The sequence below is a fragment of the Paenibacillus sp. VMFN-D1 genome (genome assembly GCF_003386155.1).
Lineage (GTDB): Bacteria > Bacillota > Bacilli > Paenibacillales > Paenibacillaceae > Paenibacillus_AQ > Paenibacillus_AQ favisporus.
Window position 1 is genome coordinate 394,552 of sequence record NZ_QRDU01000005.1, and the last position, 115,343, is coordinate 509,894.

Annotated in this window: 84 protein-coding genes, 1 tRNA gene, 1 riboswitch and 1 other annotated feature (1 of these 87 running past the window's edge); of the genes, 69 read left to right on the forward strand and 16 right to left on the reverse strand. The window is 56.4% G+C overall.

The genetic code is table 11. From position 1 onward, the window contains the following. Positions 1-57: 57 nt before the first annotated feature. Both C7820_RS28230 and C7820_RS28235 read left to right on the forward strand, forming a co-directional pair. Positions 58-131, forward strand: a tRNA-Pro gene (locus C7820_RS28230). Between the two features lie 154 nt (positions 132-285). Then, positions 286-894, forward strand: coding sequence for a YdcF family protein (locus C7820_RS28235; protein WP_116233963.1), 609 nt, complete (start codon positions 286-288; stop codon positions 892-894). Positions 895-1,026: 132 nt separating this feature from the next. On the opposite strand, the gene C7820_RS28240 is transcribed toward C7820_RS28235, so the two are convergent. After that, on the reverse strand, positions 1,027-2,358 hold the full coding sequence (locus tag C7820_RS28240; RefSeq protein WP_116233855.1) for an APC family permease: 1,332 nt from the start codon (positions 2,356-2,358) through the stop codon (positions 1,027-1,029). A 261-nt stretch (positions 2,359-2,619) separates the two neighbouring features. After that, positions 2,620-2,728, forward strand: a riboswitch (guanidine-I (ykkC/yxkD leader). Between the two features lie 119 nt (positions 2,729-2,847). Between C7820_RS28240 and C7820_RS28245 the strand changes: the two genes are divergently transcribed. The 12 genes from C7820_RS28245 to C7820_RS28300 all read left to right on the forward strand — a co-directional run bounded on the left by C7820_RS28245 (position 2,848) and on the right by C7820_RS28300 (position 20,976). Then, positions 2,848-3,570, forward strand: a complete 723-nt coding sequence (locus C7820_RS28245) for an urea amidolyase associated protein UAAP1 (RefSeq protein ID WP_116233856.1) — start codon at positions 2,848-2,850, stop codon at positions 3,568-3,570. Between the two features lie 2 nt (positions 3,571-3,572). Then, a complete protein-coding gene (locus C7820_RS28250; protein ID WP_116233857.1) occupies positions 3,573-4,241 on the forward strand; it encodes an urea amidolyase associated protein UAAP2 in 669 nt (222 codons plus the stop codon). Next, positions 4,234-7,866, forward strand: coding sequence for an urea carboxylase (uca, locus tag C7820_RS28255; protein WP_116233858.1), 3,633 nt, complete (start codon positions 4,234-4,236; stop codon positions 7,864-7,866). Before C7820_RS28250 ends, uca begins: the two co-directional genes overlap by 8 nt. Further along, entirely contained in the window at positions 7,863-9,596 is a 1,734-nt protein-coding gene (locus C7820_RS28260) for an allophanate hydrolase (protein ID WP_116233859.1), read from the forward strand. The genes uca and C7820_RS28260 overlap by 4 nt, the downstream gene beginning before the upstream one ends. 179 nt (positions 9,597-9,775) lie before the next feature. Beyond that, positions 9,776-10,030: a binding site (T-box leader), on the forward strand. Positions 10,031-10,191: 161 nt separating this feature from the next. Beyond that, positions 10,192-10,980 carry a class I SAM-dependent methyltransferase gene (locus C7820_RS28265; protein ID WP_116233860.1) on the forward strand — a complete coding sequence of 263 codons (789 nt, stop codon included), beginning with the start codon at positions 10,192-10,194 and terminating at the stop codon, positions 10,978-10,980. Between the two features lie 360 nt (positions 10,981-11,340). Then, a complete protein-coding gene (locus tag C7820_RS28270) occupies positions 11,341-12,378 on the forward strand; it encodes a LacI family DNA-binding transcriptional regulator (protein WP_116233861.1) in 1,038 nt (345 codons plus the stop codon). A 138-nt stretch (positions 12,379-12,516) separates the two neighbouring features. Then, positions 12,517-12,969, forward strand: a complete 453-nt coding sequence (locus tag C7820_RS28275) for a VOC family protein (RefSeq protein ID WP_116233862.1) — start codon at positions 12,517-12,519, stop codon at positions 12,967-12,969. A gap of 28 nt (positions 12,970-12,997) precedes the next feature. Then, entirely contained in the window at positions 12,998-13,699 is a 702-nt protein-coding gene (locus C7820_RS28280; RefSeq protein WP_116233863.1) for an SDR family oxidoreductase, read from the forward strand. 53 nt (positions 13,700-13,752) lie between these two features. Then, the gene (locus C7820_RS28285; RefSeq protein WP_116233864.1) at positions 13,753-14,424 is read left to right on the forward strand and encodes a ThuA domain-containing protein; all 672 of its coding nucleotides are present in this window, start codon (positions 13,753-13,755) and stop codon (positions 14,422-14,424) included. A gap of 926 nt (positions 14,425-15,350) precedes the next feature. After that, the gene (locus tag C7820_RS28290; protein WP_116233865.1) at positions 15,351-17,417 is read left to right on the forward strand and encodes an alpha-galactosidase; all 2,067 of its coding nucleotides are present in this window, start codon (positions 15,351-15,353) and stop codon (positions 17,415-17,417) included. A gap of 31 nt (positions 17,418-17,448) precedes the next feature. Then, positions 17,449-20,052 carry a carbohydrate-binding protein gene (locus C7820_RS28295; RefSeq protein WP_116233866.1) on the forward strand — a complete coding sequence of 868 codons (2,604 nt, stop codon included), beginning with the start codon at positions 17,449-17,451 and terminating at the stop codon, positions 20,050-20,052. 96 nt (positions 20,053-20,148) lie between these two features. Beyond that, positions 20,149-20,976, forward strand: coding sequence for an aldo/keto reductase (locus C7820_RS28300; protein ID WP_116233867.1), 828 nt, complete (start codon positions 20,149-20,151; stop codon positions 20,974-20,976). Positions 20,977-21,063: 87 nt separating this feature from the next. On the opposite strand, the gene C7820_RS28305 is transcribed toward C7820_RS28300, so the two are convergent. Further along, positions 21,064-21,930, reverse strand: a complete 867-nt coding sequence (locus C7820_RS28305; RefSeq protein ID WP_116233868.1) for a helix-turn-helix domain-containing protein — start codon at positions 21,928-21,930, stop codon at positions 21,064-21,066. 199 nt (positions 21,931-22,129) lie between these two features. On the opposite strand from C7820_RS28305, the gene C7820_RS28310 reads away from it, so the two are divergent. The 8 genes from C7820_RS28310 to C7820_RS28345 all read left to right on the forward strand — a co-directional run bounded on the left by C7820_RS28310 (position 22,130) and on the right by C7820_RS28345 (position 34,723). Continuing rightward, entirely contained in the window at positions 22,130-24,469 is a 2,340-nt protein-coding gene (locus C7820_RS28310; protein WP_116233869.1) for a glycoside hydrolase family 95 protein, read from the forward strand. A 273-nt stretch (positions 24,470-24,742) separates the two neighbouring features. Continuing rightward, a complete protein-coding gene (locus tag C7820_RS28315; protein WP_116233870.1) occupies positions 24,743-27,034 on the forward strand; it encodes a helix-turn-helix domain-containing protein in 2,292 nt (763 codons plus the stop codon). Between the two features lie 267 nt (positions 27,035-27,301). Beyond that, the gene (locus C7820_RS28320) at positions 27,302-28,243 is read left to right on the forward strand and encodes an ABC transporter permease (RefSeq protein WP_258875542.1); all 942 of its coding nucleotides are present in this window, start codon (positions 27,302-27,304) and stop codon (positions 28,241-28,243) included. Between the two features lie 15 nt (positions 28,244-28,258). Then, positions 28,259-29,167, forward strand: coding sequence for a carbohydrate ABC transporter permease (locus C7820_RS28325; protein WP_076175564.1), 909 nt, complete (start codon positions 28,259-28,261; stop codon positions 29,165-29,167). A gap of 128 nt (positions 29,168-29,295) precedes the next feature. Beyond that, on the forward strand, positions 29,296-30,963 hold the full coding sequence (locus C7820_RS28330; protein ID WP_258875543.1) for an extracellular solute-binding protein: 1,668 nt from the start codon (positions 29,296-29,298) through the stop codon (positions 30,961-30,963). 166 nt (positions 30,964-31,129) lie between these two features. After that, positions 31,130-32,905 (forward strand): alpha-1,3-galactosidase-related protein, encoded by a 1,776-nt coding sequence (locus C7820_RS28335; protein WP_116233872.1) that lies wholly within the window; start codon positions 31,130-31,132, stop codon positions 32,903-32,905. Between the two features lie 17 nt (positions 32,906-32,922). Next, positions 32,923-33,567, forward strand: coding sequence for an HAD family hydrolase (locus C7820_RS28340; protein ID WP_116233873.1), 645 nt, complete (start codon positions 32,923-32,925; stop codon positions 33,565-33,567). Further along, on the forward strand, positions 33,554-34,723 hold the full coding sequence (locus C7820_RS28345) for an SGNH/GDSL hydrolase family protein (protein ID WP_116233874.1): 1,170 nt from the start codon (positions 33,554-33,556) through the stop codon (positions 34,721-34,723). Before C7820_RS28340 ends, C7820_RS28345 begins: the two co-directional genes overlap by 14 nt. Before the next feature lie 143 nt (positions 34,724-34,866). On the opposite strand, the gene C7820_RS28350 is transcribed toward C7820_RS28345, so the two are convergent. The 4 genes from C7820_RS28350 to C7820_RS28365 all read right to left on the reverse strand — a co-directional run bounded on the left by C7820_RS28350 (position 34,867) and on the right by C7820_RS28365 (position 39,988). Then, complete coding sequence (locus tag C7820_RS28350; RefSeq protein WP_116233875.1) at positions 34,867-35,766, reverse strand: aminoglycoside 6-adenylyltransferase; 900 nt, start codon at positions 35,764-35,766, stop codon at positions 34,867-34,869. A 708-nt stretch (positions 35,767-36,474) separates the two neighbouring features. Further along, positions 36,475-36,921 (reverse strand): DUF5301 domain-containing protein, encoded by a 447-nt coding sequence (locus C7820_RS28355; RefSeq protein ID WP_116233876.1) that lies wholly within the window; start codon positions 36,919-36,921, stop codon positions 36,475-36,477. Between the two features lie 1,180 nt (positions 36,922-38,101). Next, positions 38,102-38,995, reverse strand: coding sequence for a carbohydrate ABC transporter permease (locus tag C7820_RS28360; RefSeq protein ID WP_116233877.1), 894 nt, complete (start codon positions 38,993-38,995; stop codon positions 38,102-38,104). A 21-nt stretch (positions 38,996-39,016) separates the two neighbouring features. Next, a complete protein-coding gene (locus C7820_RS28365) occupies positions 39,017-39,988 on the reverse strand; it encodes an ABC transporter permease (RefSeq protein ID WP_116233878.1) in 972 nt (323 codons plus the stop codon). 266 nt (positions 39,989-40,254) lie between these two features. Here C7820_RS28365 and C7820_RS28370 point away from each other — a divergent pair, with 266 nt between their 5' ends. The 4 genes from C7820_RS28370 (at position 40,255) to C7820_RS28385 (ending at position 47,609) form a co-directional block, all read left to right on the forward strand. Next, a complete protein-coding gene (locus C7820_RS28370; protein WP_116233879.1) occupies positions 40,255-41,802 on the forward strand; it encodes a response regulator in 1,548 nt (515 codons plus the stop codon). After that, positions 41,771-43,585, forward strand: coding sequence for a cache domain-containing sensor histidine kinase (locus C7820_RS28375; protein ID WP_116233880.1), 1,815 nt, complete (start codon positions 41,771-41,773; stop codon positions 43,583-43,585). Before C7820_RS28370 ends, C7820_RS28375 begins: the two co-directional genes overlap by 32 nt. A gap of 139 nt (positions 43,586-43,724) precedes the next feature. Beyond that, positions 43,725-45,350, forward strand: coding sequence for an ABC transporter substrate-binding protein (locus tag C7820_RS28380; RefSeq protein ID WP_116233881.1), 1,626 nt, complete (start codon positions 43,725-43,727; stop codon positions 45,348-45,350). A gap of 132 nt (positions 45,351-45,482) precedes the next feature. Then, positions 45,483-47,609, forward strand: a complete 2,127-nt coding sequence (locus C7820_RS28385) for an alpha-galactosidase (protein ID WP_397334228.1) — start codon at positions 45,483-45,485, stop codon at positions 47,607-47,609. 228 nt (positions 47,610-47,837) lie between these two features. Here C7820_RS28385 and C7820_RS28390 read toward each other — a convergent pair whose 3' ends face one another. Further along, positions 47,838-49,349, reverse strand: a complete 1,512-nt coding sequence (locus C7820_RS28390; protein ID WP_116233882.1) for an alpha/beta hydrolase family protein — start codon at positions 49,347-49,349, stop codon at positions 47,838-47,840. 240 nt (positions 49,350-49,589) lie between these two features. After that, positions 49,590-50,666, reverse strand: a complete 1,077-nt coding sequence (locus C7820_RS28400; protein WP_258875545.1) for an AraC family transcriptional regulator — start codon at positions 50,664-50,666, stop codon at positions 49,590-49,592. Positions 50,667-50,894: 228 nt separating this feature from the next. Between C7820_RS28400 and C7820_RS28405 the strand changes: the two genes are divergently transcribed. Then, positions 50,895-54,236, forward strand: coding sequence for a DUF5107 domain-containing protein (locus C7820_RS28405; protein ID WP_116233883.1), 3,342 nt, complete (start codon positions 50,895-50,897; stop codon positions 54,234-54,236). A 30-nt stretch (positions 54,237-54,266) separates the two neighbouring features. Next, positions 54,267-55,217 (forward strand): aldose epimerase family protein, encoded by a 951-nt coding sequence (locus tag C7820_RS28410; protein WP_116233884.1) that lies wholly within the window; start codon positions 54,267-54,269, stop codon positions 55,215-55,217. A gap of 216 nt (positions 55,218-55,433) precedes the next feature. On the opposite strand, the gene C7820_RS28415 is transcribed toward C7820_RS28410, so the two are convergent. Together C7820_RS28415 and C7820_RS28420 are read right to left on the reverse strand one after the other, a co-directional pair. Continuing rightward, entirely contained in the window at positions 55,434-56,558 is a 1,125-nt protein-coding gene (locus C7820_RS28415; protein WP_116233885.1) for a cytochrome P450, read from the reverse strand. Between the two features lie 300 nt (positions 56,559-56,858). Beyond that, positions 56,859-57,437, reverse strand: coding sequence for a TetR/AcrR family transcriptional regulator (locus C7820_RS28420; protein ID WP_089548654.1), 579 nt, complete (start codon positions 57,435-57,437; stop codon positions 56,859-56,861). Between the two features lie 224 nt (positions 57,438-57,661). Here C7820_RS28420 and C7820_RS28425 point away from each other — a divergent pair, with 224 nt between their 5' ends. Both C7820_RS28425 and C7820_RS28430 read left to right on the forward strand, forming a co-directional pair. Continuing rightward, complete coding sequence (locus C7820_RS28425; RefSeq protein WP_116233886.1) at positions 57,662-57,955, forward strand: hypothetical protein; 294 nt, start codon at positions 57,662-57,664, stop codon at positions 57,953-57,955. 186 nt (positions 57,956-58,141) lie between these two features. Then, positions 58,142-59,647 carry a serine hydrolase domain-containing protein gene (locus C7820_RS28430; protein ID WP_116233887.1) on the forward strand — a complete coding sequence of 502 codons (1,506 nt, stop codon included), beginning with the start codon at positions 58,142-58,144 and terminating at the stop codon, positions 59,645-59,647. 41 nt (positions 59,648-59,688) lie between these two features. On the opposite strand, the gene C7820_RS28435 is transcribed toward C7820_RS28430, so the two are convergent. Further along, entirely contained in the window at positions 59,689-60,033 is a 345-nt protein-coding gene (locus C7820_RS28435) for a winged helix-turn-helix transcriptional regulator (RefSeq protein WP_076175611.1), read from the reverse strand. 146 nt (positions 60,034-60,179) lie between these two features. Here C7820_RS28435 and C7820_RS28440 point away from each other — a divergent pair, with 146 nt between their 5' ends. Then, the gene (locus C7820_RS28440; protein ID WP_089548652.1) at positions 60,180-61,118 is read left to right on the forward strand and encodes an aldo/keto reductase family protein; all 939 of its coding nucleotides are present in this window, start codon (positions 60,180-60,182) and stop codon (positions 61,116-61,118) included. A 57-nt stretch (positions 61,119-61,175) separates the two neighbouring features. Next, on the forward strand, positions 61,176-62,030 hold the full coding sequence (locus C7820_RS28445; RefSeq protein WP_089548651.1) for an NAD-dependent epimerase/dehydratase family protein: 855 nt from the start codon (positions 61,176-61,178) through the stop codon (positions 62,028-62,030). Between the two features lie 126 nt (positions 62,031-62,156). Here the strand turns inward: C7820_RS28445 and C7820_RS28450 are convergent, their stop codons facing one another. The 3 genes from C7820_RS28450 to C7820_RS28460 all read right to left on the reverse strand — a co-directional run bounded on the left by C7820_RS28450 (position 62,157) and on the right by C7820_RS28460 (position 65,369). Next, positions 62,157-63,098, reverse strand: coding sequence for a TIGR03943 family putative permease subunit (locus C7820_RS28450; protein WP_116233888.1), 942 nt, complete (start codon positions 63,096-63,098; stop codon positions 62,157-62,159). Positions 63,099-63,206: 108 nt separating this feature from the next. Continuing rightward, positions 63,207-64,199 carry a permease gene (locus C7820_RS28455; RefSeq protein WP_116233889.1) on the reverse strand — a complete coding sequence of 331 codons (993 nt, stop codon included), beginning with the start codon at positions 64,197-64,199 and terminating at the stop codon, positions 63,207-63,209. Between the two features lie 36 nt (positions 64,200-64,235). Continuing rightward, positions 64,236-65,369 (reverse strand): CobW family GTP-binding protein, encoded by a 1,134-nt coding sequence (locus tag C7820_RS28460; RefSeq protein ID WP_116233890.1) that lies wholly within the window; start codon positions 65,367-65,369, stop codon positions 64,236-64,238. Between the two features lie 307 nt (positions 65,370-65,676). Here C7820_RS28460 and C7820_RS28465 point away from each other — a divergent pair, with 307 nt between their 5' ends. From C7820_RS28465 to C7820_RS28500, 8 genes are all read left to right on the forward strand, one after another. Next, positions 65,677-66,684, forward strand: coding sequence for an ROK family protein (locus C7820_RS28465; RefSeq protein ID WP_116233891.1), 1,008 nt, complete (start codon positions 65,677-65,679; stop codon positions 66,682-66,684). Continuing rightward, entirely contained in the window at positions 66,657-67,331 is a 675-nt protein-coding gene (locus tag C7820_RS28470; protein WP_116233892.1) for a hypothetical protein, read from the forward strand. Before C7820_RS28465 ends, C7820_RS28470 begins: the two co-directional genes overlap by 28 nt. A gap of 103 nt (positions 67,332-67,434) precedes the next feature. Next, complete coding sequence (locus tag C7820_RS28475) at positions 67,435-68,277, forward strand: metallophosphoesterase family protein (protein ID WP_258875552.1); 843 nt, start codon at positions 67,435-67,437, stop codon at positions 68,275-68,277. 44 nt (positions 68,278-68,321) lie between these two features. After that, the gene (locus tag C7820_RS28480) at positions 68,322-68,918 is read left to right on the forward strand and encodes a glycerol-3-phosphate responsive antiterminator (protein WP_084204193.1); all 597 of its coding nucleotides are present in this window, start codon (positions 68,322-68,324) and stop codon (positions 68,916-68,918) included. A gap of 219 nt (positions 68,919-69,137) precedes the next feature. Next, the gene (locus C7820_RS28485; RefSeq protein ID WP_116233894.1) at positions 69,138-70,454 is read left to right on the forward strand and encodes an ABC transporter substrate-binding protein; all 1,317 of its coding nucleotides are present in this window, start codon (positions 69,138-69,140) and stop codon (positions 70,452-70,454) included. A 54-nt stretch (positions 70,455-70,508) separates the two neighbouring features. Beyond that, the gene (locus C7820_RS28490) at positions 70,509-71,591 is read left to right on the forward strand and encodes an ABC transporter ATP-binding protein (RefSeq protein WP_116233895.1); all 1,083 of its coding nucleotides are present in this window, start codon (positions 70,509-70,511) and stop codon (positions 71,589-71,591) included. A gap of 1 nt (position 71,592) precedes the next feature. Next, positions 71,593-72,465: a carbohydrate ABC transporter permease gene (locus tag C7820_RS28495; protein WP_116233896.1), complete on the forward strand. Its 873-nt coding sequence runs from the start codon at positions 71,593-71,595 to the stop codon at positions 72,463-72,465. 104 nt (positions 72,466-72,569) lie between these two features. Then, a complete protein-coding gene (locus C7820_RS28500; protein ID WP_116233967.1) occupies positions 72,570-73,430 on the forward strand; it encodes a carbohydrate ABC transporter permease in 861 nt (286 codons plus the stop codon). Positions 73,431-73,631: 201 nt separating this feature from the next. On the opposite strand, the gene C7820_RS28505 is transcribed toward C7820_RS28500, so the two are convergent. Beyond that, positions 73,632-74,258 carry a DUF3298 and DUF4163 domain-containing protein gene (locus C7820_RS28505; RefSeq protein ID WP_116233897.1) on the reverse strand — a complete coding sequence of 209 codons (627 nt, stop codon included), beginning with the start codon at positions 74,256-74,258 and terminating at the stop codon, positions 73,632-73,634. 271 nt (positions 74,259-74,529) lie between these two features. Here C7820_RS28505 and C7820_RS28510 point away from each other — a divergent pair, with 271 nt between their 5' ends. Beyond that, positions 74,530-76,092: a sigma-70 family RNA polymerase sigma factor gene (locus tag C7820_RS28510; RefSeq protein WP_116233898.1), complete on the forward strand. Its 1,563-nt coding sequence runs from the start codon at positions 74,530-74,532 to the stop codon at positions 76,090-76,092. An 84-nt stretch (positions 76,093-76,176) separates the two neighbouring features. Continuing rightward, positions 76,177-76,983 carry a phosphotransferase enzyme family protein gene (locus C7820_RS28515; protein ID WP_116233899.1) on the forward strand — a complete coding sequence of 269 codons (807 nt, stop codon included), beginning with the start codon at positions 76,177-76,179 and terminating at the stop codon, positions 76,981-76,983. A 143-nt stretch (positions 76,984-77,126) separates the two neighbouring features. Here the strand turns inward: C7820_RS28515 and C7820_RS28520 are convergent, their stop codons facing one another. Further along, complete coding sequence (locus C7820_RS28520) at positions 77,127-77,738, reverse strand: hypothetical protein (protein ID WP_116233900.1); 612 nt, start codon at positions 77,736-77,738, stop codon at positions 77,127-77,129. Positions 77,739-77,945: 207 nt separating this feature from the next. On the opposite strand from C7820_RS28520, the gene C7820_RS28525 reads away from it, so the two are divergent. The 27 genes from C7820_RS28525 to C7820_RS28655 all read left to right on the forward strand — a co-directional run. Beyond that, positions 77,946-78,728 (forward strand): AraC family transcriptional regulator, encoded by a 783-nt coding sequence (locus tag C7820_RS28525; RefSeq protein ID WP_251678849.1) that lies wholly within the window; start codon positions 77,946-77,948, stop codon positions 78,726-78,728. Positions 78,729-78,861: 133 nt separating this feature from the next. Beyond that, positions 78,862-79,758, forward strand: coding sequence for a phytanoyl-CoA dioxygenase family protein (locus C7820_RS28530; protein WP_116233902.1), 897 nt, complete (start codon positions 78,862-78,864; stop codon positions 79,756-79,758). Positions 79,759-79,940: 182 nt separating this feature from the next. Then, entirely contained in the window at positions 79,941-81,650 is a 1,710-nt protein-coding gene (locus C7820_RS28535) for an amylo-alpha-1,6-glucosidase (protein ID WP_116233903.1), read from the forward strand. A 215-nt stretch (positions 81,651-81,865) separates the two neighbouring features. After that, positions 81,866-83,629: a cache domain-containing sensor histidine kinase gene (locus C7820_RS28540; protein ID WP_116233904.1), complete on the forward strand. Its 1,764-nt coding sequence runs from the start codon at positions 81,866-81,868 to the stop codon at positions 83,627-83,629. Next, on the forward strand, positions 83,589-84,770 hold the full coding sequence (locus C7820_RS28545) for a response regulator transcription factor (protein WP_116233905.1): 1,182 nt from the start codon (positions 83,589-83,591) through the stop codon (positions 84,768-84,770). Before C7820_RS28540 ends, C7820_RS28545 begins: the two co-directional genes overlap by 41 nt. A 131-nt stretch (positions 84,771-84,901) precedes the next feature. Next, positions 84,902-86,167, forward strand: a complete 1,266-nt coding sequence (locus tag C7820_RS28550) for an ABC transporter substrate-binding protein (protein WP_116233906.1) — start codon at positions 84,902-84,904, stop codon at positions 86,165-86,167. Positions 86,168-86,192: 25 nt separating this feature from the next. After that, complete coding sequence (locus tag C7820_RS28555) at positions 86,193-87,182, forward strand: carbohydrate ABC transporter permease (protein WP_076175657.1); 990 nt, start codon at positions 86,193-86,195, stop codon at positions 87,180-87,182. Further along, positions 87,179-87,991, forward strand: coding sequence for a carbohydrate ABC transporter permease (locus C7820_RS28560; protein ID WP_116233907.1), 813 nt, complete (start codon positions 87,179-87,181; stop codon positions 87,989-87,991). The genes C7820_RS28555 and C7820_RS28560 overlap by 4 nt, the downstream gene beginning before the upstream one ends. 53 nt (positions 87,992-88,044) lie before the next feature. Then, on the forward strand, positions 88,045-91,194 hold the full coding sequence (gene lacZ / locus C7820_RS28565) for a beta-galactosidase, LacZ type (protein ID WP_116233908.1): 3,150 nt from the start codon (positions 88,045-88,047) through the stop codon (positions 91,192-91,194). Beyond that, entirely contained in the window at positions 91,187-91,969 is a 783-nt protein-coding gene (locus C7820_RS28570; RefSeq protein WP_116233909.1) for an SDR family NAD(P)-dependent oxidoreductase, read from the forward strand. The genes lacZ and C7820_RS28570 overlap by 8 nt, the downstream gene beginning before the upstream one ends. Before the next feature lie 101 nt (positions 91,970-92,070). Then, positions 92,071-93,495, forward strand: a complete 1,425-nt coding sequence (gene gcvPA, locus C7820_RS28575; RefSeq protein WP_116233968.1) for an aminomethyl-transferring glycine dehydrogenase subunit GcvPA — start codon at positions 92,071-92,073, stop codon at positions 93,493-93,495. Then, on the forward strand, positions 93,492-95,063 hold the full coding sequence (gene gcvPB / locus C7820_RS28580) for an aminomethyl-transferring glycine dehydrogenase subunit GcvPB (RefSeq protein ID WP_116233910.1): 1,572 nt from the start codon (positions 93,492-93,494) through the stop codon (positions 95,061-95,063). Before gcvPA ends, gcvPB begins: the two co-directional genes overlap by 4 nt. A gap of 295 nt (positions 95,064-95,358) precedes the next feature. Further along, entirely contained in the window at positions 95,359-96,555 is a 1,197-nt protein-coding gene (locus C7820_RS28585) for a Gfo/Idh/MocA family protein (RefSeq protein ID WP_116233911.1), read from the forward strand. Positions 96,556-96,876: 321 nt separating this feature from the next. Next, positions 96,877-97,629: a response regulator transcription factor gene (locus C7820_RS28590; protein ID WP_116233912.1), complete on the forward strand. Its 753-nt coding sequence runs from the start codon at positions 96,877-96,879 to the stop codon at positions 97,627-97,629. Further along, a complete protein-coding gene (locus C7820_RS28595) occupies positions 97,598-99,280 on the forward strand; it encodes a sensor histidine kinase (RefSeq protein WP_116233969.1) in 1,683 nt (560 codons plus the stop codon). Before C7820_RS28590 ends, C7820_RS28595 begins: the two co-directional genes overlap by 32 nt. A 155-nt stretch (positions 99,281-99,435) precedes the next feature. Next, positions 99,436-99,741: a Dabb family protein gene (locus C7820_RS28600; RefSeq protein ID WP_116233913.1), complete on the forward strand. Its 306-nt coding sequence runs from the start codon at positions 99,436-99,438 to the stop codon at positions 99,739-99,741. Positions 99,742-100,010: 269 nt separating this feature from the next. Next, the gene (locus tag C7820_RS28605) at positions 100,011-101,648 is read left to right on the forward strand and encodes a type 2 periplasmic-binding domain-containing protein (RefSeq protein WP_116233914.1); all 1,638 of its coding nucleotides are present in this window, start codon (positions 100,011-100,013) and stop codon (positions 101,646-101,648) included. Positions 101,649-101,769: 121 nt separating this feature from the next. Continuing rightward, positions 101,770-102,639 carry an ABC transporter permease gene (locus tag C7820_RS28610; protein WP_244364612.1) on the forward strand — a complete coding sequence of 290 codons (870 nt, stop codon included), beginning with the start codon at positions 101,770-101,772 and terminating at the stop codon, positions 102,637-102,639. An 18-nt stretch (positions 102,640-102,657) separates the two neighbouring features. Beyond that, on the forward strand, positions 102,658-103,545 hold the full coding sequence (locus C7820_RS28615; RefSeq protein ID WP_089548628.1) for a carbohydrate ABC transporter permease: 888 nt from the start codon (positions 102,658-102,660) through the stop codon (positions 103,543-103,545). A gap of 246 nt (positions 103,546-103,791) precedes the next feature. Continuing rightward, positions 103,792-105,669 (forward strand): molecular chaperone HtpG, encoded by a 1,878-nt coding sequence (htpG, locus tag C7820_RS28620; RefSeq protein WP_116233916.1) that lies wholly within the window; start codon positions 103,792-103,794, stop codon positions 105,667-105,669. Positions 105,670-105,869: 200 nt separating this feature from the next. Further along, the gene (locus C7820_RS28625; protein WP_181909223.1) at positions 105,870-107,036 is read left to right on the forward strand and encodes an SEC-C metal-binding domain-containing protein; all 1,167 of its coding nucleotides are present in this window, start codon (positions 105,870-105,872) and stop codon (positions 107,034-107,036) included. 272 nt (positions 107,037-107,308) lie between these two features. Next, positions 107,309-109,570 carry a helix-turn-helix domain-containing protein gene (locus C7820_RS28630; RefSeq protein WP_116233918.1) on the forward strand — a complete coding sequence of 754 codons (2,262 nt, stop codon included), beginning with the start codon at positions 107,309-107,311 and terminating at the stop codon, positions 109,568-109,570. Between the two features lie 307 nt (positions 109,571-109,877). Beyond that, the gene (locus C7820_RS28635) at positions 109,878-111,506 is read left to right on the forward strand and encodes an extracellular solute-binding protein (RefSeq protein ID WP_116233919.1); all 1,629 of its coding nucleotides are present in this window, start codon (positions 109,878-109,880) and stop codon (positions 111,504-111,506) included. Between the two features lie 44 nt (positions 111,507-111,550). Further along, the gene (locus C7820_RS28640; RefSeq protein WP_116233970.1) at positions 111,551-112,447 is read left to right on the forward strand and encodes an ABC transporter permease; all 897 of its coding nucleotides are present in this window, start codon (positions 111,551-111,553) and stop codon (positions 112,445-112,447) included. 39 nt (positions 112,448-112,486) lie between these two features. Beyond that, on the forward strand, positions 112,487-113,359 hold the full coding sequence (locus C7820_RS28645) for a carbohydrate ABC transporter permease (protein ID WP_116233920.1): 873 nt from the start codon (positions 112,487-112,489) through the stop codon (positions 113,357-113,359). A 161-nt stretch (positions 113,360-113,520) separates the two neighbouring features. Further along, positions 113,521-114,528 carry a sugar phosphate isomerase/epimerase family protein gene (locus tag C7820_RS28650; RefSeq protein ID WP_116233921.1) on the forward strand — a complete coding sequence of 336 codons (1,008 nt, stop codon included), beginning with the start codon at positions 113,521-113,523 and terminating at the stop codon, positions 114,526-114,528. Between the two features lie 41 nt (positions 114,529-114,569). Beyond that, on the forward strand, positions 114,570-115,343 hold the 5' end (the start) of the coding sequence (locus C7820_RS28655; RefSeq protein WP_116233922.1) for a prenyltransferase/squalene oxidase repeat-containing protein. 996 nt of this gene lie beyond the right edge of the window; the window shows 774 of its 1,770 coding nt (coding positions 1-774); it begins with the start codon at positions 114,570-114,572; its stop codon lies beyond the right edge, outside the window.

The window sequence follows — 115,343 nt, forward strand, 5'->3', positions numbered from 1 at the left end:
AACGTTTGAAGCCGCGTCGTTATGCGGTTGATTTACCGCCTTATGCGGTTCATATATCGGGGTATGGCGCAGTCTGGTAGCGCGCACCCTTGGGGTGGGTGAGGCCGTGGGTTCGAATCCCGCTACTCCGATAGTTCCCTTGATCAGCGCGGCGATGCCTGGGCATCGTCATCATATACGGTGTAATTGAGAACCATTTCAGTTGTTATTTCATACAATTGAAGTGGTTCTATCATTTATTGCAAGATTTACTAAGAAATCCATAGGAAAACGGGGGTGCCGGAGATGATGATTTCAGAATGCAATCCCGGCCAATTATCGCACGAGCAAATTACCGCACTGCTGTACAAGGGAATTTCCGACGACGGTCGGCCAGGCGACTGCATTTTCGTGTTCGGAAGCAACAAGGGCACGAGGTACCGCGTTCCCGCAGCGGTTCAATTATACAAGGATGGCCGGGCACCAATGATTCTTTTTTCGGGAGGGACGATCTGGAAAGGGCAGCCTCTGCCCGAGGCGCTGATGATGAAGGAAAGGGCGGTGGAACTGGGGGTCCCTGCCGGACAAATTCTGGTGGAACAGGAGTCACGGCATACGAAGGAGAACGTGCTTGCCTCGCTGCTGGTCCTGGACCGGGCCATTCCGCTCCACGGCATCCGCCGGATTCTGATCGTTACTTCCGCATACCATATGCGGCGGGCGTACTTGACCTTAAAGACGTACATGCCCTCCTGGATCGAATACTCGATGTGTGCCGCAGAGGATGCGTCGACCCGGGAGGACAACTGGTGGTTGACGCCGGAAGGGTTCAACCGGGCTTCGAATGAAGCCGGCAAGCTGGTCCGGTATGTGCAAAACGGAATCATTGCGGACGATATGTTGGATTTGGGATAGTTCCATGCTCCAGTTAAAAAAGGACAACGGCAGCACCTGAGCGGTTCAGGCGGCCGTGTCCTTTTTCTTTTTTTTTTTTTCGAAATTCCGCTGCTCTTGCGTGAACGGCAGATGGTGAGCAGTCATTTTCCCTTAAACTACGCTCTCCATTTCCGCAGCCGGTGCTTCATGTACCGCCGGTTTGGCCCGCCGCAGCGCATAGAACAGCAGTCCGAATACGAGCCAGCCGCCGCCAAGCAGCAGTGAGGAAACGTCCAGAAGGGTGACGAGGTACAGCACGAAGCCGGCACCGAGCAGCGGGCACAAAAGACGGAAAATGAGATCCTTGGGAGTGCGGCCCTTTTTGCGGACGATGTAGTGGAAAATCACCGACAGGTTGACAAACAGGAACGCCGTCAGTGCGCCGAAATTCACGAATTTGATCGCCGTTTCGAGGCTGATGAACAGGGCGGACAAGGAAATCACGCTGGCCAGCACGATATTGAACACGGGCGTACGGAACTTGGGATGGATGGAAGCGAATGTTTTGGGCAGGAGAGAGGTTCTACCCATGACGAACAGCAGCCGGGTGACGGTCGTCATGGAGGACATGCCCTGGGACAGAATGGAGAAAATGATGACGAACGTAAACACCGAGGCCAGCACGCTGCCTCCGATGGACTGCATCAGCTCGAAGCCGGCGGAGTCGGCGCTCGCAAACGAAAAGGAAGGGTACATTTGCTGGATTAAATAAGCGGTGGCAAAATACATCAGCCCGGCCAGGATGACAATGACCATAATGGCACGGGGGATTGTCTTCTTCGGGTCTTTCGTTTCTTCGGCCATCGTCGTAATGGAGTCAAATCCGAGGAAGGAGAAGCAGACCAGCGAGGCTCCGGCCAGAATGGAAGAGAATGAGACGCCTTTTCCTGCGGCAAACGGGTCGAGTCCCGCGGTAATCCCGCCTTGCAGTGCTTTATATACCAGGAGCGCACAGAAGCCGGCGATAAACAAAATTTGCATCAGGACGAAAATTTTGCTGACATTGGCCGATGTTTTGATGCCAATGATATTGATCGCCATAACGACAGCTGTCAGGAGTATGATCCAGACCGCCGAGGGAACCGATGGGAACTGCGCGTTCAAATTAATTCCGAACATGAGCACAGCGATAATGCACGAAAATAAATAGTCGAGCAGGACGGCCCAGCCCACCACAAAGCCGAGGAACGGGTTCATCGCTTTGGTCACGTAGGTATACGCCGAACCCGAGACGGGGAAAGCCTTCGCCATTTGCCCGTAGCTTGCCGCAGTGAAGACGATGGCTACAAACGCCAGCATGTAAGCGGCCAGGAGCATGCCTCCAGAACCCTCGTGAAGCACGCCAAAGCTGGTGAAAAAGATCATGGGCGACATCCAGGCCAGGCCCATGGTCACGACATGGGACAAGGATAAATCTCTTTTTAATGTTATGTTATTTGACATATAACATTCCTCCTCCAAAGGGATAAAGCAACTGACGGCGATTCGATATGTCATGACATCTCACATTTTTGCAGGCTATTTCCGAAAAATCAAGTCTTTTTTCTGAGTTTACATGCAAACATATGTTTTGTTATGGCCTATAACCTCACATTAAACCGCTTTTTACAACCGATTATCCGTATTTCTATAAATTTTTTTGTAAGTTTTTATTGCATGCTGCCAAGAAATCATGTTAGTATTCTTAACATAAACAACCGCATACGAAATGTCTTCTAGGGTTCCGGGTCGATGAAATTCATCGGCTGGCTGGTCCGAGAGAAGGCGCACCGGGGCAGCCTGGTGTACACGGCGGGAAAAAAGCCCGGGAGAATCTATCAAAGCACGCTTTGATGTTTCTCCCGGGCTTTTTTTATTTTTAATTGGCAGGTTTGGGGCTCACTGGCGTTTATGTCCGGCCAGCAGCAGGCCTGCTCCATAGGAGGAATGAAAATGACAGCAAGCTTTTCGATTACGATGGGACCCGGCGGCAAATGGTCCGCCTATATTGGCAAAGGCAAGTCGGTCACCTTGACGGCCGCGGGCGATTCAGCGAATGTGTCTGCGCTGCTGTATCATGCGGCGTATCCGTCGGAGAGGTACAACATGCCGGATTCGCTCAAGGCGCAGCATACCGCCTTTTATACGGCCGGTCACGTGCTGATGAGCGATCAGGGCCGCGTCCTCGCATCCATCATTGAAGATACTGCCGGCTGGCATGATCCCCTGGGCGGGTACACGACCCGTAAGGGAACGGACGGCAAGTATGGTCCGACTTCGTACCAGCAGGAGCGCAACGCCTGGCTGCGAAGCGGCGAGGAAAACCTGACGGTGGAGCTGTACCGCCATAACCTGACGCCGCGGGATTTGAGCGCGCCCGTGAATTTCTTTTCGAAAGTGGTATGCGAGCTTGACGGGACGATGAGGTATGTTCCCCAGCCAACCGATGGGCGCTCCGTCACCCTCCGGACGGAAATGGATGTGCTGCTGGTCGTGTCGAACACGCCGCATCCGCTCAACCCCTCGGCGGTGTATCCAGGGGCAGCGGTGGAGATCCGTATAACGGATGCCGCGCCAATGACGGAAGACGATCTGTGCGTGAATCACTGCGGCGAGAACCGGCGAGCTTTTGAAAACACATGGAATGCCTATGCACTCATGAAAGGGGCGAATTGAAAATGAGCACATTTCAAGCGGTGGCAAGCGAACGAAACGCGGCGGATGCCGTGTACAACCACATCATAGCTGCAGGAGAGGGCTGGATTTATGACCTGTTCCCCGGGCAGGTGCTGCGCATCGTCGATGTGGAGGGCAATCAGGCGGTGGACACTCTGTTTTATTCAAAGGAAGATCCGGGCGATCATTACAGTGCGGTCCGTACGATTACCCGTCAAAATAACATTTATCTGACCACAGGCTCGGTGCTCGTTGCCGAATCAGGCCGGGAGCTGCTGCAGATTACGGCCGACACCTGCGGCCGGCATGACACGCTTGGCGGTGCCTGCTCGGCCCAGAGCAATACGGTGCGGTATTCACACGATACGTTCCCGATGCATAACTGCCGGGATACCTTCATGCTGATGCTGGCGGGCCGGGATGAATTCACAAAGCGGGATTTGGCCCCGAACGTCAATTTTTTCATGAATGTGCCGGTGACGCCGGAAGGGGAGCTCGCCTTTGCGGACGGCGTATCCGGACCGGGACGATACGTCGAGCTGACGGCGCTGGCGCCGGTCACCGTCCTGATCAGCAACTGCCCGCAGCTGAACAATCCTTGCAATGCCTATAACCCGACGCCGGCGCAGGTGCTGGTCTGGAATGCGGAAGGAGGCGAAGGCGATGTTTAAAAAGGTGCTGATCGCCAACCGCGGAACGATCGCGGTACGGATTATCCGGACGCTGCGCACGATGGGCATTGCGTCGGTGGCCGTGTACACAAAAGCGGACCGGGACAGCCTGCACGTTGAGCAGGCAGATGAAGCGGTGCTCATTGGAGACGGACCGGCGAAGGAGAGCTACGTGAATGCCGAGCTGATCCTGCGTACGGCTCTGGAAAGCGGGGCGGACGCGGTGCATCCCGGATACGGCTTCTTAAGCGAAAACGCCGGGTTCGCCAGAGCATGCGCCGAGCACGGCATCACGTTCATCGGGCCGTCCCCCGGGCATATCGAGCTGTTCGGCCTGAAGCATACCGCGCGCTCGATGGCCGAGCAGGCGGGGGTGCCTCTGCTGCCGGGCACAGGGCTTATTTCGTCGGTGGACGAAGCCGCCGGGCAGGCTGAAGCGATCGGCTACCCTGTCATGCTCAAGAGCACGGCCGGCGGCGGAGGCATTGGGATGCGTATTTGCGGCGACGAAGCGGCGCTGCGGGATGCATTCGAATCCGTGACCCGGCTGGCGGCGGCGAACTTCAATGATGGGGGCGTTTTTCTGGAGAAGTATATTGCGCGGGCGCGCCACGTCGAGGTGCAGATTTTCGGCAACGGCGACGGCGAAGCGGTCGCTCTGGGCGAGCGCGACTGTTCCGTGCAGCGCCGGAACCAGAAGATCATCGAAGAGACGCCGGCTCCGCTGCTGGCGGAACCGGTGCGCCGGGAAATGCACGAAAGCGCGCGGCGTCTTGCCGCAGCCGCCGGTTACCGCAGCGCCGGCACGGTCGAGTTTTTGTACGATCCGCAGGAGGAGAAGTACTACTTCCTGGAGGTGAACACCCGGCTGCAGGTGGAGCATGGCGTCACGGAGGAGGTGCTCGGCATCGACCTCGTGGAATGGATGGTCCGGGAGGCGGCCGGCGATTTGCCGGGGCTGGCGCAGCGGGTGCGTGAACCGGAGGGGCACAGCTTGCAGGTACGTCTGTACGCGGAGGACTGCGTCAATGCTTTCCGTCCGGCGGACGGCCGGATCGACGCGGTGGTCTGGCCGGAACGCACAAGGATCGAGACGTGGATTCAGCCGGGCCTCGAAGTGACCACGCTCTATGACCCGATGCTGGCCAAAATTATCGTCCACGCCAAGACGCGGCAGGAAGCCGTCTCCCGGATGATCGAGGCGCTGCAGGCGCTGCGCGTGTACGGTGTGACGACAAATCAGTCTTATATTGAAGCTTTTCTGGATACCGAAGCGTTCCGCGAAGGGCGGGTCTATACGAACATGCTGGCCGGTTTTGAGCCGGTCGAGCCGGCGATCGAGGTGCTGGACGGCGGCGTTCAAACCACCGTACAGGACCTTCCGGGCCGAACGGGGTACTGGGATATTGGCGTACCTCAGTCAGGGCCGATGGACCGATTGGCCTTTGCCATCGGCAACCGGCTGCTCGGCAATCCGGAGGAAGCGCCGGGCCTGGAAATGACGCTGCGTGGAGGAAGCTACCGCTTTCGCGGCGCCACGCGGTTCTGCCTGACCGGGGCCGATATGCAGGCGGAGCTGGACGGCGAACCGGTGCCGGCGTATACCCCGGTGACGGCGTCCGCAGGCTCGGTGCTAACGCTGAGTAAAGCCGCTGTCGGGATGCGCGCTTACCTGCTTGTCGCCGGCGGCCTGGATATGCCGCTGACGCTGGGCAGCGCGTCAACGTTTACGCTCGGCGGCTTCGGCGGCCATACCGGCAGCGCGCTGCGGCCGGGGGCCGTGCTCCGGGTCTGCAGCGACTCGCCGGACCGCCAGTCCGAGCCTCTAAGTTTCCTCGCACCGGCATCGCAGCCTGCGCTGACGCGGGAATGGACCCTCGGGGTCATTCCCGGACCGCATTGTACCGCCGAATACCTGCTTCCGGCGTATTTGGACCAGCTAACCTCCACGGTGTGGGAGGTGCATTTCAACAGCTCGCGCACTGGCGTCCGCCTGATCGGCCCTGCGCCGCTGTGGGCCCGGGAGGATGGAGGCGACGCCGGACTGCATCCGTCGAACATCCACGACAACGCCTATGCCGTCGGCGCCCTGGACCTGACGGGCGACATGCCGATTCTGCTCGGACCGGACGGGCCGAGCCTCGGCGGGTTCGTCTGCCCGGTCACGACCGCGACGGCGGAGCTCTGGAAAATCGGGCAGCTCCGCCCGGGTGATCAGGTCCGTTTCCGGCTGATCACTGTAGAGGAAGCCGAAGAGCTGAGAGCAGCCCAGGAGGTATTTCTGCGTGAGCTCTCCGGCGGAGCGTCTGTGCCGAAGCTGCCTGAGCTTCCACATACATCCCGCGGCGACTATATGCCGCTGCTCGCATACGAGGAAGAAGGGCGGCGCTTTCCGATTGCGGTGCGCTGCTCCGGGGACGAAAATATTTTGGTGGAATACGGAGAACGCGAACTCGACCTGCTGTACCGCTTCCAGGTGTATGTCCTGATGCAGGCGGTTACGGACAGCGGAAGCATCCCGTATATCGAAATGACGCCGGGCATCCGTTCCCTGCAAATTCATATAGACGCCTCCCACATGTCTGTAAAGGAAGCGGCGGCGAAAGTGATGGAGATCGACCGGACGCTGCCGCCGCTCGATTCCATCGAGGTCCCTTCCAGGATCGTCAAGCTGCCTTTATCATGGGATGATCCGGCCACAAGGCTGGCGATTGAGCGCTACCAGCAAAACGTGCGTCCGGATGCGCCTTGGTGCCCGAGCAACCTGGAGTTTATCCGCCGCATGAACGGGCTGGGCTCGATTGAGGAGGTCGCGGAAATCGTTTTTAACGCCTCCTATCTGGTCATGGGGCTCGGGGATGTATACCTGGGCGCGCCGGTTGCGGTTCCGCTGGACCCCCGTCATCGGCTGGTGACGACCAAATACAATCCGGCCCGCACCTGGACGCCGGAGAATGCCGTCGGCATCGGCGGAGCCTACCTGTGCGTATACGGCATGGAAGGGCCAGGGGGCTACCAGTTCGTGGGGCGCACGGTACAGATGTGGAACAAATTCCGCCGGACGGCGAACTTTGAGCAGGGGAAGCCGTGGCTGCTGCGCTTTTTTGACCAGATCCGCTTCTATCCGGTATCGGAGGAGGAGCTGCTGCGAATGCGGGAGGACTTCCCGCGCGGGGAGTTTACGGTAGAGGTCGAAGAAACGACGTTTAATCTCGGCGAGTATCTGGCCTGGCTGGGCACGATCCAGGAGGAATCGGCGGCATTCCGGACATCGCAGCAGGCTGCGTTTCAGCAGGAGCGGGCGTATTGGAAGGAGCTTGGCATCGCGGAGCATGTATCCGAACCGGAGGCGGCCGCGGCCCAAGAGCAGGGGGCGCTCCCGGAAGGAAGCCTCGGCGTGAACAGCTCGATGTCGGGCAGCGTCTGGAAGGTGCTCGTAGAGCCGGGCCAGGAGGTCCGCAAGGGCGAGACTATTATAATAGAAGAAAGTATGAAAATGGAGTTTTCCCAGCCTGCCCCGTTCGATGGCATCATTGCCTCCGTCTTTGTGGCGTCCGGCGATCAGGTGCGGGCAGGCGACTGCATCGCAGCGATCTTTCCGGTGGAAAAGGAGGCGGCGTCATGAGCATCCAGGGGGTTCCTCTTGAACTGAGTATCCATGCCCTCCAGCAGGGTTATCGGAGCGGCAGCTTTACGCCGCAAGAGGTGATCGCGGCCATTATCGGGCGTGCGGAACGGGACAGCGGGATGAATATTTGGATCATGCCGCCGGAGGAGGAACGAATTGCTCCTTATCTCGAAGGGCTGAAGGAGTTGGATCCGGCTGTCTGTCCATTATGGGGCATCCCGTTTGCGGTGAAAGACAACATCGACGTGGCCGGCTGGCCGGTCACCGCGGCTTGCCCCGACTATGCGTATGTGCCGGAACGGCACGCGCCGGTGGTGGAACGGCTCATCCAGGCAGGAGCGATTCCGGTGGGCAAGACGAACCTGGACCAGTTCGCCACCGGCCTTGTCGGCACGCGCAGCCCCTACGGCGAGACGCATAATGCGCTCCGTCCGGAGCTGATCAGCGGCGGCTCGAGCTCCGGCTCGGCCGTCAGCGTCGCCCGCGGGCAGGCTGCGTTCGCCCTCGGCACCGACACGGCCGGCTCGGGCCGGGTGCCCGCAGCGCTGAACGGCCTGGTCGGCTACAAGCCGGCCGTCGGCGCCTGGCCTGCGGCGGGCGTCGTTCCCGCCTGCCGCAGCATCGACTGCGTGACGGTGTTCGCCCGTCACGTGGACGACGCGGCCGCTGTGGATGCGGCCGCACGCGGGTGGTGCGCGGACGATCCGTACTCCGCGGACCGTCCGCTGCACCGCGGCGAGCAGCCGAAGACGTGGCTGCTCCCGCAGGGCCGCCCCGAGTTTTTCGGCCCGTTTGCGGCCGAATACGAGGCGGCCTGGAACCGGGCGAAGGAGACGATCGCCCGGTCCGGGGTTCGCGTGCAGCAGGTGGATGTGTCCCTGCTGCAGGAAGCGGCGGCCCTGCTGTACGAGGGGCCGCTCGTGGCCGAGCGCTGGAGCGCGCTCGCCGGCTTCATCGAGGCGCATCCCGGGTCGACGTTTCCGGTGACGGAAACGATTCTGCGCTCGGGGGCCAACGCCGAGCATACGGCGGCAGCCCTCTTCCGCGCCCAGCATCGTTTGGCTGAGATTCGCGGGGCGGTCCGTTCCTGGCTGCGGCAAGCCGTGCTGGTGCTGCCGACCTGCGGCGGCACGTGGACGAGGGAGCAGGTCAGCGCGGATCCCATTGGAACGAACAGCAAGATGGGACTTTACACGAACCACTGCAACCTGCTGGATCTCAGCGCGCTGGCGGTTCCGGCCGGGCAGGCGGGGCCGGAGCTCCCCTTCGGCGTGACGCTGTTTGCGCTTCCTGAAGAAGAAGCGAACCTGACTGAAGCAGCGCGCTTTCTGCTGCGGCAGCAGGACGCGATTCGTGTCGCCGTCTGCGGGCTGCATATGCGCGGCATGCCGTTGGAGCCGCAGATGACGGGGCTCGGCGCGGTATTTGCGGAAGAGGCGCAAACCGCCCCGGTGTACCGGCTGTACAAATTGGAGACTGATCCGCCGAAGCCTGGGCTGGTACGGACGCCTCTAGGAGGGGCGCCGATCGCGGTGGAGCTGTGGGATATGCCGTTGGAGTCTTTCGGCAGGTTCACTGCCTCGATTCCCGCGCCGCTCGGGATCGGTCGGGTGGAGCTAGCGGACGGGCGGAGCGTCCCGGGTTTTGTCTGCGAGGCGTACGCTGCGGAAGGGGCGCTGGACATCACGGTTTCAGGGGGATGGAGAAACGCGATGGCCGAAGTATAACCGGGCTTATGAGGGCTGTCATCCTGATGAACTGTTCAACAATCTGGCAGTAAGCGTTGTAGTTTTATTGGTTAATACCAGAGGTTGATGTTAAGCGTTTTATGGAGCGCCTATTTGAATAAAATCATTGAATCCTTAATTCACGGATGATATACTCATAAAAATTTCAGTATATCCCTTATAAAGCATTGATGAGAAAGAGTAGTTGAACCTCGTCTTTTCCAGAGAGCCCCTTTGAGCTGAAACGGGGTAAAGATGAGCGCAATGAAGATGGTCTCTGAGCTGCACTTCGAAACCGTATTGGGAGTAGGTTGTGACGGGCGCACCCGTTATCGTGCTAGGGTATACAAACATTTTTTGACGTACCCGAATTAAGGTCGATGCGTGCGTCGATGAACTTGGGTGGTAACACGGAGATAACTCTCGTCCCTTTACGGGGCGGGAGTTTTTTGGATTATAGAATTTATCAATGTTCAGCGGAGCTGAAGCGGTTCTATAATCACAAGAAAAACTTCCGCTAAACGCGGTCTGTCTTCGATGAAGGTACGTCGATGGGCGTTTTTGTTGTCCAAATTGATTTGGGGAGGTTTATGAGATGGAACGAAAACATACCTTTAATGATGTTGCCAAGGAGTACGATCAGTATCGACCGAGTTACCCGATTCAACTGTTTGAAGAAATTGTGAAGTACGCCGACTTGAAAACGACAGAGGCTATACTCGAAATTGGTTGTGGTACGGGTCAGGCTACAAGCGGGTTTGTTAACCTAGGTTATTCCCAAATAACTGCCGTTGAGCCGGGTGAAAATCTGGCGGATCTGACCCGTAATAAATTCAGGGATAAACCCGGCGTCACGATTATTAACTCTCCGTTTGAAGATTGGCACCATCAGGGTACGCGTTTTAAGCTGGCCATTTCGGGAACTGCGTTTCATTTCATCCAACCGCAAGAAGCCGGATACCGTAAAGTCCATGACCTGCTTAACGATCAAGGATCTGCCGCCTTTTTTTGGACCGTCCATATTCCATCGTTTAATGAAATATATAACGAAATTCGAGACATTTACAGAAAATACGCTCCCGAGCTCGATGATTCACGTAACCCTTCCCTGGAACAAATTATTGAGGAACGCTCGCACTTGACGTTACAAGGCGATCTATTCAATGAGCTCGAAGTCAAGCAGTATCAATGGGAAGACACCTATGCAGTAAGTGACTATATTTCTTTGTTAAATACAAATTCCAGACATCGTTTAATTCCGGAAAACGTGCGACATGACCTGTTTAGAGGGATAAAAGAGGTCATTGATGGACATGGAGGTACAATCGTAAAACCTCAGGCCGTTGTCTTATTCCTCGCAAGAAAACGTACACTCGTTAAATAGGCCATATGGGTTCATGATAGAAAGCCAGCCAGTCCGGTCTCAATCGGTTCTGGCCTTTTTTTATGGCAATAAAAACTGAGAGATGGTTTCGAGCATACTTCAACTCTTTTTCCCATACGGCCTAAATAGCGAGCACGATTAAAGCATGGCTCTCCGCCTCCTCGAAAATGTATTGACAACATGTGGAAGAGGGGATAGATTGAACTCATAAACACGTGTTTATGCCAATAGGTGTTATTTTTTTGGATGGCGAATGCCGGATTCGCGATCGTACATACAGGCATGGTGAAGCGGAGCTCACGGATACTGCAGCTGCGCCGCATTTTGTGAACACGTGTTAATGAAATTGGAGTGTGCAGGATGAGGAAGAACGACATCAACAGCATCGAAATCGCCAGAATCGCAGGCGTCTCGCGAAGCACCGTCAGCCGGGTGATCAACAATTACCCGAACGTGCCGCAGGCTACGCGGGAGAAGGTCATGCGGGTAATCGAGAGGTACGGCTATTCTCCTAATTTTTCGGCGCGCATCATGACTGGTATGAAAACGCTTACGATTGGTTTGTTCCTGATTTCGCCGGAAGCGATTCACGACACGCTGACCCACGCGCTGATCAGCGATGTGATCGAGAGCGCGTCCAGCCGCGGCTACTACGTCCTGACTCACATTATCCGGAGCACAGAGGATATGGAAGCCGTCCGCAAGGTGAAGGATACGTTTTATCAGCGGCGGATTGACGGCGGCATATTTATCGGCGCGGCGAATCATGAGCCGTTTATCGAGGAGCTCATTGTCAAAGGATTTGTGGCGGGAATCGTGGACCAGCATCTGGAGGGGCGGCTGGAACCGAACCGGGTGATCTGCAATTTTGACAATAAGCTGGGCATGAAGCAGGGAGTCGATTACCTGGTAGGCCTGGGGCACCGGAACATTGCGTTCATTGCGGGCGATCCGCTTCGCTGCTCCGGTCCCGAAAGATTGAAAGCTTTTCAGGATGCAATGGCGGCTCACTGCCTAAAGGTGAACCCGGACTGGGTCCTGCCATCGGATTTCTCCGAACGAAGCGGATACGAGTCGACCGCGCGCTGGCTTCAGAGCATCCCAGACCTGCCGACGGCCATTTTCGCCTGCAACGACAGCGTGGCATTCGGAGCGCTTCGGGCCCTGAACGAGGCCGGATTGCGGGTACCCGATGACATCTCCCTGATGGGGTTTGACGATCATCTTTTGAGCTCGCGCATTCAGCCAGCGCTAACCACCATACGCGTGAACTTTTCCGAAATGATCGACATGCTGACGCGGCAGGTTATCGAGACCATTGAGGACGATACGCAGCTGTTCAAAAAATACGTGGGGACCGCGGAGCTGGTCATCCGGGACTCGTGCCGGAAAGTCTGATTTAAACAGTATGGATGAAATATACGTCGGATTTGGGGATTTGGTTTTGGCGGGAACGGAAGAGGGAATATTGGCTGCTTAGGGTTCGAAGTGAAAAATGCTTTTTCCAAATTTAGCACTGTTAAGGAGGATTTTTATATGACGGCAGGCGCATTAGGAACCAAGCTGGTTACACAAATCGGGATTGTCGTGAAAGACATCGATACTGTTTCGCAGAGCTATGCGGATTTTCTGGGGGTGGAGCGGCCGAAATGGTCCTGGACGGACACCGTGGATGTCGCCCAGACGGAGTTTAACGGGCAGCCTTCGGAGGCGCGCGCGAAGCTCGCTTTTTTTGACTGCGGGCAGCTGCAGATCGAGCTGATCGAGCCGGATGAGCATCCGTCGACCTGGCGCGAATTTTTGGATGAGCATGGTGAAGGCGTGCATCATATCGCGTTTGGGATTCAAGGAATGAAGGACAAGATCGCCGTTCTGGAAGGCGGCCACATGCCGCTGATTCAAAAAGGAGAATACACCGGCGGGCGCTACGCATACATCGACAGCAGCAACCAGTTGAAAGTTCTGATCGAGCTGCTGGAAAACGATTAATCCGATAAGCAGGTGAGGTGCTGAAGCTATGAATATTTTGATTACAGGATCGGCCCGGGGGCTTGGCTTTGAAACGGTCAAAGCGGCGCTTGCGCTTGGACATAGCGTGTTTGCAGGCGTGCGGGATATGGAGCGGCATACCGAGCCGCTTCGTGCATTGCGTGCAGCCCATCCGGACCGGCTCACGCTGATCGCAATGGATGTCACTGATGAAGAGAGCGTGAAAAACGCCAAGTCAGCCGTGCTGGAGCATACGGATGTGCTCGATGTCTTGATTAACAACGCAGGCGTGCTGATCGGCCGCGAGCATAAGCTGGAGGAGCTGGATTTTGCCGATATGGAACGGTCCATGCTGGCGAACCTGTACGGACCGATGAAGGCCGTGAAGCATTTCCTTCCGCTGCTGCGCAGGAGCGCCCAGCCGTGCATCATCAACATCAGCTCGGAGGCCGGATGCTTTACCGGGGCCTACGGCGGGGATTATCCTTACGCGATATCCAAAAGCGGGCTGAACTACTTCACCGCCCAGCTCCGCAAGGAACTGACCCCTCAGAACTTTGCGGTTTATGCCGTACATCCCGGCTGGATCCGGACTCCAATGGGCGGTGACCAAGCGCCGGGTGACCCGGCGGATACCGCGCAGGGCTTGCTGCGCATTGTGGAACGAACCGTCATCCCCGATCCGAATGCCTGGATGGTGAACCATCGCGGGGAAGCGATGCCCTTTTAATGGTTGCGATCTTGGACCACCGTATTGCACTCGATCGATAAGGAGGATGCTACATGAAAACGATTTGGGCGGTTGTCGGCGACTTTTATCATGAAGCCGAGCCGGCGAAAAAGTCACTTGAACAAGTTTTGGAGCCTTTCCTGGCGAATGGACAAACGGGGCTGCTGTACAAGGAAGTTTCCGATCTCGCCGCAGGGCAGCTCGGGCAGAAGCCGGATCTCGTTATTTTATTTGCGGAGAACCGCCTGGAGCCGCAAAGCGACCCGGAGGCAGCCTGGATGACCGAGGACATCGGTCGGCAGATCGAAGCTTACGTAAGTGACGGCGGTGCTTGGCTGGCATGGCATTCCGGGCTGGCGTCGTATCCCGAGGACGGCGCGTATGTGAAGATGCTGCGGGGGTATTTTTTGTCACACCCGAAGGAGCATAGTGACGTGACCTATATACCGGTCGGCGGATCAGCCTTGGGCGAGCTGGACGGTACGTTCCGGTTCAAGGATGAACACTACTTTGTCGCCTGCTCCGAGCAGGAGACCGAGGTGTTCCTGCGGTCCTCTTCGCGGGACGGCGAATCCATTGCCGGCTGGCTGCATCCTTACGGCGAGGGAAGGGTAGCCTGCCTGACGCCGGCACATCTGCCTGAGGGATTACTGAACGATGGGTTCATCCGGCTGATGCAGCGGGTGATTGCATGGAGCCTGGAGCTCGAGCCGGTGGATGCGTAGGTAAGGGAAGGGGGCCTGAGGAGAAGTCGGTTCTGAGGACGAAGGCGGGCATACAAACTTGTATAGGCCTGAATGCCTGAGTGACTTGGCATGAAGAATCGGCGAGAGATGATGAGACCAAAGTAGCTGGGGAAGAGATGAAAAGGAAGATGGAAAAGCAGACGGATGCGTCTGCTTTTTTTGTTTGTCAATCGATGTGTGTAGGGAGGTTTGCGAGCGATGCAATGCCCCATAGGAGCATGGTTAAATGGCTGCCAAGTCTATTGGTGTTTGTGATATCAGATCCAGAGGTTTCGAGCATTTCTTGATGTTTGCCCTGCAACGTATGCCCTCTCAGCACAACGCAGCGGAGGGGACGAAACAATTCCGGAGAAGCGGAGCGGTCGCCTGAAAGCTTTCCGCAGGAAAGCTCACTTCGGAAGCCCGGGCTGTCCCCGAATTTTATCCTTCTATCTAATCCACAAAAATTCGGGGGCAACAGCGATCGGAGGAATGTTTCGTACACGGAGCGTCCTTCGAAGCGCCAACGCCTATCGAAGCACCAGCATTCATCGAAGCACCAGCATTCATCGAAGCACCAGCATCCATCGAAGCGCCAGCATTCATCGAAGCGCCAGCATCCATCAAAGCGCCAGCATCCATCGAAGCACCAGCGTCTATCGAGCGCCGTGGCCCATCTTGCACCAGGCATGGCTTCATCGAGCCTCAAGCACTCACCGCCGGCCATTCCCATGCCGCATTTTAACAGCCCGCCTATCATCCAGAAGCGTTAATTCCCGCTATCAATCGGTAGATCGCTCTATAGCAAGCCGATAAAGCGCTTTCTATAATGAAGTCATACGGCTGGGGCGGAAGCGGATGCCAAGCATTCCTGACTTCCACCCGTGCAGCCAGAGACTTGCAGAGACAGGAGGAAAATGAGGCGAATGATCACCAACAGCCAAACGGACGCGGTCCAGGTCCGGCAAACCGGATCCCTGATCCGCGTAGCCACGGATCGGATGACGCTGGAGATCGACCTGGAACAGGGCCATTACAGCGCTGCCGGCGGTACGCTGTGGGAATGGAAAGAAATCCGCAGCGCCATCCGGTGGAACGGGCGTGAATATCATACGGGCAGCTATGACCGCCACCGCATGAATGGGGAGCCGGAGAGCATCGAGGATGCCTTCGGGACCGGCGTTCACTTAACGCTGGTGCATGAATCGGACATGCTTCCGACACTGGAGCAGCATTTCTGGATTTACGAGGGTGCGCCATTTTACCTGACGCAGCTGGTGGCTGTTCATAGGACGCGCATCCGGCTGAACCGGATGACGATGCTGCGGTGCGGACAGCTGTCTTTTGGGCCGGCCGTGGACATGGACAAGGAAAATGAGCTTACGGTGCTCCGCGTTCCATACGACAACGACAAGTGGGTGCGCTATGAGACACAGACGGCGCCGCTGCGCACCGAGAGCTACGAGGTTACGGCCTTGTTCCGGCCGCGCAGCCGGCAAGGGATCGTTGCCGGTTCACTGAGTCATGACGTCTGGAAAACCGGCATCAAAATCCAGGGCGAACAGCCGGGAACACTGGATGAGCTGGAGCTGTACGCCGGCGCTGCCGGGGAAATGACCCGGGATTTTCAGCCGCATGGATACGTCCATGGGACGCGCGTGGCTTCGCCGGTCGTATTCGTCGGCGGGTACGACGATTACCGCCGCGGCCTGGAGGCTTACGGGCGGGCTAATGCTACCCTGTCGCCGGCGCTTCCGTGGGAAGGTGGGGTCCCCGTTGGCTGGAACAGCTGGTCTGCCGCAATGAGTACGCTGGATTACGATTTGTACACATCAACGAGCGATTTTTTGAAGCGGGAAGTCCAGGCGGATGGTTTCCAAAATAACGACACGCTGTACATCAACTTCGACGCTTTCTGGGACCGCCTGACGGATGAAGAGATGGAGGATGCGCTGAACCGGGTGCGGCACAACGGCCATAAGCCGGGAACGTATTGGACACCGTTTGCCTTCTGGGGCAGTCCGTCCCAATTCGACAAGCCCGTGGAGGGAACGGATGGCGAGTTCACGTACAGCGACATTTTGCTGCGGGACGCCGCCGGCGAAATCCTGCCGGACATTGCCGGCGGCCTCGCGATCGATCCGACCCATCCGGGGGCGCTGAAGCGCATCGATTGGTTTACGGACAAAATCATCCGGGAGGGCTTTGAGTACATCAAGCTCGATTTTATGGCGCACGGTGCGCTGGAGGGACAGCATTACCGCCCTGAAATTACCACGGGTATTGCTGCCTATCATTACGGGCTGTCTTATTTGGCGAAAAAGCTGTCTCCGGAAACCGCCGGAAAGCCGATCTTCATCAACCTGTCGATCGCGCCGCTGTTCCCGTATGCCTTTGCGCACAGCCGGAGAATTTCCTGCGACGTATTCGGCATGATCGGGGATACGGAGTATCTGCTAAATTCGCTGACCTACGGCTGGTGGATGAACGATACCCTGTACCGGTTCAACGACCCCGATCACTCGGTGCTGTACAAGAGCTTCAACCAGGAGGCCACCACCCGCCATGAGGGGCGGAGCCGGCTGACGGCATCCGTAATCGCGGGGACGGTGCTGCTGCTCGGAGACGATTTCAGGCAGGAAGAAGCAGCTTCCCGCGCCAAGGCCTGGCTGAAGAACGGCAGCATCATGGAGCTTGCACGGAAGGGCACAACGTTCGTACCGGTGGAAAGCGCCCAGGGCGGCCGTGCGGCGGACGCTTTTATGCTGGCTGATCCGGACGAGGAGGGGACCGTCTACCTGGCTGTGTTCAACTTCGACGGCAAACAGGCGGCGAACAAGACAGTCGCTCTGGACCGCCTAGGACTCGAACCGCTCGCAACTTACCGCGTAACCGACCTGTGGGAAGGGACCGAGAGCAAGGCCAGCGGGGAAGTCCGCATAAGCCTTGAACCGGCGGAGTCCACCATTTTAATGTTATGCATCCAACCCTAATTCAAATTTCAAGGAGGATTGAGGATTGCCAATGAGTACACGAACCCGGTTTATCCCGAAAATATTGCTGATGATTTGGGCGGGGCTGCTGGCCTTGTCCTGGCCCGGGGCTTCCTGGGCCGAAACTTCTGAAACGGCTGCCGGAACGGGAGCCGATGCAGCAGCCGTTTCGTACGAGGCGGAAGCTGGCGCCAACACGTTTACGGGCAATGCAGGTCCTGCGGACTGCGGAACCTGCTCGGGCGGCAAAAAAGCGGGCAACCTGTATGGCGGCTCCACCCTGCAGTTTAACGGCGTCACCGCGGATCAGGCCGGTGTCTATACGATGACGGTGCACTACATTTCCGGAGACCCCCGCGCCGCCGTCATTTCGGTCAACGGGGCGGAAGGAGAAAATTTCAACTTTCCCAAAACGGCGGACTGGAATACGGTCGGCACCTACGATATCCAGATCGACTTGAAGCAGGGCAGCAATACGATCCTCTTCGACGACGGCGGCGGATACTCGCCGGATATCGACCTGATCGAGCTGCGGCTGGCATCGGCCGGCGACGGCGTGCCGGACCATGACGGCAGCATTGGCGAACTGGGCAAACAGCTCCAAGTCACGAAGTACGGCCCCATTACGCTGACCGAGTATCAGCGCGGATTCAGTGTAGCCAATCCGTCGTATGAGCTGCTGTACAACACTTCAACCGGCCTGTCCCAGTACAACTGGAACACTAAGCCGGTGATCAAGGGTGCCTATAGCGAAATCCAGCTCGACAAAACCGTGGCGAGCAAGGATTACGGCAAGCATACGTTTAAAGCCAAGGACGGTGTGACTCCCTTCCGTGACGCCACGGGCGAAGGCATCAAGGTTACGGTCCGCAGCGAGAAAAAAGGACTGCCGGATCTGAGCCAGGTCTTTTACATTTATAACAATGGACCGTACGTGTTGACGGAAGTGACGGCTGCCCAAGCCGCCGGGCTGACGACCAACCAAATGGCACCGCTGGCCGTCGAGGCTCGGGGAGGCGTCGATATCGGCAGCTACGGCGACAACCGGGTGCTCGTGACGCCTTTTGATAACGACAGCTGGTCCCGGTATCAGGCCAAAAGTATCAATACTCGCTTAAATACGGATAACTATGTCAGTTCCGAGCTAACAGCCATTTATGACAATACAAGCCGAAAAGGTCTGGTGGTCGGTTCCGTTACGCATGACACATGGAAAACGGGAATCCACTGGAGCGGCACCGACAATAAGCTGAACGAGCTGCGCGTGTACGGGGGCTTTACTTCCCAGGCTTCCACGCATGACAGCCTGCCGCACGGAAGCGTGTCCGGAAAGAGCGTGACTTCGCCGAAGGTGTTCATCGGTTTGTACGATGACTACCGCAAAGGCATGGAAGGTTACGGCCAGGTGAACGCCGCGATTGCGCCGCCGCTTGCTTTTGGTCAGAACATCCCTGAAGGCGTACCGGTCGGCTGGAACAGCTGGGGCGCTTATGCCGATCATCTCAGCTACGACAACGCGGCAGCCGTCTCCAACTATGTGAAGGAGCATCTGCAGAACAGCTCTTTCGAGAACAACGGGAACGTGTACATTAACCTCGATTCGTATTGGGACAACATGACCGACCAGCAGCTGACCGATCTCGTGAAGCTGATTCACGGCAACGGCCAGAAGGCGGGCATCTACTACTCCCCGTTCGTTTATTGGGGGGACAACATGGACCAGGTAGTTGAAGGGACCGACGGCAAGTACAAGTACGGGGATATCTTGCTGAGGGATGCATCCGGCAATATTCTGCCGAAGCTGGACGGCGCTTATGCCGTGGATCCGACCCATCCGGCCGTGAAAGCCCGGATCGACTACTATATGAACCGTTTCAAAAAGGAAGGTTTTGAGTATATTAAGGTAGACTTCCTGTCCCATGGCTCTTTGGAAGGCCGGCATTACGATTCGAAAGTGCAAACCGGCATTCAGGCGTACAATCAGGGAATGGCTTACCTCGATCAGGCCATCGGCGGCACAATGTTCATCAGCGAATCGATCGCTCCGCTGTTCCCGAGCCAATATGCGCACAGCCGCCGCATTTCCTGCGACGTGGACGGCAGCCTGGGCAACACGGAATACCAGCTGAACAACTTGACTTACGGCTGGTGGCAGAACGGGACGATTTATCATTACACCGACCCGGACTATATGACGCTGGTGAAGGGCGGCTCGTATGAAGGGGCGCAGACCCGTGTTAATGCAGCGGCCATTTCGGGTACGGTCTACCTGAACTCTGACGATGTGAATGACCCCACGGCCCGCCAGTACATGGAGAGCCTGCTCACCAACCCGGAAGTGAACGCACTGGCGGTGAAGGGCAAAGCATTTAAGCCGGTGGAAGGGAATACCGGAACGAAAGCGGCAGACCTGTTTGTGCTTGAAGACCAAGGCACGTATTACTTGGCCGTGTTCAATTACACGCAAAATCCGGAGCAGCGTCAGATCGACCTGAAGCGTGCCGGCATTCCTGTCCAAGCGGGGGCTTCCGTTCAAGTGACCGATTTGTGGACCGGGGAAAAGGTAACGGCAGGTGCAACGCTGGACGCTACGCTGAAAAGCGCCGAATCCAAGCTGTACCAAATTAGTCCTTGAATTTGACTTTGCCCATAGGCTGGTTTATCTTGGGACAGGATGGGTGGTTTTCGGTCATCCACGACATTTACCTGATTCGAAGGAGGCGTCTTACTCATGAACAATCTGCAGTCCACCACAACCTTGTCCAGCGGATATGCCATGCCATGGCTCGGGCTGGGCGTCTACAAGGCACAGGAAGGCAATGAGGTCGTTGGCGCGGTGAAAGCGGCTATTGCGCATGGCTACCGCAGCATTGACACGGCTGCGCTGTACGGTAACGAAGAAGGTGTCGGCAAGGCGGTCCGGGAATCCGGCGTTCCGCGTGAGGAGCTGTTCATTACCACCAAAGTTTGGAATTCGGATCAAGGTTATGACTCTACCCTGAAGGCGTTTGAACAAAGTATAAGCAAGCTCGGCCTGGACTATGTGGATCTGTACTTGATTCACTGGCCGGTCAAGGGAAAATACAAGGATACATGGCGTGCGCTGGAAAAGCTGCAAAAGGACGGCAGGGTCCGTACGATCGGCGTATCCAACTTTCACGTTCATCATTTGGAGGATCTGATGCAGGATGCCGAGGTGAAGCCGGCCGTCAATCAGGTGGAGCTGCATCCGCTGCTTTCCCAAACGGAACTGCGCAGCTACTGCAAAACGCAGGGCATTCAGATCGAAGCCTGGTCGCCGCTGGCTGCGGGCCAGCTGCTGGACAATGAAGTGCTGGCAGGCATCGGCGCCAAATATGGTAAATCCACCGCGCAGGTCATCATCCGCTGGGATCTTCAGCACGAGATCGTGACGATTCCGAAATCGGTCAAGGAGCACCGGATCATCGAAAATGCCGATGTGTTCGACTTCGAATTGACGGCGGACGAAATGCAGCAGATCGACGGGTTGAACCGGAACCAACGGACCGGCGGGGACCCGGATAATTTTAATTTCTAAGCAGCATCTATCAGAGCAAGTATGACCAAACCAATCGCGTATTCCGGCTGACCAGCGGATGCGCGATTTTTTATTCCTTCCCCGGACTCATATCCGGTGCAGCGGATTCAGCCGGTACTGGCTGGGAGTCGTGCCGTGAAAGCTGCTGAAGTGCCGGGAAAACGGGTGGATGGACGGGTACCCCAGCTTTTCCGCAATCGCCGTAATGCTCAAGTCAGTTTCGACCAGCATATGGGCCGCCCGCTTCATCACGAGCTGGTGATGGTAGGCCTTCGGGGTCATCCCCGTTTCGCGCAAAAACAGTTCATGGAAATAGGTGCGTTTCAGACCGCAGAACCGGGACCAGGCTTCCACCGACTGTCCATGCTCCGGACGGCTGTTCAAATACTCGAGCAGGCGGACGATGCGATAATCGCTCGGATGCTGCACGTTCACGGCGTTGTGCCAGGACAGCATCCAGCCGTACAGAAAGCTGTTCACCGTTTCACTGCGGTAATACTTGGATTCGCTGTACATCCTGGCGATCATGGCGATTCCATCATACAAATGGGGATGGGCGCGCAGCGAGAAGACGCTCGGAAGCCGGTCCAGTTCATCGCAGGGCAGTTCGATAGACAATCGGTCAAAAACGAAAGGCTCGGGCGCATGGATGAAAGACCGGCTCGGAGAGAGCGGGTTGGCGTCATCCCATAAATCGAAATACAGATTATACGAAGGCAGCGGATGGGAAGGGCGGATGTGAAAAGCATGCGGCTGGCCCGGGCGCAAAAAAATGAGCGTTCCCCGCTCGATCGGATATTTGACCCCGTCGACCTCCATTTCCCCAGGGCCTTCATTAAACAAGTGGAGGGCATACACGCTGCCTGCGCGCAGATGCTCGTTGCTGCTGCCGTCGTACAGATAACTCATGGAGTCGCCTACGAATGGAGTTATCTCGGTTAAGCCTTTGTTCATATCATGTCTCCCCCGCATTTAGAAGGTGTATGCTTGCTGATTCAAAACGATAGATTGGCGGATGAATTGATAAATCAATGGATGCGTTAACAAAGACGGATCATACATCAAAATGATACGATAAAATCAACGGTACCGGAATAGAATCCAGTAAGAAAAGCGGATGAATTCACAAATAAATTGTGGTGGAGGATATCGGATGAATGACCTGAAGCTTTGGTACGAGGGCCCCGCGGAAGGCTGGGCACAGGGGCTGCCGCTCGGGAACGGCAGAATAGGCGGCGTGATTATATCGGCTCCGCACAAGGAAGTTTGGAGTCTGACCGAGGTCACATATTGGTCGGGACAAGCGGAGCCCTGCCACGGCCCCTCCAATACGAAGCAGGATCTGGAGCGGATGCGTGAGCGCTTTTTTGCGGGCGATTATGCGGCTGGAGACAAGCTGGCGAAGGAGCATTTGCAGCCGCCCAAGCGCAACTTCGGCACGAATTTGAGCCTGTGCGACATCATCCTGGAGTGGCCTGCGGCAGCTTCGGAAGGGGGAGCGGAAATGCGCCGGGAGCTGGATTTACAGCAGGCCGAGGCGCGCTCCGCCGGTACAATGAACGGATACCGGTTTGAACGGGAGACGTTCATTTCCCATGCGGACGATCTGATGGTGTCCCGGCTGTGGAGCGAGGACCCGGCGGGGCTCACGTTCACGCTCCGGCTCGAGGGCCGCACGGAGGAATTCGGCAGTGAAGCCCGGGAGCCGGACATGCTGGCCTTCGCCGGCAAAGCGGTGGAAACCGTGCACAGTGACGGGACGTGCGGGGTGTCCAGCAGCGGAGCGATACGTGTCCAGGCCCGCGGTGGCAGCGTGCTTGCCTCGTCCGGAACGATCCGGGTGGAGCGGGCGGAAGAGGTGTGGGTCTACACCGCCGTGCACACGGATTACCGCCAGCAGGACGATGCATGGAGGGAAGCGGGCTTCCGCCAGCTGGAGCAGGCGCTTGGCAAAGGCTATGACCGGCTCAAGGCAGACCATGCCGCCGATTACCGGCCGCTGCTGGAGCGGGTGCGGCTGGATCTTGGCACGTCAGCGGCGGCCAGCCTGCCGACCGATGAGCGGATGCGCCGGTTCCGGGCGGGCCAGACGGATGATCCGGCGCTGTTCGCGCTCTTCTTCCAGTACGGCCGCTATCTGATGATCGCCGGATCACGCCAAGACTCGCCGCTGCCGCTGCACCTGCAGGGCATCTGGAATGACGGTGAAGCGTGCCGGATGGGCTGGAGCTGCGACTATCATCTGGACATTAACACGCAGATGAACTATTTTCCGGCGGAAATTGCCCATCTTGGCGATTCCCACGAGCCGCTGATGCGCTACGTCCGGGAGCTCGCCCAGGCCGGCCGGTCGGCCGCGCGGCAGTATTACGACGCAGAGGGCTGGGTGGCCCATGTGTTCTCGAACGTCTGGGGCTTCTGCTCGCCCGGATGGGAGACGTCGTGGGGACTGAACGTGACGGGCGGCCTCTGGCTCGCGACCCATATGATGGAGCATTATGAATACGGCTTGGACGACATGTTCCTGGCTGAAGAGGCGTACCCAGTGCTCAAAGCAGCCGCGGCCTTTTTCCTGGACTACATGACCGTGCATCCGGAATTCGGCTGGCTGGTGACCGGTCCTTCCAACTCGCCGGAGAACAGCTTCTATCCCGGGTCTCCGGAGGAAGGAGCGCAGCAGCTCTCCATGGGTCCGACGATGGACCAGGTATTGGTGCGGGATCTCTTCACTTTCTGTCTGAATGCAGCCCGGAAACTGGACGTGGACGCCGAGCTGCAGCGGAAGTGGGAGCACGCCATCTCACTGCTGCCTCCATTACAGGTCGGCCGGCGCGGCCAGCTGCAGGAATGGCTGAAGGACTACGGCGAAGCGCAGCCGGAGCACCGTCATTTGGCCCATCTGTTTGCCCTGTATCCCGGCAGCCAGATCACGCCGCATCATACGCCGGCACTGGCTGAGGCGTCGCGGGTAACGCTGCAAAACCGGATGGAGCGCATCGACCTTGAGGATGTGGAATTTACCGCCGCCTTATTCGGCCTCTTCTTCGCCAGGCTGCATGACGCCAGCCGGGCCGAGCATCATATCGCCCATTTGATCGGCGAGCTGTGCCTGGACAACATGCTGACCTATTCCAAGTCGGGGATCGCCGGGGCCGAGACGAACATCTTCGTAATCGACGGCAACTTCGGCGGGACGGCCGCGATCGCGGAGATGCTGCTGCAGAGCCATGCGGGGGAAATTCATCTGCTGCCGGCCCTGCCGGACAGCTGGCCGGACGGGGAAGTTCGTGGGCTTCGGGCCAAAGGAAACATGGAAGTGGACTTGACATGGAAGCATGGCAAGCTTGTCCAGGCCCGGATACAGGCCTTGTCGGGCGGAACCGTTCAGGTATACTGCGGGGATCGGAGCGTGACGCTGAATTTAACCGCCGGCGAGGTGCATACGCTGGACGGAGCGCTCGCCGCGAATACGGCTGCCGGACGAACAAGCTGAGCCGAGACGAGCTTCGGTGAACTTTAGGCATAAAGGCAATTGCAGCCGTTCGGGCTGCGGTTGCCTTTTCTATATACAAATCATGATTTACGGCCTCCTCAGTACCGGTAATCCTGCATTCTAACCGCAAAACAGGGAAAAATGTACCTTTTGGCTGGAGTGTACCTATACAAATTTGCGATCAAGGCTTTATTATGGAATGTACGCTGCATGAGCAGGCCATACATCTTTCAACCCACAAAATGATAGCGCTATCAAAACAAGGGGGATATCATGCTGAAACGTTCCAGCGTTTTTCGAAATTTTCTGATTTCTTATATCGTCATTCTTCTGATCCCCTGTGTGGGCGGTTACATTTCTTACCTCACCTCGATATCCGTTACACAGTCTATCTCGATCGATAACAGCTTGATTCAGCTGGAAAAGAGCCAGGAGCTGCTGGAGCACCGGATGGCGGAGGTGGAAGGCATGACCCGGCAAATCGCCATCAGCCAGGAAGTGAATATGCTGATGAACGACCGCCATCAAGTGCAGGATGTGTACGGTTTGTGGAAGGCGATGCGGAACGTGCTGACCTTTGGGCAAACCAACGATTTTCTTCAAAACTATTTCATTTATTTGGCCAATTATGATTTGATCCTGACTTCAGGCTCCACTTTTCGGCCGGAGCATTATTATGAATATTTTCATTATGACGATATGTCGTTTGACGAATGGAAGACCCAAGTGCTGCTAAAGACCCACCGCAGCGAAATCAAGCCGTTGACTGCCTATACGGAGAGGGGAATGGGTACTTCCGTCATTACATTTATGCAGTCCTTGCCGCTCGACAGCTTCAACGATTCCTCGCCGGCGAGCGTGGTGGTCATGATCGACGAAAAAACCATAACCGGTTTGCTGTCAGGTCTGACCAAAGGATTTGGCGGATGGGTGCACATCTATGACAGTCAAGGAAATACGCTTGCGCTCCAAGGGAGCGTTCCGTCGTATGTGGACAAATTGAAGGATGACCCGGCTTTTGATGCCAATAAAACGAGCCAATTTTATAAGGATGACCTGGTCATTACAACCCGTTCGGACAAGAATGGATGGGTGTACCAGGCCGGCATTCCCCGGACCACCCTCATGGAGAACGCCAACAAGATCAAGCGCGCAACCTTTATCCTTACCGGAGGGACGATGCTGATCGGCCTGCTGGTCGGGCTGCTGCTGGCGCGTCGTCACAGCGTTCCGATCCAAAGCATGATCGGCATTATCAAAGAACAGTTCGGCCGGGACGAGCTGGAGAAAAGGAATGCGTATGATTTTCTTAGCGGCAATATTGCCAATATGATCAAGACAAACAAACAGCTCGAAGGCGAGCTGACCCTTCAGCTTCCGCTGGTCCGCGACGCTTTCATTAAGCGCCTCATTGCAGGCGAATTCGAATCGCACGATGTCATCGTGGCAGCGGCCAAACAGGCCAACATTTCGCTCGAAAAGGAGAGCGGTTATGCAGGCATTCTCTGCATTAACGGATACTCGGGTATGGACAGCGTGGAAATTTTGAATGAGCTCAGCGCCACACGCCTCCTTGTGAAACAAGCGCTGCTGGAAATCTCGGGTCCGCTGCCGGTATCCGACCTTGGATCCGATAAGCTTGTCGTCTTGTTTTTCTCGCACGAGAACCGGGAACCCGGGCAGGACGAGGAGGAGCGGATAACCGCGCTGATGGAAGAGCTGATCCAGCATCTGTTCCAGGAATACAAGGTTTCCATCCAGGCTGGTTTCGGCGAGTCCTTTGCGACGCTGATGGATGTGAGCCAATCGTTCGAGCAGGCCAAGCAGGCGCTGGAATATGCCGTGTTTGTGAACTCCAAGGGCATGCTGTGGAATCATGAAGCCCGCATCGAAAACACGACGTATTATTACCCGCTCGACGCGGAGCAGCGCCTCGCAAGTACGATCCGGGCCGGGGAAGAGGAGGAGGCCGGGAAAATCATCGACGGCATTTTCGAGCAAAATATCGCAAGACGCGAATTGTCTGTTGAGATGAAGCATCAGCTCGTCGGCGAGATCAAAGGAACTTTCCTCAAGCTGCTCGATCAGAAGGTTTTCCAGGAGACGAACATGGTGGAAACCGTGAAGCGGAGGGTCATCGACATCGGCCCCGCCGAGCCGCTGGATTCCGTTCAAGCGGAAATCAAGAGCATTACCGCCACACTGTGCGGCTATATCGCTAACAAGAAAAAAGACTCCCACGCCAAACTGGTTCAGCGGATGTACCAGTATACGGAGGAAATGTACGCCAATCCCGATCTGACCCTGTACCGGGTGGCCGAATATGTGGAACGTCCGGAAAAATACATTTCCCAATTATTTAAAGAAGTGACCGGGGTCAATTACTCGGACCATCTGATCAAGGTGCGTATGGAGAAAGCTGCTGAACTGCTCAAAGAAAGCAATCATACGGTCGACGATATCGCCGCCCGGGTGGGGTACAACAGCTCCCATTCGTTCCGCCGGGCGTTCAAGCGATTGATCGGCGTCACGCCGAGTGTATACAGGCAAACGCTCGACGAATAGCACCAACGATTGAAAAGCCGCTGGATCCGTTTGAGGACGATGCGGCTTTTGTACGTGCGGAAGCTAAAGCGGAAATATGTACAGCGCTTAGAGCGATGGACCCCCGAAAAAGGGGAAATTGGATGCAAAACGACCGAAGTGTACCTGTTCAAGCGCCCGTTTGATCCACTATGCTCAAGCAAGAAAGAAAACGCTGTCATTTCATCACGCATCCACGCTGATGGCATAGGGGGGATTATTATTCTGAACAAGCAAGCCGCAATTCCAATGAAGCGCAAAAGCAGTACGCGCAAGGTCAGTTACTGGCAGACTGCCGGTAAAAGCATGAAGAAGCATTGGCAGCTCTATCTGCTCGTGATTCCTCCGCTGTTATTTTTCCTTATTTTCAAATACTACCCGATGCTTAACGCAGTCCTTGCATTCAAGGATTATAACGTCATTAAGGGGATTTGGGGCAGTCCATGGGTAGGCTTCAAGCATTTTGAGCTGTTCTTTAAAAATCCGCTGTTTTGGACATTGCTCAAAAACACGCTGCTGCTGAGCGGTTATTTGATCCTTGCCGGTTTTCCGATTCCGATTATTCTGGCGCTGATGATTAACGAAATGCGCGGGAAGAGATTCAAGAAGTTCGTACAGATGGTCACTTTCGCTCCTTATTTTATTTCCACGGTGGTCATGGTATCGATCGTCATGCTGTTCCTGTCCCCAAGGCTGGGCTTCGCCAACGTCGTTCTGAATTATTTCGGGCTTGAATCGGTGAATTTTCTGGGCGACCCGGGCATGTTCCGCTCCATCTATGTCTGGTCCGACATTTGGCAGACGGCCGGCTACAGTGCGGTCATCTATTTGGCGGCCCTGGCGGGCATCGATCCGACCCTGTACGAAGCAGCCAAGGTGGACGGGGCTTCGCGGTTCCAGAAAATCTGGCACGTCGATTTGCCGGGCATCGTTCCGACCATCGTCATCATTCTGATTCTTAACGTCGGCAACGTCATGGCGATCGGTTTTGAAAAAGTATATCTTCTGCAAAATCCGCTGAATCAGGTGAACTCGGAAATTATCGCAACCTATGTGTACCGGATCGGATTGCTGAATGCAAACTACAGCTTTGCCACGGCCGTCGGCCTGTTTAATTCCGTCATCAACCTCATCCTGCTGCTGACCGTAAATGGTTTGGCGAAGAGGCTGACGAACAACAGCATTTGGTAAGGAAGGAGCAAAGGTATGACCATTCAACTCGCAGGAAGAAAAGCAATCAAGGAGTCGAAGGGCGACCGTCTGTTTTTAGGCATCGTCTACACCATTTTGATTTTGGTCGTCCTGGCGGTTCTGTATCCGCTCGTCTACATTTTAAGCAGCTCCATAAGCAGTCCGGCGGCGGTCACCTCCGGAAAGGTATGGCTGTGGCCGGTCGACATTTCGTTTGAGGGCTTCCGCGTGCTTTTCAGCAGGCAGGAAATTATGACGGGCTATTTAAACTCAATTATTTATACGGCGGCAGGCACCCTGATCAGCGTCACGCTGACGGTCATGATTGCCTACCCTTTGTCCCGGAGGTCCCTCTTCGGGCGGAACGTATTCATGATGATCATCACGTTTACGATGATTTTCAGCGGCGGGTTAATTCCCACGTATATGGTGGTGAAAGAGCTGCACTTGATCGACACAAGGTGGGCGCTGCTGATTCCTAACGCCATCTGGGTATGGCAGGTGATTATCGCCCGCTCCTTTTTTCAATCGTCGATTCCGGGAGAACTGCTGGAGGCCAGCGAGATCGACGGCTGCAGCGATATCCGGTTTATCCGCAGCGTCGTGCTGCCGCTGTCCAAGCCGATCATTGCCGTTCTGGTGCTGATGTACGCCGTTGGGCAGTGGAATGCCTATTTCGATGCGTTGATCTATCTCAGAAGCGCGGACCTGTTCCCGCTTCAGCTAGTCCTTCGGAGCATTATTATCCAGAACAACAGCTCGGGCGGAACGATGGACGCCATGGCGATGGTGCAGAAGCAGCAGCTGGCCGAGCTGTTAAAATATGCGCTGATCGTGGTGGCGACCCTTCCGGTGCTTGTCATTTACCCGTTCGTGCAGCGTTATTTCGTGCAGGGGATGCTGGTCGGATCGGTCAAGGGATAACCTTGAGGTGCTGATTTCGGCACGCCATCCTGATTCTTATTCCATTTCAAATGGAGGTGGTGCCCTTTTTTAAGAAGAGGAAGGCATAAGAAGCTTGCTGCAGAACTATTAAAAAGGGAGCGATTCGATTGAAAAAAAGCCTAATACGAATGTTTATCCTGCTGATGGCCACCTTCATCGTCATCAGCGGCTGTTCCGGCAAAAAGACAGATAGCCCGGACAGCGCACAGGGAGGCGCTACCGCAGCCGACGGAGGATCGTCGAAGCCCGTACAGGTCAGCGTGTTCGCCGTCCAGGAATCGGGAATCGACATTCCGACGAACAAGTTCACCAAATTCGTCGAAGACAAATTCAACATTCAGTTTAAATGGCAGATTAACCCTTCCGACGGAGCCAAGGAGAAACGCCAGATTTCGCTGGCAAGCGGCGATTACCCCGATGCTTATCTGCTGACAGCCTACATCGATGAATTTTCCCAGGCCGACGTCCTGAAATACGGGCAGCAAGGGGTGCTGATTCCTCTGAACGATCTGATCGACCAATATGGGCCCAACATCAAGAAGGCGATGGAAGAGAGTCCTGAAATGAAAGCTCTTGTCACGGCCCCTGACGGCAATATCTATGGGCTTGGGGCTTATACCGAATGCTTCCACTGTTCCTATCCGAACAAAATGTGGCTCAATACGGAATGGCTGAAAAAGCTCAATCTTCAAGAGCCGAAGACCACGGAGGAATTCAGAGAGGTTCTGAAGGCTTTTAAAACGAAGGATCCCAACGGCAACGGCAAAGCCGACGAAGTTCCGCTCAGCGGTTCGACAGAGGACTTCGGCGTCCGCATCATTCCTTATCTGATGAACAGCTTTATCTATGACGATGACCGGAACTATTTGACGATGAGCAGCGGCAAGGTGCAGTCCGCCGCCATTACGCCGGAGTGGAAGGAAGGATTGAAATACGTCAAATCCCTCTATGACGAAGGCTTGATCGACCCGGGCGCATTTACGCAAAATGCTGAGGCCTTCAAAAAAGTCGGCGAAAATGCCGGCGCTGAAATTCTTGGCGCAGGAGCAGGCATGCACCCGGCCATCTTTGTCAATATCGACCCGGGCAACACCCGTTCCGCACACTACAACCCGCTGCCGCCATTGACCGGTCCGAACGGCATCTCGTATGCCACGCATGATGCCGGGGGCGTCACTTCCGGAGCCAAATTCGTGATTACGAATAAAGCAAGCAAAGAAGCGCAGATCGCATTAATCAAAATGGTGGATTATATGTTCACGCCCGAAGGGCAAACCAATGCCGGAACCGGTATGAAGGGCATCGATTGGACGGATCCGGAGCCGGGAGACAAAGCGCTTGGTGAAGGTGTTAAGCCGATGGTCAAAACGATTCCGACGAAGGAAGGCGAGCAGCCGCACAATGCGGGATGGAGCGGAATGGGGCATTTCTACATGCCGAAAGAATACCGCGATACCTGGGTACAGGGCACTGATATATACGCTTCGGACGGCTATGAGCGCAGACTGTACAACGCTACGCTTCTGTACCAAGGACATGAGCCTAAAGAAATTTTCCCGATTTGGTCCGTCTGGATCGACCCGACTGAAATCGACGAAGCCAGTATGCTGCAGACCAACCTGAAAAATTACATTGAGCAAAATGAACTGCAGTTCGTCACCGGCAACAAAGACCTGGACAAAGACTGGGATGCTTATGTGAAAGGCCTGAAAGACCTGCAGCTGGACCGGTACCTGGAAATTTTGCAGACGGCGTATGATAAATTAGCAAAATAATACGATATAACAAGGAACCGGCGGCCGGCAAAGCCTGCTGGTTCCTTTGCGGGATGCCGGTTCTATAACAGACTGGCATCTTCGGCTTTTTCCTTTATTTTTGCAACACGGGCTGCGATTGTAATATTCAAGGATGGAGCAGTCAACGCATCGAAAGGAGCATGGCATGATTGATTCTGGAAATCCGGAGCCGGCCCTGGTCAAAATGATATCACTGGCGGACTTTGGCGAAGCTGAGAGCTTACATGCCAATGCAGGGGCGGCCATGCGGCTTGCGCTCGAGGCAGCCGGTTCGCATGATGGCCCTGTCGTATTGGACGTACCATTTGGAACGTATCATTTTTATCCGGAGCATGCCGTCAGGGCGGCTTATCATATTACCAATACGGCCAGCGAGGAGGAAAACCCGGACGTCACGAAGACGGTCGCGCTGCTGCTAAAGGGGCTTCGCCGGCTGACGCTTGAGGGGAACGGTTCCCTTTTTGTGATCCACGGCAAGCAAACGATGCTGCTGCTGGACGGCTGCACGGATATCGAAATCCGCAACCTGCGCTTCGACTATGCGGTACCGACCGTGACCGAAATGACCGTGGAGCGGCGCGGAGATCATGAGCTCGACGTTTGTGTGCATCCGGATTCTCATTATGAACTGGAAAACGGACGTCTCACTTGGGTCGGCGAAGGATGGAGGTTCCGGGGAGGGCCGGTACAGCACTGTGACATGGCCCAAAACGCCACCTGGCGTGTGGAAAATTGGCTGTCACGGGCTGAACGCATTGAGGAAATCGGCAGCCGGCGGCTGCGGTTTCATTTTGGGGAGGAAGCCGCTCCGCATGTTTTGCCTGGAATGACCGTACAAATGAGAGACGGTATTCGTGACCAGGTCGGCGTACTGATCCTGGAATGCGAGAGGATCCGTCTGATCGGCATGGGCCTTCATTTTATGCATGGGCTGGGCATCGTCGGCCAGTTTAGCGCGGATTTGACCTTCGCCGATCTGGATGTGACGCCGCGCCCTGAGACGGGGAGAACGGTGGCGGGCTTCGCCGATTTTATCCATTGTTCAGGCTGCCGGGGCCGCGTTTCGGTCACGGACAGCCGGTTTACCGGAGCCCATGACGATGCGATCAACGTTCACGGCACATACCTCCTCATCGTCGGCCAACCGGCGCCCGATCAAGTGCGGGTTCGATTCATGCATCCGCAAACGTATGGATTCCGCGCCTTCTTTCCGGGAGACGAAATAGCTTTTGTCGATGCGCACAGTCTTGCGTCCTATGCTTTCGGACGGATCGCCGCCATGGAGATGCTCGATCCCCGCGAGCTGCTTTTGACATTGGAGCAGCCGGCCCCAGCATCGATAGGGGAGCATGATGTGATTGAAAATGTGACGTGGACGCCGGAGGTCGTGATTGCGAGAAACCATTTTGCCAGAATACCGACCCGGGGCATACTGGTGTCGTCGCCGCGGAAGACAGTCATAGAGGGGAACAGGTTTGAACGCATGAACATGAGTGCCGTTCTGGTTGCGGGCGACGCGAATTCCTGGTACGAATCAGGTGCAGTCGCGGATGTGCGCATGGCGGGCAACCAATTTATCGACTGTGGCGGAGAGGAGCATCCCGTGATCCGGATCGCTCCCGAGAATGAGCCTTCCGTGCCGGACGTGCCGGATGTACCGGTCCACCGCAACATCCGGATCGAGGATAACCGGTTCAGAACGGCTCATGCCGTGCTGCTGTCGGCGCGGAGCACGGAAGGGCTGGCCTTTTGCCGAAATGAGATTTTGCTTGCAGGGAAGGCTGGCAGCAAAGACGGGCTGTATTCGGGCGGGCCCTTTCATGGGCTATATCCTGACGGACTTTTTAAGCTGGAACGCTGCAGCGGAGCTGAAATGGCTGACAATTCGGTCGGCTTCATGGTGGCTCCGACAGACGAATAGAACGAGGAATAAAGGAGATGGACGTCATCGACAAGAAAAGACTGATCGTATTTTTGGACAGCGGGGATACGCTGGTGGACGAGTCTACAGAGGTTCGTGACGAAGACGGGATCGTGGTCAGCGCCGACCTGATTCCGGGGGCCGCGGAGATGGTGAAGACGCTGCATTCGCTTGGCTTTACGCTTGCGCTTGTGGCCGATGGAGATGCACAATCCTTTAAAAACGTGCTGAGTCAGCACCGCCTGCACGATTATTTCGATGCGCTCATCATTTCCGAGCTGATCAAGGCTACCAAGCCAAGCCCGCGAATGTTTAAAGCGGCGATCGGCGCGCTGAACGGGTCCGAAGCGGATTTTGCCCGTACCGTCATGGTCGGCAACAATTTAAGCAGGGATATTAAAGGCGCGAACGCCCTCGGCATCATCAGCGTTTTTCAAAGCTGGACGCCAAGGTACCCCCATACGCCGGCAGACGAGTCCGAGCAGCCCGCTTATACAATCAGCGAACCGATGCAGCTCATCGAACTTGTCAACCGGCTGGAAATGGAGCTTGGGGCAGCGGAAACGGGAGGCGGGAGTTCCGAACCCCGGAAAGCACGGCAGGAGCGGCAGGAGTGGCAAGAACGACAGGCAGAGGGGGCCGGGGACCATGCCGCATTCTAAGCCGATTCATCCGCATGCGTATCCCAAACCCATCATCCATACCCGGAGCGGTCTACCCGCATTTCAGGATAAGATTGGCAAGGGACTGCCCGTAACCGTTGCTTTCCTTGGCGGCTCCATCACGGAGGGAGCGGGAGCTTCGGATGCGGATAAGACCAGCTGGCGTGGGCTGACACAGACCTGGCTCAAGGATCGGCACGGCGCCGACCAGGTGGCCTGCATCAACGCCGGCGTCGGCGGCACCGACTCGACCTTCGGCGCGCACCGGCTGCAGGAGCATGTCCTGGAGCACGGGCCGGTCGATCTTCTGCTCGTCGAATTCAGCGTCAACGACGGCACGGACCGCAGCGAGTCGATCCGCGGCATGGAAGGGATCGTCCGCGGCTGCAGGCGGCGCTCGCCGCAGACGGACCTTTGCTTTGTCTATACCGCTGCGGACAAAAATTTAGGACCGGGCGTCCCGTTCAACATCGCCGTACACGAGGAGGTCGCCGCGTATTATGGTATCCCCTCAGTCAACTATGCCTCCGCCATTCAGCAGGGCGTCGAGGAGGGGCGCTGGACATGGAGGGAACTCGCGCCGGATGGCGTCCATCCGAATGACGAGGGCCACGCGCTGTATGCCGGCTTTGCCCGGGAATTCCTGGAGTCTTTCTTTGAGACAAGAGCGGCTGCGACAGCTGAAACCGGTCATGCCACCAGCATTGGAAGGGATGTCCTTTCCCTCCCGCCTTTGGTGGCGGGGAATTACGAGTACGGACGGATGATCCGGGCGGACAGCATTTTAAGCCAAAGAGGATTTGACTACAACGGGCTTCAGCACAAGCCGGTCATGAACTGGCGCTACGATGACGGTCACTTGGAGGCGCTGAGCGAAGGAGCAAGCCTCAGTTATATCGTGACTGGCCGCGGAACGGGACTCTGCCTGTTCATGGGCCCCGACTCCGGCATTCTGGAATACGCCGTGAACGGAGGCCCTTTTCAAGAGGTGAACCTTTTCGACGATTGGTGCAAGCTGGCTTACAGACCCGTGATCATCATGCTGGCCAGCGGTTCCGAACCGGCCGAAATGCAGGTGGAGGTCAGAAACACAGGACGAAAAGACGTGGAGAGTCTGGGAACGCGACTGCAGGTGCTGAGAATCCTGAGCCATTAAAAAGGGATAGCATGTCTCGCTCTGGACGGGACACGTACGCCTCAGCCACGTTCTAGAAAAAAACCAGCCGACTCCCGTCAGGGTTCCGGCTGGTTTTTGGTGTTATTTCACGACCGTTACGGAAAAACGTGAATGTGCTGTACCTACGCTTCTTTACCTGGCTCACGACCTGGCGGGAATATTTCAGCGGCCTCGGGTTCCAGTGTTCGGACACGCTCCAGGTAAGCCGTCACCCGGCGGTCATCTTCTTTGGGATAGGCAAAGCCGAACTTCGCCGCCACTTCTTGCGCCGTGCTGCGGAATAGGTCGGTCATAGTAAACAGTGCGCTCCAAGCATCTTCGTATTGGCCTTTTGGATAGGTGGCCAAAAGCAGTTCCCAGCTCGATTCGGGAATGTATCCCTTTAAGTACTTCCCGTTTTTGCCGGTGCTCACCGAGAACCCGGTAAGGATGCCAGCCTGCCATTCGAGCATCTTGACCAGCATCTCCCGGATGATGTTCAAATGGTCGAGTGCATACAGGATTTCCTGTCTCCACAAGCCTTTGGCGACGTAGGGCGAGACCCACCAAAACTCGTTGCAGCAGTCGGCAAATAGTTTGGCGGTCGGCTGATGTACCCAATATTCCTGATCCGTAGGCTCTGCCAGCTGCGGCAGGCTCTGGTCTTTGTCGAGCAGCACCACGGCCAAGCGGTCACCGCCGTTCCAGTCATCCTTTTTATCGATCGGGCAAAGAGTCAGGTCAATCCGATTGCCATCCGTGAACAGCATGAGATACGGATAAAATCCGTCCATTGCCGGAGGAACGAGCTTCATCTCCTCCGGTTTTTGCATGACGATCCGGTCGCCGAATACGTTAACCCAGTCGGGATCCTGGATAAAAGACCCCACGTCAGTCACGACATACACAATATCGTAATCCTGGAAAACATCCTTCGGTGCATTCGGATTCGTGCGCGAGCCGTTCATCCCAACAGCCCGGATACGCTCGTCGCTTTTGGCTACATTCAAAATCAAATCCAACATTTCTCGTTCGCTTCTCATCCCGGGTACAGCCTCCCTTTTTTATATTCATTTGGAGTTGGGTCATGCTTACAAGAGGCGGTCCACGAATTCGGATAATCCAGCGAACGACGAGTTCACGTTACAAGTGGTCAAGCAGCTTCTTCATGATGATTGTCCTCCTTTTTAGTGGTGGGTGCATCATCGGTAGAACGGAATTGTAAGGATCATGACAGGCGGTATGCCGCCCATACCATAATTACTGACATCTTACCACAAGTTGGTGGAGGGCGGGAAAGCGTGCTGTTTAATTTAGGTGAATTTTCCTGAAGCAAATATCGGTAACATCCCGTTTGATGACCGAACCGTCGGGTGGTCAACGGATAGTCCAAAAATCTGGATTATACAGGGACAGCTGAATGGTCTGTGATAAAGCGAGTTCACAGTTATTTCAGACTGTCTACATATGATGAACAAATTCAGGTTTTGTCTTTTAAATGGTGGACAGAAGTACATATTTTTTCCTAACTGTTGAGTTCTATATATAGTAAAAATATTTATGATTAGTACTATATACAGGGATTTTAGAGTAGATCCGCTAGCAGGTGAATATATATATCGAGTCCATCTTTTGTAAGACAAAGTATGAAATTGTCCATTGAGGAAGGACGGATTTTATCCTCACTGAGGTGGCCGAGAGGGAAATGCTTTTCATTTCACAATAAAAGGGACCGGGCTTGCAAACAACAGTTATTTAAATGCATTTCGAATAGCTGCAGCATCGAAGTCGTTTGTAATTTTGTATGACCTAGCTGCATTTTTAGGCACGGCGGCGTTGTATTCGAAAGCATTTATATAGTCGTTGTCATAGAGAGTCAGCCCGTAAGCTCTTCCCTTGTCCTTTGTTTTCAGGGTCATCCAGTAGGATTCGGTAAATTCGATGTCAGATGCTCTGGATTTTTTTAATTTCGCCGCAGAAAGAGAGTTCAATATTTCATTGATTTCTTCCGAATTCGTTACATTTTTGATGTGCTCACCCTGCTGATCGCGTTTGATAACTTCAATGGACGCAACATTGTTGGTATCGAGCTTATCCAGTACAGCTTCTTGGAGCGTAAAGGTTTTTGGTGAAAAGTAGAAAATCCCCAAGCCGACCACGATGAGGACGGCGGCCGCAAGGTATACGAGTCGTTTCATCACTTCATCCCCCTTCGTTCTGACCAATCACGTAAAGTATGCTGCGGATTTGAAAATTTACTTTTACTCCCAATTCTATAAATAATGAGAGGCATAAATCAAGCAAAAACCAAAATTTATAAATTGCTTCAATATAAGCCTAGGGCAACCAACGGAACGCCTAATCGAGCCGTATCTGTTTCGGGGAAACATTCAATAAGAAAAGCCTGCAGCCATTGGCTTTTTTAAAGGCATGGTTGATTTCGGCTACTCCGAAATCTCGGCCCTGGGGTTGAACATGCCCCCTTACACAAGCCTATCATACCCTGATATCCGAACAAGGATTTGCCGCTGCGCGTTCCTCCTTGTTCGGATAGTTCAACTACTCCGGCGGCGCGGTGCGCCTGGCGGAGCCTCCAGTTGAACTAACAGGGGAAGCATGATCGAGAAGGTGATCGATATGATGCGCATGTTCCAGGTGGCAAGCCTAACGGGCCGGTGATTAGACTAAAGGGAGCGAATCCGAGATGACATGATATCTTTCAAACTTTGATCTATACATGGATGCAATAAAACAATGGCTTTAACACAAGCAGCCTGGCCAAAGGCCAGGCGCTGATCAGTCTGAGGCGAGTTCACGGCCAAAGCCTTCCGGAACTATTCCTTCCCCGTCGAGAGATGGGGAAGAGGGCCATCCCACTCGTCTAACGTCTGGGTTTCGCCAATCATCCCTGGACTTGTGGTTTCCGAGTCCAGCCAAGTTCGCCGTACCAAACAGAAAGCTGCCTGGCCAGGGGCCAGGCGCTGATCAGTCTCAGGCGAGTTCAAGGTCAAAGCCGTCCGGAACGAGCCTATTCCTTCCCCATCAAGAGAGGGGGAAGGACCTCACAAACGTGGAAGTCAACGGAAAAGTGGTTCCAAGAGGAGGCGGGAATTGGGGTGGAAAGTCTACGTGCCGCCTTTGAGACCGGGTTCCAACCACCTTATCGATTCCAAGGAACCCGGTCTCAACAGCGGCTGAAACCCCAATCCCGCCCCTCCCACGCGCAAACGTATGGGTTTCCTCCACTCACTCCTCGCACTTACCCCACGCGCCAAACGTCTGGGTTTCGCCAGCCATCTAGACAGCTCGGCCATATCCAATCCACTCACAGACTTACCACATTCGGTTTTGCCATCCCCGCACACACCCAGTCCTTCCTCAGCTCTTGATCGCCCCCATCATGATCCCCTTCACAAAATACCGCTGCACGAAGGGATACACGAGAATGATCGGCAGTGTGGCGACCATGGTCACCGCCATCCGGATGCTCTCGCTTGATACCGGGATGCGCTTGGAGCTTTGGGCCAGCTGCTGGGCGTCGGACATCATGCTGGCTGTCTGGAACTGGTTCAGGATTTTGACCAGCACGGCCTGCAGCGTCTTCAGCTCGGGTTTGTAGGTGTACACGTAGGAATCGTACCACGAGTTCCAGTGGCCGATGGCCAGAAACAGGCCGATGGTGGCCAGCACGGGAACACAGAGCGGCATGATGATGCGGAAAAAGATTTGCAGGTCGTTCGCCCCGTCGATTTTGGACGATTCCTCGATCTCACCGGGGATCTGCTCGATAAAGGTTCGGACCAGAATCATGAGAAACACGCCGATCAGGCCGGGGAAAATATACACCCAAAACGAATCGATCAGCCCGACGGATTTGATGACCATATAGGTCGGAATCAGGCCGCCGCCGAAATACATCGTGAACACGAAAAAGAAGGAGAAGTACTTCCAGCCGATCAGGTTCCGTTTGCTGAGCACGTAGGCCAGCATGGAGATGCAGAAGATGGACACGGCCGTGCCGACGACCGTCCGCAGCACGGTGATTTTGATGGCGCTCCAAATTTCCGGGTTGCGGAAGATGGTCATGTAGCTTTCAAAGGTCGGCACGCGCGGCCAGAAATACAGCCCTCCTTTTAACGTGTCCGTCGCGTCGTTCAGGGAAATGACGAAGATGTTCCAGAACGGATAGAACGTCGCCAGGAAGATGATGGCCAAAAAGACGTACAGTGAGGCATCGAACAGATGCTCGGGGACCGTTTTGCTGTTTTTCATATCGTAAACCTCCCGGGTCGATTAGAATAAAGACTGGCCGTTGAGCCGCTTGGCGATGCCGTTGACGATGATGACGATGATAAAAGCGACGACGGAGCTGAACATACCGACGGCCGAGGCATAAGAGAACATGCCGTTCTGGATACCGTAGCGGAACGAATAGGTAGACAGCACATCGGAGTAGTCGCGCGTCAAATCGTTGCCGAGCAGGAAGTGCTGGTCAAAGCCGGCATTTAGAATGCCTCCGAGGGCAAGGATCAGCAAAATGACGATCGTTGGCTTCAGGTGCGGCAGCGTGATGTAACGGATCTGCTTGAAGCGGCTGGCACCGTCGACCTTGGCGGCTTCGTACAGCTCCTGGTTAATGGAGGAGATGGCGGCCAGATACATGATCGAGTTGTAGCCCATGTCCTTCCACGTGTTGCCGATCGCGACGATCCACCAGAAGTAGGAGCCGTGCTGCAGGAATAAAACGCTCTCATGCGTAATATGCAGAAACTTCAATATGCCGTTGATTGCGCCGTCCGAGGACAGCAGCGTCACGATAATATTGGCCGCGATAACCCAGGAAATAAAATAAGGCAGATACGATGCGGTCTGCACCGTCTTTTTAAAGCGAACACTCCGGATTTCGTTGATCGCGATGGCAATGAGGATCGGCATCGGAAACGAGAACAGCAGTGTAATTAAAGTCGACGCCAGCGTGTTGCGCATGACGATGAGAAAGTCGCCGTTGTTGAAAAAGTACTGGAACCACTTGAATCCGACAAATTCGCTGTGAAACAGCGTATGCCAGAAGCCGCCCAGCGTCGGCTGGTAATTGACAAAGGACATGTACAGCCCCACCATGGGCGTATAAGCGAAGATGAGCGCCCAGACGATCGCGGGCAGCATCATGAGGAACAGATACTTCTGTTGTTTGACGGTCACCCACAGCTTGCGCCGGGGGATCGGGAGCTCCGATCTTTTCTGTAAAGCCAGTTCGGTTTTCATAGGGGGCACCTCGCATCTTAAGTTAACTCAAATTATAAAACCCGCAAAAAATGAGTGTCGATACGCCATTGTAACGAAAGATGCTTGAAAATGACTTACATTTGTGAGGACCCTTAGTTAAGTAACGGGAAACCACTATAATATAGAAGGAACTAAAGTTTTCTATCGTTATCGCTTGATTCACGGGGCATTTCCGTGTCAGAAAAGGACTTTCTTTAGTTCATTTCTATATGAACGTTAGCAAAAGGGGACTGGAGGGGTAGACCATGTACAGCATTTTTCTGGTAGACGACGAAGAGCTGGAGCTTGAGATGATGAGGGACTATATCCGCTGGGAAGAAATGGGGCTCTATGTCGCAGGCACGGCCGTCAATGGACGGGATGCCGTGGAGAAGATCGAGGCGATCCAGCCCGACATCGTGCTGACCGACGTGCAGATGCCGCTGATGAACGGCCTCGACCTGGCGCGGCATATCCGGGAGCGTTATGACTGGATGCAGCTCGTGTTCCTGACGGGACACGACGAATTTGATTACGTCAAATCGGCTTTGAACGTGGGGGCCGTCGGGTATTTGCTGAAACCGCTCGATCTCAGCGAAATTGTAAGCGTTATCGAAAAAGTGAAGCATCAATGCGAGGAAGTGCGGATGAAGAACCGTTCGATTCGCGTGACCCGCTCCCATATTTTGAAGGAGCTGGTCCATGAATCCGATGCGGAGCGCACCGGAAATCTGGCCGCCAGCTTTCGCCGGCTATCCCGCCACCCGGAGGGGCAGATGTATGCGCTGGCCCTGCTGCAGCTAGACGGGATCAGCGCCGAGGCACAAAGCGTATCCGTGGAAGACGGACGCGACCAGGTGTCCGAGCTGGTCGGGGAATGGCTGGCCGAGAAACGAATAGACGCCGACATCGTCCTGTTCAAAGAAGGAGAGATGGGCCTATTTATGGACGCTGCGGCCAAGCCGGGTGAGTATGGTTGGAACGACCTGCTGGAGCGTATCAGGCAATCGCTGCATCTTACGGTAACGATCGCCACGGGACCGCAGGAGGAACCGTTGACGGGAATTCAGGCGCTGTACCGGCAAACACGGGTCATATTAGCGGAGCTATTTTACACCGGAAAGGGAAAAGTCATCGGGCCGGAGGACGTTCGGCAGTCCAAGGGGGGGGAGACGCCGGTGCTTGCGGAGAAGGAATGGATCGAAGCGCTGGACGGGCATGATCTGAACCGGGCGGGTGAGATTTTAAGTGAGCAAATCGCCAAGCTGGTGGCGCAGAGGGTTGCGAAAAACGAGGTGTGCGGCGCGGCCATCGGCTGGATCGAGCACCTACTGGATCATATTCACGAGCCGATTGCGGAAAGCCATAAGCGCGCGGAGCTGTATCATACCGTGTATGGCTGTCAAACCATTTACGAGATTGAAGCGCTGGTGATGGACTACGCCAAGCAGGCGGCGGACTCAGTCCGGCAGCGGTTTGCGGACAAGAACGCCAAGCTGGTGCACCAGGTGCGGACGATGATCGACCAGAACTTCCATCAGCCGATTACGATTAACAGCCTGTCGGACCAGGTGTACCTGTCGCCGAACTACCTGCGGTCCATTTTTAAAGAAAAAACGGGGATGACGATTCACGACTACCTGACCCAAATCCGCCTCGACAAGGCCAAAAGCTACCTGGCCGACGAATCGCTGAAGGTGCAGGACATCGCCCAGATGGTGGGTTACGAGAGCACGTCCTACTTTATTTCCTTATTCGTGAAAAACCAAGGAGTCACGCCGAATGAATACCGAAAACATCTCCTTCTGGGATAAAATCGCCGCACGCATTCCGTTCACCCGGACAGGCAGGCTTGCCCGCCCGCGCCTGCGGCACAAATTTTTCCTCATCTTTCTGATCGTCATTATTCTGCCGTTCTCCATTCTGATCTATTATTCGTATACGTCGACCCGCAGCACGATTACGAAGCAGACGTATACCGCGCTCAATGTGACATTGGCCCAGATCAACACCAACGTGGAGAAGCGGCTGGATTACTATAACCAGCTGTCGAACATTTTGTACATGGATGCCCAGCTGCGCAATTATTTATCGACGGATTACGAGCAGGCGTTTTATTATTTGGACGCTTTTCAATACATCAACCGCACGCTGCCTTCGCTGATGACGCTGAATTCCAACATTCAGAACATCACGATCTTTACCGGCAACAAAACGCTGTACTCCGACGGCCAGTACGTGAAATATATGGAGGAGCTGCCCGCCGAAATCAAGGAAAAGGCGCTGAAAGCCGCCGGAAGCACCGTCTATACCCATACGGATGACTATACAGCGCCGGATGCGCATTTTACGCTGGCCCGTTCGCTGAGTTATTTCAGCCTCCAGCATCCCTACGGGATTTTAACGCTGGACATTAGCGACAACGAGCTGTACTCCCTCATCAAGATGGAAAACAACAACAAAAGCGTCTACATTATCGACGAAAATGGAAGGATCATCAGCACGGGGGATCAGAACCTGGCTTCCAGCCTGCTGTACGACCTCTATCCCATTCAAAAAGAGCTGAGCGGGAAATCGGGTCACTTTGACTTGAAACTGAACGGGCAGGAGCGCTTTTTCACCTATAACAAGCTGAGCAACGGCTGGAGTACGGTCATTACCGTGCCGTATGACGAGCTGCTGTCCAACACGAACAAGGCTACGGGAAAAATCATCTGGTTCTCCGCGATCACGATCAGCATCGCCATTCTGCTGCTGTATTTCACCACCAAGGTGCTGACCAAACGGATCGAGGTGCTGCTGCAGCAGATCCGCAAGGTGGAGCGGGGCGACTTCCGCCTTTCCATCAAACCGATGGGGCATGACGAGATCGGCCAGCTGTCTTTTGCCTTCAATAAAATGGCCTCAACGATCCAGAATCTGATTCAGGACGTGTACGTGAAGGAAATCGCCATGAAGGAGTCGGAGCTGAACACGCTGCAGGCGCAGATCAATCCGCATTTTCTGTATAACACGCTGTCGTCGATCTCTTCGCTGGCCTTGAAAGAGGGGGCGGGGCAGGTCTACCGGATGGTCAACTATTTGGCGAAGTACTACCGGGTGTCGCTGAACAAGGGAAAGCGGATCATTCTGGTGGAGCAGGAAATCAATCTCGTCAAAAATTATGTGGCGATTCAGGACATCCGCTTCCGGGACAAGCTGCATATGCACTACGACCTCGATGAAGAGCTGTTCCAGCGGACGACGATCAAGCTGATTTTGCAGCCTTTTATCGAGAACTGCATCAACCACGCGATGTGGGACGAGTCGGGTGTTAACATTAACGTCAAGCTGAAGCGGGACGGGCATGACATGCTGCTGCAGGTCATTGATGACGGCGCCGGGATGACGGCAGAACAGCTGGACCAGGCAATGCAAAAGAGTGACAGTCCTTCCGGCGCTTCCGGCTACGGTATCAAAAACGTGGATGACCGCATCAAGCTCACTTATGGCGGGGAATACGGGGTGTCCATGTTCAGCAAACCGGGCATCGGCACCGCCGTCACGATCCGGATACCGCTCGATCCGCCTCCCTCTGCCGCAAAAGCACCGGGATGAGAAGCCGCCTTGAAACGATGAAAGACGTTTTCCATTATGAATTGTAATATTGCGTTATAGCTAATTGAACTCCCCGTTTTTACAATTAGACATGTATTCGGGAACAAGAATATGACGACTTCAGAAAGGGGTTCAGGCAATGAAAACGATCAAAGGGATTCTCGCGGCAGCCCTCGTTATGACAGCGCTTACCGGTTGCGGCAGCGGAGGAGGCGGGAAAGCGGCATCCAGTGATGACAAAGGCGCGGCCGCGGACAGCAATGCGCCGATTACGCTGACGTGGTTCGATAAAAATACGGGGGATGCGTTCAACAATCCGGTGGCCAAAGCGATTACGGAAAAGACCGGCGTCACGGTCGAAATTCAGCAGCCGACCGGCAACCCGGTGGAGAAGCTGAACCTGATGCTGGCGAGCGGCGACCTGCCGGACGTCGTCATGCTGGACCGCGGCAGCGACATCATGAACAAATATATTTCATCGGGCGCGATTATCCCGCTGAACGATCTGATCGACAAGTACGGTCCTCATATTAAAGAAATGTACGGTGACACCCTGGCCAAAACGAAAAACGACGACGGCAAAAACTATTATTTTGCCAATTGGTACGGCCTTGAGAAATATCCGGTCTTCGGCTTTATGATGCGCATGGATATAATGAAGGAGCTCGGCGTCGGGGACAAAGTGAACAACGGCGAACCGTTTACGGCGGAAGAGTTCGAGAACTTTCTGGTGAAGTTCAAGGAGAAGTATCCGACGATCGACGGCAAGGAATCGATCCCGATGACGCTGAACGGCGAAAATATCGGCAGCGTATCCGGCACCTTCAAAGGCATGTTCGGCATGATGCCGTATTATGAAACGAATGGAGAGCTGAAGAAGGATATCCGCGATCCGCGTTACCTGGAGATGGTGAAATTCCTGAACTCCTTGTACCGCAAAGGACTGCTCGACAAGGAATGGGCGACGATGAAAACGAAGCAGTTCGAGCAGAAGCTGGCGGGCGGCAACGTGTTCGCTACGGCCGAAGCGCTGTGGAACGTGGGCAACCCCAACTCGCTGCTGAAATCGGAAGCGTCCGATCCGGCCAAAGCCGACGATCGCCAGTTCTATCAATATAAAGTGCTGGCTCCGGGCGTGAGCGCCGACCAGACGACGTACGGTCCGAAGAGCTCCCTAGGTTGGGACGGCGTAGCGATCACCCGCTCAAACAAGGATCCGGAGCGCACGATGAAGCTGCTGGACTTCCTGGCCAGTGAGGAGGGGCAGTACCTTCTGATGTGGGGCGTGGAAGGCAAGGACTGGGATATGAAGGACGGCAAGCATGTGCCGCGTCCGGAAGTGCTCGATGCGTTCAAGAAAAACTGGGATGAGGCATCCCGGACGACAGGCATCCGCAAGTGGACGTGGATGATCAAGAACGGGCCGGGCTCCGACGGCACGCCTTACGACTTGATCGGCCGCTTCCAGTCTGATCCGGTGACCGATCTGGCGATCAAAAACCTGGCCGATACCTCCTTTGACACGGCTCCGTACGACAACCTGGGACCTGCGGGCGGCACGCCGGAAGCGATCATGGATACGAAGGTCAACGATACGATCAACAAATATTTCCTGAAGATGGCCCTGGCTCCGACCGAAGAGCAGGTGACCGAGCAGTACAACCAAATGATGAAGGAAGTCGAGGCGGCTGGCCTCTCCAAACTGGAGAAAATCTACACCGAGAACTATAAGAAGCGCCAGCAGCTGTGGACGGAGTCTAAATAACGCAAGCGGGGGAGGAGAAGACGGCCTTTGTCTTTGGCCTCCCTTTTTTTTTCGGGGCGCAGGCCGTGATGGCTTGCACGCCCGAAGCTAGCGGGAAACGAACCATTTTCAAACGGTAAAGGATGAGAGACGATGGGAAATGTAGACATGCAGTTTGAGTTTGAGGAAAAACGCCGGATCTTTGCGATTCATACGCAGCGCAGCTCCTACGTGTTCGGGATCAATGAACGGGACCGGCTGCAGCATCTGTATTGGGGCGAGCCTGTCACGATCGACGACTGCGCGCCGCTGCTGCGAGGGCGGTCGCACAGCTCCTTTGACGCCGAAGTGGATATGGAGGCCGAGGAGTACAGCTTCTGGGGCGGGGTCAACTATGACGAGCCTTCCCTGAAGGTGCGCATGCGGGACGGCGTACGGGACCTTTCGGCAGGCTATGTGCGTCGTGAAATCCGCGAGGAGGACGGCCGGCCGACGCTGGTCATTGTGCTGAAGGACCGGGTTTACCCGCTGGAAGCCCATCTGCTGTACCGGGTCATCCCGGAATACGACCTGATTGAGCGTTCCGTGCGCATCGTCAATACCGGCGGAGACGACATCGTCCTCGAGAGCGTACAGTCGGCCGCCTGGAGCTTACCGGACCTGCGGGATTATCGATTGACGCATGTCACCGGCAAATGGTCGGGCGAATTCCAGCTTCGCCGCAACGTGCTGAGCGAGGGGAAAAAGGTGCTGGAGTCGCGCAGAGGCTTCACCGACAGCCACGCCAACCCATGGTTTGCCGTCGATGAAGGCCAGGCGACGGAAACGGACGGCCGCATCTGGTTCGGGGCGCTTGCCTGGAGCGGCAACTGGAAGATTACCGCAGAGAAAACGGTGTTTAACCATGTCCGGGTGACCGGCGGGATCAACGATTTCGACAGCGAGTGGGTGCTGGGAGCCGGCGAGTCGTTCGATGCGCCGTGGTTTGTCGGCGGGTACACGGCCGGCGGCTTCGGCGGCATGAGCCGGAATCTGCATCAGTACCAGCACGCGTACGTGCTGCCAGGCTCTGAGCCGCGCAAGGTGCTGTACAACTCCTGGGAGGCGACGTATTTCAACGTGAACGCCGCAGACCAGATGGCTCTGGCCGAGCGGGCCGCGCGGATGGGCGTCGAGCTGTTCGTCGTCGACGACGGCTGGTTCGGCCAGCGGAACCACGACCGGGCCGGATTGGGCGACTGGTACGTGAATAAGGAGAAGTTTCCGAACGGTTTGGGCGAGCTGATCGGCAAGGTTCACGAGCTAGGCATGGAGTTCGGCATCTGGGTCGAGCCGGAGGCGGTCAATCCGGACAGCGACCTGTACCGGGCGCACCCGGATTGGGTGTACCATTTTGAGACGCGGCGGCGGACGGAGCTGCGCAACCAGCTGCTGCTGAACATTTCGAAGCCGGAGGTCAAGGCGTACATCCTCCAGTTCATGACCGAGCTGCTGCAGAACCACCGCATCAAGTTCATCAAATGGGACATGAACCGTACGGTCACCGAGCCGGGGATGAAGGACCATCCGCTGCACCGGCAGAAGGAGCTGTGGATCCGCCACGTCCACAGCCTGTACGAGATTTGGGCCGAGCTGCGGCGACGGTTCCCGCATGTAGAATTCGAGACGTGCGCGGGCGGCGGCGCGCGGATCGACCTCGGCATCTTCCGGTATGCCGACCAGTCCTGGCCGAGCGACAACACCGACGCGTTCGACCGCTTAAGCATCCAGGAGGGCTTCTCGTACACGTATGCGCCGCGAATGATGACCTGCTGGGTGACGGAGTCGCCGACGGGCATGAACAAGCGGAACGTGTCGCTGAAGTACCGCTTCCACAGCGCGATGATGGGCACGCTTGGCATCGGCTCCAACCTGAACGAGTGGAGCGACGAGTTGATCGAGCAGTCCGGCGAATTCATCCGCCAGTACAAGGCGATCCGCCCGCTCGTGCAGTTCGGCCGCCAGTACCGGCTGGCCGATCTCCAGCACAAGGGCGTCACCGCCGTGCAGTACGTCGATGAAGCCGGCACGGACAGCGCCGTGTTCGCCTTCCTGCATTCGCAGCGCCTCGGCGAACCGCTGCCGCGGCTGCGCCTGCAGGGGCTGCAGGCGGATCGGGCGTACGCCATCGAGGGGCTGCCCGGCAGCTGGAGCGGACGCGCGCTGATGAACATCGGGATTGAGCTGCCGCTGCGGGGCGATTTTGACAGCCTGCTGTACCGGGTGACGGCGGTGGAGTAGGCGAATGCTGGCTGGTGGCCGGTAGCTGGCCGGCAGGTTGTAGGCCGCCCCAGCTGATGGAGTGTAACGACAACCGTTTCCGGGCCGGTTGGCAGTCGCAAGGCCGCTGGTCAACAGCCGTACAAAATGAAGCGAGTAAACGGAAGGACGCCTCCAGGCTGAAATGGCCGAGGCGTCCTTTACTGTTGTCGGAGGAGATGTAGTGAGCCGGGGAACGAGTCGCTGCTGTCACATCAGCTTGACCTTATGCAATTTCGGATATTGGCGAAGCACGGACTCGGGCGAATCTCCGGTTTCATGCTTCAAATGCTGGTTGAAAAAAGCCAATGTCACAGATTCCGTGATCGCCAGACATTCTGCGGCTGAAGTGCTGCCTTGAATGCCTATGAAGCGGTGGAATCCGGCACCCACAAATAGTCCGATATCCGTAAATTTCATATGGGCGCTGCCTTCGATTGAATATAAGCTGCCCGATGCTTTCAACGTTTCGGCGAGTCCAGCGGCCGCTTGTTCCTGCTTCTTATAAATATCGATATAATTTTCTTTGCTTCCATATGCTGACGCCACGGCTTCCTGCTCTTCAGCAGGCATATCCTCCCACTTTTTCATCGAGGCTTCATGCTTCTGGATCATCTGGACGCCAGTTTCATCATTGGCAAGCATTAAGAAAGGGGCGATACGATTCTTGTCCTTAGGGACAGTATAGACTGAGCCATCCAGGTTAACGACGGCTTTGATTCTGCTATCGTTCAATGCCAGATCATATGCCGCCGCGCCGCCCAGCGAATGGCCGATGACGCCGATTTGACCCAGATCGAGCTTCCCTGCAAAGATTGAGTCCGTTGTTCCGGTGTTCATTTCAACCAGCTTATCGATCACGGAACCGACATCGTCAGCCATAATGCGGGCGACAATTTCCCGAGGATCGCCTTGATCAAAATTTACCGTCGCGTCCCGGTCCGTGACGATTCCGCCGGAAAGCTCGGTTGCCGACGATACGTAGGTATGGTTAACGGCCACGACGATGTAGCCATGACTGGCCAAATCCTCACACTGCGAAGTATGCACTTCCATGTTCGTACCGGCGCCATGGGAGAAAAAAATAACGGGATAGCGCGCCTGTTTATCGGATATGGGCAGACCTTCTTGCGTATGGGTTTGAACAAGCCGCAGATGGCTGAACATAAAATCAGGCATCCCGTAGGCTGCGGTGAACGTCTTTATCAATTCAGGTGAATCGTGAAAATAAGCAGCATACGGCTTGGCTTTATCCTTTGACGCAGGATAATATATTTTAACCGCCAATTCCCGCTTTTTGGCCGATCCCTGCAAAAAGGGTTCGAGACGCTTTACATCCGTCAAATCAACATATTGAATCCCTACATCATAGCTGCCTGTGAGCTTGGGGAGCTTAAAGACGGGAAGAGCATATGCCAAGAGGCACGTTAACGCGAGGGATAGCACGGACAAGACGATCGTAAACCCCTTCAGAATTTTCAGGATCTTGGACTCCGGGAACTTGAACGCAGCTCTCGCTAGAGCGTAAATCGTAAAAAGAATAACAAAAATGTAAGAGAACATCATCTGATAACGGAATCCCTCAATGGCACCGTGAAGGGCAAGCGCGATCCAATGAAGGCCTGTCAGTCCTAACAAAATGGTCTTAGACGATTTATTTCTCGGGCCTAAAATTAAGGCAATCAAATTCACAATAATCAACGCTAATTCAAATACTCTCATTTGGCTTCCTCCTTTGAAGCCCAATATACTGATGAATCCTAACGTACCTTTATCGTATTTCTAACAAAGTTCTTAATTTTCATATTTTATCGATTTCGCTGTCTTTGGCCGACAAAAATAATCACGGGAACGGTTCCCTTCGCTAGAATTTGGCGCAAGACCTCCTGACCCTCGATTTGCGGGAGCATCAGTTCCAAAATAACCAGCTGGTATTCATGGTTCTGAAACTCCCTTCCCAACTCATCCCTTCCGCGTCCCACGGTATTCGGAGGGCGACTTGCCCATGATTTTTTTGAACAGGCGCGAGAAGTAATATGGGTCCTGGAACCCGAGTCGGTGGCTGATTTCCTTTACGCTTTGCCCGGTTAGGTCCAGGTGCCTGCAGGCCAGCTGGATTTTCAGCCGCAGGTAGTAGTCGATCGGCGAGTAGCCGGTCGCCTCCTTGAAGCGCTGGGTAAAATGCGGAACCGACACACGCGCCTGCGCAGCAAGCTGCTTCAGTGTGACGGTGCCTTCCAGGCGGTCCATCATATATCGCACCGTTTGCGTGATATCGTGCTGGCTGTGGCGGAAAATCCCATCCTGCGGCTGCAGCCGGCACAGCCTCAAAATCGCCGCGAGGTGATGCGCCAGCTGCGATACATAGATGATGTGGTTCAGCGTATATCCCTGCTCCAGCAGAGCATATCCTTCCTGGAACAGCTCCGTCAGCTGGCGCGCTTTGTCCGGAGGCAGGGTGACGGGAAGGGAGGCGGCGGTTTTAACCGGACGGGAAGGCGGCACTGTCAGGTCCCCGCCGTCCGAGGTTCCCGGTGCACCCACACCGATATTATTCCATTCATCGGACTCGCTAACATGCGTAGTGGCTTCCTCGGCCTCTGGCCCGTGCCCTGACTCGTGTACTGGCTCATGCCCTGACTGGTGCCCTGGATTGGGTCCCAGGCCAAATCCCTCAAAAAACGCCTCTGTCTGCTCCCCCTTGAAATGCCACCAGTAAATGCTCCACGGATGCTCCTCCGACGAGCCATAGGCGTGGGAAGTCCGCGCGGGAATCACGATGGCCTGGCCCTGGCCGACCGGCTGCGCCCGGCCGCTTCCCAAGCGGTACCAGCCTTCTCCTTCCATGCAAAATATGACGATGACCGCTTCGCTGCCTTCGGGCCGCTCCCGGTAATGATGCAGCGCGCGCGGGAAGTATCCGGTATCGGTCACGTAGAGGGGACGGACCAGCGGATGCGATGACGCCTCCATCAGAATATGATCCGGCAGGACGATGAGTTTCTCGGATTTGAATCCGTCGGGTTTTCGTATCTTCATAGTATTTACTATGGTGTGGTCCGTGTCCTATGTCAATGGAAACCTCCGTCTCAACATGCCCTATCGACACTGAAAAATCATAATATAATCCATCATTCCCATGAGATCGTGAATGGAGGGCGTCGCCGCTTCCTTTTAAGATGAGGATAGAGTTTTGAAAGGTTCCCGAATGCAGACATCACCATTGCAATTATTAATGCGTCCAAGCGAAAGAAAGGATGAGTCAGCATGGCCAAAGCGCCTGAAGAAGTAAAGGTATGGGAGGAGCGGGTGGAAATCCCGACTTACGAGGCAGGCAAGCCCGATCCGAACCCGATGTTTTTGGAGAAGCGTGTGTATCAGGGAAGCTCGGGACGGGTCTACCCGCTGCCGGTCATCGATAAAATTTACGACGAAAAGGTTTCGAAATCGTATCGTATCATCTTTTTGGAAAATGAGTACGTGCAAATCCAGGTCATGCCTGAGATCGGCGGACGGATTTACCGGGCGGTCGACAAGACGAACGGGTACGACTTTGTCTACCATAACCAGGTGATCAAGCCGGCGCTGGTGGGCCTGGCCGGACCGTGGATTTCCGGCGGGATCGAGTTCAACTGGCCCCAGCATCACCGCCCGAACACGTTCGGCGAGGTAGAGCATACGATCGAACATCATCCGGACGGAAGCGCAACGGTATGGGTCGGGGAAATCGACCGCATGTACGGCACCAAGGTGACGACCGGCTTCACCCTGCATCCGGGCAAGGCCTACCTCGAAATTCAGGCCCAGCTGTACAACCGGACAGCGGCGCCGCAGACGTTTCTGTGGTGGGCCAACCCGGCGGTCGCGGTCAACGACCACACGCAGTCCGTGTTTCCGCCGGACGTGCATGCGGTGTTCGACCACGGCAAGCGCGATGTGTCCAAGTTTCCGATCGCCACGGGCACGTATTATAAAATGGACTACTCCGCCGGCGTGGACATTTCCAAATACAGCAACATTCCCGTGCCCACCTCCTACATGGCCTACCACTCGGACTATAATTTTGTCGGCGGCTACGACCACGGCGTCGGCGCAGGGCTGCTGCATGTTGCGAACAGGCATGTGTCGCCAGGGAAAAAGCAGTGGACCTGGGGACACGGGGAGTTCGGCCAGGCATGGGACCGCAATCTGACGGACGAGGACGGTCCGTACATCGAGCTCATGACCGGCGTCTACACCGACAACCAGCCGGATTTCAGCTGGCTCGCGCCGTACGAGGAGAAGAGCTTCAAGCAGTATTTTATGCCGTATAAAAAGATCGGTCTGGTGAAAAACGCCTCCATCGACGCGGCCGTAAACCTGGAGACGGCGGACGGGCAGGCATTAGTTCAGGTTTACGCCACTTCGGTGTTTGAACAAGCGCGCGTGCTGCTGAAGAGTGCTGGGCAGATCGTTCTGGACAAAACGGTGAAGCTGTCGCCGAGCGACGTGTTCCAGGCGGAGGTGAACATCGGTGCCGAAGTCCGGGAAGAGGAGCTGCGGGTCATCGTACTGGACGCGGACGGAAGGGAGCTGGTCTCCTACCGGCCGATGCCGAAAAAGATCGAGCAGATTCCCGATCCGGCCAAAGCCATCGAGGCGCCGGAACAGCTGCAAAGCACCGAAGCGCTATATTTGGCGGGACTGCACCTGGAGCAGTACCGGCACGCAACCCGTGAGCCGGAAGCTTATTATTTGGAAGGCTTGAAGCGGGATCCCGGCGACATCCGGCTGAATAACGCTTACGGACTGCTTCTGCTGCGGAGGGGATGCTTTGAGGAGAGCGAGGTGTATTTCCGAAAAGCGATCGAGACCTTGACGCGCCACAACGCAAGGCCGTATGACAGCGAGCCGTTCTATTATCTCGGCCAGACGCTCAAATGGCAGGGGAGGCTCGAAGAGGCATACGCCGCCTTCTACAAGAGCGTGTGGACGGGAGCATGGCAGGCGGCGGGATACTTTGCCCTCGCGCAGATCGCCTGCGGGCAGGCGCAGTATGACGAGGCGCTCGAGCTGGTGGACCGTTCCCTGAACGTCCAATATCGCCATTACAAGGCCCGTCATCTCAAAAGCGTCATCCTGCGGAGGCTGGGCCGCGCCGCGGAGGCCGAGACGCTGGTGCGGGAGACGATCCGCATCGATCCGGTGGAATTCGCGGCCCGTAACGAGCTGATCGCCGTCTACCGCGAAACCGGCCGAACGGCTGAGGCGCAGGAGGCGCTGGGCAGCCTGGCGGGCCTCATGCGCGGCGATGCGCACAATTACATCGCCTTGGCTCAGGATTACGCCGATGCCGGCCAATACGCGGATGCGCTTGAGGTCCTGGGCCGCATCGCAGCACCGGAGCAGCCGGGTGTCTACCCGATGGTCCGCTATTACCAGGCGAGCTGGAGCCGGAAAAACGGACAGGATGAGCAGGCAGACGCTTATGATGAGCTGGCTGCTGCGGCGGATCCGGCGTACTGCTTCCCGAACACGCTGCACGATTACGCCGTGCTCCAAGAAGCGGCGGCGCTGCGCCCAGAAGACGCTAAGGCAAGGTACTACTTGGGCAACCTGCTCTATGACAAAAAGCTTCATGCCGAGGCGGCCGCGTGCTGGGAAGCTTCGGTGGCGCTGGACGGCAGCTTTGCGACGCCTTACCGCAACTTGGCGTTAGCCTACTACAACAAGCTGAACCGCCCGGACGATGCGCAAGCAGCGCTGGAGACGGCGTTTCGGCTGAACCCGGCGGACGCGCGCGTCTTTTACGAGCTGGACCAGCTGTACAAAAAAACCGGCCGCCCGCCGGAATCACGGCTGCAGGCGCTGGAATCGCACCGCGAGCTTGTAGAGCTTCGGGATGACCTGTACCTCGAATACTTAACGCTGCACAATATGCTGAACCGCCATGAGGAGGCGCTCAGCCTCATTCTCGCCCGCAGCTTCCATCCATGGGAAGGCGGGGAAGGCAAAGTGCCGGCCCAATACGTGACCGCCCGTGTCGAAATCGCCAAAAGGCTGCTGAACGAAGGCCGGGCGGAGGAGGCCGCCGAGCAGCTGCTGCTCGCGAAGCAGTACCCGCTGAACATTGGCGAGGGCAAGCTGGAAGGCGCTCAGGAGAACAACATCGACTATTACCTCGGCGTCGCGTACGGCCTGCTCGGCCGGCAGGAGGAAGCGCAAAATGCGCTGCTTCAGGCGTCGCAAGGGCTGGAGGAGCCGGCCAGCGCCATGTACTACAACGACCAGCCGCCGCACATGATTTTCTACCAGGGCGCGGCCCTGCGCAGGCTGGGGCGGGAAGCGGAAGCGCGGAGTCGCTTCAACAAGCTGGTCGACTACGGGGAAAAGCATCTGTTCGATCGGCCGCAAATCGATTATTTCGCTGTGTCGCTTCCCGACTTCCTCGTGTTTGAGGACGATCTGCACAAGCGCAACGAAATCCACTGCCATTACATGATGGGACTTGGGCAGCTGGGGCTGGGCCGAATTCGGGAAGCCGAGGAGCATTTCCGGCAGGCGCTGGCGCTGGAGCCGCACCATCAGGGGGCCGCGCAGCATCTTGAGTTATGCCGCACGGGAATATGACGTCTCAGGCCGGGAGAAAGGGGGCGAAAGATGAGCTGGACACCGCACCAAATCAACGGCTTTAACGCCTGGACGGGAAGGACCTCTGCCATGGAGGTGACCCTGCTGCCGGAGCTCGGCAGCAAAATGGTCTCCCTCCGCAACCGTCTGACCGGCCGGGAATGGCTCGCGCCGGCTGACGGACCGCTCGGGAATCGGGGCTACGCCAGCTCCTTCGCGGACAGCGACGGAAGCGGATGGGATGAAATGTTCCCGACGATCAACGTATGCCGGTATCCGGAGCATCCCTGGAAGGGGATAGAGCTTCCGGATCACGGCGAGGTCTGGTCCATTCCCTGGAAGGCCGAGGGACTTGGAGATCGCCTTTCGTGTATCGTGCACGGCGTGAGGATGCCGTACCGGCTTGAGAAGACGTATTCGTTTGCCGCAGAGGACCGGCTCCGGATCGACTACCAGGTGACCAATCTCAGCCCGTACCCGTTTGCGTTCCTGTGGGCAGCCCATCCGCTGCTGCGGATCGAGGAAGGGATGCAGATCATCGTGCCCGAAGGGTTGAGCGGGATTGCAATCTCCTATTCGGAACGTGACAGGCTTGGGAAAAGGGGGGATCTGCTGGCGTGGCCGCAGCCCTTTTCGAACCAACTGGGATGCCGCCTGGACCGCACGGGACGCCGTGAAGAGCGGACGGCCGAGAAATTTTATTTTACGGGTGAGCTGCCGGAAGGAAAGGCTTCCGTTTATGATCCGCTCAAGCAGGAAGGAATCACCTTTACCTTTCCGAAGGAGAAGGTGCCTTACCTGTCGGTGTGGGCGAATTACGGCGGCTACCAGGGGCAGTATCATCTGGCATTGGAGCCGGCCACGGGCTTCTTGGACGACTTGGCGCATGCCATGAAGCGGGATGCCGCTGCTGCTGTCGTGGAGGGCGGCGGAACGTATACGTGGCATTTGGAAGTGAGCTGGATGGAAGCCAAGCGGTGAGATGAAACGAATCCGGGTGGCTGAACGACAAACCGATCGTAATCCGGACCATTGCGGCAGGGGATTCGATTAACGGAAGCCCGGCGCCGAAGGGCAGCAGGAGTTCAGTCGATAAAGCGAATTCCAGATCCGTGATTTCCTTTGCGTCAGCCGACAAAAATCCTGCACCCTCTCCAGGGATGCAGGATTTTTCTGTTTTTTTATAGCCCAATGTATCTATGTCAAAATAATCGGCAGTTCCTTCAGCGCGAACATCATCATGCTGTCCATTCGCGCCAGCTCAGCGGAACGGTCGCGGCGGTATTCGGGAAAACGGGCAAGCAGCGTTTCGATCGCGATTTTGGACTCGAGGCGGGCAAGCTGGGAGCCGAGGCAGTAATGGATGCCGCTGCCCAGTCCCAGGTGCGGGTTCGGATTGCGGTGGATATTAAATTCCTCCGGACGTTCGAACACCTTCTCGTCATGGTTGGCCGACGCCATCCAGATATGGACGAATTGACCTACTTTCATCTCCTGGCCACCAAGGACGGTATCCTGCTTCACGCGGCGGAACATGACCTGCACCGGCGAGAAATAGCGGAACACTTCCTCCAGCGCGCCGGGAATGAGGCTGCGGTCGGCAAGCAGCTGCGCACGGACGTCCGGCAGGCTGTCGATGCCGAGCATCGCCGAGGCGATCAGGTTGGTCGTCGTTTCGTTGCCAGCCACGAGGAGCAGGATGCAGAAGCCGATGATCTCGAGGTCCGTCAGATGCTCATTGTCGATGCGAGCCTCGACCAGCTTGGTGACCAGATCGTCCTGCGGATGGCGTCTGCGGTCTTCGGCAATTTCGGAGAAGTATTCGCTCATCTCGCGCTGGCACTGATAGAAAGCTTCGCCGCTGTCTCCAACCAGGGCGTCGGACCAGGCTTTGAATTGTTCGCGGTGGTCCAGCGACACGCCGAGCATCTCGGCGATGACGACGATCGGTAGCGGGCTGGCAAAGTCAGCGATGGCGTCCATCCGCCCTTTTTTCTCCGCTTCGTCCAACAGCGAGGTGGTGATCGACTGGATTTTGGGAGCCAGCGATTCGATGACGCGCGGCGTGAACGCCTGGGTCACCAGCCGGCGCAGCTGCCGGTGCTTGGGCGGATCCTGCCGCAGAATGCTGTGCTCCAGAGGGTCCTCGGAATCAGGGAAGGCTGACGAGGAAAAAATGTCGTGATTCGTAAATACCGTCTTTACATCGTCATATCCGTACACGTCCCAAACTTGCCCGTCGTTGGACTGGACAACGGGGGAATCCCGGCGCATCTTTTTATACCATTCCAAAGGGAGCAGTCCATTTGCATTCCATTCCATGAAGCAACACCGTCGCTTTCTTTTTTTAGATGAGAACAACCTAAATTTTGGGCAAATCCGGCCTATCGATCATTGCGCTTGAGAACTTCCGATCCATGAGGTCTGTCTACACATAAATAGGGTCTGTCGACAAGTAAACGAGGTTTGTCTGCTAGAGCTGATCTTTTTCTGGATGAGTTGATTTCCTAAATAAGTTCTGTGTCTCGGTCTCTCTCTGTTTCCTAATAAAAGTCTTCTGTTTAACGCTCTACAATCTTTTGAACTGACTGGTCAGTTTGATGTGGGCAAAAAAGGTCCTGCTTAATCAAGCGACTTAAACAGACCTTCGGCGACGACCGTGAATACGAAGCTTTCCAGGTCTTCGCGGCTGTACTCCTCCTGATGGCTCAAATAATAATTGCATGTGCTTTCCAGCATGCCGATCGTACTGGCTGCAGCCAGGTCCGCGTCAACGTCGCGCATAATGCCGCCCTCGCATTGGGCTTCTCTAAGAATGCCGGCCAGAAAGCTTAAATGCTCGCGCCGGAGCTGCTTCAGTTCATCCAGCACATCGGGCTCAATGCCGTTGGAAATTTCGTTGAATACGATATGGGCAAAATGGCGGGAGTCGAGGAACAAGTCCAGATGGTGGCGGAGAACCCGCAGAATCTGCTCTTTGATCGGAAGCGCGGAGCTAAGGTCGGTTTTCGTCCGCTCCATGATGTCCTCGAATCCGGCTTTTACCACGGCTTTGAACAGCTGGGACTTTCCCGGAAAGTTGTAGTACAAGGTGCCTTTGGCGACCTGCGCCTGCTGGGCGATCTCATCCATGCTGGCCCGGTGATAGCCGTATTCGGAGAAGACACGGGTGGCTGCGTGCAGAATCTTTTCTTTGCTCACGGTGGTGTATCGGTCCTTTCCATCTCATTCGTCGGTTGGACGGGATTAATCTGACTGGTCAGTTCAAAAACAACATAACATGCTGGGAATATTTAGTCAACCGGACCCGCATCGATGGATGGGGAAACGCCCGATTTTTAAAGGTATGAGATAGAATGAAACCTGATATGTTATACTGAGCATAAATTCAATTTAGGAGTGATCTTCTGAGAAAGAATAAATCCATGTCCTTTGACGATCTGCTGATGGAATTGAAAGGCCAAAAATCGGCGCAGGAAGAATCCGGCCGCATTGCCCTCGACAAGCTTTTAAACGGCTCGTTTATGCGCAAGCATTCGTCGTTTGCCAGCTTTCAGGATTTTTTGGAAAATGGCAATTTTCACGCGGAAACCCAAGAAGAGTTGAATAAAATACCGGATGAGCTGCTGGATCGGCATGTGTCCCGGCAGACCGACTTTAAGGATTGGAAAACCATGCTGGAACAAGCGAATGCGGATTATGCCGCGAATAACGGGTAGCCTATCCTGCGTTCGCGTGGATAGATCAAGAGAGGATCAAGCTTTGAGCTTGCTCCTCTTTTTTGTGGGCATTCAGCGCTAAACTTCGTAATGTTCAACTTAACTCTTTCTTAAGGATTGTCTTTAACTTCTCTTTCGTTTTGGCTCCTATACTGGGCTTACGATACAAGAGGAGGAATTCAATTCATGATGAAAAGTAAAGAAAAGCGGAGGTCCATAGCCTTCATATCCCGAAAAATGATACTCGTGCTGCTCCTGGCAGCCGTCTTCTCAGGAGCTTATACCGGCTTGGCGTCAGCAGCTCCCAAGCTTGAGACAGGCCGGGAGGATCAGATCGACCGGTTCATCGAGACCCGCATGCATCAGAACCGGATTCCCGGATTGTCTGTCGCGATTGTCCACGACGGCGAAATCGTATACTCAAAAGGGTACGGGCAAACCGAAAGCGGTGCAGCCGTCACGCCGGACACGCCGCTTCCGGTCGCTTCCCTGAGCAAATCGATCACGGCGCTGGCCGTCATGCAGCTGGTTGAAGCGGGGAAGATCCGCCTGGAAGACAAGGCGGCGGACCTACTCCCGTCCTTCCGGATGGACGATCCGAGGGGGAAGGAGATCACGGTGCGGCAGCTGCTGAACCAGACGAGCGGTCTGGCTGATACCGTGTTTCCGGAAATGGCGTTTTCGGCGCAGCCCGCTTCGCTCGGCGAATCGATCCCCCGGTTGAAGGGGGTCAAGCTCGCCAGCGACCCGGGAACGGCGTTTCATTACCACAACACTAATTATCAGCTGCTGGCGCTGATCGTGGAGACGGTGAGCAAGGAGCCTTTTCCGGACTATTTGCAAAAGCACATCTTTGCTCCGCTGCACATGGACCGTACGACGGACGCCGCGTTGACCGGTTCCTTTAAAGAGCCGGGCCACATGCTGCTCTATGGCCAGCCGCTCGCCATGAAGGAACCGGATTGGTTCGTGGAGGGAGCCGCAGGGAATGTCTCGACCGCAAACGATATGGCACGGTGGCTGATGCTGCAGCTCGGCAGAGGGACTTATGGGGGAACACGTCTGCTCAGCCCGAAGGGGATTGCCGCAATGCGTGAGGTTCCCGCCGGTGTGGAGAGCCATTACGGTATGGGATGGACGATAGACGGTGCAAGGTTAAGCCATAACGGCATTTTGTGGACGTATCAGGCGGATCAGCTGCTGATGCCGGAGAGCGGCTACGGGATCGTCATCCTGTTTGGCAGCGGTTTGAATGCGCTGGTAAACTATGGCACCTTTGCTTCAGGCATTGCCGACATTTTGAGCGGGGAGGAGCCGCCAAAGTCAGCGATTTCCGTAGGGATGATCGAGGCGGGGATCGCGCTGCTGACGCTGCTGACCGTCCTGCTGTGGGTGCGGGGATTCTTTTTCCGCTGGAAGCGGTGGGAACACAAGGCCCGGCAGCGCCGCGTTTGGCTGACTGCGCTGCGGATGCTCGCCACCTTGATCCCACTTGCGATTTTCATCAGCCTGCCGCAGATCCTGACCTTCGTTGGCGGCGGGAGAGTGGTGAAATGGGAGCAAATTTTCCTGCTGATGCCGAGCGTCGTGATTTGGCTGGCGCTGCTGTCGGCGTTTGGCGCAATCGGCTTCGTCCGCAAGGCCCTCTGCATGGTTGCGATATTACGGGAACACCAAAAAGCCCAGGCCTAGTGCCTGAGCTTTTTTCTTGATGACATTTCCGAATCGTGAGCTTAAGTCCAGCGGGCCGCCCACAGCTTCATTTCATGACAGATGACATGCAGGTCCTGTCCCTTAGGCGTGAGCGAGTATTCCACCGTCACCGGTACGGTAGGGAAAACTTCCCGCTCCAGCACGCCCTGCTCCTCCAAATGGCGCAGCGTACTGGTCAGGGCGCGGGGGCTTACGCTGGGGATACGGCGCTGCAGTTCACCAAAGCGAAGAGTGCCGCAGAACAGCTCGCGGATGACGAGAAAGGCCCATTTTCCGCCCAGCACATCCAGTGTTTTTTCAATGTTGCATTCGATATGCGTCGGGTTTTTCGGAATGTAACTGCTCGCTTTTTTGACTGTTTCCATAGACTCTCCTCCTTATATGTATATAACTATACTCTATATAGTATCTACCCTTGATATAATTAAGTGAAAAACATTTCACTTCTTTAAATCATATATGAACTTTTATAGAATGAAAAGGGTAACAGGACAACAAGGAGGTAGATGGAATGAAATACCGGAGACTGGGAAGAAGCGGGCTTAAAGTCAGCGAAATCAGCTTGGGCAGCTGGCTTACATATGGCGGTTACGTGGAACGTGAAAATGCGGTGAATTCGATCAAAACGGCGTACGATTTGGGCATCAACTTTTTCGATACGGCGAATGTCTATGAAAAAGGCGCGGCGGAAGAGCTTGTCGGCAAAGCGCTGAAAGCGTATCCGCGCGAATCTTACGTGCTGGCGACCAAGGCGTTCTGGCCGATGGGCGAAGGCCCGAACGACCGCGGCTTGTCGCGCAAGCATATTACGGAGCAGGCCAATGCCAGCCTGAAGCGGCTTGGACATGACTATGTGGACATTTTCTACTGCCACCGCCATGATCCGGAGACGCCTTTGGAAGAAACGCTGCGCGCGATCGACGACCTGGTTCGCCAGGGCAAAGTGCTGTACGTCGGCGTGAGCGAATGGCAGGCATCGCAGATCGCCGAAGCGATTGGCGTGGCCGACCGTTATCTGCTGGACCGTATTGTGGTCAACCAGCCGATTTACAACATGTTCGAGCGCTACATCGAAAAGGAAGTCATGCCGCTCAGCGAACGCGTAGGGATCGGACAAGTGGTGTTCTCCCCGCTGGCTCAAGGCCTGCTGACAGGCAAATACACGTCGGCTTCCGACATTCCGCAGGACAGCCGCGCGGCGAAGCTCGATTGGATGCGCAAAGGCATCACCGAAGAAAAGATCGCCAAAGTGCAGCAGCTTGAAGGCGTCGCCAAAGAGCTCGGCATTTCCGTCGGCAACCTGGCCCTTGCGTGGATTCTGCGCAAAGACAACGTGGCCAGCGCGCTGGTCGGCGCAAGCCGTCCGGAGCAGGTGACGGAGAATGCCAAGGCTTCGGGCATCGTGCTGAGCGAAGACGTGCAGGAGCGGATCGAAGACATTCTGAAATAATCGGACCGGCCAAGGGTTCGGCCAGGTTTGAACCGAAGCGAAGAGGAGGCGTTACCTGTGGCCAAAGTCGTCATTACAGGCGGAAGCGGCATGCTTGGACAGTGGGTCGTGCGTCATTTTATCGAGCAGGGGTATGAGGTGCTGAACGTGGACTTCCGGCGTCCCGACGAGAACCTCTGCCCTACGCTGATTGCGAATCTTGAGGATTTGGGAGAGACCTACGGCGCGCTGGCCGGGGCAGATGCCGTCGTTCATTTGGCAGCGATCCCGGCGGCGCACATCCGCACGCCGGAAGTTACATTCCGGAACAACGTCATGTCGACGTACAACGTGCTGGAGGCCGCCGCAGGCCTCGGAATCCGCAAAGCGGTGATCGCGTCCAGCGAATCGTCCTACGGCATCGTATTTGCAGTCAGTCCCTTAAGCCCGCAGTACGTGCCCGTGGACGAAGCGCATCCGCAGCTGCCCGAGGACAGCTACGGACTGTCCAAGGTGGTCAATGAAATGACCGCCGACATGTTCCACCGGCGCACCGGCATGCAGGTCGTCTCCATTCGCCTCGGGAATGTCATTCCTCCGGAATGGTATGAGCGTTTTCCCTCATTCATCGACAAGCCCGAAGAACGGGACCGCATTCTGTGGAGCTACATCGACACCCGCGACGCTGCTTCGGCCATCCGGCTGGCCGTCGAGGCGGACGGGCTCGGTGCGGTGGCTCTTAACGTGGCCGCCGACGACTCCAGCATGGCGGTTCCGAGCCGCGAACTGCTGGCCGCCAGGTATCCCGGCGTGACGGACATCCGCGCGCCGCTGGCGGGGCATGAGACCCTGCTCAGCAACGAGAAGGCGAAGCGCCTGCTCGGCTGGCAGCCGCAGCACCGCTGGCGCGACGAGGTTGCGAAGCTTCGCTGAACGCAGGCCGCAAGCGCCTGCAGAAAGCATGGACCACAGAAATAGATACTCCTATACAAACTCCAAACCAAGAAGACTCGGGCATCGTTCCGGAGTCTTCTTGGTTTTTTTGTCGGTCAATTCCTGCTATTTTGCCTTGGCGGCGTCCTTCTGCAGCTCTTTCCAGGCGGCGACCGAGTCGGCGCTCGTATAGATGTAAGGGGTCTGGGGCTGGGTAATCGGCGTGATTTGCGAAGCCTCGATCTCGATCAGATTCTTGCCCCCTTGGGACACGTTCTTCAGTTTGCCCTGTACCTTGACCCAGGAATCGGCCGGCAGGGCCAGCTTCTGCTTGGGATCGACCATAATGCCGAAAGGGGTGGCGTCCGCCGTGCAGCACTGCACCAGAAAGCGGCTGACCGCGAAGGGGCCGCTTGCTCCACTTGTCTGGTCGCGGTAAACAAAGCCGGATACGGCGATTTCCTTTCCTTCAAACTGCTCCTTGAACATTTCGATCGCCCCGAACGTTTCGGAGTAAATCGCCGGGTAGACCGGGATGACGGGCTGGGCGTACAGCAGTTTGGCGAGCTCGGCGAATTCCTTGGCATACGGATCGGTGGTCTCGAAGGTGACGGTCGTATCCCGATTTGTGGGGGCGTTGGTAATTGACTTCTCCGGCACGGTGGACGCACTGGGGATGGCCTTCTCCGGCTCCATCGCCGAATAGGTGAGGGAGATGCCCTTCTTGGCGGCGGCGATGCTGCCGAGGGCCTTATCCGGAAGGAGGAACCCGAGCAGCAGCGGGAGCACGAACAAGCCGTACAGGCCGGTGCCTTTCAAGAAGCCGGCAGGCAGGCGGTGATCGCAGTTGCACAGCACCTGGCTGCGTCCGAGCAGTGCCTGGATCACCAGGCTGAGCGCCATCAGGCCCAGCGGAATCGGGCACAGCCGGATCCATCTCGCCAGGGCGGGCGCGACGTAATAATGCAGCGCGTTCTGCTGCATCAGGTGCAGAATATAGAGGGCGAAGGCCGCCAGCACGGCCGCCCGGAACAGGTAATGCAGCCGGATGCTGCGGGAGTCGTTCACTTGGCTTTACCTCCAGTCGGATTAGGGGTGGGGTTCTCGCATCTTGCGCGGGCGTGTTCCTGGCATGGGCGTTCACAGCCAGATCGAATGATACATCCGCCAAAAAGTTTACAGCCAGGCCGAAATCAGAACCGAACCGACAAAGACGCAGGCGGCGATCAGGAAGAACAGATAGAGGGCGAACTTGGTTTTGAACAGCGCCATCAGCATCATGGCGTTTTTGAAATCCAGCATCGGGCCCAGCACCATGAACGCGATCAGCGAACCGGCGGGAAAGGTGTGCAGGAAGGTGGAAGCGACAAAGGCGTCCGACGTGGAGCACAGGGAGAGCGCAAAGGCGAGTCCCATCATGAACAGATACGAGCCCAGCGGATGGCCGCCGATGGCGGAGAGGCTTTCCCGGACCATAAACGTCTGAATGCCCGCCGTCAGCAGGCAGCCGATGATCAAATATTTGCCCATGTCGAAAAACTCGTCCGACGTATGGACGAATACCGACGCCAGCCGGCCGCCGCGTGCCGCATGGAGATGAGCATTCCCGCCGGTTTCCCGCTCCATCGACCATCTCACCGGCGATTTTTTTACCGTAACGTAGACGATGAGCCCGATCAGGAAAGCGACGGCGAAGGCCAGTCCCATCCGGGCGTATGCGAGATCCGGATGGCTGCGGAACGCCATGAAGGTGGCTCCGTAGACAACCGGATTGATGATCGGTCCGGATAAAATGAACACGATCGCGACATACACGGGCATGCCCTTATGAATGAGCCGGCGGACGAGCGGGATCATGCCGCACTCGCACACCGGGAAGATCACGCCGAGGAGACAGGCGAACAGGATGGCCGGAACCGGCTTTTTCGGAATCCAGCGCGACAGGACCTCGTCCGGCACAAACACCTGCAGCAGCGAAGAGAGCAGCGCACCGGCCAGCACGAACGGCAGTGCCTCCAGCAGAATGCCGACGAAGCTGGTTTTGAACGTGTCCATATAGACGTTATCCAGCAGCTCGATGCGCTCCGGCAGCCACAGGACGAGCAGGATAATCAGAAAGGCGGCGGGAAGAAGCAGCGGGACGATTTTAAAAGGGGAGAGGGTGGTCATGGCGGGATCAGCTCCTTCCATAAGGAATAATGAAGCTTAACGAAACAGTTCGGACCAGCGTTCCTTCAGCCGCGCCTCGTTCAAATTCAGGCCGATCATGACGAGGTACGGTGCGCCGGGATAGCGGGAGGTTTCCCAGAACGTGTGCGTCCCGGCATACTGGACGAGCTGGACTGGTTCATGGCGGGCGAGCGCCACATGCCCTTTGGCACGAAGAAGCGCATCTCCGCACTCACGGAAGAACGCCTCCAGCCGCTCCCTGGACAGGGAAGCCGGGCTTTGCTCCGCCGGGGGAAAGGTCAGCGTGACGGTGCTGACTTTGGAAAAAGAGGCCGTCTCGTCATGATGTTCATGCCCGCCGTGGCCGCCATGCCCTTCATGCGCGTGGACAGTGGCCGTAAATCCCGCACCGTGACCGTTATGGGCAAGGTGGCGAGCATGCGAAGCGGCAGGGTCAACAGCTCCACCGAACCTGTGCTGCGCCTGGCTGCTCAGCGCCTCCTGTGCTGGGGTTTGTGCACCAGCCCGGACAGCAGCGGCCTTGGATCCTTGGCGGCGGTCGACCCCGTCCAGCAGGCTGGACAGGTCAATCCGGCTATATTCTGTGTATACGATCGCAGCCTCGGGATTATGCTTGCGGATCATGCTTTCGATCTTGCCGATGGTGCCCGGGGCGGCCAGATCCTGCTTGTTGACCGCGACCAGATCGGCGCTTTCGATCTGCCTGCGCAGCGTGCGGACCAGCTCTTTGTCGGCAGAGAAGCGGCTGTTGAACTCCAGCACGTTCTCCGCGTCGAGCATCGTCACCGTATAATGGTGCCGTACCCGGCCGGCAAGCCCCGGCTCCTGAAGGGTGCGGCGGATTTCTTCCGGATCGGCCACGCCGGTGAGCTCGATGACGATGACGTCGGGCGACCGCTCCAGCAGGGTGGATAGACCCTGCGGCAGCTCGCTTTTCCGGCTGCAGCAGACGCATCCGTCCAGCAGCTTCTGCACCTGAACCCCTGCCTGTTCCTCCAGAATCGTTCCGTCTACATCCCGTTTGCCCAGCTCGTTCATCAGGATGCCGGGGGTCAGTCCCCGGGCTGAGCACTCCTTGAGCACGGACAGCAGCAGCGTCGTTTTGCCGCTTCCCAAAAATCCGCTTAATATGATGACGGGTGTTACCATGTGCGATTCATCTCCTTTATCCTCGTTGTCGAATATAGAGCAGGCCCAGGAATAATACGGCCTGTACCAAGCGTGAATTTTTCGCCCATTTTATCTATACGTAAAGATTACGATTTAATGCCTATGAATATGGTGGTCCGGAAGGTGCTGATAGATTCAGAACCGCGGCAATTGACGCCATTACCGGGCAACCTGCTGAGGAGAAATCTGGAAAAGAATGCTATAGATCCATTCATATCCGGAGCGAAGTCGTTTATGATAGGTTTATGTCAGCGACCAAGGATTTCCGGAGGAGGAAAAGGAAGGCATGAGCAAATTTGTCATCGGCATGGACCTCGGCGGAACCCGGATCAAATCGGCGGTATTTGACGCGGATGCCGGTTGGAGGATCGCCGCGGAAAGAATGGATGCCACCGAAGCGGACAAGGGACCGGAACATGTGCTGAACCGGATGAAGCGGATCGTTCATGAACTGATGAAGGAAGCGGGGATCGGGCCGATAGACGTGAGCTGCATGGGGATGGGCATTCCGGGGCTCCTGGATCCGCGGGAAGGGCTGTCGATTCTGTCTCCCAACTTTCCGGAATGGGAACATATCCACGTCGTAAACCGGATGCGGGAGGAGTTCGCTTTTCCGGTTTTCATCGATAATGATGTGCGGGTCAACATGTACGGGGAGTGGCGGTTTGGCGCCGGCAGGGGCTGCAGGAATCTGATGCTCATTACTTTGGGAACCGGACTGGGCTCGGGAATGATTTATGAGGGGAAGGTGATCTACGGCACGTCTTCGAGTGCAGGCGAGATCGGCCACATGAACATGTACAGGGAAGGGCGGCCGTGCCGCTGCGGCAGCTCGGGCTGCCTCGGCCGCTACGTGTCCGCGGTGGGCATGGTCCGAACGTTTGCGGAAAAGCTGGCGGAAGGACGGACGAGCGTCATTCAGGAATGGACGGGCAACGATAACTCGCAAATGACGGCACAGCTCATTTCAGACGCCTATGACCGGCAGGACGCGCTCGCTATTGAAGTCATGCACGAGACGGGAGAACTGCTCGGGTACGGACTGGCGAACGCCATCAATCTGCTGAATCCCGAAATAATCATTGTAGGCGGCGGCATGGCCGCAGCCGGAGAGCGGCTCTTGCGCCCGGTGCGCGAGACGGTAGCCCGCCATGCGCTGCAGCTGTCCGCCGGCGTATGCCGCATCGTGCAGGCCGAGCTTGGGGACAAGGCCGGGATGCTGGGCGCCGCCGTGTATGCGGACGGACGTTTGAAAGGAGGGAATTCATGGTCAGACAATGGGCTAACAGGCTGATTATGCTGCTGGTGCTGGCTGCGGTCATTCTGGTCGTTATTTACGCTTACGAGGGGAAGTTATTCGGCCTTCAAGACAAGAAAGCGGAAGGGAGCCCGACGGTGGTGGAGGCGATTGAAAAGATCCGGGGCGAGGGGTACGTGTCCTATATGATCGATGAGCGTCCGGTTGCTGACGGGGAGGTGGCATTTTTCCTGCGGGAGACATCCAACGGTGGGTACACCATCGCTGCAGAATATGTAAGGAAATTCGAAAAAGGCTGGAAGTGGGGCTATGGGGGAAGCTTCGGAGCCTCCAACTATCACCCCGGACTTTCCGATGTCGAGGCTCGGAAGGAAAGCTTTTTTGCCATGTACCTGCCCGGGACGGAGGGCACGGAATTCGGCAGCTCTCCCTTTCCCATGTATTTTGGCATCGCTCTGCATCCCGACATCAGCCGCATCGTGGTCAAGGACCCTACCGGCTATGAGAAGCAGGCGCAGATCATTCCCATCGAGCAAGACTTCAAATTGTTTTACGTGTTTTTGGATGCGTCACAGGGTACGAAGTTCGAAATTACGGGCTATGACGGAAGCGGAAACATCATTCGGCGGGTTACTCAGGACGAGGCAAACACCAACAACACGGGGACGACACGAATCGATTAACCGTAATTTTACATAAACTTCCTTCCCAATTAACGGATCGGAAACAATCCATCGATAAGATGAAGGAGGAAAAATCCAATTCGAACAAGCCGGGAGGAGAGAAATGATGAGATTGGCGCTGTTGGGTGATTTGCATTACCACGAAATCGACGAGTCGGTGCCGGGGCTGAAGGAAGCCCGGCGTGCATTCTATCAAACGGTGCTGGAGCAGTTTTTGGAGCAGGAAGCGGACCTGTATATTTCGCTGGGGGATCTCACCAACTTCGGCACGGCCTCCGAGCTTCGCGAAGTGTACGACCTGCTTCGCCGCCAGGACAAAACGTTCATACACGTACTCGGCAATCATGACTTGTATGCGCAGCGCAGAGCCGAGGTGCTGGAGATGACGGGCCAGGAGAGGTACCATGCCATCGACACGGATCAAGCGATGCTCGTGTTTCTCGACACGGCCAAGGAAATGGATTTTAAGGACTGGGGCGGCTGGCTCGATCCCGAACAGTTGGGCTGGCTTGAGGAGCAGGTTGGACTGTCGGGCGACAAGCCGCTGCTCGTCTTTGGCCATCACCCCGTATACAATACGACGGCGGGTTCGGAGAAGGATAAGGGCTCGATTCATCCCATCATCGACATGTGGAGCATTTTGAACCAAAAGCAGGGCATTGGCATCTATTTCAACGGCCATACGCATATGGACTCGATCGCTCATCGGCAGGACTGGTCGTTTGTGCAGCTGTCAGCCTGCCTGGATCAGCCGGGCTTCCGGATCGTCGATATCGCGGAGGACGCGATCCGAATCACACCGGTCGAAGTGATGGACCCGGCGCTGCCGGATCACATGGCGCTCCTTCACCAGCATATGAAGCATTTCAGCCCGAATCCGGATGCCAGAGGGATGGAGGACGACCGGGCTCTCCTCGTTCCGCTGCCGATTGCGCCACAAATCTGAATATAGAGTAATCACGACCTTCGTGAAAGGGAGGCTGTACACGCATGAATGACGTTATGACCCGGGAGCATTTTTTCAAAGGTCTCGCCAAGCATAAACGGATTGCCTCCATCAAAGACCCCCGCCATATTGAAATCGCCTTGAAGCACCGGGATGAGCTCAGCGGCGTCTTTCTGCTCATGGGCCATATCGGTGTCGCCAAAGGCTATGTGAACGTATTCCGGGAGCACGGTCTGCCGGTGTTCATGCATCTGGAAAAAATCGGCGGGCTCAGCACGGACCATTACGGCCTGGACTATTTGGCCAAGAGCATCCGCCCGGTCGGCATCATTTCGACCAAAACCAGCGTTATCAAAACCGCCAAAAAAATGGGGCTGCTCACGGTACAGCGTTTCTTTCTCGTCGACAGCGAAGGGCTGGAGAACATCGCGAAGAGCCTGTCCCAGGCCGAGCCGGACATCATCGAGCTGATGCCTGCCCGCATTCCGGACATGATCCGCAGGGTGAAGAGCTTTACGGAACTCCCGATCATCACCGGCGGCCTGCTGTATGAGCACAGCCACGCACAGGAGTGCCTGGACCAGGGAGCGACCGCCATTTCCGCGTCCCGTCCCGAGCTGTGGAGAAGAAAGATCATTTGATGTCCCGTTAATATTCCGCATAAACCGCGTTAATAGTTGTCCCTTATGATGAAATCGACAAGTAAATAGAACGGTTGGAGTTATGGAGAAACCTGATCTGTCGAGAGAACGCTAAGCCAGCGTTCCCACTCGGCGGTATTCGGGTTTCTTTATTTTTTGGGCTGCAGCCGTCGTTGTACAGCAAACATAAACCAAATTCAAGGGTGGAGGAATCAATCGATGTTCAAGAAAAAGATCGCACTGCTTACACTGTCCGCGGTAATGACGGGCATGCTGGCCGGATGCGGCGGCGGAGCCGAGAAGGCGGCCGGCAGCGAGACAGCAGAAGCGGCAGCGGCCAAGCCGGATAAAAAAATCGTCATCAAGTACTGGTACGCCTTCGGCGACAAGATCGAGGAGGCCAAGCAGCATATGGTCCAAACGTTCAATGAGTCCCAAGACAAGATCGAGGTGGTCGCCGAGCATCAGGGGAATTACGATGACCTCCATGCGAAGGTCCAGGCGGCTTTTGCGGCTGGGGACGCCCCGGCGGTCACGGATCTGGAAATTGCCTCTACGGGCGTGTTCGCCCATTCCGGCATGCTTGAAGACCTGACCGCATACGCCGAGAAGGACAAGGACCAGCTGAAGCTGGACGATTTTATCCCCGGACTGATGGGGAACGCCTACGTGGACGACAAGCTGTACGGTCTGCCTTTTATGCGCAGTACTCCGATTATGTACATGAACGTGACGATGCTGAAGGATGCCGGGCTGGATCCATCCGGGCCCAAAACGTGGGATGAGTTTGAGCAGTACTCCAAAGTGCTCAAGGAGAAAGGCAAGCTCGGCATGACCGTGCCGGTCGATATTTGGTTCTACGAGGCGCTCGTGGCCCAAAGCGGCGGCACGATGCTGAGCGAGGACGGCAAGAAGGCAACCTTCAACAACGCGGCCGGCGTGGCGCCGGTGGACTTCTGGAAGCGGCTGGTGAACGAAGGCCTGATCAAAATGCCGGTCGGCGACGAAGCCGGGGATACGGCGGACAAGGATTGGGCGAACCAAATTTCCGCGTTTAAGTTCGCCTCGACCGCCGGCGTATCGCAAAGCCTGGAAATCGCCAAGGGTAACGGCTTTGAGCTGGAGACGGCCTTCATGCCGGCCAACAAGGATTACGGCGTGCCGACAGGCGGATGCCAGCTCGTCATGACGTCGAAGAGCAGCGCCGAAGAGAAGGCGGCGGCATGGGAATTCATGAAATGGATGACCTCCCAGGAAAACACGATTTACCAGCATAAGCATGTCGGATACTTGCCGACCCGCACGTCGGCGGTGGAAAGCGAAGAGCTTAAGGAGCATTTTACCCAATATCCGCAGTATAAAGTCGCTGTCGACCAGCTGAAATATGCCAGACCGCGCCCGATGGAGAACGGATATCCGGAAGTCGCCAAGATCGTCCGCGATGCGATCCAGAAGGCGATTATCGATCCGAAGACGACGCCGCAGCAGGCGCTGGACGAAGCCGCGGCCAAATCGGATAAGCTGCTTGGCAAGTAAGTTTAGCGCCTTTCAGGCAATGAAACAGACCCGCCAAACAAGGAGGCATTCGGCATGGCCCAAATCGAGCTGATCGGCATTTGCAAGAAATACAAGGAAGAAACCGTGATTGAGAACCTCAATCTGACGATCCGGGACGGTTCGTTTACCGTCCTGGTCGGGCCGTCCGGCTGCGGCAAATCGACGACGCTGCGCATGGTGGCCGGCCTGGAAAGACAGACCGCAGGAGATATTCTCATCGACGGCCAGCGTGTGAACGACACGCCGCCCGGCCTGCGGGACGTGGCGATGGTGTTCCAGAACTACGCGCTGTACCCGACCATGACGGTCCGGGGCAATATCGAGTTCGGCCTCAAAAACCGCGGCGTTTCCCGCAAGGAGCGGGAGCGACTGGTCTCCGACATTTCGGAAATCGTCGGACTCGGGCCATACCTCGACAAGAAGCCGCAGAACCTCTCCGGCGGCCAGCGCCAGCGCGTGGCGCTCGCCCGGGCGATGGTGAAGCAGCCGAAGGTGTTTATCCTTGACGAACCGCTGTCCAACCTGGACGCGAAGCTGCGGAACCAGATGCGGACCGAACTGATCCAGCTGCACGAACGCCTTGGTACGACCTTCGTCTACGTGACGCATGATCAGGTCGAGGCTATGTCCATGGGCGATGAGATCGTCGTCATGAACGAAGGGGCGGTCCAGCAGGCGGACTCGCCGATGAAGCTGTACGAACAGCCCGTCAACCTGTTCACCGCCCAGTTTATCGGCACGCCGGCGATGAACATCATGAAGGTCGGCGACATCAAGGGGCTGCGCGTCCAGCCCGAGTCCGGAGCCTACCATGTGGGCTTCCGGCCGGAGCATGCACAGATCAATCCGGACGCCCCGGTGGAAGGGCTTGTGCTTGAAGGAGACATCTTGACGCGGGAGAGCCTGGGGGCGGAGCACATCTATCAGATCCGTTCCAAGGCGGGAGCGTTTTTTGTCAAAACGTTTCTGAAGCCGCTGGTGACGGCGGAGCGCGTATGCATCGCCGTACCGCACGGGCATCTCTATTATTTCAGCCTGAACGGCAGCCGGGTGCAGACGGCGGGCGCGGCGAACGAGGAGACCTCCTCGCGGCAGCTGATAGCAGGAGGGGTGTAGCATGACCGTCTGGGAACGGCTGCGCCCGTACAGCATGGTGGCGCCGGCAATTATCGTCTTTGCTATGTTTTTCATCTACCCGATTTTTTACATGATGTACTTAAGCCTGTTCGACTGGAACTTCGTCAGCCCGACAAAAACGTTCGTCGGCATCCAGAACTTCGTGGATCTGCTGTCGGAGCCGGATTTCCGCAAGGTGCTGTCGAACACGACCCTTTATACCGTGCTGACGGTTACGCTGACGACCGGACTCTCCCTGTTCATGGCGATCTGGCTGAACCGCAGCGGCTTCTTCTACGGCCTGGTACAGGGGGCGATCTTCAGCCCCCATATCATCTCGCTCGTATCGATTTCGCTCTTGTGGAGCTGGCTGATGGACCCCGAATACGGGCTCTTGAACTGGGTGATCGGCCTGTTCGGCTTCGGCAAGCTGGAATGGCTGTCCCATCCGAGCACCTCGCTGATCTCCCTGGTGATCGTGGCCGTGTGGAAAGGGCTCGGCTATAACACGCTCGTGTTTATCGCGGGACTGCAGAGCATCCCGCAGGATATATACGAGGCGGCTTCCCTGGACCGCTCCAGGCCGTGGACGACGTTCACGCGGCTGATTTTGCCGATGCTGTCGCCGACGATCTTTTTCCTCGTCATCATCAATTTGATCGGGTCGTTCCAGGTGTTCGAGACGATCGCGATCATGACGCAGGGCGGCCCGGTCAACTCGACCAATACGCTGGTGTATTACATCTACGAGGCCGGCTTCCGCTTCTTCAAAATCGGGTATGCCTCGGCAGCCGGGGTCATCCTGCTGTTCATCGTCGGCATCCTGACTATCGTCTATTTCCGGCTGCTGTCGAGCCGTGTTCATTACCGTTAACCGTAACGACTTCTGCTTCTATGATCTTAGAAAAGGGGGAAAACCGCGTGGAACCCGCAAACCGTGCTTTTGACGGGCATACCGTCGCCGTTCCCGGCGGACGCATGCTGGAAGCGCCAGGCAGACCTGCCCTTGTGCGCTCGGCTGCCGTCCTGCTGCTGAAGGCGCTGAACGTGGCGGCGCTGCTGCTGCTGGTTCTCATCTTTGCCATGCCGTTTGTCTGGATGCTCTCGACATCCCTCAAAACGCTGCCGGAGACGATGATCTTCCCGCCGGAGTGGATTCCCCGGAATCCGGTATGGAGCAATTACGCCTCCGCGTGGCAAACCGGGCCGTTCCTGCATTACATCACGAACAGCGCCGTCATTTCGGTCAGCATTTTGCTGCTGCAGATGCTGACGATCATTCCGGCTGCGTACGCATTTGCCAGATACCGGTTTGTCGGATCCGGCTTTCTGTTCAGCCTGGTCATGGTGACGCTCATGATCCCGACCCAGCTCATCTTTCTGCCGGTATATTTGGAGCTGAGCGCCTTCAAGCTGCTGAATACCCATCTCGGGCTGATCCTCCCGTTCGCGTCCAGCGCGTTCGGCATCTTCCTGCTCCGGCAGGCGTTCCGGCAGATCCCTGAGGAGCTGGTGGAAGCTTCCCGCCTGGATCAGGCCAAGGAATGGAAAATCATCGTCCGCATCATGGTGCCCATGGTGAAGCCGGTGCTCGTGACGTTTGCCCTGTTCAGCTTCATTGCGCACTGGAACGATTATTTCTGGCCGCTCGTCATGACGACGAACGAAACGGCGCGAACGCTGCCGATCGGCATCGCCAAAATCCGCGAGGTCGAGGGCGGCGGCACCTGGAACATCCTGATGGCCGGCAACGTCATTTTGGTCGCGCCGATTCTGGCCGCCTTTTTCTTGGCGCAAAAGCATATCATCAAAGCGTTTGTGTACAACGGCGTCAAGTAAGAGGGATGCTGTATGACACGTGTACCACAGTGACCATGAACGCAGGCTTACGTTTAAAAGAGCCGCTCCTCCGTCTCTCGGACGATACGGAAGCGGCTCTTTGCTTTTTTTGGAGTTATCCAGCTTGTAGATCGGGGATAACTTTAGGCTGCGAAAATGGTTAACGGCGGCCGCTCAGATCCCGTCAACTGGGGCGCCGCTTCACACGACATCTGCGGCAAGAATCGCAAGTGGGCCGTCTTCAGCGGCGATGTCCTGCAGATCATAGACCGAAATCGGGAACATCGGAATACCGACATAATAGGGTGTGATCGCGTACAATGGGTAAAAGAGCACCAACGCCTTGTCGGCGAGGTAGAAATCCTGGTTAGGCGCGACTGTGATGCTCCCCGCATCCAGTACCGGAAGATTCCGCTCCTGCACCTGCTTTTTAACGGCAGCGGTCAGGACCGCTTGGTAAGGGGAGCCCGGTTTGAACAGGCTGGACAAGGTATAGGTGTTCCCCGTTTGCATGGAAAAGGTCAATCCCTTGGCAATCGTGTATCCATGCGCCATCGGCGTGGAATAGGTGTAATTGCTCAGCACCAGACTGAGAATGCCGCGCTCGTTTGTTTTGATCTCGAAATTCCCGGTCGTTTCCGGCTGGCTTCCCGTCTGAACCGTCTGCTGGGCGCGCTGCATGTCCTGGATCGTACGGATGATCGTGTGGTTGATTTTGTTTTCGGCCGTTTTGTCGGCCAGCCCGGTTACCTGCGGATAGTGGATCACCGTGCCGGGGGCCGTATAGGTGACGGTATGGATGGTGACCGGCGGTACGTATTGAGGCATGCGGTTCGCTCCAATCGTTGAATGGTATACACCAGCCTATTCCGGGCCTGGGCGTTCGGTGACGGGAGCGGAGCACGGCTGCTTACTTCCACCTGAGGCCAGCCGATCTAATCGATATAATGTAAATACGAGAACAGGGGGCACGCCGCGTTAAGGCGATTTGTCTGAACAGGTTCAGCATATTTAAAAAATATTCCGAGGCTCATGGTAACCTTACGGATCTGATATTGCACTATAGGGTTGAAACCAAGATCAAGGGAGGAGAGTGGGTGTGCGGCAGATCATTGAACAAGCCCGGCAGGGGGACGGGGATGCGCTAAACCGTCTCTTCCGGCAGTATTATGCGATGGCGCATACGGCCGCATACGGGAAGCTGCAGGATCATGATTTGGCGGAGGAAGCGGTGCAGGAGGCGTTTGCGGAAGCATTCGTCCACCTTAGCCGGTTGCAGCAAGCGGACGCCTTTCCGGGGTGGCTGCGGACGATTGTGCATCGCCAGTGCTACCGTTTAATTCGCAGAAAGCCGCAGACTTCCGCGCTGGAGGAAGGGGAAGTGACTGCACCAGACCAGCCGGATATCGGAGAGGTCGTGGCCCGGCAGGAGCTGTACCGGATGCTTCACGATTCGGTCCAGGCCTTATCTCCCGGCATGCGGGAGGCGGTCCAGCTGTTTTATTTTCACGGCTATAGTCTGCAGGAAATTTCGGAGTATGCGGGAACGCCGGTGACGGCGCTCAAAAAGAGGCTGTTCGATGCACGCCGCAAGCTGAGGGGCACGCTGCCGGTCGCCGATTTTGCGCATGTATTCAAGCATTTACACGAAGGAGGAAAACGCATGCTGCATATTGTTAACGGCGATACGGTCGCCGAGACGCTCAAGCAGGGAGTCGTTCAGGGGGATATCCTGGTATGGCGCGAGGTATATCCGGAAGGCCCGGTGTTTCTGGAGCCGGCGGAACCGGAGAGCCGTGCGGTCCGCGCGCGATACCTTGAGAAAGACATGGGCATCCCGGCTGATGAGTATATCCGGAACTGCGAGGAACAGGAGCAAAAACTGGCCGGATTCCGGCAGTATGACGAAATCGTGTTGTGGTTCGAGCATGACCTGTTTGACCAAACGATGCTGTCTTATTTGCTGCACTGGTTTGGGCAGCAGTCCCTTGGCAGGACGAAGCTGAATCTGCTCTGTATCGGAGATTATCCGGGAGTTGGCCTGTTCCGCGGACTTGGCCAGCTAACGGCCAGCCAGCTGAAGACGTTGTCCGGAACGTGGCATCATATCGGAGCGGAAGAGCTGAAGCTGGGGAGCAGGGTCTGGGAGGCATACACCTCACCTGATCCGATGAAGCTCCAGCAGCTATTGGAGGAGGACACCTCGGCGCTTCCGTTCGTGCGGGAGGCGTTTGAGCTGCACCTGTCCCGTTATCCTTCCGTTTATAACGGACTGGGGATCGTAGAGCAGATGACTTTGGAAAAGGTAAGCGAAGGGATTCATTCGCCGCTCGACCTGTTCAGGCAGATCGGCGACCAACTGCACGGGTTGGGCATGGGCGACCTGCAGTACTGGGATGTTCTGCGCAGCCTGTGTCAGGGCCCAAGTCCGCTGCTGACGCTGGAGGGGGCGGAAGCCTTTCCCGGCTATGCGGAACCTTCTCCGTCTTTCCGGGACAGCAAGGTCCAGATCACGGAATGGGGGACCCGGGTTTTACGCGGGGAGGATTACTTGGAACGGTGCGGCATCGACCGGTGGTACGGAGGCGTTCATTTGAGCGGTGACCAGCCTGTGTGGCGTTGGGATCAGGATCGGAGAAAGCTGGTGAAATGCGGAGAGTAGGAACGGCCATCGGAGGCGAAATCCGGTCAAAATCATCGCTGCCATACAGTAAGTATAGAAGGGTGAAGGGAGCTGGGAGAGGTCATGCTTTTATCTAGGGAAATTCTGGAGTCATTCGGGCTTCAAGGGGAGGCGGTTCCTCTGGAAGGCGGGCAAAATACATCGGTGAAGGTACAGGAGGCAGTTCTCAAACCGTCGGAAAATGAACAGCATGACGAGTGGGTGCTTGGCATCATGCACGCTCTTCAGCCGCGCGGATACCGGGTATCCAGGCCAGTTCCGGCACGGAACGGGTCTTTTGTCAGCGATGGATGGACGTGCAGCCGATTCGAGCCGGGCAAGGAAGTTCAGGGTAACTTGGAACAAAAGCTAAGGGTGGCCCGGCTGTTCCACCGGGATCTGGCCAGCATTCCTTATGAAGGGTTTTCGGAGCCGGACCATCCTTGGTCCCGGGGCCACCGGATCGCGTGGCAGACCGAAGGGCTCCCGGCCGGGTTCCCTGTCCCTGTGAGGGATTTCCTGGCGGGCCTGCTCGGAAAGGTCAAGCGAAGCGGGGAATATCCCGTTCAGCTGATCCACGGCGATCTGGCCGGGAACATCCTGTTCGATGAGACCCTCGGTCCGCTGATCATCGACTTTTCCCCGACAGTTGCCCCGCAGGCGTATGCTGAAGCGATTCTCGTCTGCGACGGCATTGCCTGGCAGGGATGTCCACTCTCAGATCTAGGTCTGCTGCCGAATGACAGCCATTACCGGGAAATGTTGTTACGGGCGGTCATCTTCCGCCTGTCGGTATCCGCGATATTTTGCGGGGAGAACACGGAGCGCTTTTTCACCGAAGCGGAGGCGTTTGGGCCCATCATCGAGCACCTAGCATCATTTCCTTGTTGATGTGGAATCTTCACAGGATGAGCAGACGCCGTACTACCGGCCATAGGTTCAGATCATGACAAAGAAGCAGGCAAGATGCCTGCTTCTTTACTTGGGTGTAGACAAGGATCTGACCCATTCCTTTGTTACTCATCCCCGGGATATTACTCGAAATGAACCTCCTGATCCAGAAAGATCTCCTTGCGGCTAAAATCCATAGGCTCTTCGAACGGGATTAGCGCAAAGTGAATCTGGTTCAGCTGCTCCGGCAGGCGCGGCTCGACGAGAAAGGACATGGAGCTGATTCCTCCGCCCCCACGGGATCCGTTGCGCCCTACACTGTATTCTCCATCTTGGCTAGTAACATCGAGCTGAAGAAGAGGGCGGAAATCAGTGAAATCATCCACATTCTCCAGCTGTTTGATTTCGATATGTACAATACTGCCATGCTCATGCTGCATCGCATGGGTGATCCTGTATTGGTACCCTTCCTGCACGGTCGTTTTCATAATCTGCAGAATGCCCTGCAGCTCGCCGGGACCTTCGGAGCGTGGGCGATGAAACCCTCCGTTAATCGAATGAAACAGCCAGTTCAAATAGGGAGGCTTCAAGCCGAATTTCTCTTCAAACTCCTTCATTACTTCCTTAGGCGGAAAACACCGTCGCCCTTTCGCCAGGGCTTTCCGGTGGTTGAGCAGCTCAATCAGCTGCGTATCGACCGCATGGATTTCCTCATCGTAATCATTGGGCACCGCCCGCAGTTCCGACCATCCCATGATCCAGTTCCTCCCTTATTGTCAATATACCATTAAAACATAAGTTTTCCTGATTATACCATAGACTGAAAACTGAGATATGAAAAAGTATGGACAAGCAATAAAGCTTGGGACTGTAGCTCCTCTCCACGATTGATGTATAGTGAACGTAGCATCATCAAACGTTTGGCTTGGCCCAAGCTGGCGGGCAAGGAGGATGAAGCGATTTTGCCTGAAATTAGAGGTTTTATCGGAACCCACGACAAGGACTGGGAGGACGAGCGGCAGTGGAGCCATCCCGATTTGGAAATCACCGTCGTGTTGGAAGGAAGCGGTCGCTTTGTTCATGAACAGGAAGAAAGGCGGGTCGAAGCAGGGCATGTCGCGCTGATCCCGTCCTTATCCGCTCATTCTTTCCATGCGATGACCCCGATCCGGTTCGGGGTTGTGCTCGTTGACGGACTGCCGATGCATGTACGTGAGCTGTTCGAGCGGCTGGTTGTCCTTGGCAAACCGCGCATTATTGCCTTATCCCGCCTCGACCAGGACCGCTACGAGCGGCTGTTCCGGGAATGGCTGAGGAGCCGTTCGTCTACGCTGAAAGAACCTGTCCGAAATGATTTGGCCTGGATCGAAATTCTGCTGCTGTTTTTAAACGAGCATTCCCACCCGGACCAGCAGTCGTTCACGGTATCGCATACAGGCGATTATATTCGCCGGCATCTTCAGGAACCTATCGTCATCGGCAGCCTCGCGGAGATGGCCGGCCTGTCGGAGGAAGGCTTCCGCAAACGGTTCTTCAAAGCCTACGGCATGACGCCCAAGCAGTATCAGCAGATGTGCCGCCTGGAAGAAGCCAAGTGGCTGCTCAGCTCGACGGACAAGGATATGCAGGCCATAGCCGAGCAGATCGGCTTTGCCCAGCTGCACTCGTTTTCGCTGTGGTTCAAAAAGACCGAAGGCTGTCCACCGTCGGAGTGGAGAACGAGGCAGCGCCGCGACCATCATTGAGGCATCCGGTCCGGTTTTGCGTAAATTGTGGCGGGTTTCGATTAACGACTTTCTCCTGAAGCAGGGGCTATGATGAGGGGGAATCTTCCGCTTCCGTCAGGAACGCGGTGATACCTTGAAAGGAGAGAGCGGCATGAACGTGACGATCGGAACGAGGGAGCTTGTGATGGGAAGCCGGTATTTGACCGAGCTGCGCAGCAGCAACGATATATTGGAGGACACGGAAGCGCTGAGATTGCGTCTGGCGGAGGAGGGATACCTGCTGATCCGCGGATTTCACGACCGCGAGCGGGTGCTGTCCGCAAGGGAGGAGTTTTTACGCAAACTCCAGGCCATGGGCAGATTGGAGCCGGGGACTCCGCTGGACGAAGGGCGCATTTCCCAAGAGAACCGCAGCATGATGTGGGGCGGCGGCGCGGAAGAGCTGCAGGCGGACTTCCCGCGATTTTTGGATGTGGTGAACCATCCTTCGGTTTTGGATTTTTTTGACCGTCTGCTTGGCGGCAAATCGATGACATACGACTATAAATGGCCGCGGGCCGTAGCCCATGGCGGGAATACCGGCGCGCATTACGACGTCGTGTATATGGGAAGGGGCACCAAAAACGTGTATACGATGTGGACCCCTTTCGGAGACACGCCGCTTGAGCTCGGAACGTTGGCCATGTGCCTGGGCTCCCAGCATTTCAGCAAAATTAGGCAAACGTACGGCGAAATGGATGTGGACCGGGATAATGTCGCGACAGGCTGGTTTTCCGAAGACCCGGTGGAGATCGTCGATACGTTTGGGGGACGATGGGCCACAACGTCTTTCGAAGCGGGCGATGCCATTATTTTCGGCATGTACATGATGCATACTTCGCTTAACAACATGACGGGCCGCTACCGGATCAGCTCAGATACCCGCTATCAGCTCGCATCGGAGCAGGTCGATGAGAGATGGGTGGGCCGCAAGCCGAAGGGGCATTATGCATGGGGCAAAACGACGCCCAAACCGGTCGCCGATGCCCGCAAGGAATGGGGCGTATAAGGGAGGCAAATTGCCGAATCTAACAATCGCACCCCTTTCACCTGACAAAAAGACACGATTGCGCGGAAAATAAAGCCGTCCCCAACAAATGTGCAGGTACATGGAAACACCTGGCCGTTTCCCTTCCAGGCGCCGCAGTTTACAATGAAAGCGTTATATTCCTGGATAAAAGGAGAACAGCCATGAACTTTGACCTGAGCGTAGTGCCCTTCAGCCGCAGAGAGACGTTTCTGGCGGTATCGCTGCTGCCTGAGGGTAAAAATAGACCGGCCGGGCTGTACCTGCGCACCGTCCGGGGCGGGGACGACAAGTTCGGGGAGGCGTTCCGCATCGAGCTGCTGGATGACGCCGGTGAGCTTTTGCCGTTCAAGGCCGAAGCCAATCCCGCCAGCGTGAAGCTGGCTGCCTTCGACAGCAGTAGTTATGCAGAGCTGTGCATATCGGACAGCCGCACCGCGCGCTTCCGGACTAGAGGCTGCGGCATCCGGCTGACCTTTCAGCCGGCGGCTTACGATTATGCCTACGAGGCGGTGCCCGGCAGCTGGGAAGTGAACAGCTTTACGCACGAATGCCGGTTTATGCTGACCCGTCTCGCCGGCTGCATGAAGATGGAAGTGATATGGGACAAGATCAAGAGCTCGCGCATCGTGGCTGAGTTCAGCCCCGACGGAGCCGCGGGTACGGCCGAATTCGCTATTGAAGAGTTCCGCACGGTGTGGAAGCCGCGGCCGGCCTGGGAGCCCTTTGAGGCGGCGGTGAAGGAAGCCGAGGCCGAATTTGCGGCCTGGCTGGATCACAGCCTTACGGTGCCGGCGCGCTGGCAGGAAGGGCGGGAGCTGGCGGCTTACATTACGTGGTCGTGCCTCGTCCCGGCCGAAGGCTGCCTGACGCGCCCGGCGATGTATATGTCGAAGAACTGGATGACGAATATATGGAGCTGGGATCACTGCTTTAACGCCATGGCGCTGGTGCGCCACGATCCGAAGCTGGCGTGGGACCAGTTCATGATCTTTTTCGACCGGCAGGATGAGAGCGGGCTGCTTCCCGATTTTATCAACGACAAGTACGAGCTGTGGAACTGCAACAAGCCGCCGATCCACGGCTGGACGCTCGGCTGGATGATGCGCCGGACCGATTGGATCGGCGAAGCGCAGCTTCGGGAAGTATACGGGCCGCTGTCCAAATGGACGGATTGGTGGTTCCGGTACCGGGACGGTGACGGCGACGGCATTCCCCAGTACAATCACGGCAACGATTCCGGCTGGGACAACAGCACGGCGTTCAATAACGGCATTCCGGTGGAAAGCCCGGATCTGTCGGCCTTTCTGATTTTGCAGGCGGAGCTTCTGGCCGAGATTGCCGGGCTGTTGGGGAAGGCAGAGGAAGCAGCGCGGTGGCGCCGGCTTGCCGGGGATACGCTGGACGCCATGCTAAGCCATTTCTGGAAAGACGGCCGGTTCACGGCATGCCGGTCAGGGACGCATGAGCGTTCGCAAGGCGACAGCCTGCTGCTGTTCGTGCCGATCCTGCTCGGTAACCGGCTGCCGGAAGAGATACGGACCGCGCTGCTGCAGGGGCTGCGGGAAGAGGGCCGTTTCCTCACCGGCAACGGCTGGGCGACCGAAAGCGTCCGCAGCCCGTATTACCAGCCTGACGGCTACTGGCGCGGGCCGATCTGGGCGCCGTCGACCATGCTGCTCGTGGAAGGCGCCGCCGCGGCGGGCGATACGGAGCTCGCCAGAGAGGTGGCGCAGCGGTTCTGCCGCATGCTGAACAAGAGCGGAATGGCGGAGAACTTCGACGCGCTGACGGGCGAAGGGCTGCGGGACAGGGCTTTTACCTGGACGTCGAGCGTATTTTTGATCCTCGGACACGAATACGGGGAACTATAGCGGGAACATGCACTTCTTCGGAAGGGACTTTTTGGAAAAGTCCTCCGGGGAGGTGCTTTTCCCGTTTAACGAAAGGTGTTTCACTTCCGCAAACAAGGCGCTTGACTACGGATATTTTGTAAGCGGTAACAATTGCGCGGCGAAAGGGCTCCGTCCTCTGTCCGTCCATGCTAGAATGCAGATAGACGACTACCGTGAAGAGGAGGGGACCCGCCATGAATATCCGCCGGCACGGACCGCTGCGGCGCTGGCTTCCGGCAGGAGCTTACCGCAGCATCCGGACCAAACTGCTCGTATGCTTTCTGATTGTGACGCTGATCCCGCTGCTCTCGCTCGGGGCGCTTTCTTACTACCAGTCCGCCAGGACGGTCAATTCCCAGTTCGGCCGTTACGGCGAGAACGCGGTGGCCCAGCTGCAGCAGCAGTCGGACTCCATGCTTGTCCGCATGAAGCAGATGAGCCAGACGATCTACTCGTATTTGCTGGACCCCGCCCATGCGGACCTCGGGAGCGATCCGCCGGTCACCTACGGCGAAATCATGGAGAAGAACGACTTCGAATCCGTCCTGAGGTCGCTGGCTAACGACCAGACGGCCGGCATTTATATTATTACGCCATCCGGTTATTACTACGGCGAAAATAACCTCGACGTCGGCAAGCTCGCCGCTATTCCGGCCTGGAAGAGCATGCCCGCCTCGAATAGCGGCCCTTACTGGCTGGGCTTCTATATGCAGAACCATGCGATATCCGCCTCGGAGCAAGCCGGCCCGGCGGTCCTCGGACTGGCCGTGCCGATCCGGAACCCGGGCGGCGCCCAGGATGGCAGCACGATTCTGATCGAAGAGGACGCCCGGGAGCTGCTGCGCATGTTCCGGCAGTTCGAGGAGGACACGAAGGCGCATCTTTCGATTCAGGCGCCGGACGGCCGGACCGTTTACGAAAGCACGGAATCCTTTACGCCGAGAGATAACGATATCATCTGGGACAAGACACTGTCCGTCAATCATTGGAAGATCGAGGCGCGTCTGCCTGCCAAGGCGTTTTACCAGTCATCGGGAGTCATCCGGTCGAATACGGTCATCGTGGCGGTTTGGTCCTGCCTGCTCGCTTTCGGGCTGGCCTATCTGTTTACGTCCCGGTTTACGGGGCGGATCCGTTCCCTGAAGGAATCGATGCAAAAGGTCAGCTTCGGCAAACTGGACACGCGGGTTCCGGTCGAAGGACGGGACGAGCTCGGGAGCCTGGATATCAGCTTCAACCGGATGGTCAGCGGCGTGCAGTCGCTCGTCCAGGAAGTGGAGCGAAGCGAGCGCCTCAAGAAGGAGGCCGAGCTGAAGGCTTTTCATTATCAGATCAATCCGCATCTGCTCTTCAATACGCTGAACTCGATCCAGTGGAAGGCCAGGCTGGAAGGGGCGGAGGAAATCCGCCGAATGCTGTATCACCTGACGATGGTGCTGGAAGGCAACCTCGATATATCGCAGGAGCTCGTTACGCTGGAGCGGGAGCTGCGGATGATCGGGCATTTTTTGAAAATCCAGGAGATCCGTTATGGAGCCGTATTCCAATATAAGCTGGACTGCGAGGAAGATCTGAAACGGTTTGTCATCCCGCGGATGACGCTGCAGCCGCTGTTTGAGAACATTTTTTTCCACGGTTTTACCGACGGGGCCGGCATAATCGAGCTGCGTGTCCGGGAGCAGGGGGAGGAACTGCTGCTGGAACTAAAAGACAACGGGGCCGGCATCGGGGAAGAGAAGCTTGCGCAGCTCTTCGCTCCGAATCCCGAGCCCCGCGGCCGCGGCGGTCTCGGTGTAAGAAACGCGGACCAGAAATTCAAGCTGCATTTCGGCCCGCGTTACGGACTTACGGTACGTTCAATCAAAGGAGAGGGAACATCGATACTGATTCGCTGGCCCAAAAAGGAGGAGCATCCGGATGGAGAACGCAAACAACCTGAAAGTGCTGATTGCCGATGACGAGAGCATCGTTCGCAAAGGCCTGAGATCGACGGTGCCCTGGGAGCGGTTCGGTATGGAGGTCGTGGCCGACGCGCCCAACGGGGCGAAGGCGTGGGAAGCCTTCAAGGAGCATCGCCCGGACATCGTCATTACCGATATCGTGATGCCGGAGATGGACGGCATCGAGCTGCTGCGCAGGGTCAAGGAGGCCGAGGAACGGACGAAAATTATCCTGCTCAGCTGCCACCGGGATTTTGAATACGCACAGCAGGGCATCCAGCTGGGGGCTTCGGGCTACCTTCTGAAGACCGCGTTTGAGGACGAGGAGCTGGAAGGGCTGCTGGAGAAGCTGCGACGGGAGCTACAGCGGCGTCCGTCCCCGGCACCGCTGGACGGGGAGAAGCTGGAGGCGCTCCTGTTCGGCTGGCTCAGCGGCAGCAGCGGAAGATTTCCCGCCGAGCTGGAGCGGCTTCGCGCGGAGGCGTGGCGTTTTGGCGGCCAGGACGTGCATGTGTACCTTGTCCGGACGGAGGGCTGCGGCATGCCGTGGGCTGAATGGCTGAAAGCGAAGCAGCTCGTACACAGCACGGGAAATGAAGCGGTCATCCCCTATGGCGGTGACGCCTGCTATTGGATTGTGCCGGAAGGGCTGCAGGAGGCGGCAAACAGCCTGCTGATCGAAGCCAAGGGCAGCCATGGACGGCTGAAGTGGTCCGCCAAGGGCCCCTTGGGCACCAGCAGCGGCATCGCGGAAGCGTTTCGCTCCCTGCATAAAGAGGCCGAGCTGGAACGGGCGTACGGCGTATCCGGCGGAGATTGGCCCGAGCCGATCCAAAAGGCGGTGCGGCTGCTTCATGAGCAGCCCGGTTCCGACTGGTCGGCGAGCGAGCTGGCGGAAGAGGTCGGGCTCAGCCGCAGCCATTTTTCCATCCTGTTCAAAAAGACGGTCGGCGACAGCTTTATCGCGTTCCAATACAAGCGCAAGCTTCGGCTGGCCCAGGGACTGCTGCGGGATACGGACCTGACGATGCAGGATATCGCCGAGCGGACGGGACTTGGCGACAGCAAGTATTTCAGCAAATGGTTCAAGCGCTGCACGGGTCAGACTCCAAGCCAATTCCGGACCGTGCAAAAAGGCGAATCGGACCGGACAGTTTGACACCCCGCACGAAAGTTCAAACAAAAAGACGCCAAATTGCCGATGAACGCACGTTTTGAACCGCTTTCAAAAGCGTTACGATGAAAGCGGTTCAAATATGAGATGCCTCATTCGCGAGAGGAGCTGACAATATGAAAAAACAGGTTTCACTTATCGTTCTTGCAGCGGCGCTGATGATGTCACTGTCGGCCTGCGGCGGTAGCGGGGGCAAGGCCGAAACGGCCGGCCAGGGCGGCGGCTCCGGATCGGAGAAGACGCTGCGCTTTGCCACCTGGGATACGGGGGATGCACTCAAAATTGAGCAGGACATCGCCAAGAAGTTCGAAGAGAGCCATCCGGGCACGAAGGTGCAGGTGGAGGCATACGCGGACGGCTTTGATCAGAAGCTCGCTGCGGGCTTTGGCGCCGCCAATCCGCCCGACGTCATGTACATGTGGGATTTTCCGACATACCACCAGTCGCTGGAGCCGCTGGACAGCTATGCGGACAAAGACAAGGATTTAAATATTGACGACTTCTACAAGGGCCTGTTTAATTACGGCAAAATCGACGGTGCCCTGTACGGCATTCCGGCGGGCTTTACGACGCGGGTGGTGTATTACAACAAGAAGCTGTTTGATGAGGCGGGCGTGCCGTATCCGAAGGACGGCTGGACCTGGCCCGAATTCCAGGAGATGGCCGGAAAGCTGACGGACAAATCCAAGAAGCAGTACGGCTTCGGCGTCCGCGCGGAGAACGACACTTACGATCTGCAGGGGTTCGTATGGAGCAACGGGAGCTCGTTCATTTCTCCTGACGGCAAGACGATCGACGGTTACATGAACAGCAAGGAAACCGCAGAGGCGATCCAGATGTTCGGCGACATGGTGAAGAACGGCTCGGCCGTGCTGACCGGCGGTAAGGGGCAGCAGAGCGGCGACGACATTTTCAAGGCAGGCAAAATCGCTATGTGGGAAAGCGGCATCTGGCCGCTGGAGTCGTTCCGTCAGGCAGGGGTCGATGTAGGCACAGTTGAAATGCCGGCCTTCCCGGGCAAACCGGTCAAAGGCGTACTGGCTGAATCGGCGCTGTCGATCGCGAAGGATTCCAAGCAGAAGGATCTGGCCTGGGAGTTCATCAAGTTCTACGTATCCGATGCGTCAATCAAAATGCGGGTTGCCGACCTTCCGGTGCGTCAAAGCGTCGTGACCGAGCTGAAAAAGGACCAGGATCCGCTCTACAAGCCGTACTATACGATGCTGGAGCGTTCGGACAACACCCCGGCGTTCCTGCTGAATCCGAAGTGGAATGAGGTTAACCGGCAGCTCTCCGCCGCAGTGGAATCGGTCATGCACGGCAGCAATGCCCAGGATGTGCTGAACCAGGCCGTAAAGGACAGCGAGCGCTACATGAAATAATACCTGAAGAAAGAAGGTTTTTGAGATGGCTCAAACCTACCTCCACCCGGCACGGGAACAGTCAGCCGCCCTCAAGGCCTTGAAGAAACGCAGACGGGGTGGGGCTGCCCCCTACCTCTTCATTTTTCCGTGGATATTCGGCTTTCTGGTTTTCACGCTGGGACCGCTGCTGTTTTCGCTCGTCATTTCGTTCTTTGACTGGCCGATCGTCGGCAAAGTGACGTTTATCGGGCTTGGCAACTACGTGGAAATGTTCACCGACGATCCGCTGTTCTGGAAATCGCTGATGGTGACGCTGAAATTCGCCGTGCTGTTCGTGCCGCTGAACATCATTGTCGCCCTCGGGCTTGCGATGCTGCTCAACCAGAAGGTTCGGGGCAGCGCGATTTTCCGCACGGCGTTCTACCTCCCGTCCGTTATTTCGGGTGTGGCACTGGCCATGATCTGGTCCTGGGTGTACAGCGGCGATTACGGCATCCTGAACTACTTCCTGTCGATCTTCGGGATTCAGGGGCCGGATTGGCTGAACGACACCAAATGGTCGCTGGTCGCCATGGTCGTCGCCAGCTTATGGGGACAGGGCTCGATGATGCTCATTTTTCTGGCGGGGCTCAAAGGCATCCCGAAGGATCTCTACGAATCGGCCTCCATTGACGGCGCAGGCAAGCTTCGGCAGTTTGTCAGCGTCACGGTTCCGATGATCACCCCGACGATTCTGTTCAACCTGATCACGTCGATTATCGCGGCGTTCCAGCAGCTGACGCTGGCGCTGCTCCTGACGGGCGGGGGACCGATGAAGGCGACGTATTTTTACGCGATGTACATGTATGAGAACGCATTTAAATATTTCAAAATGGGCTACTCTGCCGCCAACGCCTGGTTCATGTTCCTGATCGTGCTGACGCTGACGTTCCTGGTGTTCAAGTCGTCGGAAGCGTGGGTGTTTTATGAAGGCGAAATGAAGCGCGGACCGCAGAAGAAGCCGAAGCCGGCGAAAGGAGGACGGGTAGGATGAAAAAGACGCTGAGCTATCTTGCGCTGATCGTCTTGTCCCTGCTCTTTATCGCGCCATTGTTCTGGGCCATTACGACAGCGCTCAAGTCTCCGCAGGAGCTGTACCTGTTTCCACCCAAATGGATTCCATCCGTCTTCCGATTCAGCAACTTTGCGGATGCCTGGAATATACAGCCCTTTAACCTGTTTTTGAAAAACACGCTGATCGTCACGTTGCTATCCACCATCGGCCAGCTGGTATCCTGTACGCTTGTGGCCTACGGCTTCGCCCGGTTCGAATTCAAGGGACGGAACCTGCTGTTTCTGATCGTGCTGGCCACGATGATGATTCCGTGGGAAGTGACGATGATCCCGCAGTATATGGAGTTCAATTATTTGGGGTGGATCAACACGCTCAAGCCGCTGATCGTTCCGTCCTGGTTCGGCTCTGCATACTTTATCTTTTTGCTGCGACAATTCATCATGACATTACCGCGGGAATTAGATGAAGCTGCCACGATCGATGGGGCCGGCAGGCTTACCGTGCTGATGCGGGTGATCGTGCCTTTGATGGGGCCGTCGCTTATCCTGGTGGCGGTGTTCCAGATGATGAACTGCTGGAACGATTACCTCGGACCGCTCATTTTTCTGAACGACCAGACCAAATACACGCTGACGCTGGGCCTGTCGCAGTTCAAGGGCATGTACGGCGTCGATATGCAGTCGATTATGGCCATCACGTGCCTGATCTCCATTCCGCCGCTCGCCATCTTTTTCTTCGCACAACGCTATATCGTCGGCGGCATTGCGAGCACGGGCATCAAAGGTTGACGCCTCTTTCGAACAAGTGAGGAGATGCAGCCAGAGAGAAAGGAAGGGAAAGCATGCACAACACGAACATCCCCCGGGATTGGGACGATCTCGCAGTGCTGGAAAAGAACCGGATGAAAGGCAGAGCCTATTTCGTTCCTTATGCGGACGTCGAAGGGGCCTTGAGCGGCGACCGCGGAAGCTCGCCCTGGTTTCAATCGCTGAACGGCATTTGGAAATTTCATTATGCATCCAGGCCGGAGCTGGCGCCGGACGACTTTCGGGAAGAAGCGCTGACCGGCTGGGACTGGGCGGATATTCGGGTGCCGGGACACTGGCAGCTGCAGGGGTACGGCAGTCCGCATTATACGGACCTGGACTACCCGTTTCCGGTGGATCCGCCCCGGGTACCCAATGACAATCCAACGGGCAGCTACGTCCGGGAATTCGAGCTGCCGCCCTATTGGCAGGGAAGACGGATTACCGTCAAATTCGACGGCGTGGACAGCGCCTTTCATGTGTGGCTGAACGGATCGTTCGTCGGTTACAGCCAGGGAAGCCGGCTGACCTCGGAGTTTGACCTTACGCCTTATTTACAGCCGGGGGTCAACCGTCTCGCCGTCCGCGTATATCAGTGGTCGGATGGCAGTTACCTGGAGGACCAGGACATGTGGTGGCTGAGCGGCATCTTCAGGGACGTCTACCTGATCGCCGAGCCCGCCTCGATCCGCGTCGCCGATTATAAGGTGGTTACCGAGCTGGACGCAAAGTTTGAGCAGGGGGTGCTGAACGTTCGGCTCAACCTGGAAGGGGTTGAACCGGACGGAGTCGTCGCGCTGCGGCTGCTGGACCCAGCGGGGCAGGAAGCTGCCTCTGCTAATGAAGCAGTGCCAAATGGCTCCAGTACCTTGGATGTCCGCCTGCCCGTTGCTCATCCGGCTTTGTGGAGCGCAGAACATCCTGCACTGTACCATTTACTGATCATGGTAACGGACGCGCGCGGGAGTCAGACCGAGATCATTGCGCAGCGGGTGGGATTCCGGCAGGTGGAATTGAAGGACGGCAGATTCCTCGTAAATGGTAAGGCGATCCTGCTCAAAGGAGTCAATCGGCACGACCATCACCCGGATACCGGCAGAACCGTGACTTTGTCCACGATGCGGGAAGACATCCTGATGATGAAGCGCCACAATATCAACGCCGTCAGAACGGCTCATTATCCGAACGATCCGCGGTTCTATGAACTTTGTGACGAATACGGGCTGTACGTCATGGAGGAGACGGATCTGGAGACGCACGGGTTTGAGCCGCTCGGGAACATTTCGCGCCTCAGCGACGATCCCGCCTGGACGGAAGCTTATGTCGACCGCGTCCGGCGCATGGTCGAGCGCGACCACAACCATCCTTCTGTCATCTTCTGGTCGCTCGGCAACGAGTCGGGCTTTGGCTGCAACTTCCGCGCCATGTCCGAGTGGTGTAAGGCGAACGATCCGACGCGCCTCGTGCATTATGAAGAAGACCGGGAAGCGGAAGTATGCGACATCGTCAGCACCATGTATTCCTCCGTGGAGAAGATGGAGGGCTTCGGGAAGCTGATGGACCATCCGAAGCCGCATATTCTGTGCGAGTTCGCCCATGCGATGGGCAACGGACCCGGCGGGCTTACGGCGTATTTCGATACCTTCGAGAAGTTCCCACGCTTGCAGGGAGGCTTCGTCTGGGAATGGATCGATCACGGTCTGCGCAGACGCACGGCCGACGGGCGTGACGATTACGCCTACGGCGGCGACTACGGCGACGTGCCGAACAACGGGAACTTTTGTCTTGACGGTCTGATCTTCCCCGACCGCACGCCGTCGCCTGGATTGATCGAATACAAGAAAGTCATTGAGCCGGTTCGTGTGGAGTGGGCGGAAGCAGGCCGCATCCGCATCACGAACAAGTATGACTTTATGACGCTTGAACATCTTCAGGCGGATTACAGCGTGACGGCCGACGGCCGTACCCTGCGCAGCGGTGTGCTGACCCTTCCGGCCGTGGGGCCGGGGGAATCGGCGGAGCTTGCGCTCCCCTTTGCGTGGGACCGTCCGGAAAGCGGTCTGGAAGCCGGGACGGAGCGGTGGCTGAACGTCGGCTTCACGCTGGCGGCTGACTGCAGCTGGGCGGAGCAGGGGCATGAAGTCGCCTGGACGCAGCTGGCGCTGCCTGATGTGGCTCCGGCAGAGGCGTCGCGGCATCAAGCAGCCCGGTCCGCTGAGGCTGCGAGCCTGCGCCGGGACCTGTCTGTTCAGGAACGAGGGCATGCGCTGATCCTGGCAAGCGACCGATTCCACTTGGAAGCGAGCAGGCTTGAACCCGGCATCACTTCGCTCCGGATGAACGGCAAAGAGCTGATCTGGCACGGACCGCGGCTGAACTTTTGGCGCGCGCCGATCGACAACGATATGTATGTGCTGGCGGACTGGCGGAAGGCGCACCTGAACCGGCTGACCGAGCGGGTGGACGGTTTCCGCTGGGAGCGGCTTGGCGCGGACGCGGTCCGGCTGGCCTGGTCCTCGCGGATCGCGCCGCCGGTATACGACTGGGGCTTCCGCTGCGAGACGTCGTACACGGTGACGGCGGACGGGCTTATCATCATGGACGTAGCCGGATCGCCGATCGGCACGCCGCCGTCCATGCTGCCGAAGATCGGGCTGCAGCTGCAGCTTCCGGGGGATTGTGAACGGGTGGCCTGGTACGGCCGCGGTCCCGGGGAGAGCTACTCGGACAGCAAGGAAGCCGGCCGCATCGGTGTGTACCGGAGCACGGTGGACGGCCTGTTTACGCCGTACGTGTATCCGCAGGAGAACGGCAACCGCACCGATGTGCGCTGGGTTTCGATGGCGGACAGCTCGGGGCTGGGGCTGCTTGCGGCGGGCTCGCCCGTACTGGAGTTCAGCGCAAGGCGGTACACGGATCAGGATCTGGAGCAGGCGCAGCACATGACAGAGCTCAAGCCGCGCGACTATATTACGCTGAACCTGGACTACCGGCAGAACGGGCTCGGCAGCAACAGCTGCGGTCCGGTGCAGGCGCCGGAGCATGCGGTGAAGCCCGAACCGTTCCGGTTCCGGATGCTGCTGCAGCCGTATTTGGCGGAGGACCAGGTGCCGGAGCGGCTGAGCCGGCAGATGGCTGGGGAGGCCGCACGATACCCACTTAAGGAGGAGAACGAGGATGCTTAATACACAGGACGTTTTGAACTTGTCGGGGAAAGTGGCGGTCGTGACCGGAGGAGCATCCGGCATCGGCCTGGCTACCGCCGAGCTCCTGGCGGGCTTCGGCGCTCACGCCGTGCTGATCGATATCAATGAGGCGGCCGGGGAGGCGGCGGCCGCAGGCATCCGGGCCGAAGGAGGCTTGGCCACCTTCCGCCGCTGCGACGTCACCTCGGCCGCGGACTGCGAACGGACCGCGGCTGAAATTGCTGCCGATCTGGGAGGCATCCACATTCTGTTCAACAATGCGGGCGTCATCCGCCGCCGAAGCGTGACCGAGCTGGAGGAGCGGGATTGGGACCTGGTACTCAATGTGTCCCTCAAAGGCGTCTACCTCCTCTCGAAATACGTCATTCCGGTGATGGAGCGGTGCGGCGGAGGCAGCATTATCAATACGGGCTCCGGCTGGGGCCTGAAGGGCGGGGACCGTGCCGCGGCCTACTGCGCCGCTAAGGCAGGCGTCGTAAACCTGACGCGGGCGATGGCGATCGACCACGGGCCGGCAAACATCCGCGTCAACTGTGTATCGCCTGGCGATACGGACACGCCGCTGCTTCGGGACGAAGCCAAGCAGCTGCAGCAGGACGAGGCGGCGTTCCTCGTCGCCTCCGCCGGGGGACGCCCGCTCGAGAGGCTCGGCACGCCGCGCGATATCGCGAATGCGGTGCTGTTTCTCGCGAGCGACTTGTCCGCCTGGGTCACGGGCAGCGTGCTCGTCGTCGATGGCGGCGGGATCGCCTGACACGAAGCACGTTCTGATTTTTTCAACCCTATACTACAATCCCATCATTTCTTTAGTTCATTCTGTACAGAACGGAGGCGTTAACTTTGGCAGAACACAGAATGTATGCCCATCCTTATATACCGAATACCGTCCCGGAAGTCCGGGACGCCATGCTGCGGGAAATCGGGCTGACGTCCATGGACCAGCTTCATGACGCCATTCCCGATCACCTGAAGCTGAAGCGGGAGATGGACCTCCCGCCGGCCATGAACGAATATGAGCTGCGCCGGCATATCGAAGGCATACTCGCCAAGAACAAGCACGGCGCGGATTACCTGAATTTTTTGGGGGCAGGCTGCTGGCAGCATTTTATTCCGGCGGTTTGCGACGAAATTAACCAGCGCTCCGAATTCGTGACGGCTTATGCCGGCGAGCCCTATGAGGATCACGGCCGCTTCCAGGCGCTGTTTGAGTATCAGAGCCTGCTGGCCGAGCTGGTGGATATGGACGTCGTCAACGTTCCGACCTTTGACTGGGCGCAGGCCGCGTCCACAGCGATCCGCATGGCCGGCCGCATCACCGGGCGGCGCACCGCCCTGATTCCGCGCTCGGTAGATCCGGATAAGGTCGCCATCATCCGCAATTACTGCACGCCGGTCATGGACATCCGCATGGTGGAGATCGACCCGGCCACCGGGAAAATGGACCTGGCCGATCTGGAATCCAAGCTGGACGGGGACACCGCCGCCGTCTATTTCGAGAATCCCGGGTATCTCGGCATCATCGAAGACCAGGGAGCGGACATATCCCGCCTCGCCCATGCCGCTCAGGCATTGTCGATCGTCGGGGTGGACCCGATCTCCCTCGGCGTGCTGGAGCCCCCGGCCCGTTACGGCGCGGACATCGTCTGCGGGGACCTGCAGCCGCTCGGCATGCATATGAACTACGGCGGGGGACAGGCCGGATTTATCGCAACCCGCGACGAAGAGAAATTCGTCATGGAATACCCGTCCCGGCTGTTCGGCATCGTTCCGACGGAAGTGGAGGGCGAGTACGGATTCGGCGACGTTGCATACGAGCGCACCTCGTTTGCGCTGCGGGAGAATGGCAAAGAATCCGTCGGCACGCAAACCGCCTTGTGGGGCATTACGGCTGGCGTCTACTTGGCCCTGATGGGACCAAACGGCATGCAGGAAGTGGGGGGAACGATCGTCCAGAAGGCGAAATATGCTGCCAACCAGCTGTCCGGCATTCCAGGTGTATCGCTGCGCTTTGGCGGCACGCCGTTCTTCAAGGAGTTCGTCGTCGATTTCAACGGTACGGGACGCACTGTGGCTGAGATCAACCGCCAGCTGCTTGATGAAGGGATTTTCGGCGGCAAGGATTTGTCGGCAAGCTATCCCGATTGGGGGCAGTGCGCCTTGTACTGCGTCACGGAAATTCATACCCAGATCGACCTGGACCGCCTGGCCGGAGCCGTCCGCGCCATCGTAGGCGCAGGCGCTTCAGCGGCCGGAGCATCAGGAGAGGAGCAGACGCCATGAAACGGATTGTCAGGGACCGGAAGGTCCGCCAGTTCCACCAAGCCAAATGGGATGAGCCGGTCATCTTTGAACTGCACCGCGCGGGAGAGCGGGGCGTCATCCCGCCGCAGGCCGAACCGGCCATTGCAGCGGAAGCCGGCGGCGTGCAGGACGCCATTCCGGCGAACATGCGCCGGAGCCAGGCGCCTGCCCTGCCGGAGATCGGCCAGGCCAAGGTGCTGCGCCATTACCTGCGCCTCTCCCAGGAGACGCTGGGCTCGGATTTGAACGTCGAAATCGGGCAGGGCACCTGCACGATGAAATACATCCCGCGGATCAACGAAATGCTGATCCGCAGCCCCCGCATGACCGAGCTCCATCCGCTCCAGGATGTGAGCTCGGTACAGGGCATGCTGGAAATCTACCACAGCCTGGACCTTGCGATGCGGGAGATTTCCGGCATGGACGCCTTTAGCTTTCAGCCGAGCAGCGGCACCCAGGCGCTGCTGGCCATGGCTTCCATCGTGCGGGCTTACCATGACTCGCGCGGGGAGGGGGAGAAGCGTGACGAGATCATCACGACGATCTTCTCCCACCCGTCCCAGGCCGCGACCGCTGCCGTCAAAGGCTACAAAATCATCACCCTTCATCCGGACGAGGACGGATTCCCGGACCTGGAGAAGCTGAAAGCTGCGGTCTCTGAACGGACCGCCGGCTTCGTCGTGGCGAACCCGGAAGACACCGGCATTTATAACCACCGGATCCGCGAGTTTACGGACGTGGTGCATGCCGCCGGCGGGGTCTGCTACTACGACCAGGCCAATGCCAACGGCCTGCTCGGCATTACCCGCGCGAAGGAAGCGGGCTTTGACATGTGCTTCTTCAACCTGCACAAGACGTTTGCCGCGCCGCATATGTGCGGCGGACCGGCCACCGGGGCGCTCGGCGTGACCGATGCGCTGAAGCCGTTTCTGCCGGGACCGCTGGTGGATCAGGCGGCGGACGGGAGCTATATCCTGCGGGAGCAGGGTGGGAGCAGCATCGGCAAGGTCCGCAGCTACCACGGCGTCGCGCAGACGGTGCTCCGCGCCTACGCGTGGATTCTCAGCCTCGGCGCGGAAGGGCTGAAGGATGTGGCGCAGACCGCTGTGCTGAACAATAACTATCTGTACCACAAAATCCTGCAGATCCGCGGGGCAAGCGCGCCATACATCAAGGGCCGACGCCTGGAGCAGGTCCGCTACAGCTGGAAGCAGCTGACCGACGAGACCGGCGTCACGACCGAAGATATTACGCGGCGGATGTGCGACTTCGGCCTGCATTACTGGACCTCCCATCATCCGTACATTGTGCCGCAGCCGTTTACGCTCGAGCCGACCGAATCGTACTCCAAGGAAGATCTGGACGAGTACATCCAGACGCTGGAGCATATTTCAAATGAAGCGTACACGAATCCCGAGATGGTCCGGACGGCACCTCATGCCAGCACGGTTCACCGCAACGACGAATCGTCCCTGGACGATCCACGGCAGTGGTGCATTACCTGGCGCGCCTATCTGAAGAAGACCGAACCGTCAGCGGTGAAGTAACCACAAATGAACCTATGAGACCAAGGCCACAGCCGAACCGATGGCTTTGGTCTTTTTTTATGAACTTGGCCCAATATAGTCCTCTTAGACATAATGAGGCGGCTGGCCAAGCCGGATCCGGGGGAGGAATAGGTCTTCCGGTTCCCTTACGCTCGTTATCCAAAAAACATGAAAAATTTGGAGAAGGAATAACCCTTTTTATAGAGAACTATGCTTGTATAGTCCATAAAACAGCCAAAGATGGACTGCATTGTTCACAGCCAAAACAACCAAATATTTGGAGGAGTGATCGAGGGTGAAGGAGAAGGTGCGTGTTGGAATGATCGGTCTCGGCGCACGCGGCATGGGGCTGCTGAGAGGAATCATCCTGCATATGGAAGATGTCGAGGTTGTCGCGGTTTGCGACCTGTATGAAGACCGCTGCGAGGAGGCGGCTGGATATGTCCAGGAGACAGGAACCGCCAGACCGCTGGTAACGACCAAATATCAGGAAGTTGTGGCCCTGCCGGGGCTGGACGCCGTTGTCATCGGCGCATCCTGGGCGGACCATATTCATATTGCTACGGCATGCATGGAAGCCGGAATCTACGTGGCAAGCGAAGTCGGCGGCGCCTATTCGGTTCAGGAGTGCTGGAAGCTGGTGGAGACGTACGAGCGCACCGGCGTACCCTGCATGATTATGGAGAACTGCTGTTACGGACGCGAAGAACTGATGGTGCTGAACATGGTCAAGCAGGGCGTATTCGGCGACATCGTTCACTGCGCCGGCGGCTACCATCACGATCTGCGCGAAGAAATTGCCTACGGCATCGAAAACCGGCATTACCGCCTGAACAACTATATTCACCGCAACTGTGAAAACTACCCGACGCATGAGCTCGGACCCATTGCTCAGATCCTGGGCATCAACCACGGCAACCGGATGGTATCCCTCGTCTCCATGTCCTCCAAGGCCAAAGGCATGCATGAATACGTTGTCCGGGAGAGAGGCGCCGATTCAGCGCTTGCCCAGACCGAGTTTATGCAGGGCGATATCGTTACTACCGTTATCAAGTGCGCCCATGGCGAAACGATCACGATCACGCTCGACACGACGCTTCCCCGCTACTACTCCAGAGGGTTTACGGTCCGGGGCACGAAGGGGATGTATGTGGAGGAGAACCATTCCATTTACATCGACGGACAGCATGACGAGCACCACTTTGACTGGAAAAACCAATGGGGCAACGCCGATTCCTTCCGTGAGCAGTATGAGCATCCGATCTGGAAGAAATTCATCAGCGAGGGCGTGAAGGGCGGCCACGGCGGCATGGACTGGCTGGTCTACTCCGAATTTATCGAATGCGTGAAGAACGGCACGGATACGCCGCTTGATGTGTACGATATGGCAGCATGGATGAGCATCTCGGCCTTGTCCGAGGAGTCGATTGCGCTCGGCGGTCATCCGGTGGCGATTCCGGATTTCACGAACGGAAAGTGGATGAGCCGTTAAACGATAAAGCGATATTTTAAGCGAAATTTCTCGAAAAAGTGACCTGCAGCCATTAGGGGGAACTTCCCAATGTGCAGGTTACGGGCGAGGCGCTGGCGATGAAGCCGGCGCTCTTTTTTTGTCTAACCGGCGGCCATCCTTGCCCTGCGAGCGAACAATTTATTGAAAGCACTTTCACTTCATATGATATAATGCAATAAAAGCAGACATACCTAATATATCAATCACTTCCACCGTTTGCATCGTTAAAGCGCAGCAGCCGCTTGCCCCTAAGGTCCTATCCCTGCATATCATTAGTTCATAAGGAGACGAGTCCGTACGATGTTTAATGTTCTTGTAGTAGACGATGAGCATGTTCAACGAGAGGGCATCAAGGATTTGATATCGGAATACCGGTTTCCGTTCCACGTGCTCGAAGCCGACAATGGCCGCGCGGCCGAAACCATTTTGAACCGTCACCCGATCGATATTTTGATCACCGATGTCAAAATGCCGCTGATGAGCGGCCTCGAGCTCGGCAGGCTGGCGAAAAAAACGCAGGACAACCTCAAAATCGTCATCTGCAGCGGGTACGACGAATTCGAATACGCGAAAACCGCCATCAAGCTGGGCGTCGTCAACTATCTGCTCAAGCCGCTTGTGACTGAGGAATTTTTGGAAGTGATGGAGGAGATTACGCATATTCGCCCCCATGCCGGCGAGCCGGAGGTGGAATCGGAGGAATCGAAGGTGATCCGCCAGGTGAAGGAGTTCGTGAAGGATCACTTTCAGCGCGACCTGTCATTGACGGAGGTGGCCAATGAGGTGTATCTGTCCCCAGGATACTTGAGCATTTTGTTCAAGAAAGAAACCGGGATGAACTTTTCCAAATATTTGACCGACCTCCGCCTGCGCAAGGCAGGCCATCTGCTGCTGAACTCCAATATGAAAATTAACGACATCGCGGCGTTTGTCGGCATCGACAACACCTCTTATTTTTGCCGGCTGTTCAAAACCAACTACGGCGTGAGCCCATTACAGTATAGAGAGAGCGGGAATGTCCATGCTTCACTGGATCAAGAGCAGGTTCAATGATATCCGGTTCCGCAACAAGCTGCTGCTGTCCCACCTTTTTATTGCGCTGATTCCCATTCTGCTGCTAGGCGTTCTCGCTTTTATCCAGTCCTACCGCATCCAAATGAAGGAGCTGAAGAGCGAAGCCGCGGCCAGTCTGGACCAAGTGGCGAACATTCTCGATTATAAAATCAACCGCTACAACACGCTGAGCGAATTTATCGTGCTGAACCGCGATTTTTCGAAATTGTTTACCCGGAACTATGCTGGCAATTACTTCGAGATGTTCCTTGATTTCCGGGATATTATGGACCCGCTCATTTCCAATACGAAAACGATGGACGACAATATCGAGGGCATTACGTTCTATACGTCCGGGGATTTGCTCGGCATCCGCGACAACATTTTGCCGCTCAGCGATTTGAAGCAAAAGCCGTGGTTCGACGGGTACCGGGGCAGGCATTGGGTGGTGGATGGCAGTCACGTCTATCTGGTGCAGGAGCTAATTAGCAATTTGAAGGACAGCAATTACATGGTGATCTCGGTCAATTACGACAGCATTTTCTCGGATATGGACAAGCTGTCGGATCATATTACTGTGCAGATCGAGGGTCCGCAGCACCAGCCGATCTTCCGTGAACAGAAGGCGGACCCGCCCGCGCAAGGGGCGACCCGGCTCGACCGGACGCTGAAAAGCAACGGCTGGACGATCCATTATTACCTGTCCAATGCGAACGCGTATGTCAACGCGCTGACGTTTTTCAAAATCACCCTGCTCGTCATTGGATTAAGCCTGCTCGTCGCCTTTTTCCTGATCTATATCGTGTCGAACAACTTCACGAGGCGGATCATTCATCTCAAAAACAAGGTGGACAAGGTGGAGCAGAACAACCTGGACGTCGTCATCCAGAGTTCTTCCCGGGATGAGTTCGGGGAACTGACGAACGGCATCGGCAGGATGCTGGGGCGTATCAACAGTCTGATTCACCAGGTGTACCAGGCGGAAATCGCCAGGCAGCAGAGCGAGTACCAGCGGCTGATTAATCAGATCAACCCCCACTTTCTGTACAACACGCTGTCTTTTATACACTGGCGGGCCAAAAAGAAGCGTGACCTGGAAACCGGGTACATGGTATCGACGCTGGCCAAGTTCTACCGGACGACATTGAACGGGGGCAGGGAGATGGCGACGGTCGCGAACGAAATCGAGCATATCCGGGCGTATCTGGACCTGCAGCTCGTCATGAATGACGGGGACTTTGACGTGGAGTTTCAAGTGGATGAAGATACGGCGGATTTGAAAATCATTCACTTCGTGCTGCAGCCGATCGTGGAGAACGCGATCAAGCACGGGTTCACCCATCCGGAGGCTGAGGAAACTCCGCGGATCGTCATTGCGTCGCGCCGGCAGGAGGGGATCCTGACGCTGATCGTAACGGATAACGGCGTCGGGATGACCCCTGTCCAGGCCGCCAAGCTGCTGTCGGCAGAGAACGGGGGAACCGGCGTGAAGAACGTCAACGACCGGATGAGGCTGTATTACGGGCCGCCGTACGGCCTAGCCATCGACAGCGCCCCCGGGATGGGCACGACGGTCACCCTGACGTTTCCTGCGGAGCCGGCGGACACGGCGCCGAAGGGGCTAGTCGAGAGCGCGGCTGCCGGTCCATAGAGGGCGGAGATCAGCGGCAGTGAATGGGGCGTGTAGCCGCTTCGAAGCGCCGTTGGCCGGCAGGCAATCCTGTTTTTAGAGCACAGAAGGAAGAGCCGGCTACCGTATGGAAAGAAGGTAAAGAAGGAAAGAGCGCATGAGGAGGAAGAAAGCATATGTTTGAACATTTGGTCTCATTTAAATTTAACCGCCTTCTTGAGCCGGAGCTGGAGCAGGAGCTCCTTGGACTGCTGCGGGGGCTGAAAGATCAGATTCCCGGTATCGTTGACCTCACGGCCGGCCTCAATGAAACGGAGGAAACGGAGAACGTTCACGGGTTCAGCCTTGGGCTTCGCGTGACTTTCAAAGACCGCGAATCACTGCAGGCCTACGGGCCGCATCCGGCGCATCAGGAATTTGTCCGCAAACTCGATGGCTTGATCGAGCAGGTCGTGGTGGTGGACTTTCCCGTTCAAGGCTGAGCATCCATAATCGGCGAGGCTGTGTGAAGCCGGCAGTCGTGCTGCCTGCTGGTATATACCGTGATATTCCTATGATTGCTCAACGTCTGGTAGCTGCCGCCAGAGCCAAAGAGCGTTCCTTCGGGGCGCTCTTTTTGTGTGTCGAAACCGCTTGCGGGGCATTCATGAAAAAAGTGACACAGAACGGAAAAATGTGATATATACGTTTTTTTTGCAACCGCATACAATTTTACTTGTACAAGGAATCGACATGAAAGGGGTTCAAAGGGATGAACAAGAGAAAAATATCGTCACTGCTGGCCGTTACGTGCATAACGGCGCTCATCGTCAGCGGATGCGGCGGCGGAAGCGGCAAGGCGGAGGACAAGGTTGTCAGCGAAAAAGACTACGAGCCGTACAGCAAGTACGAATCCCCGGTAGAGTTTACCATCGGACGCAATACGAGCCATACGAACAATCTGCCGAAGGGCGATTCGATTGAAAACAACATGGCGACCCGCTACGTCGAGAGCAAAGCAAACGTGAAGGCCAAGGTAGCCTGGGAGACCGACGATATGGACCAGAAGCTGTCCCTGTCGATGACGACGGGTGAGCTGCCGGACGTGATGCTGGTCAGCCGCACGATTTTCAATCAGCTTGTAGACAATGACCTCATTGAAGATATGACCGAGGTCTACGAAAAAACCGCCTCCGAGGGTGTCAAAAACATCTACTCCTCTTATGGGGATCTGCTGCTCGACCAAGTGAAGGTGGACGGCAAAATCATGGGCCTGCCGATGACGAATATCGGCAACCAGCATCAGCTGCTGTGGGTTCGCAAAGACTGGCTGGACAAGGTCGGCGGCAAGCTGCCACAGTCGGTGGACGATGTGTGGAACCTGGCCAGAACCTTTGTGGAGAAGGATGCCTCCGGAACCGGCAAGACGATCGGGTTCGGGATGAATCAGGACGCGATGAATTTTTCGCCGATATTTGCAGCTTATAATGCATTTCCGGGCCAGTGGATCAAGAAAGACGGCAAGGTCGTGTACGGCTCCGTGCAGCCCCAAATGAAAGAGGCGCTCGCCGATTTGGCCGAGCATTACAAGGAAGGGCTGATCGACAAGCAGTTTGCGGTCCGCTCGGACGAAGAGAAGGAAGCGCTGGTCATCAACGGCCAGGCCGGCATGCTCTTTAACCCATGGTGGATCGGATACACGAATTACAAGGATTCCATCAAGCAGGATCCGAAAGCCGAATGGGTGGCGGTATCCGCACCTGTAGATGAGAACGGCAAATTTAAAACGATCCGGCAGGACCCGGTCGGTGGAGGCATTGTTGTCGTGCGCAAAGGTTACCCTCATCCCGAGGCGATCATGAAATCGATCAACCTGACGACGGATTTTCTGTACTCGTTGACGGACGACGCCGTCCAGTACAAGAAGGAGCATGCCAGCGAAGGGCTGACCGACCATAGCCGCTGGAATAACGAGCCGACGCAAATTCCGATGCAGGTGGACTATGACGACGTGCTCAAGCGCTATTACGACGACATCATGAAGGCTGACAAAGCAGGCAGCGCCGACGGAATTCAAGAGGACCGCGTCGTGTCCTATGAAGCGTACCAGGAGTTCAAGCAAAAGGGGACTGCGGTCGATGCCAATACGTACGGCGAATATTTGTCGCGGATCGAGGGGCAGCGGGAGGCCAACAATCCGAACCTTGAAGTAATCCCGGCCGGCTTCTACGGCACGACGGAGACGATGAAGCTGAAATGGGCCAACCTGCAGAAGATGGAGCAGGAAATGATGCTGAAGATCATCATGGGCCAAGCCAGCATCGATGCTTTTGATCAATTCGTGTCGACCTGGAAAAAGACCGGCGGCGACGAGATCACGCAGGAAGTGGAAGAGATGAGCAGCAGGTAAGTCCCTGTCAATACATCCTGGATAAATGGAAGTGATAAGTATGTCTTCGCTGGAAGCAAGTCTCCGTACGGAACGGCAGGTTTCGGGACGGATACGGAAGAAACGGAAAGCCTTTCATGAAATGACGTATCACTTCATGCTGCTGCCGGGCATGGTGCTGCTGTTCATTTTCTCCATCGTCCCGATGTTCGGCATCGTGATGGCCTTTCAGAAATTTATCCCGGCCAAAGGCATTTTCGGCTCCAAATGGGCTGGGCTGACTAATTTCACGTATATGTTTCAGCTCCCGGACGCGAAGCAAATTTTCGTCAATACGCTGGTTATCGCGGTCGGAAAAATCATTCTGGGGCTGATCGTGCCGATCGTGTTTGCGCTGCTGCTGAATGAAGTCCGCCTGAAGGTGTTTAAAAGCACCGTGCAGACGATCGTGTACCTTCCCCACTTCATGTCCTGGGTCGTGCTCGGCACGATGATGACGATGATTTTCTCATATGACGGCATGGTGAACAACGTTCTGCAGCTGTTTGGGATGGACAGAACGATGTTTCTGGCCAGCAACACCTGGTTCAGGCCGCTGCTGATCGTGACGGACACTTGGAAGGAGTTCGGCTACGGAACGATCGTCTATTTGGCCGCCCTGACGGGCATCAATCCTTCGCTGTACGAATCGGCTGCTCTTGACGGGGCAAGCCGGTGGAAGCAGACGCTGAACATTACGCTGCCCGGAATTTTGCCGACGATCATCCTGCTCGGCACGCTGAGCCTGGGCAATGTGCTGAATGCCGGCTTCGATCAGGTGTTCAATATGTACAATCCGCTGGTCTATCAGACCGGAGACATCATCGATACGTTCGTGTACCGGATGGGTCTGATCCAGATGCAGTATTCGTTTGCCACTGCGGTCGGCTTGATGAAATCGGTCATCAGCTTCGTGCTGATCGTCGTGTCCTACAAGCTGGCTTCCAAATACGCCGGTTACCGGATTTTCTAGAAAGGGGCGCTGATTTGCATGATACAATCGAGAACGTTCGGGGCGCAGGCTTCCCGCTTCCTGATCATCCTGGTGCTGGTGCTGATCGCCTGCCTGTCCCTTGCCCCGATCATCAATACGATCATGGTGTCGGTGAGCAGCAGCACGGCGGTCAACGCGGGCAAGGTGTATTTTCTCCCGGTAGATATCAACTTCTCCTCTTACGTTAAAATTTTGGACGATGAGAAGTTCTGGAGGGCTTTCCTGGTGTCGGTGGAACGGGTCGCCCTGGGCGGAGCGATCAACATGGTGCTGACAATTCTGATGGCGTATCCGCTGTCAAGAACCGCCTCGCAGTTCCGGGCACGCAACGTCTATATGTGGATTATCGTGTTCACGATGCTGTTCAGCGGCGGCATTGTTCCCTGGTACATGGTCATCAGCAAGCTAGGATTGATCAACTCGATCTGGGCGCTCGTGCTGCCCGGCGCGGTACCGGTCTTCAACGTTATCCTGCTGATGAACTTTTTCAAAGGGATTCCGAAAGAGATGGAGGAGGCGGCCTTTATCGACGGGGCGGGTCCGCTGAAAATTTTGTGGCATATCTTCATCCCGGTGTCCCTGCCCAGCCTGGCGACGATCACCTTATTTGTCATCGTGGGCCACTGGAACAACTTCTTCGACGGGATCGTGCTGATCAACGACAGTCATAAGATCCCGCTCCAAACGTATCTGCAGCAGCTGAATTTGACCCGGGACCAAATGCAGAATCTGTCGGTTGAGCAGCTGCAGCAGTACAACAAGATCTCTAACACCACGCTCAACTCGGCCAAAATTCTCGTGTCCATGATCCCGATCCTGCTGATTTATCCGTTCCTGCAGCGGTATCTCATCCACGGTATCGTGCTGGGGTCGGTCAAGGAATAGCGGATTCCGATAGGCAAAACATGACAGCGACAATGAAGGACGGGGCTGACCGCGCAAGCTTTGCAAAAGGCTGCGGGGGCAGCCCTGTTCGGCGTTTGCCGGGAATGGCCGGAAGGGATGCGAAAGTGGTGCGGATAACCAATTGTTGACTTCAAAAATGAACTTATGTTATATAAAAATAAGAATAATTAGCACTCATTATGTTTGAGTGCTAAGATACTATGTTCGTTGAGGGGAGTATGCTAGATGGCCATGAAAGAGTTTAAAGCCGAGTCGAAACGACTGCTTGAAATGATGATCAACTCCATTTATACGCAGCGGGAGATCTTTTTGCGCGAACTCATCTCCAACGCCAGCGACGCTATCGATAAAATCTATTATAAAGCGCTAACAGACGACCAGCTGGTTTTCAATAAAGACGATTATTACATCCGGATCACGCCGGATAAAGAAGCCAGAACGCTGACGATTTCCGATACGGGCATCGGGATGACGCAGGAGGAGCTGGAGAACAATCTGGGCGTCATCGCGAAGAGCGGGTCGCTGGCCTTCAAGAACGAGAACGAAGCCAAGGACGGCCACAACATTATCGGCCAGTTCGGGGTCGGCTTCTATTCGGCGTTCATGGTGGCGGACCGGGTGACGGTCATCACCAAGGCGCTTGGCTCCGATACGGCGTACAAGTGGGAGTCTGCGGGAGCGGACGGCTATACGATCGAGCCTGCGGCGAAGGATACCGTGGGTACGGAAATTGTGTTGAAAATCAAAGATAACACGGAAGAAGACAATTACGATGAATTTCTGGAGGATTACCGCCTCCGGACGATCATCAAGAAGTACTCGGATTTCATCCGGTACCCGATCAAGATGGACGTCACCGGACACCGGCCGAAAGAGGGCGCGGACGGAGAGTTCGAGGAATACAGCGAAGAGCAGACCGTGAACAGCATGGTTCCGATCTGGCGCAAGAACAAGGGCGAGCTGACGGAAGAGGACTACGTCAACTTTTACAACGAGAAGCGCTACGGGTTTGACAAGCCGCTGACGCATGTGCACATCAAGGCGGACGGGGCCGTTGTGTACAACGCGCTCCTGTTCATTCCGGAGCACACCCCGTTCGATTATTATACGAAGGAATACGAGAAGGGGCTTGAGCTTTACTCGAACGGCGTCCTTATTATGGAAAAATGCGGCGACCTGCTCCCGGATTACTTCAGCTTCGTCAAAGGGATGGTCGATTCCGAAGACCTGTCGCTGAACATTTCCCGAGAAATGCTGCAGCATGACCGTCAGCTGACGCTGATCGCGAAAAATATCAAGAGCAAGATCAAGAGCCAGCTGCAAACGCTGCTCAAGGATGAGCGGGAGAAATACGAGAAGTTCTACGAGGCGTTTGGCAGACAGCTGAAGTTCGGCGTGTACAACAATTACGGCGCGGATAAGGACGTTCTCCAGGACCTGCTGCTGTTTACCTCTTCCAAGGAGAAGAAGCTGGTAACGCTGGACGAATACGTATCCGGCATGCCGGAGGATCAGAAATATATTTACTACGCCGCCGGCGAATCCGTGGAACGGCTTGAGAAGCTGCCGCAGACGGAAATGGTGGCCGATAAGGGCTACGAAATTTTGTACTTCACCGACGATATTGACGAATTTGCCATCAAGATGCTGATGAAGTACAAGGACAAGGAATTCAAGTCGGTATCAAGCGGCGATCTCGGTATCGAGACGGAAGCGGACAAGAAGGATGAAGCGGCGGAGACGGAGAGCAAGGAGCTCTTCGAGGAGATGAAGAACATTCTCTCGGGCAAGGTGAAAGAAGTCAAGGCTTCCAAACGGCTGAAGTCCCACCCGGTCTGCCTGTCCACGGAAGGCGACTTGTCGATCGAAATGGAGAAGGTGCTCAAAGCGATGCCGAGCGGCCAGGACATCCAGGCCGACAAGGTGCTGGAGATCAACATACACCACGAGGTGTTCCAGTCCCTGAAGGATGCTTATGACAAGGACCGCGAGAAGCTGGGCCTGTACACGAACCTGCTGTACAACCAGGCGCTGCTGATCGAAGGGCTGCCGATCCAGGATCCGGTCGAATTTACGAACGATATTTGCAAAATTATGGTGTAAGCCAAGCTCCTCCCGACCTGCGGCAGAATGCTTGACAGGCGGTACAACCCGGCCTGCCGGAGTTTTGATCTCCGGGCCGGGTTCCTTTTTTTGCCGGAGGGCGGGCTGCGAAGCGAACATCGTGTATAATGGTAGAAGGGCGCAGGGTGATGCCTTAACCGGTCATGCTGCGCATGCTTAATAACGAAGAAGAGGTGTACATGTTGGAAGACCCTACGTTACAACTGGAACAAACAAACATACAGCACGCCATCATCGGCGAACCCATGACCAGCTTGTCCGAGATTTTGCTGAGCCTGACCAAGACGAGGCTGTCCGCGCTGGCTTCCGTCCACAGCATCACAGGTCGTTCCAAGATGAAGAAAGAAGAGCTTGCCGAAGCGCTGTCGGATTACGTCACGAATACGGAGCATTTGTCGTCCATGCTGCTCCAGATGGATGGTGCCGAATGGAGCCTGTTTGAGACGCTCCTTCAGGAGTCTTCCGTTCAAGATAATACGATTCCATACGGGGATTATGCCTTTTTGCTGGATCGCGGGCTCGTATTCAGCTTTTTCTCGGAAGGTCAGCTGCACCTGATCATGCCGGAAGAAATAAGGGACGCCATCCGCAAGGCTGATCTGCCTGCTTTGAAACAGCAGCACGGCCAGCACCAGCTGGCTTATCAATATATTGTTGCCGCATCCCATTTGTATGGAGCGGTTAATGTGGACAAGCTTCTTGAGATCTACAATGCCCAGAATGAACAGGCGCTGAGTGCGGAGGAGCTTCTGAATGAAGTGAACGAGGCGATCGGCCGGGGCGAGAACCTGCTCCTTCACGGCGGATACATCGTGAACAGCTATCTGCTCCACGACCTGGACGAGCAGAAGATGAACGACTGGATCGCGAAGGTCGAAGGGAAACCGTATTATGTTCCCGACCAGGAGGAGCTGCTCCGGTATGCGGACGAGACGTATTTTGAAATGACGTCGCAGCTGTCCGCGCTGCAGCAGTACGTGCTGCGGGAGCTGTGTAAGGACCAGGAGACGGTGGAATACCTGATCGACGATCTCCAGCTGGCGTGCGCCAAGGGTTCGTCGATTCAGGATCTGATCTACGAATTCGAGAGCCGCAAAATCAATTTCAAAAACCCGCTTCAGGCCCAGCAGACGATTCAGCTGCTGACCGAAGTCTATAACCATACCCGGATGTGGGCCAATAACGGCTTTACCCTGGTGGAGCTTCAGGCCATTGCCGACGGCGTTAAGCCGGAGCTGGTGAAGCTGGTGAACGTCTCCGCAGCGGATACCGTGCCGAAGGTGGGACGCAACGAGCCGTGCCCTTGCGGCAGCGGGCTGAAGTACAAGAAGTGCCACGGAAAATAAACGCTTATCGCTCTATTTATCCTATATAGATCATCAACTATAAGGGCGGCAGTCCGGACATGAACGTCATGTCCCGGGCTGCCGTTTTTGCGTTTCCCTCTTTTCATATGATCCAGCGCCTATGGATTGATTCCGAACCGTCCCATCCGATAGAATAAAATGAATAAAGAAAGCGCTTACCTCTGCCGGAAAAACACGGCGACTACCATTGCCCCTTTGATCCGTTATGGTGATTCCATGGCAAATAACCCGTTGTAAAGGAGTGATTGGCATTGCGGAACAGCTGGTACCGCCGAATGCTGCTTTCGTATTTTCCTATCTTTTTGATCACTGTAACGATTCTTGTGTTCCTGTCCTTCCTCGTCGTCAATGAAATTTCCCAGAAGGAGACGGTTAAGGCGGATCAGATTTCTACGGGATATATCGTGGACACGGTCCAGATGGCCCTAAAGGAAATCGAAATGAACGCACTGGATGAGGTGGAGCGAAACAGCCGCTACAACGATTTTCTTCAGGCGGACGGTCCGCATGAGCGGGATGCGGTATATGCGGTCGTGGACAGCCTGCGAACCCTGGCTGCCAAAGACGAGCTTGTGGATTCTGTGTACGTGTACCGCAGCGGCGATCGGCAGACGCTCACAACGAGCGGTCTCCTGGCGTGGGACGAGTTTGCCGACAGGCCGTTTGTCGAGCAGGCGCTGGGCCAGCCGGCATACCAGGGCTGGTCCCCGATCCGCGACTATCATGAAATGGGGAGCGATGCGAAGCGGCGGGTCATCTCTATGTACAAACGGGCCCCGCTTCCGTTCGGCACGCAGGGCTTTGTCGTCATTAACGTCAACATGTATGCGCTGGAGCAGAAAATCCGGACCATGAAAGATACCGATGTGTCCTTTCTTCAAATCCGCGACCGGGAAGGAAATCTCATCTTCTCGACGCGTCCATCCGAACCGGGAGGCGCAGAGGCTGCAGAAGGCCGCATTTTGAACCGTATTCCGTTCCAAGCTACCGGCTGGACGTTTGAGAGCGGGATCGCAGCGGGCCAGCTGTTTACGTGGGTGTCGGTCGTTTCGTACATCTGGATCGTCATCGGCGTAGGCACCGTGCTGGCAGCCGTCGCCTACTTACTGTATATCACCAAGCGCAATTATAAACCGATCCGCGCCATGATGCACCGGATCGAAGCCGTCCGTGACCGGATGGATCCTCCGGGCGGCGCCAAGAGCGACGAGCTGCTTCTGATCGACCGGGCATTGGAAAATTTAATCCGGCAGACCGCCGACTACGAGAAGCAGCAGCAGGAGAACATGCTGATCGCCAGAAGGCAGCTGTTCATCGACCTCGTTCAGGGGGAACGCCTTGGGGATGCAGGCGAGCGTCTGGACCGATTGAAGCCGCTGCCGGAACAGGTCACGGGGCCGTATCTGCTTGTCCTCGTGGAAATACTGGAATTTCCGCGTTTTCAGCAAGGCTTTTCGGTTCAGGACCAGAGCACGCTCAAGTTTGCGCTGACCAATGTGCTGCAGGAAATGGCCCGCGACGAAGGCTTGCACGGCTGGGGGGAATGGACGGAAGCGAACCGGATGGGCCTGCTGCTCGGTGTGAGCCCGGATGTGACGGAAGAAGAGACGCAGGAGAGAATTCGAAGGCTATCGGAGCGGGGCATCGCCTGGACCAATGACCATTTGGGCTTGTCCCTGATGGTCAGCGTCGGACCGCGTTCGGACTCGTGGGAAGAGGTATCCGCCTCGTATCAGGCGGCGGCCAGGGCGCTGCAGCATAAGCTGTCGCTTGGCCAGAGGGCGTTTATTCTCAGCGAGGACATGCCGGTTAATGCGGCGACCCGAACGTATACCCACCTGCAGGGCATCGCCGAATTCGTGAAGCAGTTCCGGCTGTCCGACGGCGATTGGCGGAGCCGTCTTGAGCGGATTTTTGACGACCTGAAAGCCGATGCCTTGAAGGATGAGGATATCCGCATGCTGCTGCTGACGATGATGGAAATGCTGGCGCGGGAGGTCGGGGACCTGTCCGAACAGCTGCAGTCCTGTTTTACGGGCGAGCGGGCCGGATCTTGGCGCCGGGCTGTTGAAGAGACGACGTCGCTGGAACAGCTGCGATCCTTATTTACGGAGCAGCTGGCAGAGATTTACCGTACGTTCGTTGCCGTCAGTGAAACGAAAAGCCACCGGGCGATGATCGTGGAGATGAAGGCGTACATCGAAGAGAATTTTGCCGATCCGGATCTGTCGCTGAAGCATCTGAGCGACCGCTTCCAGATCTCTGGCAAATACGCGAGTTACCTGTTCAAGGAAGAGTTCAACATGAAATTCGTCGACTTCATGGTCCAGCTGCGGATGGCCAAAGCGGAACGGCTGCTGCTGGAAACCGACGATACCGTCCAGCACATTGCGCTTCAGGTCGGCTACGCCAATTCCATTACCTTCGGCCGGACGTTCAAGCGGGAGGTGGGTGTGACCCCGGGCGATTACCGCAAATTAAAGGCGAAGACGCAGCGTGACGTTCCGATTTAAGGAACGCGTTCGAGGGCAGATGCAGGAGCCGTAAGCGGTCCACCAAGCCTTGCGGCTGCTGGCCTGAGCGGTATTTTGAAAATAGTTTATTGCCGGAAAACGGTTTGCTCTACAGGGTGTCATAGGTTTCCTGCCTCTACGCCCAAACGGTTTATCGATCCGAAACTGGTTTATTGTCCAGCCGCCGCATCCCGTGACATACTGTGGGCATTCCCGCTGATGCGGTAACCGGCCCGATTGAAAGCGTAAACAATAATCCGCTTGCCATTCAGCGGAGCCGGCATGAAAAGATGAAGGGATGATACGAATGGTTGGGAACAGGAACACAAGATCTTTGGCAAAATCGGTTCGCTTCATGTCAGCCGTGCTGGTCGCGGGCAGTATGCTGTTGTCTGCATGTTCGCCCAAATCGGAACAGGCGGCCTCGGAAGGATCCGGATCAGGATCCGGGTCCTCAGGCAAACAGGTGACCCTGTCGGTAGAGGTGTTCGACCGCGGCAATTCGCCTTCGGGGTATACCATCAAAGATAATTATTGGACCCGCTGGGTTCAGGAGAAGTTCGGCACTCCTAATCAGATTCAGATGAATTACGTTCCCGTCCCGCGTTCGGAGGAAGTCGAGAAGCTGAACGTGCTGATGGCGAGCGGCGGGGATGTGCCGGACATCGTGTTCACGTATGATTCCAGCACCTTTTACCGATATGCGCTGCAGGGCGGGCTGACGGACTTGACGGAGCTGATCGACGAGTACGGGCCGAACCTGAAAAAGTTTCTTGGCGACGAGGTGCTGAACTATGGAAAGGTGGAAGGGAAGCTGTATGCCGTTCCGGCCAAGCGGTCGAACCTCGGCAAGTATTCCTCGTTTATCCGCAAGGACTGGCTCGACAAGCTGAGCCTGCCTGTGCCGCAGACGACGGACGAATTGTACTCGACGCTGAAAGCTTTTAAGGAAAAAGATCCGGGCGGAACCGGGGGCAAAGTGATCCCGCTCGGCATGACGATCGCTCCGGCGCAGTATGAGCCGCTGATCTGGTCTTTCATCAAGGAGACGACGGAGGAGCAGAAATATACGCTGACGCAGCAGCTCGGCTCCCGTGATTATCCGATTCTGCTTCCCGGCTTCAAGGATGCGCTCCAGTTCATGAACAAGCTGTACAACGAGGGATTGATGAGCCGGGACTTCGGGCTGGACGAGGACAAGAAGAAGATGAGCGAGGATATCTCCACCGGAAAGGTTGGCTTCTTCAGCGAGGACGACACAAATATTTACTATGCCGACGGTACCTACGAGACGCTGCAGTCCAACGTCAAGGGTGCGGAGCTCCAGGCGGTGGATGTATACACGAATGAAAAAGGTGAGCATGCCAAGCCGGAATACGCGCCGGTGGGCTTGTACGTTATGATCCCCAAATCCAGCAAGCATGCGGTAGAAGCGGTGAAATACCTGGACTGGATGGCATCGGGTGACGTGCTCTTCAACATGCAGACAGGGGTCGAGGGCGAGAACTATACAATGAAGGACGGCATCCCGGTAGCGCTGGAAAATCCGACGGAGGAAGCGAAGAACCGGATGTTCAACGCCGGCGATATGACCCTCATTACCAACGGACAGCAGCTGGGAAGCCCTGAGAAGAACAAAGAGGCCAAAGCGCTGCAGTTTCCGCCGAAGTATCAGGACGGTGCCCGGGAAGCCTTAAAGATTTCCAACTCGGATACGGTGCCGCCAGTACTGATGGACCGGCCGATCGAAGCCCAGGCCAAATACGGCAATACGCTGCTCGACAAGTTCAATGAAATGATCGTCAAGACGACGACGGTAAAACCGGAGCAGTTCGAAGCGGTGTACGATTCCCTCATGAAGGATTATATGGCCAGCGGCGGCCAGGCCGTTCTGGATGAGCGGACCAAAGTGTACGGCGAAATGAAGTCGAAATAAACCGTGCGGTTAGGCCCGTCAACAGAGGAGGAAGGCTTGTGAAAATGACGCGTTATTTGGGCAGATACTGGCAGCTGTATGCGCTTCTGCTTCTGCCGCTGGCTTATTTTATCATCTTCCGGTATGGACCGATGTACGGCATTCAGATCGCTTTCAAGGACTTCAATCTGTTTCAAGGCATTAACGGCAGCGAATGGATCGGACTGGACGCTTTCAAGGAAGTGTTCGGCATGCGGGACTTTTACAAAACGCTGCGCAACACCTTGATGCTGAATTTTCTCGATTTGCTCGTTTCGTTTCCGGCTCCGCTGATCCTGGCGATTATGCTGTATGAGCTGCGGAGCGCGTGGTTCAGGAAGCTGTCCCAAACGATCCTCTACATTCCCCATTTCATTTCCTGGGTGATTATCGGGGGCATCGTGTACCAGGTATTTGGCACCCAGTCCGGCATGATCAACAACGTCATTACGGCCTTTGGTTTTCCGGAGGTTCCCTTTTTGACGGATAAAAATACCTGGCTGATCACCTATCTGCTGGTCGGGGTATGGCAAAGCGCGGGCTGGGGGACGATCATCTACCTGGCGGCATTGACCGGCATTAACAAAGAGCTGTTCGAAGCGGCGGAGGTGGACGGGGCTACGCGGATGAGGCGCATCTGGCACATTACGCTCCCCGGCATCAAACCGACGATCGTGACCCTGCTGATCATCAACCTGGGCCACATGATTTCGATCGGCTTCGAACGCCCGTACATTATCGGCAACACGATGGTACGCGATTATTCCGACGTGCTCAGCACGTTCGTGTACCGGATCGGTCTCGAATCGGGACAGTATACGCTGGCTACCGTTGTCGGCCTGTTCCAGGCGGTGGTGGGGCTGGTATTCGTCCTCGGGGCGAACTTCGTCTCGAAGAAGCTGACCGATGAAGGCATTTTGTAACGCTGCAGGAGCATTTTTACGAGAAAGGAGTGAACGAAGATGCGATCGCAAACGTCCGGCAGGGGATTCGATATCGTCAATGCGGTGCTGCTCGGCATCGTCGTGGTGGTCTGCCTGGCCCCGTTCCTTCATATTCTGGCTATATCCCTCAGTTCGAGCCGCCCGGTCCTCTCCGGAGAAGTGAGCCTGCTCCCGGTCGAGCTGAACTGGGGGGCTTACCGGCAGGTGTTCAGCGACTTGTCGATGATCCGCTCGCTTGGCTTTACGGTGCTGCTCACCGTGATGCATACCGTCATGTGCATGCTGATGACCGTTGCGGCGGGGTATCCCCTCACCCAGAAAAAGCTGAAAGGCCGCAAACTGATCATGTTTTTGATCGTGGTGACGATGTTCTTCAGCGGCGGCATCATCCCGGAATACATTCTGGTCCGCAGCCTCCATCTGATCGATACGATGTGGGCGCTGATTCTGCCCGGGCTGATCAACCCTTTTTACCTGATCATCCTGATCTCGTTCTTCAACAACATCCCGGACAGCCTGGAGGAGTCGGCTGAACTGGACGGAAGCAGCCACTTCCGGACGCTCATCAGCATTATCCTGCCGCTGTCGATGCCGGTCATCGCCACGCTCAGCTTGTTCTATGCGGTGGGCCGGTGGAACGGGTTCACGGATACGCTGCTGTACATTACCAGCCCGGAGCTGTATCCGATGCAGCTGAAGCTGTATCAGCTGATCCAGAACAACATGGTGTCCGACCTGATGCAGATGGAGGGCGCGATGGTGAATCCGATGCAGCCGGAGAGCCTGAAGGCGGCGAGCGTTATTTTTGCCACCGTTCCGATTCTGCTCGTATACCCTTGGCTGCAGCGGTATTTCGTGAATGGGGTCATGATCGGCGCGGTTAAGGGGTAGGCGAATCGGAATGGAAAATAAATTTGTCGGCTGTAAGGGTCAGCTGTACCGGTTTTTCGGCAGAAGGATATGAGGCTTGGTTTGAGATTGAGATTGAGATTGAGTGAGCGATGCCCTTCGAGGGGCGAAACGCTTTTAATCGAGTAGAAGGAGGCGGCTTGATGGTTCTGGATAAGGGAGAGTATTCCTTTTCAACCTGCTGGAATATTAAACGCCACGCCGTGGGAAGCGATATGATCGAGGAAATCCGGGGGCTGGGCTTTAAGCGCGTGGAGCTCAACTATAACGTCACCCGGGAAATGCTGTCCACGATCGAACCGATGATCGAGCGCGGCGAAATCGGGATTTCCAGCGTGCATAATACGTTCCCGTTTATTGACGATCCCGATTACGGGACCGATTCGGTGCTGCTCGGATTTGAGGATGAAGCCAAGCGGAGGCGGGCGGTCGATCTGCTGGTGCAGTCAGCGGAATATGCCGCCCGTTACGGAGCGGAAGCCGTGGTCGTCCACCCGGGAGAGGTACCGTTTGAGGCCAATATCGATCAGGAGCTGAAGGCGCTCTACAAGGAGCACGGGCCCGATTCGCCGGCATACCGCAGCCTGTGGGAAGAGATGCTGGAGCGCCGGGATTCGCTGAGCGGGCATTATGCGGAGCGGATCGCGCACAGCCTGGAAGAGGCCTGCGGGCGGATCGCAGCCCAAGGATGGGACGTAACAATCGGCATCGAGACCCGGTCGCGGTGCTACCAGATGCCGACGCTGAGGGAAGCGCGCGGCATCATTGACCGCCTTCAAGGCGCCAAGATCGGCTTGTGGTACGACTTCGGCCATGGCATGATGATGGAGCGGATGGGTCTGTACGACAATGCGGCGGACATGAGCCTGATCATGGACCATATCGCCGGGATTCATATCCACGAGAGCGTGGGCTTGTCCGACCATTGGTGCCCCTATGTCCACAGTAACGATATGGCTTATTTCGACCGGTTTCTGCCGGTGATCGAAGCTGCGCCCGTGAAGGTCTATGAGCTGAAATCAGCCTGTACACCGGAGGAGATCGACCGCAGCCATGGGCTGCTGACGGCCAAGCTGGAGCGTCTGCGCGCAGCAGGCGGCCGGACCGGGACGGCGGCGCACATTCCGTTTAACGAAAGTGGTGTGGAGTAAGGATACAGTGGCATGATGAACCGAAAGCGAGTGGATAAAGCATGTATGAACAATTGGTTGCCATAAACGACCGATGCGTGGAGGAAAGCCTAAGCCGCCAAGTGCTGGACGAGGGCAGCCGTTATCATGGGGGCGTCACGGACCCGGTCAACGGCATCGCCTGGGCCAGCCATGGCGGCACGCCGATGGTCATGGCGCTCTGGGCCGCGGCGCTGATCAATCCCGATTCGCGTTATTATCATAACGAAGAGCTGCTCAGCCGGCTGGAGCACGGGGCCGAATTCCTATTGAGATTCCAGCATGCGGACGGTTCCATCTCCCCGGGCTGGACGAATATGCACTCCCCGCCGGATACGGCGTTCGTGGCAGGCGGTCTCGCCCAGGTGCACGAGCTGCTCGAAGCCCATCTCGAAAACTGGGAGCAGCTGGAGAAGGCCGCCGGCCTGGTCCGGTTGTTCCTTACCCGGACCGCCCCCGTACTGCTGACAGGCGGCTGCCATACCCCCAACCACCGGTGGGTGCTTACGGCCGCCCTTGGCTTTTTGTACCGGCTCACCGGCAAGGAGGAACTGAAGGACAGGGCCGAAGCCTGGCTGGCTGAAGGGATGGACTGCACGGAGGACGGGGAATGGACCGAGCGGAGCAACGGAATCTATAACGGGGTCAGCGACATCGTGCTGTATTATGCCGCGGAACAGCTGAACCGGCCGGAGCTGCTGGAGCCGGTCCGCCGGAACCTGCGGATGATGGCTTACCTGATTCATCCGGACGGCGAGGTGGTCACCGATTATTCCGGCCGCCAGGATTACGGGGTG

Excerpts from the sequence above, each read along its gene's own strand:
- C7820_RS28235 (WP_116233963.1), top strand. The coding sequence starts at position 286 with ATGATGATTTCAGAATGCAATCCCGGCCAATTATCGCACGAGCAAATT.
- C7820_RS28240 (WP_116233855.1), bottom strand. The coding sequence starts at position 2,358 with ATGTCAAATAACATAACATTAAAAAGAGATTTATCCTTGTCCCATGTC.
- C7820_RS28245 (WP_116233856.1), top strand. The coding sequence starts at position 2,848 with ATGACAGCAAGCTTTTCGATTACGATGGGACCCGGCGGCAAATGGTCC.
- C7820_RS28250 (WP_116233857.1), top strand. The coding sequence starts at position 3,573 with ATGAGCACATTTCAAGCGGTGGCAAGCGAACGAAACGCGGCGGATGCC.
- uca (WP_116233858.1), top strand. The coding sequence starts at position 4,234 with ATGTTTAAAAAGGTGCTGATCGCCAACCGCGGAACGATCGCGGTACGG.
- C7820_RS28260 (WP_116233859.1), top strand. The coding sequence starts at position 7,863 with ATGAGCATCCAGGGGGTTCCTCTTGAACTGAGTATCCATGCCCTCCAG.
- C7820_RS28265 (WP_116233860.1), top strand. The coding sequence starts at position 10,192 with ATGGAACGAAAACATACCTTTAATGATGTTGCCAAGGAGTACGATCAG.
- C7820_RS28270 (WP_116233861.1), top strand. The coding sequence starts at position 11,341 with ATGAGGAAGAACGACATCAACAGCATCGAAATCGCCAGAATCGCAGGC.
- C7820_RS28275 (WP_116233862.1), top strand. The coding sequence starts at position 12,517 with ATGACGGCAGGCGCATTAGGAACCAAGCTGGTTACACAAATCGGGATT.
- C7820_RS28280 (WP_116233863.1), top strand. The coding sequence starts at position 12,998 with ATGAATATTTTGATTACAGGATCGGCCCGGGGGCTTGGCTTTGAAACG.
- C7820_RS28285 (WP_116233864.1), top strand. The coding sequence starts at position 13,753 with ATGAAAACGATTTGGGCGGTTGTCGGCGACTTTTATCATGAAGCCGAG.
- C7820_RS28290 (WP_116233865.1), top strand. The coding sequence starts at position 15,351 with ATGATCACCAACAGCCAAACGGACGCGGTCCAGGTCCGGCAAACCGGA.
- C7820_RS28295 (WP_116233866.1), top strand. The coding sequence starts at position 17,449 with ATGAGTACACGAACCCGGTTTATCCCGAAAATATTGCTGATGATTTGG.
- C7820_RS28300 (WP_116233867.1), top strand. The coding sequence starts at position 20,149 with ATGAACAATCTGCAGTCCACCACAACCTTGTCCAGCGGATATGCCATG.
- C7820_RS28305 (WP_116233868.1), bottom strand. The coding sequence starts at position 21,930 with ATGAACAAAGGCTTAACCGAGATAACTCCATTCGTAGGCGACTCCATG.
- C7820_RS28310 (WP_116233869.1), top strand. The coding sequence starts at position 22,130 with ATGAATGACCTGAAGCTTTGGTACGAGGGCCCCGCGGAAGGCTGGGCA.
- C7820_RS28315 (WP_116233870.1), top strand. The coding sequence starts at position 24,743 with ATGCTGAAACGTTCCAGCGTTTTTCGAAATTTTCTGATTTCTTATATC.
- C7820_RS28320 (WP_258875542.1), top strand. The coding sequence starts at position 27,302 with ATGAAGCGCAAAAGCAGTACGCGCAAGGTCAGTTACTGGCAGACTGCC.
- C7820_RS28325 (WP_076175564.1), top strand. The coding sequence starts at position 28,259 with ATGACCATTCAACTCGCAGGAAGAAAAGCAATCAAGGAGTCGAAGGGC.
- C7820_RS28335 (WP_116233872.1), top strand. The coding sequence starts at position 31,130 with ATGATTGATTCTGGAAATCCGGAGCCGGCCCTGGTCAAAATGATATCA.
- C7820_RS28340 (WP_116233873.1), top strand. The coding sequence starts at position 32,923 with ATGGACGTCATCGACAAGAAAAGACTGATCGTATTTTTGGACAGCGGG.
- C7820_RS28345 (WP_116233874.1), top strand. The coding sequence starts at position 33,554 with ATGCCGCATTCTAAGCCGATTCATCCGCATGCGTATCCCAAACCCATC.
- C7820_RS28350 (WP_116233875.1), bottom strand. The coding sequence starts at position 35,766 with ATGAGAAGCGAACGAGAAATGTTGGATTTGATTTTGAATGTAGCCAAA.
- C7820_RS28355 (WP_116233876.1), bottom strand. The coding sequence starts at position 36,921 with ATGAAACGACTCGTATACCTTGCGGCCGCCGTCCTCATCGTGGTCGGC.
- C7820_RS28360 (WP_116233877.1), bottom strand. The coding sequence starts at position 38,995 with ATGAAAAACAGCAAAACGGTCCCCGAGCATCTGTTCGATGCCTCACTG.
- C7820_RS28365 (WP_116233878.1), bottom strand. The coding sequence starts at position 39,988 with ATGAAAACCGAACTGGCTTTACAGAAAAGATCGGAGCTCCCGATCCCC.
- C7820_RS28370 (WP_116233879.1), top strand. The coding sequence starts at position 40,255 with ATGTACAGCATTTTTCTGGTAGACGACGAAGAGCTGGAGCTTGAGATG.
- C7820_RS28375 (WP_116233880.1), top strand. The coding sequence starts at position 41,771 with ATGAATACCGAAAACATCTCCTTCTGGGATAAAATCGCCGCACGCATT.
- C7820_RS28380 (WP_116233881.1), top strand. The coding sequence starts at position 43,725 with ATGAAAACGATCAAAGGGATTCTCGCGGCAGCCCTCGTTATGACAGCG.
- C7820_RS28385 (WP_397334228.1), top strand. The coding sequence starts at position 45,483 with ATGGGAAATGTAGACATGCAGTTTGAGTTTGAGGAAAAACGCCGGATC.
- C7820_RS28390 (WP_116233882.1), bottom strand. The coding sequence starts at position 49,349 with ATGAGAGTATTTGAATTAGCGTTGATTATTGTGAATTTGATTGCCTTA.
- C7820_RS28400 (WP_258875545.1), bottom strand. The coding sequence starts at position 50,666 with ATGAAGATACGAAAACCCGACGGATTCAAATCCGAGAAACTCATCGTC.
- C7820_RS28405 (WP_116233883.1), top strand. The coding sequence starts at position 50,895 with ATGGCCAAAGCGCCTGAAGAAGTAAAGGTATGGGAGGAGCGGGTGGAA.
- C7820_RS28410 (WP_116233884.1), top strand. The coding sequence starts at position 54,267 with ATGAGCTGGACACCGCACCAAATCAACGGCTTTAACGCCTGGACGGGA.
- C7820_RS28415 (WP_116233885.1), bottom strand. The coding sequence starts at position 56,558 with ATGGAATGGAATGCAAATGGACTGCTCCCTTTGGAATGGTATAAAAAG.
- C7820_RS28425 (WP_116233886.1), top strand. The coding sequence starts at position 57,662 with ATGTCCTTTGACGATCTGCTGATGGAATTGAAAGGCCAAAAATCGGCG.
- C7820_RS28430 (WP_116233887.1), top strand. The coding sequence starts at position 58,142 with ATGATGAAAAGTAAAGAAAAGCGGAGGTCCATAGCCTTCATATCCCGA.
- C7820_RS28435 (WP_076175611.1), bottom strand. The coding sequence starts at position 60,033 with ATGGAAACAGTCAAAAAAGCGAGCAGTTACATTCCGAAAAACCCGACG.
- C7820_RS28440 (WP_089548652.1), top strand. The coding sequence starts at position 60,180 with ATGAAATACCGGAGACTGGGAAGAAGCGGGCTTAAAGTCAGCGAAATC.
- C7820_RS28455 (WP_116233889.1), bottom strand. The coding sequence starts at position 64,199 with ATGACCACCCTCTCCCCTTTTAAAATCGTCCCGCTGCTTCTTCCCGCC.
- C7820_RS28460 (WP_116233890.1), bottom strand. The coding sequence starts at position 65,369 with ATGGTAACACCCGTCATCATATTAAGCGGATTTTTGGGAAGCGGCAAA.
- C7820_RS28465 (WP_116233891.1), top strand. The coding sequence starts at position 65,677 with ATGAGCAAATTTGTCATCGGCATGGACCTCGGCGGAACCCGGATCAAA.
- C7820_RS28470 (WP_116233892.1), top strand. The coding sequence starts at position 66,657 with ATGGTCAGACAATGGGCTAACAGGCTGATTATGCTGCTGGTGCTGGCT.
- C7820_RS28475 (WP_258875552.1), top strand. The coding sequence starts at position 67,435 with ATGATGAGATTGGCGCTGTTGGGTGATTTGCATTACCACGAAATCGAC.
- C7820_RS28480 (WP_084204193.1), top strand. The coding sequence starts at position 68,322 with ATGAATGACGTTATGACCCGGGAGCATTTTTTCAAAGGTCTCGCCAAG.
- C7820_RS28485 (WP_116233894.1), top strand. The coding sequence starts at position 69,138 with ATGTTCAAGAAAAAGATCGCACTGCTTACACTGTCCGCGGTAATGACG.
- C7820_RS28490 (WP_116233895.1), top strand. The coding sequence starts at position 70,509 with ATGGCCCAAATCGAGCTGATCGGCATTTGCAAGAAATACAAGGAAGAA.
- C7820_RS28495 (WP_116233896.1), top strand. The coding sequence starts at position 71,593 with ATGACCGTCTGGGAACGGCTGCGCCCGTACAGCATGGTGGCGCCGGCA.
- C7820_RS28500 (WP_116233967.1), top strand. The coding sequence starts at position 72,570 with ATGCTGGAAGCGCCAGGCAGACCTGCCCTTGTGCGCTCGGCTGCCGTC.
- C7820_RS28505 (WP_116233897.1), bottom strand. The coding sequence starts at position 74,258 with ATGCCTCAATACGTACCGCCGGTCACCATCCATACCGTCACCTATACG.
- C7820_RS28515 (WP_116233899.1), top strand. The coding sequence starts at position 76,177 with ATGCTTTTATCTAGGGAAATTCTGGAGTCATTCGGGCTTCAAGGGGAG.
- C7820_RS28520 (WP_116233900.1), bottom strand. The coding sequence starts at position 77,738 with ATGGGATGGTCGGAACTGCGGGCGGTGCCCAATGATTACGATGAGGAA.
- C7820_RS28530 (WP_116233902.1), top strand. The coding sequence starts at position 78,862 with ATGAACGTGACGATCGGAACGAGGGAGCTTGTGATGGGAAGCCGGTAT.
- C7820_RS28535 (WP_116233903.1), top strand. The coding sequence starts at position 79,941 with ATGAACTTTGACCTGAGCGTAGTGCCCTTCAGCCGCAGAGAGACGTTT.
- C7820_RS28540 (WP_116233904.1), top strand. The coding sequence starts at position 81,866 with ATGAATATCCGCCGGCACGGACCGCTGCGGCGCTGGCTTCCGGCAGGA.
- C7820_RS28545 (WP_116233905.1), top strand. The coding sequence starts at position 83,589 with ATGGAGAACGCAAACAACCTGAAAGTGCTGATTGCCGATGACGAGAGC.
- C7820_RS28550 (WP_116233906.1), top strand. The coding sequence starts at position 84,902 with ATGAAAAAACAGGTTTCACTTATCGTTCTTGCAGCGGCGCTGATGATG.
- C7820_RS28555 (WP_076175657.1), top strand. The coding sequence starts at position 86,193 with ATGGCTCAAACCTACCTCCACCCGGCACGGGAACAGTCAGCCGCCCTC.
- C7820_RS28560 (WP_116233907.1), top strand. The coding sequence starts at position 87,179 with ATGAAAAAGACGCTGAGCTATCTTGCGCTGATCGTCTTGTCCCTGCTC.
- lacZ (WP_116233908.1), top strand. The coding sequence starts at position 88,045 with ATGCACAACACGAACATCCCCCGGGATTGGGACGATCTCGCAGTGCTG.
- C7820_RS28570 (WP_116233909.1), top strand. The coding sequence starts at position 91,187 with ATGCTTAATACACAGGACGTTTTGAACTTGTCGGGGAAAGTGGCGGTC.
- gcvPA (WP_116233968.1), top strand. The coding sequence starts at position 92,071 with ATGTATGCCCATCCTTATATACCGAATACCGTCCCGGAAGTCCGGGAC.
- gcvPB (WP_116233910.1), top strand. The coding sequence starts at position 93,492 with ATGAAACGGATTGTCAGGGACCGGAAGGTCCGCCAGTTCCACCAAGCC.
- C7820_RS28590 (WP_116233912.1), top strand. The coding sequence starts at position 96,877 with ATGTTTAATGTTCTTGTAGTAGACGATGAGCATGTTCAACGAGAGGGC.
- C7820_RS28595 (WP_116233969.1), top strand. The coding sequence starts at position 97,598 with ATGCTTCACTGGATCAAGAGCAGGTTCAATGATATCCGGTTCCGCAAC.
- C7820_RS28600 (WP_116233913.1), top strand. The coding sequence starts at position 99,436 with ATGTTTGAACATTTGGTCTCATTTAAATTTAACCGCCTTCTTGAGCCG.
- C7820_RS28605 (WP_116233914.1), top strand. The coding sequence starts at position 100,011 with ATGAACAAGAGAAAAATATCGTCACTGCTGGCCGTTACGTGCATAACG.
- C7820_RS28610 (WP_244364612.1), top strand. The coding sequence starts at position 101,770 with ATGACGTATCACTTCATGCTGCTGCCGGGCATGGTGCTGCTGTTCATT.
- C7820_RS28615 (WP_089548628.1), top strand. The coding sequence starts at position 102,658 with ATGATACAATCGAGAACGTTCGGGGCGCAGGCTTCCCGCTTCCTGATC.
- htpG (WP_116233916.1), top strand. The coding sequence starts at position 103,792 with ATGGCCATGAAAGAGTTTAAAGCCGAGTCGAAACGACTGCTTGAAATG.
- C7820_RS28625 (WP_181909223.1), top strand. The coding sequence starts at position 105,870 with ATGTTGGAAGACCCTACGTTACAACTGGAACAAACAAACATACAGCAC.
- C7820_RS28635 (WP_116233919.1), top strand. The coding sequence starts at position 109,878 with ATGGTTGGGAACAGGAACACAAGATCTTTGGCAAAATCGGTTCGCTTC.
- C7820_RS28640 (WP_116233970.1), top strand. The coding sequence starts at position 111,551 with ATGACGCGTTATTTGGGCAGATACTGGCAGCTGTATGCGCTTCTGCTT.
- C7820_RS28645 (WP_116233920.1), top strand. The coding sequence starts at position 112,487 with ATGCGATCGCAAACGTCCGGCAGGGGATTCGATATCGTCAATGCGGTG.
- C7820_RS28650 (WP_116233921.1), top strand. The coding sequence starts at position 113,521 with ATGGTTCTGGATAAGGGAGAGTATTCCTTTTCAACCTGCTGGAATATT.